Below are 115343 nucleotides of genomic sequence, written 5' to 3' on the forward strand. Positions count from 1 at the left end.
TGGAACAGGTAAAAGTTTTTGGAACACCCGGCCGCCATCCCGGTGGGCGCGTCGTTACCATTGCTTATTGCTCTTTATTGAATATTAATCATCATGAATTAAAAATTCATGATAATGATCTCGACTGGTATAGTGTGAATGCAATCAAAGAAATGGCATTTGATCATAAACAGATTGTTGACGAATGCCATGCATGGCTTCAAAAACGTATACAGGAACATCCACTGGGTTTTAACCTGTTACCTGAAAAGTTTTCATTACGGGAGTTGCAAAACCTGTATGAGGCTATTTCAGGCGTGAGTCTGGACAGAAGAAACTTCCGGAAAAAGTTTGCATCTATGGACCTGCTGATTGATATTAATGAAATGGAACAGGATGTGCCACACCGACCCGGTAAATTGTATAAATTCAACTTCGAAAAATACGCCAAGAGCAAGCGTAAGTGGGTAGGCATTGATTTTTAACGAGTTAATTACTTTTTGAGCCCCAAAACTCGATCTTTTTTACTTTAGTTAAAGTTCGTTTTGTCGTTTTATTACGACAGTAACAGTGTTTTCGACTACCTGAAAACCATTGCAGTACTATATGACAGGCTAAAACTGGAGTATAGCTTTGCTGTATAATTGAATCTACACGACTAAATCATAATTCCCCCCTCTTTTAAAATTCCAATATCCATTTTCAATATCAAAGGCATTCTTGTGTCATGTATTGAAATATCTAAATGGATCTGGAATGAGAAAACTACCACATAATTTTCTGCTTTTTACCTGCATGTTTGTAGTTCCCCTTTTCTTTTGTAAGAAACAGGTGGACTTTGCTGAAGCTGTGGTGCATAATCATCTGCCTTCCTTATCGTTAAATGTTTCTTCCTCTTCCATTGCTCTTTTTCAGGCGAATGCAAAATTAAATTCAGTTCGTTTCGATTGGGGTTATAACGGAACCATATTAAATGATGCCATTTTCTATACCCTTCAGTTTTCACTGGTCGACGATCAGTTCGAAACGCCACTCGAAGTACCACTGGGCAGCAGCCTGGCAGCTGGTTTTTCTGTTGAAGAATTTAATCAGCTTATGCATAAACTTATTGAACCTGGTGATGTAGGTGATGTGGCTGCAAGAATTAAATATATGCGGCAAGTGGCTTACAATCAGAAAATAGTAAGTGGCGAGGAAATTTACTATTCAGATCAGGTGCTTTTAAAGGTTTCAACATACAGGCCTATTATTAGTTATGAGAGCCCTGATTATTTTACTTTACCCGGAAATTATCAATCCTGGGATCCATTGCTTGCGCCAAGAATTGTTTCAAAACCAGGTGAAAGAGAATATGAGGGCTATGTGTATTTTCCTATCGAATATCCTCAGTTTTTATTGGTAAACGGTAGTAAGTGGTCAGATTTTGTTTTTGCATTTATCGGTGGTAATAAATTTGGAATTAAAGGAACATCACTCTCTATTTTTGGTGGTAAAGGCACCTACCTTATAAATGCCAGTACCAATACAAACACCTGGGCATATACCAAAATAAAATCCTGGGGTATTACCGGATCGGCAGTACAGAATAGCGGCAAATTTGATGTTGAGATGATGCAGGATATTACAAACAGTTGTATATGGACTGTTAATGTTAATCTGGTAGCCGGAGATTTGATTTTCCGTGCAAACAATGATAATGCTATTAAATTCGGAAACGAGTGGCCCGCCATTGATCATATACCTGATTATAATGCAGAAGCCATTCATATTACAAAAGCCGGAAACTATACCATCGAACTCGATTTGTCTATTGCAGGTAATTATCTCTACCATATTCATAAAAATCGCCAGCAGTAAGACTTAATAAAGGCGGGCTCTGCTTCCTGTGTCGTTTTTCAATCATTTCAAGTACTTTTACCATCCAACAGAATTACTATGCTATACTCAATGACGGGTTATGGAAGAGCAGAACAAACTATCGGTGATAAAACTTATCTGGTAGAAGTACGTTCATTAAATGGTAAACAATTTGATTTAAGACTTAATATTCCGGCTCTTTTAAAGCCCTTTGAGTTTGAAGTCAGGAATCTGTTAAGTGAAGGATTGCAAAGAGGTAGTGTCGAATGTATTATTACCATCAAACAAAATGGCGCCAGTAAGCCGGTATCAATCAACAAAGAACTGGCAAAAGCCTACTATCAGCCGGTCGCAGAACTGGCCGATGAATTGCAATTGCAGAAAGGAGATATTCTGAGCACCATACTGAAATTACCTGATGTGATTACACCTTCAACAGAAATGTTGAGTGATGAGGAATGGAAGGGTTTTGAGGCAGTATTAAAAAATGCGATTGCTGAACTAAATACACATAGAAAAGATGAGGGCCGCTCATTGGAGGCTGATTTATTGCTAAGATTAGGTAATATAGAGTCACATCAGAAAATAATAACAGAGCTGGAGCCACTTCGCAGAACAAAAATTAAAGAAGGTATTGTAAAAATACTCGAAGAAAATGTAGGTAAGGACAATTATGATCCTAACCGTATGGAGCAGGAATTGATTTATTATATTGAAAAAATTGATATCAGTGAGGAGCAGGTACGTTTAAAAAACCACTGTGATTATTTTCGCTCAATTCTTGCTGATAAAGAAGCAGGTAAAGGAAAGAAATTGTCTTTTATCTTACAGGAATTTGGTCGTGAAATTAACACCATGGGCTCAAAAGCCTATGACTCACAGATACAACAAACGGTTATTCTGATGAAAGATGAACTCGAAAAAGCCAAAGAACAGATTTTAAATGTGTTGTAAAACCGGTATAGAATAATTCAATTTTTGAAAAGTGAAATCAGTACACTATCCAGTATTATTATTGTTTCTTTTCTTATCTGCTTGTGGAACCAATGATATGTTCGAAAGAACAGAACGTTTCCCCAATCATGAATGGCCGGTAAGCCAGCAACCGGAAGCAAAATTTGAGATTTCAGATACCGCATCATTGTATAATATCTATGTAGTAATACGTCATACAGATGCTTATCGTTACAATAATATCTGGTTACAGGTAACTACACAGTCGCCGGCAGATACACCCCGCAAGCAACTATTGGATATTAGTCTGGCAGATAATACAAAAGGATGGCTGGGAAGTGGTATGGATGATATTTTTGACAGGCGTGCACGCATTACGCAGGCACCTATTCGGTTAAAAAAGGGTACTTATACTTTTACATTACAACAGGCTATGCGGGAAGATCCGCTAGCGTATGTACTGAGTGCCGGTATCAGGGTAGAAAAAGTAAAACCATGAATGCAGGCAGCAGTAAAAAACTTACATTGGTAACAGTTGTATACTGGATACTGCTTTCTTATATAGTTGCTGCTTTAATTTGGTGGTTCATTGCTCTTGAAAAACAGAACCAGAACATAACCAATGTTCGATTGCTTGAATTGGTAAAAGATGATCCACAATATTTCGAAAAAGTAACCCAGATAGAAGAGGCAAAAAAAAGAAAGACTGCTCAATATATAGGAGAGGGTCTTACTTTTCTTGCATTAATTTTAGTAGGTGCCGTTTTTGTTTTCAGAGCAGCGCGCAAACAATTATTGCTTTCGCAGCAACAGCAGAATTTTATGATGGCTGTTACACATGAGTTAAAAACTCCTATCGCTGTAACCCGATTGAATCTTGAAACACTTCAGAAAAGAAAACTGGATGATGAGAAGCAACAGAAATTAATCAGTAATACCATACAGGAGGCCAATAGACTGAATATACTCTGTAATAATATTTTACTTGCAGCACAACTCGATGCAGGTGCTTATGCAACGAATAAGGAAGAGATTAATTTCTCAGATATGGTAGAAGGCTGTATTGATGATTTCAGAAATCGGTTTCCGCAAAGAGTAGTGTACGAATCAATAGCAGAAGGGTTATATATTAATGGCGAACAGTTGTTATTGAATATGCTGGTGAACAACCTGCTCGAAAACGCCATGAAGTACTCACCCAAAGAAAGCGTTATACTCATTGAATTGAAATCAAGAGGAAAAGAAATGACGCTTACAGTGTCAGATGAGGGTATCGGTATTCCCGATGATGAAAAAATAAAAGTATTTGATAAATTTTACCGTGTCGGAAATGAAAATACACGTAGTACAAAAGGTACCGGTTTAGGCTTATACCTCTGTAGCAGAATCGTTAAAAGCCATAATGGCTACATTTCTGTGACAGATAATCAGCCACAGGGTAGTAATTTTGCGGTTATATTACAACAGGTATGATAAATTCAAAAGCCACTATTTTACTGGTAGAAGACGAAGAAAATCTGCATGAGGCATTAAAGCTTAATCTTGAAATGGAAGGTTATGAAGTAAGTTCTGCCTATAATGGCACTGAAGCTTTGAAGAAGGTTGCAAATGAGTATTTTGATCTTATCGTACTGGATATTATGTTGCCGGAAGTAGATGGTATAGCAGTAACGGAAAGCATACGTGTTAATAACAATGATGTGCCAATTCTTATTCTGAGCGCAAAGAATACGAGTACTGATCGTGTTTTAGGTTTAAAAAAAGGTGCTGATGATTATCTGACAAAACCGTTCAACCTGGAAGAATTATTACTACGCGTAGATAAACTGATTGAAAAGAATAAGAAAATGCTGGATAAAGAAACAGTGGGGGATCATTATGAATTCGGTAATAATAAAATTGATTTTAAAGCACAGGATGCCATCAGTTGGAACGGGCAACATATTGAGCTGAGTAAAAAAGAAGCCATGTTGCTGAAGTTATTGATTGAAAATAAAGGTGATGTAGTAACACGTGAAAAAATTCTGCAGGTTGTATGGGGTTATAACGTTTACCCTACCACAAGAACGATCGATAATTTTATCCTTAGTTTCCGTAAATATTTTGAAGAAGACAGCCGTAATCCGAGGTATTTTCACTCAGTGAGAGGCGTGGGATACAAGTATACCGATTAACAGCCCCATATTCTTTCGGATTATCCAATTTTAGCGTTTAACAACACAATTTTCAGTCGTAATGAACGTTATTGATCTGAAAAAAATTGGCATGTCGCTACAAACAATTATAGATTTCCTGGAGCCGGTAAATATAGCCCTGATTTCTAACGATGAAGGTTTTAAAGATACCCAGTTGGGCAAACATATTTCAGTATACGATGAAGAGTTCCCGGATATTGATCATGCCGATATCGTATTGATTGGTTGTGGTGAAACGCGCGGTTCAGGTATACAGTTTGTAAATACCGATGGGCCAGATGCGGTTCGTTCAGAGTTTTATAAATTATATCACTGGCACACGGAAGTAGCTGTAGCAGATTTGGGTAATGTAAAATGCGGTGCTACGATGCAGGATAGTTATGCGGCTTTACGCATGGTAGTGCATGAATTACTTTTGCTGGGCAAAAAAGTACTGATCATCGGCGGCTCACATGATGTAACAACAGCTCAATACCAGGCACATACCATCGATGGCAAGATTATTGATGCAGTTTGTGTAGATGCGCGGATCGATATGGATATGGATAGTGTGTTGCCAGCCGATAATTTTCTTGTAGAAATGTTTACGGGAATGCCTAATCACCTGAAACATTATAATCACATTGGGTTTCAAAGCTATTTCATGCATCCGCAAATGCTGGAAACCATTGATAAACTCCGTTTCGATTGTTTTCGTGTTGGGAAAGTGAAAGAAGATATCAGTGAAATGGAACCAGCCATTCGTAACAGCGAATTATTCAGTTTCGATATTGCTGCTATTCAACATGCACATGCACCTGCTAACCATGTTACACCTAATGGATTTAATGGTGAGGAAGCCTGTACGCTGATGCAATACGCTGGTATGAGTCATACCTGTTCAACCATTGGTATCTATGGTTATATCCCACAGAAGGATATACACGCTTTAACTGCAAAACAGATTTCTCATATGATCTGGTATGTGATGGATGGCATTCAAAAAGGAAAACAGGAAGCTTCACTTGAAGACAGAAATTCGTTTAATGAGTTTACCATGGCTTTTGCAGAGGTAGAAACTGTTTTCCTGCAAAGTAAAAAAACCGGTCGCTGGTGGATGCAATTACACGATGGTAAATATGTAGCCTGTAGTTACAGGGATTACCATATAGCTTCCAATAATGATATCCCAGAAAGATGGCTTCGGGCCGCAGAGCGAATATAACCCATTGATTATCTTATATATATAATAAATTCTGTAAGATTTTTTCTCTTTTTGCGACCTATAAAGAAATGGGTTATTTTTAAATATGTCATTTTCCAACCTGCCGATTCATACAGAAGAATTGCCGGAAGTTCAGGCAGTTACACTGAAACCCATTCATCCGGATTATTTAAAAGTACTCAGGATCAACTGGGCTTTATTATATGCTGTAATTCTTGCAGGAATCGTAACCGTATTTATCCTGTCTAAAAAACTACAAAACCCCATCGCTATTTCCATTACCGGAAGTGTATATCTTCTGACACTGCTCATAACGGTGATTATTGGTACAGGTTCCTGTAAACGTAAACAATATGCAGTCAGAGAAAAAGACATCCTTTATAAAACGGGTTGGATTTTTCAGCATCTGCATATGATACCATATAACCGTTTACAACATTGCGTGGTAAATATGGGGCCTATTGAGCGAAAGTATGGTCTGGCATCACTTAGTTTATATACTGCAGCTTCTGAAGGAAAAGATATTACCATACACGGACTACCTCAGACTGAAGCCGAACAGTTAAAAGAATTGGTTGTACTGCAAATTCAGGCGTTATATGCAGATGAAAACGTTTGATACACCACAACGGCAATCACCGCTGGCATTGGCGATGATGTTTTTTAAAATTCTGCGAACAGTCTTTACCATCATATGGCCGATGCTTATTGGCTTATTGGTAGGAGGTAAAAAAGGGAATTCTGCACTAAAGTGGATCATAGGAGGAGGTTCTATATTGCTGTTCGTATTGGTGAAGACGGTACTGGATTACCTGTATTTTAAATTCAGTATACAAGACGGACAGCTAGTGGTAAGGAAAGGATTTTTCTATAAAACAGCTATCAGTGTTCCCTTAGAGAGAATTCAGGCTGTTCATATGGAGCAGAGTTTTCTGCATACACTTACATTTACCCATAAACTTATTATTGATACAGCAGGCAAAGAAGATGCAGAAGTAACTATTTATGCAATACCAAGTTCAGATGCCCATGCATTGAGAGAGCTGATACTGAATAGTGTAGATAGTAAAGTAGAAAACAGCGAAGCAGAAAAAGTGCCCGCAACAAAGCTGGTGAGCAGACTTACTATAGCCGGCCTGGTAAAACTGAGCCTGTCGGCTAACCATATTGAAACGATGGCGGTTGTTATGTTGTTCTTATTCAGCAGGTATGAAGATGTAAAACCTCTTTTGCGGAATACTCCCTTTTTCAAAAATCTGATTGCATATGGAGAAACCATTAATTATACCTGGCAACTGATTGTATCATTGTTTCTAGTAGTGGCCATCGTAACCATCATTCTCTCTTTTGTACGTATTTTCCTACGGTTTTATGATTATACCATAAGAATGGATAGTAAAGGATATTATATCCGATGGGGGCTGTTACAGGTGAAGCAGAAAATGATTCCTTTTAAACGGATTCAGCTGATACAATGGAGAAGTAATTTTGTAAGAAGGTTAATAGGTATTGCATTGCTTAACCTGAAAGTAGCAGGTGCTGATGAGGTTAAGAAAAAAATTAGAATTGAATTACCTATTACTGATATCGGCCAGATAAAAGAAATCGTTTCTGTATATCAGCCTAAGCTTCCTTCTGAACCGGAACAAGAAGGGTATACTATTCACAAGTCATACGCATACCGGAAAACTTTATTCATAACAATTCCGATACTAATTGTACTAGCTTCATTCGCTGCATTATTGTGGCAGTGGTATGCCCTGTTTGTTTTTATATGGTTACCGTATAGTTTGGGACTACAGCTATTATATTGCCGAAACTTTCGTTTTTGGGTAACGGATGACGGCTTACAGCAATATAAAGGCACCTGGGGTAGGGCGGAAGCTATTTTGAACTGGAACAACATACAATACCTAAAAATCAGAAGATCGATCTATCAGCGGAAAAAAGGATTGGCAACCCTGGTAATTCATACAGCCGGGGGCGCTTTTGAATTGCCCTATATTCTTCATGAGCAGGCACTTGAAATAAGTAACTATGCTTTATTCAGAACTGAATCAACACAACGTAACTGGATGTAATTATTTACCAAACATTCTGTCGAGATAATCCTCTTTAAATTCCAGATAAGTAGGAGCGCCTGTTGGCGTAACATTGGGGGTACTACAGGTAAAAAGTTCTTCAATCAATACCAGCATTTCCTTCTGTGAAAGCGTTTGTCCTGCTTTAATAGCCTGTTGACGTGCCATACAGCGAACCAGTTTTTCCCTTTTGCTGAATTTAATATCTGAACTGAAATGTTTGAATTGTTCAATCAGCAGTTCTATTGTGTGTTTTTCATTTCCGGTGGTAATATCTGCAGGAATGCCTTGTATAACAAAACTATGATTACCAAAAGGCTCAACCTGATAGCCAATACTGCTCAGGTCTGGTAAAAGATCAGTGAGCAGAGCAGCATCTGCTGCAGGTAGTTCAAGCGTTACAGGAAACAGACTTTTCTGGGTAGCCATTTGTTGACCATGAGCAGCAGTACTATACCTATCGTATAAAACTCTTTCATGTGCCAGTTGCTGGTGCACCAGTATAAATCCACTATTCGTAGATGCAATGATATAGGTATTGTGCAGTTGCAATAAAGTGGTATCTGCCAATACATGTATATTCTGCAGTCTTGCTACCGGTGTATGTAACAAGGATTGTATAGGTTGTTCAGCAGGTTTGTCAACAATATTTTCTGTATGCTGTGGTTCAAAGAAACTCTTCCAGTGTTTCAGTTCAGCCTTGTTCTCACGTTCAATAAAATGGGCCTGGTTTTTTTGTGTAAAGGTTTGATACAGACTAGAAGAAGCTACAGCATCTTTCTTATCTGTAGTAAAGGGTTTAGATACAGCATCAAGTCCCTGTATATCTGCATTCAATGTAAAGTCGAGCGAAGGAGCAATGCTAAACTGAGCAAGTGCATGTTTAACGGCAGCCTGTACAAAAGCATAAATAATTTTTTCGTCTTCAAACTTTATCTCCTGCTTGGTTGGATGTACATTAATATCAACCTGAGAAGGATCGAGATCAATAAATAAAACATAACCAGGAAAACTGTCTTTGGGAATCATTTCATCAAATGCTGTATTCACGGCATGATTCAGGTAGGCGCTTTTAATAAAGCGGCTGTTCACAAAGAAGTATTGGTCGCCACGGGTCTTTCTCGCAGTTTCAGGTTTACCAACAAAGCCATAAATGTTCATGTAATCTGTTTTTTCTGCTACATGAACCAGTTTGGCATTATAATTATTACCCAGAATTTGTACAATTCTCTGTTTTAGTGTGCCTGGCTCCAGATGAAACACTTCCTGTCCGTTGCTGGTAAGTGAGAAAAAGATATCAGGGAAAGCCATGGATACACGAATAAACTCATCCATGATATGCCTGAGTTCAGCGGCATTACTTTTTAAAAAATTCCTTCTGGCCGGTACATTAAAGAAAAGATTCTTCATGCTGATACTAGTACCTACCTGAGAGGAGCAGGGTTCCTGCTTGATAACTCTACTGTTTTCAATTTCAATATAAGTACCCAGTTCATCATCTTTTCTTCTGGTCTTCATCTCAACCTGGGCAACGGCCGCCACAGAAGCAAGTGCTTCACCCCTGAACCCCATGGTTTTAATGCGAAAGAGATCTTCAATTTGTCTGATTTTACTGGTGGCATGACGTTCGAAAGCCATACGGGCGTCTGTATCACTCATGCCCTTACCATTATCAATTACCTGAATAAGCGCCTTCCCCGCATCTGATACGATCAGTTTAATTTCGGTAGCACCAGCATCCACTGCATTTTCGAGCAATTCTTTTACAGCACTTGCCGGCCGTTGAATGACTTCGCCGGCTGCAATCTGGTTGGCAATATTATCGGGTAATAATTGTATGATATCGTTCACAAAAAATCCTTTCGTTCAGTCTGCAAAAATACGATAAATGCCCCTGCCGCTGAACTTTTAGAAACTTTTAAAGCTTTCCATACGTTTTGCAGGTACTTTTGCCGGGTAAAATATATGATTATGAACTTAAGTGCGGATATCAAAAAACTGGAACGCCGTTTTGTGCCTAAAGATTTCGCGGTAACTACATGGGAACTGCTTGAACCTTATTTTAAAAACCTGCTGGAACGTATTATTGACAGTAAGGAAAGTCTTGAACAATGGTTACAGGATATCAGTGAAATGGAAGCCGTTGTGAGCGAAGATGCCTGCTGGAGACAAATCCGTATGACCTGCGATACAACTGATCCCAAACTGGAAGAAGCATTTACTTATTTCTGTATGGAAATACAGCCAAGGCTTCAACCATACGCCGATCAGCTCAATAGAAAATTAATGGAAAGTCCTTTCACTAAAGAACTTGATCAGTTGAAATATGCCACTTATCTGCGTAGTGTAAAAAAGAATATTGACCTTTTTAGAGAAGCCAATATTCCATTACAGGCAGAGTTGAGTGTAATGCAACAGCAATATGGAGCTATTGCCGGAAAGATGACGGTAGAAATCGAGGGACAGGAATATACACTCCAACAGGCGGCCAAATTTCTGGAAAGTCATGATCGGTCTCTAAGGGAGCAGGTATACCGTAAAATTCAGGAGCGTAGATTGGAGGATAAAGATGCTATGCACGAACTGTATAGTAAATTGATTGAAAAGCGCCATCAGGTAGCCAAAAATGCGGGCTTCGAAAATTATCGTGATTATAAGTTTGTAGAACTTGGACGCTTCGATTATACAAAAGAAGATTGTTATCAATTTCATGAGGCTGTAAAACTCCATGTGCTGCCATTGATCGAAAAAATATACCAGCGTAAGAAAGATAAACTACAGCTGGATTCATTAAGGCCCTGGGATACAGAGGCAGAGCCAGCCGGTATAGAACCTCTCAAACCTTTTACCAATGGTGAAGATCTGTATAAAAAATCTGTAGCCTGTTTCGAACAGCTGAATCCATTTTTTGCAGACTGTTTAAAGAAAATGAAAGAACTCGGACACTTCGATCTGGAAAGCCGAAAAGGAAAAGCTCCGGGTGGGTATAACTGTCCGCTCACAGAAAGTGGCGCCCCCTTTATTTTTATGAATGCTGCCGGACAAATGAGCGATGTAACAACTATGGTACATGAAGGTGGTCATGCTATTCATTCTTTTCTGGCACATGAGTTGGAATTGAGTGCCTTTAAAGAGTATCCGATGGAAATTGCAGAAGTGGCGAGTATGTCGATGGAACTCTTCAGTATGAATCATTGGCAGGCATTTTTTGATAAAGAGGAAGATTTGAAACGGGCCAAAGAACATCAATTGGAAAGAACCATCACCATTTTCCCATGGATTGCTATCATTGATAAGTTCCAGCATTGGGTATATGAGCATCCATCACATACCGTAGCAGAGCGAACTACTAAATGGATGGAGATCCTACAGGATTTTTCAACCCATAGTATTGATTATACCGGATTGGATATGTTCCGTGAAATTGGCTGGCAGCGGCAGCTTCATTTATTTGAAGTGCCTTTCTATTACATTGAATACGGAATAGCGCAATTGGGTGCTATCGGTTTATGGATGCAGTACCAACAAAATCCGGAACAGGCACTTAGTAATTATATTAACGCATTATCATTAGGTGGTACGCGAACATTGCCTGAATTATATGCAGCTGCGGGTTTGAAATTTGATCTTTCACCGGCACATATAAAAACACTGATGGAGTTTACTGCGAATGAAATGGAAAAGCTGTTAAACTAATCAGTAGCAGTATGTATGCAAAAGAAAGAGGCTGATTCAAACTGAACCAGCCTCTTTCTTTTGTATACGCGACAGTATTTGTATTTAATCTTTTGGCTTAGGCCCCTGCTCTTTATTGCCCTGAGGTCTTGGTCCTTGTTGGGGTCTGTTACCTTGGGGGCGTTGTCCTCCTCCTCCCTGTGGTCGGTTACCCTGTGGCCTTGAACCGCCACCCTGTTGTGGTCTGTTATTGCCCTGGTCTCTATTACCCTGAGGTCTTGGCCCTTGTTGTGGTCTGTTACCCTGCGATTTGTTTCCCTGCTCCTGACCGCCTCTTCTATCATTGCGTTGCTGGTCTTTTCTTCTCTTGTCGTTACGTTCCAGACTGCGCAGACTAATTTGTCCTACCACATCTACAAAAGCAGGTTCTACTTCTTTAGGCTTACTACTGGTTACTTCCACGGGCTGCAGTTCATCTACTTTCTGGCCCTGCTGGTTCAGTCTTTTTATTTCTTTAACCCGCTGAATCGTAAGAGGGTAATGTTTGGTATTGTTCGGTAAAACATACCACATCAGGTTTTTGAAAATATCTTTTTTGATCAGGTAGGCTGTCCCCATAGCTGTATCTAACTGATCGGCATAATCAGGGAAATGTTGTAGTGCATCCAGATAGGTATCCAGTTCATAATTCAGACAACATTTTAATCTTCCACACTGACCACTTAACTTGGTTTGGTTGATGGATAAATTCTGGTAACGTGCAGCCGTAGTATTCACACTTTTAAAATCATGTAACCAGGTGCTGCAGCAAAGCTCACGGCCACAGCTACCGATACCACCCACTTTAGCGGCTTCCTGACGAATACCAATTTGGCGCATTTCAACCTTAACTTTAAAGTCGGATGCATATTGCTTAATCAGTTCACGAAAATCTACCCTGTCGTCGGCTGTATAAAAGAAGGTTGCTTTTTTACCGTCTGCCTGCACTTCTACTTCACTGAGTTTCATCTGAAGGTTAAGAACACGGGCCATGGCACGACTGCGGGCCAGCATTTCTTTTTCGCGTGATTTACTGATATGAAAACTTTCGATATCACGTTCGGTACTACGGCGTAATATTTTTTTCATTTCGGGACTGGCTTCGTCTACCCCTCTTTTCTTCATCTGTATACGCACCAGTTCGCCGGTGAGACTTATTTCCCCTACATCAAAACCGCTAACACCCTCAACGGTTACATAATCGCCTTTTTCAAAAAATTGTAAAGTTGTATTCCTGAAAAACTCTTTCCGGCTGCCCTGTTTAAAGCTTACTTCCACTACTTTACAGGAACTTTCCGGGTCGCTAAAGGGTAAATTGAGAAGCCAATCATGCACATTCAAACGATTACAGCCACCTGTGCTGCAACCTCCATTGCTTTTACAGCCATTCGGTTTACCCGTTCCACAAGATCCACATCCCATATTATTGATACATTAATCAGGTTAATAACTAAGTAAGGGAGAATTTATTGTGTACAGGCTGTAGTATTGCTATGTGGCTATGGTTGTGTCACTCACTTCATCGTTCTTATCGCTGATAATCAGTGTATTACGATGATGTATTCCGGTAACCAAACATAATCCTTGCCATGATTATAATGAATAGCAGTAAGCAATGATAATCCAACCCTTCACCTTCTTCTCTCCATATTCATCCCGCCACAGGCGGAACTATGTATTCAAAATTAGGGTTTTGTTCTGAATGATGTGGTAGAGTTTCAAAGTAAGGGCCTGAAACAGCATTTTAGCGTTGGCATTCCGTTCAATATAATAGGAGGCGCGATCCAATTCTTCAATAATGGCCTGTTGCTGGCTAACAGAAGCTATTTTATTGAGTCTCACAGCAAAATCACGTTCCTGATCACCCGTATGTACCTTTTCAGTACCCAATACCCTGATGCGTATACTGGTTTCAAGAAGATGGTTAAAATAACGGAGAAACTGCTTTTGCTTCTCTCTGCCCAGCTCACTGATTTCGGCCGTAAACCTGATTTGTGCGAGTGGGCCACCTTTTAATGTGGCATTCAGCCAGTCCCGAAGCAGACTTTGCCAGTCTTCTTCAGCATGTTGTAATAACTGAAGTGCTTCCCGGTAATTACCTTCTGCTATGGCGGCAATTTGCCTGGCTGTTTCAGGAGAAGCTTTGGCCCTGCTGAGAAGTGCTGCTTCTATTTCTTTATCATCCGGCATCGGAATTTTTACGAGCTGGCACCGGCTCAGAATAGTAGGTAAAATCTGCTCTTCACTTTCGGCTACCAGTATAAAAAGTGTATTCGGAGGAGGCTCTTCAATAAGCTTGAGTAACTTATTCCCTTCTTTACCCAGGTATTCAGGCATCCACAATACTAATACCTTGTATTCACTCTCAAAACTCTTCAGACTCAGTTTATGGATGATATCGTTACATTCATGTGCTGTTATATTTCCCTGTTTGTTTTCCGCACCAATGAACTGAAGCCAGTCATATACATTACCATACGGGTATTGTTTGATAAACTCACGCCACTCACTGATGTAATCGGTACTGATGGGCTTATCGCCTGCTTTCCGAGGAATTACCGGATAGGAGAAATGCAGGTCAGGATGAATCAGCTGTTCAGCCCTGCTAAAGGACGACTGGGAAATAATTTCATCAGGGCCTACATAAGCCGGTCCCGACTGCATAGGGGTAAAACCTCCAAAAAGATCCGCAACAGGTTCAGAGGCGGTTGGTTGGCAAATAACCAGTTGGGAAAATGCTATGGCAAGCGGCAATGCACCGCTGCCTTCCTTTCCTAAAAACAGCAGGGCATGACTCAGCCTGTTATGCTGAACCATTTCGGCCAGGTGTTGCTTAACCGCCTCTTGTCCTATGATATCTTTAAACAGCATGTGAAAAACGAAAGTAAGCTAACTGAGCCATTATCGATAAATCTGTGAGGAAGTTTACAGAGATGTGTGAATCGTGACTATTGAACCGGGCATCAGGTTGTTTTATTTAGTAAGTAGCGTTTTTAAAGCTGTTTTGGTAGGTAGGTACAATTTGTAAGCTTTAGCAAAAATATGCTGTTGATCAGCAGGTAATGTAATTTCAATAATCGCATCACTTTTATCCTTACAAATGATAATACCCACAGTAGGTTTTTCAAAAGATTTTTTAACGTATCGATCATAGTAATTAACGTACATCTGCATTTGTCCGATATCCTGGTGTTTTAATTTCCCGATTTTTAAATCCACTAAAACAAAACATTGTAATAATCTATTGTAAAGTACAAGATCAACATAAAAATCTTCATCATCAAAGGAGAATCTTACCTGTCTGCCACCAAATAAAAATCCTTTACCCATTTCAAGAAGAAACTGTTCTATTTTATTGATAATAGCCGTTTCAAACTCAGATTCAGTATAGGAAGCAGCTTCCTCCATACCTAAAAATTCAAGTATATACTTTGATTTAATTACATCCTCAGGTTTTTCAATTACCTGTCCTTTTGCGGCAAGCTGCCTGACTTTTTTCTTGTCTTTGCTAATCAGCAAACGCTCAAATAAACCGCTATCATATTGCCTTTTTAATTCTCGCACACTCCAGTTATTCTGCCTGGCTTCTATTTCATAAAAGGCTCTTTCCTGTTTATTTTTGATTCGAATAAGCGTTACATAATGCGACCATGATAAAGGAAAAATATTTTGAATGGAAGTCTTTGAAAGTCTTTCTGATAAAGGTTTCGATGCAGATATTGATTTTGTTCTTTTTACTGTCAGAGATTTCCGAGACACTGTCTCGGAAATCTCTGACAAACCAGTTTTTCGTTTGTATAATAAATAAAATAACCGCATATTTTCGAGGTTGTCGTCTGAAAATCCTTTGCCAAATTGTTTGGTAAGGGTATCGCTTAATTTCTTAATTACTTCCTGGCCATAAGTAGCTTTGGTACTCCCTTTTTGTTCCTGTTCTACAATGAGCTTGCCCAAATGAAAATAGGTAACTACTATCAGACTGTTGGTGTGTTTAACCACTTCCTGACGTGCCGATTGAACAAGTTTTACAGCCTGTTTAATCCACAGATGGGTAGTTGTTTTTTTAATTTTCATACTGTTGTCTCCTGCTGGTAACAGGTTCCGTTTACAAGTATCTATTTTAAAACAACTATAAAGAAGTACAATATGAATACGGGGAAAAATTTATCTCAAACACTCATTGAATAAACCTGAGATCTAGTGTTGTAGGCTTAAATAGAAGGAAATTAGAAAACTCCGGATGTGATGTAGTGAATTTTAAAAATATCAAATCAGCTGAAGCGAAGTAAATACGGATGTAATGATTATGTGAAAAATAAAGAGACCGATCACATAGTAATCGGTCTCTTTATTTTGCGGATATGAATACTTTATTTTACGTACTTCAAAATTTCTTCGCTATCGGGTGTTACTTTGCTTGGAAAGTAAGCAATCATCTTTCCATTTTCATCTAACAGGAATTTATTAAAGTTCCATTTAATTTCTGCATCTAAAACACCATTTTTGGCTTTGCTGGTGAGCCACTGATAAATGGGTGCCATATCTTCACCTTTTACACTTACTTTACTGGCCAGTGGAAATTTCACACCGAAACGTGCTTTGCAGAATTCCTGAATTTCGCCATCACTGCCTGGTTCCTGTCCGCCAAAATTATTAGCCGGGAAGCCAACAATGACCAGTTTATCTTTATATTCATCATATACTTTTTGTAATGCTTCGTATTGAGGCGTGTAACCACATTTGGAAGCGGTATTTACAACCAGTATTTTTTTGCCTTTGAATTTTGAAAAATCGATCGTGCCACCCTCGATAGATTTTACTTTAAACGAATGGATACTGCCGTTGTCGGGTAAAGTAAATGCTGACAGCAGGACAACAGTCAGAAGTGTTAAGAAGTATTTCATTGGTTGTTTTTTTCAAAATAACAGCTAATTCCGCAAATTGTTCCGCTTTTTAGGTAAACGGAAGTTTTAAATGGTGTAAGCAGCCGCTGCTACACTTAGTTTGGTATTGGTAACGGATAAAATATACGAGCCACAGGCTTCAATAGTTGCCCCGGTGGTAATTACATCGTCGACCAGTAAAATATGCTTGTTTAAGAGTAGTTCGGGTTCATTTACTTCAAAAACACCTTCCATGTTGAGCCATCTTGCTACCCGGCCATGGGTGGTTTGGCTTTCCGTATACTGTTTTCGCCTTAGCGCGTGGCATATAACTGGTAAGCCCGTGATTTCACTTATGCCATTACAGATGATTTCGGCTTGGTTATAACCTCTTGTAAACTGCTTTCTTTCATTTAAAGGCAGGGGTAGGAGCAGGTCGATATCGGTAAAACGACCTGAATCTAGCATTGCCAGCCCCATCATTCTACCCAAAAACAGCCCGGCAGGGCGGTTTCCCCGGTATTTTAACTGGATCATGAGGTCCTGTACCAGCGAATTTTTGGTAAAATAGTACAAAGCAGCCGCCTGTTCCAACTGTAACCGGCCATAAAAAGCCTTTTCCACCGGATTACCAGGGTGCAAAAAAAAGCCGGTTTTAGGTAATTGATAAATGCAGCGGTTGCACAATAAATGCTTTAAAGCCAAAGCATCACTTTTACAGCCGATACATTGATGCGGGAAAAAAAGTTGTATAAGCGAAGATAACCCTTTGTTCATCTAATGAAGCTACGCAGGGGTCATTGCGTATTTCCCGCAAATTTTATAAAAGGTGTTACTGTAAGTTTTGAAAGTACAGTTGTTAATTAAACAACTGTTGGTACACTTCATCTACCCTGCTTAATGCTACTATCTGAATTTTATAGGCCTGTGGGTTAAAACTTTTCTTGTTGTATTTGGAGACAAATATTTTTTCGAAACCAAGTTTCTCGGCTTCTGCTATACGTTGTTCAATTTTATTTACGGCTCTGATTTCTCCATTTAAACCGACTTCACCCGCAAAACAAATATGGTGTGGTAATGGACTATCTTCATAAGAAGATAGCAGCGCACAGATAACGGCAAGGTCAATCGAAGGATCTTCCACTTTAATACCTCCTGCAATATTTACAAAAACATCCTTCATGCCAAACTGAAAACCTCCCCGTTTTTCGAGAACAGCCAGTAATAGTTGCAGGCGCCTCAGATCAAAACCTGTAACGGTACGTTGTGGTGTTCCATATACGCTTTGTGTAACCAAAGCCTGCACTTCTATTAACAGCGGACGCATACCTTCCAGAGTAGCAGCTATGGCACTGCCACTTAACTGATCTTCCCGCTGTGCAATTAATATTTCGGATGGATTTGATACCACGCGCATTCCATCGCCGGTCATTTCATAAATGCCAAGTTCTGCAGTACTGCCAAAGCGATTTTTAAGCGTACGGAGAATTCTGTAGGCATAATGTCTGTCGCCTTCGAACTGCAAAACCGTGTCTACCATGTGTTCCAGCACTTTCGGACCCGCTATGGCACCGTCTTTTGTGATGTGGCCAATTAAAAAAACCGGGGTATTGGTTTCTTTGGCAAAACGTTGAAATTCTGCTGCGCACTCACGTATTTGGGAAACGGTACCTGCAGATGAATCAATCATATTCGATTGAAGTGTTTGAATGGAGTCAACAATTACCAATTGCGGTCTCAGCTTTTTAATTTCCTGAAATATGGTTTGTGTAGAAGTTTCGGTAAGAAGGTAAAAGTTCTCGTTTTTAATTTTCAGTCGGTCGGCCCGCATTTTAATCTGCTGTTCGCTTTCTTCACCACTTATATACAGAACCGTGAGCTGGTTCATGCGCAAACCATCCTGAAGGAAAAGGGTACTCTTACCAATACCCGGTTCTCCGGCAACCAGAACAATACTACCCGGAACAATACCGCCACCTAGTACACGGTCGAGTTCATCATCCTGACTTTTGATTCTTTTTTCCTCTGTTGTAACCACTTCGCTCAGTGAAATTGTTTTTGCATTTCTTTTTTCCTGTTTGTAATCATCCCACTTTTCAACCGTTTTATTTCCTTTATCCAATACTTCTTCGGTGAAAGTATTCCATTGAGAACAAGAGGGACATTTTCCGATCCATTTCGCACTTTCATAACCACAATTGTTACAGAAAAAAGCAGTTTTTATTTTACTCATTTGATAAAGGTAATGTTGATTTCATGAGTTCTTTTCATGAAAAAAATCTTCTTATGGATATATCGTTTTTCAGCAGGAAAACAGCATCATTCAGGTAAAAAAAAGAGGGCGAGAAAAACAGGAGAAAACGCTGAAATCCAATACAGACGGGCATGTAAAAGGGCCAGCATTACTGCCAGCCCTGTTTACTTACTAACCCATTAAATTCTACCACTAAGTTACAAAACCGGGCCACATGGCAAAATAAATTTTCGATCTGTGCATAATTATTTAATATACGATTCTGTTCGTAAATGACTTTAACATATTGTTAATCATATATATCCGACCAGAGAGACCGGGTGGGGAATTTTGTCATAAAAAGAAGGCCTTTTTGGCAGAAAAAAGGGATAAAAACCCCGGAAAATGTCATTTTAAGCTTTGGTAGGCTATTTGCAGCTTTTCCTGGAAACGATCATTATGGATATGTCTATCATTTTAGTATCCCTTCTTTTTCTCGGTATCAGTTTTCTGGTGTCATCCCGGTTAAGGGCAAAATTTACCCGGTATAGCCAGGAACCCATCGCAAATGGGTTGTCCGGTAAAGAAATAGCCGAAAAAATGCTACATGACAATGGAATATATGATGTAAAAGTTATATCTGTTGACGGTTTTTTATCGGATCATTATAATCCCATGAATAAAACAGTAAACCTTAGTCCGGAAGTATATAGTGGTACAAGTATAGCCTCGGCGGCTGTGGCTGCCCACGAATGCGGGCATGCTGTTCAACATGCAACGGCCTATAACTGGCTTATGATGCGTAGCCGTTTGGTACCCTTTGTACAATTCAGTAGTTCTATTGTGCAGTGGGTATTATTAGCCGGGATTATTCTGATAAATACATTTCCTATGTTATTACTGGGTGGTATTATTTTATTCGGCTTAACTACCTTATTCTCTGTTATTACCTTACCGGTAGAATTCGATGCCAGTAACCGTGCATTGGCTTGGTTACACAATAGAAATATATTGGTGCAACGTGAGCAGGAAGGGGCTAAAGATGCTTTAAAATGGGCCGCAATGACCTATGTAGTAGCTGCATTGGCTTCTGTAGCAACGCTGATTCAATATGTATTAATCTTTTTGAACGGATCCAGAAACGACGACTAAATAAATGGAAGTGAATGGTGAATAGTCAATGGTAAATGAATTGACCATTCACCATTGACTATTCACGGATTAAAATTTTATTTCCTCTTCTCTTTCATCAAAGAATTTGAATTCAGTGAGGTGATAATTGGTATTAGCCTGAGCTTTTAATTTTACCTTATGTTTTTTCTTCCATTTTTTTATGATAGAAGAAAATAAACCTTTCGTGAGATAGGAATGAACAATGGGGTGTACAACAATCGTAAGATTTTTGTGCGAGTGACTTACGAGGTAGTGTAATTTCTTTTCAATCTCGTCTTCCAGTAATAATGTAGAAGTAATTTTTCCGGTACCATTACAGGTTGGACAACTTTCTGCTGTATTAATATTTACCTCCGGACGCATGCGCTGACGGGTAATCTGCAGTAGTCCGAATTTTGAGATGGGCAATACAGAATGCTTGGCACGATCAGCTTTCATGAACTGCTCCATGGCTTCCTGCACTTTGCGCTTGTTGTCGGGTAATTTCATATCTATAAAATCAACCACGATAATACCGCCTATATCACGCAGTCTCAACTGACGTGCAATTTCTTCTGCTGCTTCGAGGTTCGTTTCAAGTGCGTTGTCTTCCTGGTTATTGCTTACACTTTTATAACCACTGTTTACATCCACTACATGCAATGCTTCAGTATGTTCTATAATCAGATAAGCACCACTGGGTAGATTTACTGTTTTACCAAAGGATGATTTCACTTGCTTGGTTACACCAAATTGGTCGAATATGGGTAAGCCATTGTGATAAAGTGACACAATATCTGTTTTATCAGGTGCAATTCGTTGTATATAAGATTGTGTAACCTGAAACAGATTTTTATCATTGACAACAATACGATTAAAATCGGCACTCAATAAATCACGGAGAATACTGGTTGTCTTGGTTTCCTCACTCATGATCCTCACCGGTGCTACGGCACCTTTCAGGTTTTGCTGAATGGTTTTCCATGTTTCCACGAGCGATAGCATATCCTGATGTAACTCAGCGGTGGTTTTACCTTCTGCTGCCGTACGTACAATGACACCAAAATTTTTGGGGCGAATAGCTTCCACAATTTTGTGGAGACGTTTACGCTCTTCAGATGAGTGAATCTTTTTTGAAACAGCAACAATCTCATTAAAGGGAGTTACCACTACAAACCTACCCGGTAAAGAGAGTTCACAACTTAATCTTGGACCCTTTGCAGCGATGGGTTCTTTTAATATCTGAACCAGTACATGTGGTTTGCCATTCAATACCTCATTAATCTTACCTGTTTTTACGATTTCAGGCTCCGACTGGAATTTTGCAAAATCAAAAGGCTGATCACCCTTATCGCCCATGGCAATTTGGGTAAACTTGATGATGGAACGTGCATATGGGCTCAGATCGGTGTAATGCAGAAATGCATCTTTTTCGAAGCCTACGTCTACAAATGCAGCGTTAAGGCCAGGAATGAGCTTTTTTACTTTACCCAGATACAAATCACCTACTGCAAAGTTGGCATCTGTTTTTTCGTTGTGCAGCTCCACCAGTTTCTTGTCTTCCAATAAGGCTATTTCCACGCCTGTTGGAGCGGCATTAATAATAAGTTCTTTGTTCACAAAGTGCAACTTTTAAATACAAAATCACATACCGGTATACGGTATATCAGCATCCACAACATCTGATGGAGCAGCCAATGGGAAGGAAAAGGTAAAGTTGCTGGTCGGAAGGAAAGGCTGCTTCCAGATAAGTGTTAAACGGGTCTGGTTAAGCACAGCGCATTACCAGACCCGTTGTGTATTGAGGTCGAAAGAAGGAACTATTTGTTCTTCTTCTTATGACGATTCTTTCTCAGACGCTTTTTACGTTTGTGTGTAGCGATCTTATGACGCTTTCTCTTCTTACCACAAGGCATACCAAAGTAATTTTATACAGTTAAAAAATAAATTTATCGTTTCAGTTCTGCTATTCTTTTTGATAAAGCTTCCTTCGCCGCAGCTACAGGCACTTTCTCTTTTGCTATTTCGTACCATTTAATCGCATTGGCTTTCTCGTTATGTATATCATAACATTCTGCCAGATTAAAAATAGCATCAAGGTTTTCCGGGTCTTTTTTTACCACAATCAAAAAGCGTTCAATGGCTTTATCATACTGACCACTTTTCTTTCCTCCCAGGCCGAGCATCATTTGTCCATAAACATTATCGGGATTCTTCTCTACTACTGATCTGATACTCATGATACCCTGCATCGGGTTATCAGAAATATTACCAAAAAGGTAGCAGGCCCCAAGACCTATTTTGCTTGAATCATTGGCTGGGTTTAATACCAGCGCCTTATCAAAAAGAACTTTTGCCTGTGAAGCCAGCCAGTTTTGCATGGCAGGTTCACCCTCTGTCATTAAGTTGTTTAAAAACAGATGGGCGGCAAAGGTGAGGCTTTTTTCAGAATTTTCCAACTTAGCGGCTTCGGCAGTATACCAGGCATAGGGTTCGAAGATACGGGCTGAGTCGGACCAGAAGCGTGCCAATTGGTGGTAAACATGAATTTGCTGCTCTTTAATATCACCTCTTACTACTGCATTTTCAAGCATGCCGATACGGGCAGCCTGCTCCGGACTTATTTTTTCTTTGGCTTTTACAAGCAGGTCTTCAAATCTAATTGATTGATTTCCATGCGAATGCGTAGTGTCGCCTTCGGTATGTATGTGTTTATCAGGTGCTACTGTTGGACTAACAAAATAGAACAGGAGGAATAAAAGGGCAGCCCCAGCAGTTAACAATAATTGTTGTTTCTTCACAAGTCGGAAAATTTCGGCGAAGTTAGTCCGACTTCCGCTTGCTTTTTACTTCGCTTACAAATTCTTTTGCTGGTTTGAAGGCGGGAATATAATGTTCCGGAATTTCCACCGCAACATTCTTTTTTATATTACGTCCGATTTTAGCTGCACGCTTTTTTGTGATAAAGCTGCCAAAGCCGCGTATATATATATTCTGCCCGTTAGAGAGGCTCTCTTTTACTTCTTTAAACATGGTTTCTAAGGTCACCAGTACATCCACTTTCGGTATACCCGTTTTATCGGAAATCTGGTTGATGAGGTCTGACTTTCTCATTGGAAATAGAATTGTTTAATGAATCAGGCTTAAAATAAGATAAAAAAACTGGTATTTGCAAGAAAGATTGTTTAATTTTTATAGACGTTATTGATTGATAGATAAATGGTTCAAAAATGTTATTAGTTGAAAACTATCGTCAGATATAACTTATTTGTACTATACAACAAGTTTATTGTCAATAAAACATAGTTTTTTTGATCTTTGTGAAGTCAATGAAAAGCCAATTTACACGCACCATACTACAATGGAATCGTACCCAGAATAACAGGGAAATGCCTTGGAAAGGTGAAAAAAATCCTTATCACATCTGGTTGAGTGAGATCATACTCCAACAAACCCGGGTAGAGCAGGGGCGCGCCTATTACAATCGTTTTATTAAAAAATATCCTACTGTATTTAAACTGGCCGCAGCTCCTGAGCAGGAAGTATTTAAATTATGGGAAGGACTGGGTTATTATAACCGTTGTCGTAATCTATTGTATACAGCACGTGAAATTGTGCAGCGCTACAATGGTATTTTCCCTGATCAATATGAAGAAATTATTCAGTTAAAAGGGGTAGGCCCCTATACCGCGGCGGCAATTGCTTCATTTGCCTACAACCTTCCCTATGCAGTGGTTGACGGCAATGTTTTCAGGGTGTTGTCGCGCTTTCATGGGGTTGATACAGCTATTGACAGTACCGCAGGAAAGCAACTGTTCACGGCACTTGCAGCCAAAATGCTCGACAAAAAATTTCCGGGAGAATATAACCAGGCTATTATGGATTTTGGGGCCACAGTTTGCAAGCCCATGGTACCATCCTGTTCTCACTGCCCACTGCAAAACAATTGCGCAGCATACCAGACCGGTATGGTGAATCGATTACCGGTAAAAGAAAAAATTCTCACCAGAAAGACCAGGCACTTTACTTATTTTATTTTTGAATACGAAGGCAAAACCTTTACAAGGCAGCGAACAGGTAAAGATATCTGGCAGGGGCTTTTCGAATTTTACCTGGCAGAAACAGAAAAGTCCCAGAAATGGACCGTTACTTCAGTAACTGCATGGCTGGAGGAGCAGTTAGGTCCCCAGTCACTGAAAATTCTTGCTATTTCTTCACCCGAATCGCAACAATTAACCCACCAACAGATAAATGGATGTTTTATAAGGGTATCATTAAAAAAAATGCCCGCTTTATTGTCATCCGGCAACTGGGTAACCCCCAAAGGGTTGTCTGCACTCGCTTTTCCAAAACTTATTACGAAATACCTGTCTGAAAAGTATAAACCTTAAATTTTTCAGGGCTGTTCTTTTGTTGCTTAAAAAAAGGTATTTTTAAGAGTGATTAAACTGCGACGAATATAAAATCAATTGTATGAGAGGTGTAAACAGAGTCATGCTGATCGGTAATCTTGGAAAAGATCCGGATGTACAACACCTGGAAGGCAATATTGCCGTGGCCAAATTTCCATTGGCTACCACAGAAACGTATAAAGACCGGTCTGGTAAATTGGTTTCGCAAACAGAGTGGCATACGGTAGTATTGTGGAGAGGTCTTGCCGAACTTGCGCAGAAATACCTGCATAAGGGAAGTCTTATTTATGTGGAAGGGCGATTACGTACCCGAAGCTGGGAGGATAAAGAGGGCAACAAGAAGTTTGCTACAGAAGTAGTAGGAGATAACCTGATTATGCTCGATAAACGCGGCGACGGTCATCTGCCCAATGGTGGCGGAGAAGGATTAGAAGGATATACCGGTGATGATGCTCCGCCTTTAACCGACCCCGGCGAGTCACTTCCATTTTGATGGAATGGAATTGATATTTTTGCGATGATATAAGAACAGAACCTACTGTTCATTGTAAACTTAAACCACCCGCTTTGGATCACCATCCGGTACTGCTCAACTTATTGAATGTTCCTTTTTTGTCTGCACTTCATCCCGAAGGCACAACTGTGCTTGTGATGATTTTATTGGTATTGCTTTTTCTTTCTTTTGTACTTTCCGGCTCTGAAGTAGCTTTCTTTTCGCTTACCTATAAAGACATCAATCTTTTAAAATCGAAGCAGCAGCCTGCTTATAAACGAATTGTAGATTTACTGGAACAACCTAAAACCCTGTTGGCATCATTGCTGATAGCCAATAGCTTTATCAATATCCTGATCATCTTTATCTCTAATCTACTCATCGATAATATGTTCAATTTTGAGCAGTTTAATGCAGGATGGATAGAGTTTCTGATTAAGGTATTGGCAGTGAGTTTTTTACTGGTATTATTTGGGGAAGTAATGCCGAAAGTACTTGCCACACAGAATAATATTCGCTTTGCAAAAGATTTTGGTGGCGTGGTACAGGTAGTGGCCTACACTTTTGCAGGCATGAGTAAGGGACTTGTAAAGTATTCTGATATCATTGAGCGAAAATTATCCAGTAAATCGGGCAATGCGTACAGTCTTGAAGAACTCGATCATGCTATTGATCTTACTACCAATGAAACAGCTTCTGAAAATGAAAAGAATATTTTAAAGGGTATTGTTAAGTTCAGTAACATATCTGTAAAGCAGATTATGAAAACAAGGATGGATGTAAGTGGTGTAGAATACGATACGCCATTTAACGAATTGATATCCCTGATTAGTGAACTGAACTATAGCAGACTTCCAGTTTACAAGGAAGACCTTGATGAAGTAGTGGGAATGATTCATACCAAAGATCTGCTTCCGCATATCCAGGAAAATGAGCACTTTGCATGGCATAGCTTACTGAGATCGCCTTATTTTGTGCATGAACAGAAACCAATTGAAGACCTTTTAAAGGAGTTTCAGCAGAAACGAATACACTTTGCGGTAGTGGTAGACGAATTTGGTGGTACCAGCGGGATTGTTACACTTGAAGATATTCTGGAGGAAGTAATAGGAGAGATCAAAGACGAGTTTGATGAAGAAGATAGCGGTTATAAAAAAATTGATGACAACAATTACATTTTTGAAGGCCGAACCATGATCCATGATGTATGCAAGGTGATGGATATCCCAGCTGATACCTTTGATGAAGTAAAAGGAGAAAGTGATTCTCTTGCCGGACTCGTACTTGAAATAGCCGGCGATATTCCCAAACCCTCCCAGATAGTTATTACAGGCGATTTTGAATTTACAGTACTGGAGGTAGAAAAAAACAGAATTCAGAAAATTAAGATTTTTATTAGACCCCAATAAGTCACATAGACTTAGTTTTGAAATATGATAAATGAGCGCAAAAAGGTCATGATTTATGGTACATGGTCAATGGTCTTTGTTTTGGGAATCCTGATACTGCAGTCCTGTAACAGCAGCTTTACGCCCAAGCCCAAGGGATACTATAAAATTCACTTTCCTGAAAAAAAATACCAGTTATTTGAACAGGATGGTTATCCTTATTCGTTTGAATATCCGGCTTATGCAAAAATTGTAAAAGACAGTACTTTTTTTGGGGAAACAACCGAAAATCCATGGTGGATCAATGTTGAGTTCCCTGAATTTAACGGAAGAATTTATATCAGTTATAAAGCCATCGGTAAAAACCGTTTTGATACACTGGTAAAACATGCGTTTGTATTAACGGGTAAACATTCAGCCAAAGCCTATTCTATAGACGACTCATTAATGGTGACGCCGAATGGTATCAACGGGATGTTTTTTGCAGTAGGTGGTGATGTAGCTACAGCGAATCAGTTTTATCTGACCGATTCAGCCAGACATTTTCTTCGGGGTGCCATGTATTTTGATGCTACACCCAATGCAGATTCACTAGGTATTGTAAATCGCTTTATTCTGCAGGATATGAAACACCTCATTAATACGTTCAGGTGGAAATAATATAGCCGCCCATGAATGGGCGGCTCTCAGGCAAACACTGAACTACCCTTCGGTAACCAGTATAGTATACTTACGCAGTAATGCCTGATTTGTTACGTAAAAACCTGTTAATTCTGTAGAAATCTTTGCACCTTTATTCTGCAGGTGACCCGTTAATTCTGATTATCTTCGTTTCCATGATAGCAATTGATAATAAACTGATCAGCGATGAAGTGATAGAAGAGCAGTTTGTTTGCGACCTTACCAAATGCAAAGGAGGCTGCTGTGAAGATGGTGATGCGGGCGCGCCCATGGAAAAATGGGAACTCGAAAAATTAAAAACGTATTATGAGGTAGTTAAGCCTTATATGACTAAAGAAGGTATAGCCGAAATTGAAAAGCAAGGATTATACCTTTACGATAAAGAATTTGGTTGGGTAACACCTACGATTGACGGCGCTATTTGTGCATATGGGTACAGGGATAAACAGGGTATCATCAAGTGCAGTATTGAGCAGGCATATAATGATGGTAAACTCGACTGGAAAAAACCCCTGAGTTGCCATCTTTTTCCCATCAAGACCAAGAAGAGCAGAAGAGATCCGGATATCGAATATGTAAATTACGAACCAAGAGAAGACCTCTGCAAGGCGGCCTGTTCACTGGGTAAAAAATTAAAAGTACCTGTGTATGTTTTTCTTAAGGATTCATTGATCAGGAAATACGGAGAGGAGTTTTATGAAGCGCTTGCTGCAACAGCAGAACATATGAAAAACAGTAAAGAAGATTGATAGATTATGACAGATAATGCTGCCTCATTCATTGCCAAAAGTACCATTAAAGCTGCCGACCTGGAACACAGGCGTAAGATCAATTTTAATATCGGTAAGTACAATGCGGTTGTGCCTGCAGGTAAACAACAGTTTACTGATGTGATGCAGGTAAGGGAAAGGGCTAAAAACAGTAAATGGGAAGCTATTGAACATCTTGATAAATATCTGCTTGAATTTGAGCAAAAAATAAGTGCCAAAGGAGCTAAAGTAATATGGGCTGAAAATACCGATGAGGCATTGGAAGCTATAGGAGCCATTTGCAGGGAGCGGAATTGTAAAACGCTCGTGAAGAGTAAGAGTATGGTGACGGAAGAAATTCACCTGAATGATTATCTTGAAAGAAACGGTATAGAAAGTGTTGAAACTGATTTAGGAGAATATATTCAACAATTAGACGGTGAAGCTCCTTATCATATTGTAACACCGGCCATGCATAAAAGCAAGGAAGATGTAGCCAAACTTTTTGCCGATAAACTGGGAACCAGACCCGATCTTACACCGGAAGAACTCACATTGGTAGCGCGTCAGAAATTACGTGAAAAATATGTGGAAGCGGAAGTAGGTGTTACAGGTGCCAATTTTATGATTGCTGATATCGGTGCCATTGCAGTTACAGAAAATGAAGGCAATGCACGCTTAAGCTGTGCATGGCCCAAAACACATATTGTTATTGTCGGGATTGAAAAAATGATTCCCTCTATTACAGATCTCGGTACCTTCTGGCCATTATTATCCACCTTCGGAACGGGTCAGAAAGTAACGGTATACAATACCATTATCAGTGGCCCGCGACAATCTGGTGAAACCGATGGCCCAGAAGAAATGTTTGTGATTTTGCTGGACAATGGCCGCACAAATCTTCTGGCAAATACTACTTCCCGGGAAGCCTTATACTGTATTCGTTGCGGGGCCTGTTTGAATGCCTGTCCTGTATATAAAAATATTGGAGGTCACGCGTATGAAACTACCTACAGTGGTCCCATTGGTAAAGTGATTACACCTCATCTGCGTGGTGTGGATGACTATAAACACCTGAGTTATGCCTCTTCTTTGTGTGGTAATTGTACAGAAGTCTGTCCGGTAAGGATTAACCTTCACGAATTATTATTAGATAACCGTCATGAGGCAGTTGTGCAGGGCTCCAGCTCAATTGCAGAACGAGTTGCATGGAAAGCCTGGAAAATGGCAAGCCTGAACCGGATGATGATGAATATGGGTAATGGGAAGATGAAAAACTGGGTAGTGAACAAAGTTTTCAAAGGGTGGTCCATGCACCGTTCACAACTCGATTTCAGCCAGAAAACTTTTAATGAGTTGTGGAAGGAAAAACAAAAACAATCATCCTAAATAAGGCTATGTGTGCTGACAATCTTTTCACCACATATCAGCAAACGACTTGCTTATATTGTAGCTACACTTTTCAGCGATACGGCTATTATCACAGATAATGCTGCAGAATACCTCATAAGCGAAGGCCCTTGTATTAATTATTCGGATCAGCTCCTGGAAACCGGCTTGCAAATCATTCCCGTCGAAATATTACAGGAAACAGGTGTCAGAGAGCAATCCGTCAAAATGGACCAATGGAGAGGACTTCCTGTTTTCTTTTCCGGTAAAGGACAAATTCCTTTCGATATTTTTGGGGCATCTTTTTACCTGCTTTCCAGGTATGAAGAATACCTGGGTCATACAAAAGATGAGTATGGAAGGTATGGTCATCAGAATAGTCTGGCCTATCGCAATGGCTTTCTCGATATTCCGCTGGTCGATTACTGGATGCAGGAACTGGAGAAAGAACTGCAAAAAATAAATCCATCTTACCGGTTACCTGATCGTTCGTTTCGGATTCAGCCGTCTTATGATATTGATATTGCCTACCGCTTCAGCCATCAATCTCCTTTTAAAAATATCAAGGGATATTTTCTTGATTTATTAATGATGCGTTTTGATGATTTGATGGAAAGGGCTACTGTTTATAGTCGCAGGCAAAAAGACAGTTATGATATTTACGAATGGCTTGATGCATTGCATCAACACTATCAACTGAAACCTTTTTATTTTTTTCTGCTGGCTGAGAAACAAAAATATCCTGATCGCAATGTTGACCCTTATACAAGTGGCATGCATTTGTTGATTAAGGAACACGCCCGGAAATATCAAATAGGTATTCACCCATCTGTACAGAGTAATCATGATAAATCGATACTGGAAAGGGAGTTGAAAATATTGACTTATCACTCAGGGTTGCCTATACATCATTCAAGGCAACATTATCTGAAGTTTGAGCTGCCGCTAACCTACCGGCAATTAATTGAAGCAGGTATTCAACAGGATCATTCAATGGGATATGGAGCTGTAAACGGTTTCAGGGCGTCAACATGTGTGCCTTTTTATTGGTATGATATCATGGAGGATAAAAAAACTTCACTGGAGATTCTTCCTTTTTGTTATATGGATAGTGCTGCCATTTTTCATGAAAGATTGAATACCGAAATGGCAATGGAACGGATGCTTTATTTTTTTGAAACTGTTAAAAAAGTAAATGGTGTATTCAGCTATGTAATGCACAATCATTTTTTAACCGAGCAAAAGGAATGGATCATGTGGCGCAGTATGTATGAGACTTTTCTGAAAACATTATAATAGAGACGATCGTTGATTAACCTACATCAGCCAATGCCTGTTCCCTTTGTTTTTTCAGACTTCTGTTCACCAGAAATACGCCTGCCAATGTAATAGCGGAACCTATCAAAATATCGATGGTTAATTTTTCATTCATTAATACAGATCCTGTGAGGATGGCTACAATGGGATTGATATAAGCGTACAATGCAGCAATGGCAGGTTCCAGATGTTTCATGGTATAAATGAAAGCCACAAAAGCCACAATCGAACTTACAAAAACCAGGTATGCAATAGCCATCCAGGTGCTGGCAGGAACTGCTGAAAGCGGAACCGTATCGCCGGAAACCAGCGTCATAATCATAAGTAAAAAGGAAGCCAGTAACATTTGCCATCCTGTAGCATTGTAGGCATTGATTTTTACTTTATTTCTTGCGATAATAATAGTACCTACACTCCAGCTTAGCATAGCAATAAGTGAAAGTATCAGCCCTAAGATGTATCCTTCTGTTTGATTGTGGAATGCATTATCATAAAAAACAATCCCGATACCGCTTATGCCGAGTAAGAGTCCGGTAAAAGTTACCCATGTAATTTTTGTGTTGCGGAAAAACAAGCGTTCAATAATGACAACAGATAAAGGATATAATGCAGCAATCAAAGCTGCCAACCCACTCGGAATATATCGAAGGGCAACGGTGGCAAAACCATTGGCAATAACAAAAAGTAAGCTACCCATACCGGCAAGCCAAAGCATTTGTTTGCCGGTTGGCAGTTTTTCACCCCTGATCAGGAAAAATGATACGAATAAAGCCCCTCCCATAAACTGCCTGATGGCGGCTACTTCTAAACCGGGTACACCTCCTTTCACAGCGATTTTACTTGCTACCCAGCTGGTTCCCCATATAATGCTGGTAGCAGCCAATCCGATATATGCTTTTTGTCTGGTTGTCATTGCTTAATGACGGAAATGACGCATACCGGTCATCACCATCGCTAATTTATTTTCGGTACAATATTCTATACTGTCTTTATCTCGAACTGACCCTCCCGGCTGAATAAATGCTTCCATACCTGCTTGATGGGCAATCTGCACACAGTCATTAAATGGGAAAAAAGCGTCTGAAGCCAATACAGCGCCTTTGAGATCAAATTGAAACTGATGGGCTTTTTCAATGGCATGTCTGAGTGCATCAATACGGCTGGTTTGTCCGCAACCCTTACCTACCAGTTGTTTATTTTTAACAAGTGCGATGGCATTACTTTTCAGGTGTTTGCAAATCAGGTTGGCAAATGCCAGGTCTTCTTTTTCTGTAGTTGTCGTTTCTCTTCCGCCTACTTCTTCCCATTTACTATAATTGCCTTCGTCTGAGCCTTGCTCGAGTACACCATTCAAAATTGATTTTGAAGGCTGTTTCAGAGTTGGTTTTTCTCCTTTCAGCTGTAACAAAATTCTGTTTTTCTTACTTTTTAATACATCAATTGCATCTGTATCAAATGCTGGAGCAATCAACACTTCAAAGAAAATTTCATTGATGGCATCCGCAGTCGCTTTATCGATGGTGCCATTGCTAACAAGTACACCACCAAAAGCACTTTCCGGATCACCGGCCAGGGCTGCGTCCCAGCTTTCTTTCACAGAAGGTCTGGCAGCGATTCCGCACACATTGGTATGTTTGATGATGGCAAATGTTGTTTCAGCAAACTCGCCGATCAATTGTACTGCCGCATCTACGTCAACAAGATTATTATACGAGAGCTCTTTGCCATTCAGTTGCTCAAATAATTCAGTAAGGTTGCCATGGAAAATAGCCTGCTGGTGTGGGTTTTCACCATAACGAAGTGATTGCTGGTGACCGGGGTTAAAATAATGACTGATAGCAATATCATAATGCATCACCACTTCAAAAGCCTTGGCGGCAAATACTTTTCTTTGTTCAATGGTTGTAGTCCCCTGTTGAGCTGCGAGTAACTGCTCCAGTTTACTATAGTCGTCTTTGGCAGCAATTACGACTACATCTTTAAAGTTTTTGGCTGCTGCGCGAATCATGGAAGGTCCACCAATGTCTATTTTTTCAATGATCAGCTTTTCTTCACTGGTATTTTTGAGGGTTTCTTCAAATGGATATAAGTCAACAATTACCAGGTCTATTTCCGGAATATTATATTGTTTCATTTCCTGCAAATCCTGCTCCTCGTATCTCCGCCCCAGTATCCCCCCGAAAACGACAGGATGCAGTGTTTTCACGCGCCCGCCCAGAATAGAAGGGTAGGTGGTTAAGCTTTCCACTGCAATACACTGAATACCGAGTCCTTCCAGAAACTGTTGGGTACCACCTGTAGAATAAATGGTAATACCTTCTGTCTGTAAACGACGGGCCAGGGGTTCAAGACCATCTTTGTAAAAAACAGAAATAAGCGCCGACTGAATCTTCTTTTGCATAAAAATGAAATATATACCACTTTTATAGTGGTTGATTGATAAATAGTAGCTGCAATCGTCAGAAATCCATTACAAAAGCACCCTGTTCGGGTATGGAATGGTGGCGCAAATGTAGGCTGTCTGCTTCTTTTTTCCATTTTCGTATTTTCCACAAGGGATTATTAGCGTCCCAAACATAAAGACGGGCCTTAAATACACGCTGCAGATCCGCTACGGTAACAGCGGGATTATTTTGGACAATGACAATATCTGTTTCAATTTCAGAATATCCATTTCGAAGCAGAGGTTTTTGGTGTACAAAAGCAATGTTTAATCCGTTAACGGATAATAATCTGTTTTTTTGAGACGGGAGTGCTGTTTTTTTGCGAAATCCGCCCAGCAGTGTATGGGTGGGTAAACGCATTTTCAGTGTGGCTGATAAATTTTCCGGATTGGCTATGCTGATATACTTACCACCACCCAATATTTCAGTTACGGGTTGTCCGGGTAAATGGTAAACAATCAGCTGCTTTTTTTGTCTGATCTGTATATGTCTGTAGGCATATAGAGCTACTAACGTAGCCAAACATACAAGCGCATATAAGAGAAAAACTGACTTTTTATGTATGATCCACCTGCATATATATAGCACAAACAGAAAGTAACCAATTATTTGTACCGCATTGATTTGTATATGACTGGTAACAGCAAAGGGGAGTTGTCCGGTGTACAAGATAAGTTGGTTCATGAAAGCGAGTGTTTTGTCTAAAACAATCCCGAGCACAGAGGCTACCCAATGAAAAGGAGATAGGATTAGTAAAAGGATCAGCCCATATAAAACCACGCCACTTAGTGGAACCACTATAAGATTGGTGATAAGGAAAAGATTCGGGAACTGATGAAAATGATAGAGAACCACTGGAATGGTAAATACCTGAGCACTGCAGGTAACTATTACCAACTGCCAGCAATACCTTATGGGTGTATAAGATATATACCAGTAATGATAAAAAGGCCTTGCGAATACAATAATACCGGCTACGGCTGTATATGAAAGCTGAAACCCAATATCCCAGAGATAAAAGGGATTGAAACAAAGCAGGCAAAACATTGAAGCAGCAAGACTATTGTAAGGGTTGTGTTTTCGTTGTAGCCATTCTGCGATCAGCATAAAGCTGAAAATAACAGCGGCTCTTAATATTGATGCACCTGCGCCTACCAATATACTAAATGCCCATAGTACCAGAAGGATCAAAACCGGCCGAATCCATTGAAGCAGTTTGATTCTTTTGAAGAAAGAAGTCAGCCATAATAAAATGCCATAAACCAAGCCAAGATGCATCCCGCTGATGGCAATTACATGAATAACGCCTGTTTTACTGTAAGCATCTACCAGATCATCTTCCAGATCGAAAGTATAACCGATCAGTAGTGCTTCAGCAATGGCCTGCTCCTGTTTACCCGGAATATGCTTCCTGAGTGCAGATAAAATAAGATGAACTTTATATCGGGTAATACTTTTCCTGCCACTATCAACCAGCCTGTAATCATTTGCTTTCAGAAACAGCCGGTGGTAAATATTCTTTCTCGCCAGATAAGCTGCATAGTTAAAAGCGCCAGGATTTTCAGGGTCGTCTATTAATTGTAATGGTTTTTGTAACAATAAATAATCTCCTGATTTCAGTACTTTATTTTTTTCTTCTTTACTGAAGTATAACAATACGTTGCCTTCTGAGGCTTGCCATTCTCCTTTTGTGAGACACCGTTCAACTATTGCGGTTGTTTTGAGTGATTTTTTTCTTTCAACCGGCGTTTCCAGCAATCTGATCAGAAAAGCCTGATGCTTATCTGCATGATGGCCAATCCAGTTGTCATAGTGTTGAACATTACTGAAGCGGGTGATCACAGAGCCGAGTGAAATGAAAGCTATATAAATGTATAAACCTGTGATAAAGGATAGCCTGTATATCTGCTGAATGGATCGATATCTAAGTAAGATGGTATAAAAAATAAAGGTAGTTATGAGCCCGCTTTCCAGTATGATTTTATGCGGAAAATAATATTGAATAAGAATGCCGGTAATGAAACCGGGCAACAGTCGGAGAAAAGGCGCTTGTTTGAAGAAGGTAAAATCTGACGAACGCATGCTTTAAACCTAAATAAAAAGGCTGCGTAACCATACGCAGCCTTTTTATTCAAGTGTTAATACACCGTATTTTCCGTTGTTATCTGGAAAGATTCATACTTCTTTCTTTATACAATGTTCTGAAGTAAGGGTCTCTGAGGTCTTTGATGAAACGAATGGCTTCACCGGTACTTTTCATTTCTGGTCCGAGTTCTTTATTCACACCCGGAAATTTTTCAAAACTGAAAACCGGTTCTTTGATCGCATAACCTTCCAGTTTTTTCTCCATGGTAAATTCGGTGAGTTTAGCTGCACCCAGCATTACTTTGGTAGCAATATTCAGGTAAGGAATCTGATAGGCTTTAGCAATAAATGGTGTTGTACGAGAAGCTCTTGGGTTGGCTTCAATAACATATACCTTGCCATCTTTAATGGCAAACTGAATATTGATCAGCCCTTTGATGTTCAATGCCCTTGCAATTTTTTCACTGTAATATTCCATTGTTTCAACAATCAGTGGCGTAAGGTTGAATGCTGGTAAAACGGCATTACTATCGCCACTATGTATACCTGCCGGTTCAATGTGTTCCATCACACCCATGATATGGAAGTTTTCGCCATCGAAAATGGCATCTACTTCTGCCTCCTGACAGCGATCGAGGAAATGATCGATCAGGATGGTATTACCGGGAATATGTTTTAAGAGACTGATAACCGCTTTTTCTACTTCTTCATCATTAATTACAATACGCATGCGCTGACCGCCCAATACATAACTCGGGCGAACCAGTACAGGGTAGCCTACTTTATTGGCTACTTCAATGGCTTCTTCTGCTGTATAGGCTGTACCGTACTCTGGGTAAGGTATATTCAGTTCTTTTAATAAGTCGCTGAAACGACCACGGTCTTCTGCTATGTCCATACTGTCGAAAGAAGTTCCGATAATGCGGATACCTTTCTGATGTAATCTTTTTGCCAGTTTCAGTGCGGTCTGACCTCCCAGTTGAACAATTACACCTTCCGGCTGCTCCAGTTCAATGATTTCCCAGAGATGTTCCCAGAAAACGGGTTCGAAGTACAATTTGTCGGCCATATCGAAATCGGTGGATACTGTTTCGGGGTTACAATTCACCATAATGGCTTCATAACCACACTCTTTAATGGCAAGCAAACCATGTACACAACAGTAATCAAATTCAATACCCTGGCCAATCCGGTTAGGACCGCTTCCCAGGACAATGATTTTTTTCTTTTTAGATGGGACTGACTCGTTTGATGTTAAGGTAGGATAGCTCATTTGCGACAAATTGCGCAAAAATAAGGGTATGAAAGAATACAGCCCTGTTATTTTTCAAATAAATGAAAAATGAATACCGGATTTGGTTTAATCAGCCAATTCTTCACACTCAAAACCTGCATTTTTGAGCAATGCTTCCACCAACCCAGGTGTAATGAGTGGGTCAGCTTCAATTCGTAATATATTATCACTATCGTGCAGGTCTACATTCCATCTGTGAATACCCGACATTGGATTGAGTAGGCGCCCGGCATGGTGAACCAACCCAATATCTTCAAGATTGGTTTTAAAAACCATGATATGCATGCTAACGGTTGTTTGGTTTCAGATAATTATTGCGAGGGGGTATCATTATTGACACTGTTTCTTTTCCACATGTTGCACCGATTCCTCCATTCTTCTTTAATTTTTTCTCTTTCTTCCTCACTCAGTCCTGCAAGTTTTTGTTCCATCTTTTCTTTCCATTTCTTTTTATAATCCCCACCCTTACCACGGAATCCGCCGAATAGTATTTTACTCAGTACCAGTAAACCCAGTGCCTGCCAGTAAGTAACGGTTGATACCTGTACTACTTCTGCCAGCACCCCATTCCAGAGTAACATCACTACCCAGGCCAATGCTGCCAGGCAGGCAATGGCAATTATAGTAAAGCCAATGATTTTTTTTATCCAGAATTTTTTATGCATCATAGAGTAATTTAAGATTGATTCAATAATTCATCCCTCAAACTGCTTAGTCTTTCACGAAGATGTAAGACAGCGTATCTTTTACGGCTGATCAGCGTATTGATGGTTTCTCCGGATTGCTCGGCAATATCTTTAAAAGAAATACCTTCTATTTCATTTAATACAAATGCTTCCCGCTGCGGTGCGGGTAACTCATTAAGGGCAGCATAGAGTGCATCCCAGAAAATAGACCGTATATAATCGGTTTCGGGATTGTTTTTATCATCAAAAAAAAGATCAGACCATTCAAAGCTTTCTTCTCCATTTGTCTGGTAAATATCTTCCAGCAACTCCGGCTTTTTCTTTCTTTTTTTATCCGTAATCTTATTACGGGTAACGGTAAATAACCAACTGGTTAGCTGTTCAATGGGTTTGGTATTGCCCATGAACTGGTAGAACACATCCTGAAGAATATCTTCCGCATCGGCCTCACTCTTTACCCGCTTGCGGATAAAGCCCATCAGCCTTTTGCTGTAGGTATTCATAACCTCAGTGATATGCTTACCGCGTGATTCGCTCATAGTAGCTGGTATCTGCCATGCCTGATCCATACCATTGGATTGACGAATCAGGAACAATAATATTGTATGACATTCTTATTTTTTATCTGATACCTTATCAGTTGCACGAACCCCCTTTTTATTGCAGTTCCCCTGCTTTTTCATGGTCGTCATACTGGTTTCTGAGCTTTAGCAGCTCTTTTTTCATAGCAGAGAGTAGCGTAGCGTAGTTTTTGTCTGCAATCAGGTTTTTCTGTTCTGCAGGATCTTTCTTAAGATCGAACAACTGCCATTCATTTACCGTATAGAAATAAATAAGCTTGTATCTATCGGTCCGTACACCCAGGTGCTGTAATACCGTATGATCTGCATTGTACTCATAAAAATGATAATAAAGGCTTTTTCTCTGTATGCTGTTTTTTGTATTCTCCAGAATAGGTTTGAGGCTCAGTCCCTGCATCGAAGATGGAATGCTGATACCTGCTACATCTAAAAAAGTAGGTGCGTAATCAATGTTCTGTACCATATTATTGTTTTTCGTACCCGCTTGTATATGCCCGGGCCATCGGGCTATGAGTGGTGTACGCATTGATACATCATACATCCATCTTTTATCGAACCACCCATTCTGGCCCAGAAAAAATCCCTGATCAGAAGTGTACACCAGTAATGTATTTTGTGAGAGACCGTTATTATCGAGATAGTCGAGTAGTTTACCAATGCCTTCATCAACCGAGGCAGCGGTTGCCAGGTAATCCTGCATATACCACTGGTACTTGAGTTTAAGTAGGGCATTGCCTTCAGGGCGTTGTTCCTTTATGATTTTTCCGCGTACTGCATAGATATCTTTTATTTTTTGTCTGTCCATAACAGGAATGCGGTTGATGATACTGTTGTAATAAGCAATTTCAGCTGAGTCGGGTTTTAGCCATGGAATATCCATCAGATAAGTAGGCTCTACTTTCAGATCACTGGACAACTTCATATCGTGAAGTATACTCATGGTTTGTAGCTTCCAGGCGGTTCCTTTACCTATGGTATCGGCATACAGCGTGGCAGGTTCAGGAAAGGTTTTGTTTTGAAAAGCTGCTATATTTTTGGGTGAGGGAAAGAAATAACGGTGTGGGGCTTTGTGGTGTAATAACAGTAAAAAGGGTTTGTTTGGCACTCTTTTGTTTTGTAGCCAGTTTATGGCCTCATCCGTAATTACTTCTGTGGCATAGCCGGGATAAGTAGCTGTATCTCCCTTCATATCTATTAATCTTGGCTGATAATAGAGTCCCTGACCGGGTAATATCTTCCAGTAATCAAAGCCTGTAGGATAGCTGTGTAAATGCCATTTACCTACAATAGCTGTCTGGTAGCCATTTTGCTGGAATAGCTTAGGCATGGTAAGCTGACTGCCGTCAAAACGTGTGCGGTTATCTTTCATGCCATTTTTATGAGAATGCATACCTGTAAGTAATGTAGCCCTGGCAGGTCCACAAATAGAATTGCCTACAAAAGCGCGTCGAAACAATACACCCTCATTGGCAATACGATCTATATTCGGTGTTTTAATGAGTTTGGATCCATAAGCACTGATGGCATTTGCGTCATGGTCATCACTCATAATGTAAATGATATTCGGTTTCGATTGCGCCATACCTATGGAGGGTAATAAAATACATAGGAACAATATTTTTTTCATGCGGCACTTTATTATTGATCTATAACTCAGACACAAACCTATTAGTTTTGTGTACAAAGTTTTTTTATGGAATTTGGTCGTGTACCCGAGTCAGTACTGAATACAATCGATTTCTCGCTTCCTTCAGAACCGATTTTTAATAAACAGGTATTGAAAGGTAAGAAACAAAATAACCCGAAACTGTACCTGGGTTGTGCGAAATGGGGTAGAACAGAATGGGTAGGTAAAATTTATCCTCCCAAAACCAAAGAGAAAGACTTTCTGGAGCATTATGTAAAACATTATAACAGTATAGAACTGAATGCTACCCACTATAAAGTGTATGGTGCTTCGGGTATTGCCAAATGGGCAGAAAAAGCCAGGGGTAAAGATTTTAAATTTTGCCCGAAGATGTATCAGGGCGTCACACATCGTGGGAGCCTGAAGGGGAAGGATTTTATTACTACAGAATTTTTACGGGGTATCATCGCTTTTGAAGATCTTCTGGGTCCCGTATTTGTTCAGGTGAGTGATGCTTTTACGCCTAAACGGAAAGATGAGTTATTCGATTTCCTTCGGTCCCTGCCAACAGATATGCAATTCTTTCTGGAAGTACGTCATCCGGATTGGTTTGGTATACCTGATATTCAGCAGGAGTTATTTGCCACACTCAAAGAAATGAATATAGGTGCTGTTATTACGGATACCAGTGGTCGGCGAGACTGTGCACATATGCATCTGACGGTTCCGAAAACATTTATCCGGTATGTTGGTAACAGTTTACACCCGACGGATTATATAAGGGTGGATGAATGGATTGCCCGTATGCAATACTGGATTGAACAGGGTATCGAAGAACTGTATTTTTTTATGCATATGCATGATGAAGCATTTTCACCGGAGTTAACTGTATACATGGTCGACAAGTTAAATGCCGCCTGTGGTTTGTCTTTACAAAAACCAGCATTTGTTCAGCAACAACAAAGTTTGTTTTAAGAGGTATGACGAATGTCAGCTTTTCTGATACAGCGTTTTTGTAATTTCATACAAATCGATTTTTATGAAAAAGCTGATATTGCCCTTGTTCATTATAGTCTCGTTTGCATACTGTTCTTCAGTTCGGGTATTCAATACAGAAGTGGCTGCTGATGCAGAACCTTCCCGGTACAAAACCTTTGGTTTTTATGAAGTAAAAGCCTCAGGTGATACCATACCCAGCACTTTCAATGAAAGAATCAGAATTCTAAAAAAAGCGATTCAGGTCGAAATGGAGAAAAAAGGCTATCGCTTTGTTACAAGTGGTGCAGATTTATTGGTGAATATTGGTATTGTAGTAAAGCAGGAAATTCAAACAAGACAAACCAATTGGCAGAACGATGGTCGTTTTACTTATATGGGGCAGCGAAACTATAGCTGGAAAAGTGAAGAGATAGAAGTGGGTCGCTATCGCGAAGGAACATTGACGCTGCATATTATTGAAGCTGACCGTCATAAAATGATCTGGAAGGGTTCTATGGAAGGGGTGATACCTGAGAAATCAGATCCTACAGGTAAAACTGCAGGCCAGGCATTACAAAGACTTTTTGCGGTATATCCGTTTACAGCGGGTTGATTATTTCACTAAACATAATTCATCCCATCGGGTCGTATAACGCGGACTACGTAGTTCCTGGCGCATTTTCCAGTTACGCGTAGTACCGGAAGATGCAAACTTGAGTACATCGTCGCGCATGGCGAAATTTACATTGTCGATAGTGTCCATCAGCAAACGATGGTTGTTTTCCTCTGTTGCCTTAAACAGGTTACCCTGCACTGAAGTATCGGGTACAATACCACTTAACATTACGCCTGCTTTTTTATAGATGCGGCCTTTTTCATACAGCCGCTCCGTAAGTTCCAATGCGGGTTTAATCAGTTCCTGTGTAAAAGAAGTGGCTACAGGTAGTGTAATATAACTGCTGATGGTAGGCCCATGCCGGAAATAAGTAGTATGCGAGTCTTCTTTGGGTACCACAAATACGCTGATGGTATTGGCAGCACTGTATTGTCTTCTCAGTTTTTCAGCAGCTCTTGAAGTATATGTGGCTACGGCTTCTTTGATATCTTTTAAATCGGTAACAGGAGAGCCAAACATGCGGGTGGTAGCAATCATTTTTTTTCTGGTTCTTTCCTCTTCCATATCGGAACTGATTATACCTTTCAGCTCCCTTACCAGGCGTACACCTGTTACACCACCCAATTGTTTTTGTGCCCATCCTATATCTTTAATACTCAGGTCATACGCAGTATGAATATGTAGTTTTTTTAGTTTTTCTGCATATTGATGTCCCACACCCCATACATCTTCTACCGGTGTTTTATGTAAGGCCTGTTCTATTTTTCTTTTGCTATCAAGTACGAGTACACAGTCTGTTACCTGTTTATTTTTTTTAGCCAGGCGGTTGGCTACCTTACTAAGTACTTTGGTAGGTGCCACCCCAATCGAAACAGCAATGCCTGTCCATCGTTCTACTGTTTGCCGCATTTGTTTTGCAAATGCATTTAGTTCCTGTAATGGAATGTGATCAAGATTTAAAAAAGCTTCATCAACGGAATATACTTCCACGCAATTTGGTGGAAGTATCATTCGCAATGTTTCCATTACGCGCCAGCTGAGGTCGCCGTACAGGTTATAATTAGACGAGAAAGTTGATACGTCATATTTTTCAATCAGTGGTTTCGCTTTAAAATAAGGTCCTGCCATTTCTACACCAAGGTTTTTGGCTTCATCGCTACGTGATATAATACAACCGTCGTTATTACTCAATACTACTACCGGCCGTAGCATTAACTCCGGTCTGAAAAGGCGTTCACAGGAACAGTAAAAGCTATTACAATCTACAATGGCCCTCACGGAATCATACATTATGAATACAATACAATACAACCCCCCACACAGCAAAGCCGGCGTATGGATCAATTTCTATATCACCGAATTTTTTGTTTTCAGCAATCAGTCTTTTTTTGTTGAAGCCATCTGCCAGGCGGCGTACCAGTAACTCTCCGTTCAGAATAGCCACAATAACACGACCGTTCACCTGTCTTATACTGCGGTCTACAATTAATACATCACCTGGATAAATGCCTGCATCCGTCATGGCTTCGCTGTTCATCCGGAAAAAGAAAGTGGCCGGTTTGTTACGGATGAGTTGTTCATTCAGATCAATCCCTCTTTCCATGTAGTCGTCTGCAGCAGCGCCAAATCCGGTTGCATTGGCCATCGGTACTTCCCACTGGTTAAATTTTTTAGAGCCTTTATAGGCGGCTCCGTACCACTGTTCCCCATCCATATAAATAAATTTGGTTTAGCTAAAAATTTTAGTAAATTTATGCTAAAATAATTATCCGACTAAAATTTTGTTTATGGAAATACCCACCATTATGGGGCATCAGCTAACAGATAGAGCAGTCAATACCCTGAACCGCTATCGCCTGATGGCTTATCCGGATATGGAAACAGAACTGATCATACAGGCAGAACAGCAATATATGCAGCGTCGTTACCGTACGGCCTTACCTGTTCAGCCAACAGGTATTGTGGTAGCTGAATTTATGGCCAGAGAAGATATGGAAGCCACCTTAATCAGGTGGATGCACCGCATTATCAGTATACAACCCAGTTTCAGGGTAAACATACAGGGTTTTGGTGCATTGTCCTCAAAACAGTTGTACATGCGGGTACAGGAGCAGCAACCTTTTCAGCAATTAGCCGGTGCCATGCAGGTAGTAGATCAGTATATCAGAAGCTATGATTGTCCACCGGCAAAAAGATTTACACATCCTTGTCTGCCTTTAACTGAAGCAGTACCTGATGAGGAGTTCGAAAAAGTAGTACTTGAGTATGCAGGCCGAAAACTGAATCTGTCTTTTGAAGTAAAAGAATTGTTACTGATACGCAACCGGCATGCAGCAGAAACTGGAAAACAAATCAATCTTTTTCGTCTGCAGCCTGATAGGATTTAATGGAGCAAGATATAATTGAGGAAAATGGAACATATTTCTGGTGAACATAGTATTGCAGAGTATCTGCTGGTATTAGAACCGCACGAAGCATTGAAGCAAACCATTCAATCTGTAAAACAACATTTTGCAGATAAGTATGATTGTCCGTCGGCAACTTATAGTAAACCACATATTACCTTGTTAAATTGTATGCAGTTCTGTATGGCAGAAAGCAGATGGATACCCAAGCTGCGTCGTATTATCGAAACAACAACACCTTTCATGGTAGAACTGGAAAACTTTGGTCATTTTCCCACCCACACCATTTTTATACAGGTGAAAACAAAAAACCTGTTGGGTGAGCTGGTAAAATCACTGAAGGAAATTCAGGGAATGGTGAAGCTTGACAAAGAACATAAACCTCATTTTATTACAGACCCACATCTTACCATTGCGAGGAAATTACAACACTGGCAATTTGAAAATGGATGGAAGGAATATGGTAATAGTGAATTTAGTGGCAGGTTTATGGCAGATCATGTATTGCTGATGCGGAAAAGATTGGATGAAAAAAAATATGAAATCATTGGAAGATTTGCCATGCTGGGAATCAAACAAACAGTTGAGCAGCTACCTCTTTTTTAATCCATCTCATCGACTCCTTTTACCTGAACCTCTTTGTTCTGTAAAGAGTGCGTAATAATCAATTTGAAAAAGCGATCATAATAAAGCGAATCCCTCTTACGCAGTAAAAGCTTAGAGGAGATTTAGGTGAAAGTAAATATGGAAGAAGAACAATCCTACCTGAAAGGGCGTGGCGCACAATATAATCCACGTAACCGATTCCTTAAAAATGAACGGATCAGGGAACATATAGAAGGTATTGATGACTGGACAGAGCCGAATGAAGCCACTGTTTATCTGGAAGACCAGGCGAAATCGATCGTTAATAAGGTGGATAGTCCGGATGTAGGTATGTGGTATAGTATGAATCCTTACCAGGGTTGTGAGCATGGTTGTATTTATTGTTATGCCAGAAATGCGCATGAATATTGGGGTTATAGTGCCGGACTTGATTTTGAAAGAAAGATCATTGTAAAGAAAAATGCGCCACAACTTCTGCGGAAATTTCTAATGAATAAAAACTGGGAGCCTGTACCTATTAGTCTGAGTGGTAATACCGATTGTTACCAGCCGGCAGAAAAAAAATTCAGACTTACACGTCAGTTACTGGAAGTGTGTAATGAGTTTAATCAACCCGTGGGAATGATTACCAAAAATGCCGGTATACTTCGCGATAAAGATTTATTACAGGAAATGGCCAAAAAGAACCTGGTGAGTATTCTGGTAAGTATTACCTCTTTTGATGAAGATTTACGAAGGGCCATGGAACCCCGCACCACTACCGCTACGCAAAGATTACGTGTGATTAGAGAGCTAAGTGAAGCGGGTGTAAGAATGGGCGTGATGCTGGGGCCGATGATCCCCGGACTCAATGAACATGAAATGCAGCGAATCATGAAAGCGGCTAGTGAGAACGGCGCGGTTTTCAGTGCCTATACTTTTATTCGCCTGAATGGAGCCATTAAACTCATTTTTCATGACTGGCTCTATAAAAATTTTCCTGACCGGGCAGATAAAGTATGGCACCTGATACAGAATGGTCATGGCGGACAAGTAAACGATAGTCGTTATGGTATCCGTATGCGGGGTGAGGGCCCCGTTGCAGAACTGGTAAGGCAGCAGTATGTTAAGTATAACAAGCTTTATAAACTTAACGCTGAGCGCTGGGAGTTGGATGCCACGAAGTTCAGAAGGCCGGGCGAACAGGGACGATTGTTTTAATAAGTTCTTGCTGGCTTGTTACTTCTGGCTTATCGCTTATCTTTAAAGATGTCCACCCTTCTTCGCCAACTAAGCCGAAATACAGCCATAGCCATTGTGGTGGGTGGGGTCATTGGTTCCGGTATATTTATGAAGCCATCATTAATGGCAGCACAATTACAATCTCCTTATTTATTATTATCGGTATGGATCGTAGCAGGTATTGTTACCCTTTTTGGCGCACTATCGAATGCAGAAGTAGCGACCATGTTTCCGGAAACCGGGGGTCAGTACGTATTCTTTCAAAAAATGTATGGAGAGGGTTTTGCCTTTTTATATGGCTGGGCGGCTTTTACCGTTTTTAATACAGCTGGTAACGCATCAATCGCTTATGTTTTTGCACAGTACGCCGGTTACCTGATTGAATTACCTAGATTGAGTACCCCAACAGAACAGAGCTGGACCTTACATCTGCCCCTTATCGGTAAATTTTATCCCCTACAGCAAATCGGTTTAAAACTACTCACGGTAGGAGTGGTATTGGTGTTAACCTATATTAGTTATAGAAGCGTTCAGTATGGAGGACGACTTCAACGCATACTAACAGCCTTGAAAGCATTGGCCATTCTGGTATTAATCGGTAGTGTTTTTTTCTCTGGTAAAGGAACATGGAGTAATTTCTCTTCAGATCAATCAGCAGCAGGTTTTAGTTGGGAAACGATCCTGCTATTTATGGCAGCCCTCTCTGGTGCATTCTGGGCTTACGATGGCTGGAACAACATTTCATTTGTAGCGGGAGAAATAAAAAATCCGCAAAAAAATATTCCGATTAGCCTGATGCTGGGGCTTGGATTTTGTATCCTTGTTTACTTGTTGCTTAATCTGGCATTTGTTTACCTAATGCCAATACCTGTATTAGCGGCTTCTTCTTTTGTTGCTTCCGATGCCGCATCGGTAGCCTGGGGCACAGCAGGAGGGATAGCCATTACAATGATGGTTATGTTGTTTGTATTGGGTACTACCAATGCCAATATTCTGGCTACCGCCAGAGTAACGTATGCCATGGGGGTACATAACAGTTTATTGCGCTGGGCCGGTAAGGTAGAACCACACTACCAGACTCCCGGTAATGCTTTATGGTTGAATGCTATCTGGACCATTATTCTCATCTTCAGCGGATCATTCGATATGCTGACAGACATGCTCATTTTTGTAACCTGGTTCTTTTATGGTATGAGTGCACTTGGTGTATTTGTTTTAAGAAAGAAAATGAAGGATGTTCCGAGAGCTTATAAAGTATGGGGTTACCCTTTTGTACCCTTATTTTTTGTATTGTTTACAGGTTTCTTTCTTGTTTCAACACTATACAACGATATCAGTAATTACCTGAACGGACAAAGTCCTGTCATCAACTCGTTACTGGGCGCAATTATTACGTTAACGGGTTTGCCCATTTATTATTTGTCAAAGAAAAAGATCCATAAGCCATAGGCTATAAACAATATGCAATGCGCTATAAGCTATATGCCATTGCCCATTCCCTACTAAGTTCTATTTTCGCCACAAATCAGCATACACATGGAAGCCGTAATAAAAGGCATTGATCAACTATTTTTAGCTGTACGGCAAAGGCCAACAGACCGTATTGAAAAACTGCCACAAAGCGGTAGCGACAGAATTTATTTTCGTTTATATGCTGGTGATGAAACCTTTATTGCTACCTACAACCTTAATCAGAAAGAGACGCATACGTTTATCGAGTTCAGCAGACATTTTAAAAATGCAGGGTTGCCTGTACCTGAAATTCTGGGAGTGAATGCCGATAACACCATTTATATACAGGAAGATCTTGGAACAGAATCATTGTTAAATCAACTCGAAAAACACGGTCATGCCGATCTGCCTTATCAGCTGTTTCAAAAAAGTCTGGCAGCACTTGCACGTATTCAGATATTGGGTGATAAAGGATTGGATTACAGTCTCTGTTTAACTGCGAAAGAGTTTGGGAAACAGGCAATACTTAGTGATTTGTTATATTTTAAATACTATTTTTTAGACACGCTTCAGCTACCTTACGATAAACAGGCTATGCTGGACGATTTTGAAGCATTAAGTACTTACCTGACCCATACGCAGTATAAATATTTCATGTTCCGTGATTTTCAGAGCAGGAATATTATAGTAAAAGACGGAGAAGTGAGTTTTATAGATTTTCAGGGGGGTATGAAAGGGGCTTTGCAGTATGATGTAGCTTCTCTTTTATGGCAGGCAAAAGCCGAACTAAGTGAAGAATGGAAAAACAGCCTGCTTGAATACTATATGGACCAGATTGATCTTTTGTTGAAAGAATCTGTAGACCGGATCACCTTTGTAAGTCAGTACAATGGTTATGTTTTAATTCGCTTGCTACAGGTAATGGGTGCATATGGGTTCAGGGGTTTGTTTGAGCGAAAAGCTCATTTTCTGGCCAGTATTCCGCTGGCACTTCGTAACCTGAAATTTTTTATTGAACATAAGCGTATTGGTATTATCACACCTGAATTTGATCGTGTGTTGAAACTGGTGGTAACAGATGAAATGATCCAACGTTTTGAGCCACCACAGGCCAATGAACAAACACCACTTGTGATTCATATCAATAGTTTCAGCTACAAGAAAGGCATACCTGGTGATGAAAGCGAAAATGGAGGTGGCTTTGTATTTGATATGAGAGGCATTTTAAACCCGGGTAGATTTGATGACTATAAGAAGCTGAGCGGACAAGATAAATCTGTTCAGGACTTTCTGGAACAGCGTACCAAAATGAATGAATTTTTGAACAGTGTATGGGATCTGGTAGATATTACAGTTGAAGAGTACCTGAAAAGAGGATTTGATCATCTAATGATCAATTTTGGTTGTACGGGAGGCCAGCACCGGAGTGTATATGCTGCAGAACAAACAGCAAGACACCTGCGCAATAAATACAAAGTGAAAATAATATTGCATCATACCAATAAAGAAAACTGGGTAAAATAATCGCTTATGAAGGCAATGATACTGGCAGCAGGTCTGGGTACCCGGCTAAAACCCTGGACCGATCATCACCCTAAAGCACTGGCTTTAGTGAATGGAAAATCTTTGCTTGAAAGAAATATTGTTTACCTGCAGCAATTTGGTATTGCAGAGGTACTGGTGAACGTACATCATTTTGCTAACCAGATTATAGAAGCTATTGAGATTAATAAAGGATGGGGTAGTCAGGTAACCATATCTGATGAAACAGAGCAGGTGCTTGAGACTGGTGGAGGCCTTAAGAAAGCCGCAGGTTACTTTGCAACAGAAACAGATTTTGTGGTAATGAATGCAGATATACTGACCAAACTCGATTTAGGAAAGATGATAGACATGCATCTGCAATCTAAACCATTGGCTACACTGGCTGTTTCTCAACGTAATACTTCCCGATATTTTTTATTTGATAAAAATGGTTACTTAAAAGGGTGGCGAAATGTAAATACGGGGGAAGAAAAGCCGGCTGATATATCAGCAAGAATCGCAGATTTACAGCAAATGGCCTTCAGTGGTATTCATGTTGTCAATAATGGCCTGTTTAAGTTAATGCATCGGGAAGGGAAATTTTCCATGGTGGATGTTTATCTGGATTTATGTGCAACACACTCTATCAGAAGTTACGATCATACAGGTGAGCTGTTGGTAGATGTAGGTAAACCTGAAAGTATTCTCAAAGCAGAAAAAATTTTTACCTGATATGCAAAAGATCAGGTTTGTGGTAATAGGTTGTGGACAGGTTTCAAAACGACACCTGGACATCATACTTGAATATGGCGAACTGCAAGCTGTTTGTGATGCCGATGAAACAATTGCAAAAAATACAGGATTAACTTATCATACTCCTTTTTTTACTTCCCTTGATCAATTGATTCAATATATATCTGCTGATGTTGCAGTTATTTGTACCCCCAACGGACTGCATGCTCCACATGCCATTCAGTTGCTTGAAAATGGGTTTCACGTGCTGGTAGAGAAGCCGATGGCACTATCGGTACCGGATGCAAAAAAAATGATGGCTGTGGCAAAACAACACGAACGTCATTTATTTACAGTGTTACAGAACCGATTTAATCCACCTGTTCAGGCATTGCATAAAGCTATTCAACAGGGAAGTTTTGGTAAATTATTCAGTGTACAGGTAAATTGTTTCTGGAACCGCAATCCTGATTATTATATAGATCATTCATGGCATGGCAGCCGGGAAATGGATGGTGGTATTCTGTTTACGCAGTGTAGCCATTTTATTGATCTGCTGCTTTGGTGTTTTGGTCCGGCGAAAGAGGTGGCAGCATTCATGCATAATGTACATCATTCTTACACGGCATTAGCGGCCGATGAGGGAGCTGTATTATTGCAGTTTGAAAACGGAATGATAGGCACGCTCCAGTTTTCGGTAAACAGTTTCAAAAAAAACATGGAAGGCTCGCTTACCCTATTGGCAGAAAAGGCAACCCTTAAAATCGGAGGTACTTATTTGGATACGATTACTTATGCTGAAATGGATACGTCTTTGTTTACAGACATTCCAGCGGCAGATTCTCCGCTTAAGCAGGTATATCAATCCATGATTCGTACCTTAGAAACCAATGAGCCATTTTATACCCATCCTGAGGAAAGCCTGGCTACTATTCAGCTTATAGAGCAGATTCATAGTATTGCTAATCGCAAATAAAGAAAATGTCAACATTTCAATCCATACAATCCACGATCAGAGAAGTTACATTTGGTGCTGGTGTGAAAGTGGTAGAACCTTGTAACCTGTATGAATGTAAAATCGGTGCAGATAGTTTTATCGGTCCATTTGTAGAGATTCAGAAAGATGCAGTAATTGGTGAACGATGCAGGATTCAATCACATAGCTTTATTTGTTCCCTTGTTACCATTGGCAATGATTGCTTTATTGGTCATGGTGTTATGTTTGTAAACGATACATTCCGTTCCGGTGGTCCGGCAGCAGGCAATACAAATGAATGGAAGCCTACCCATATCGGGGATCATGTAAGTATCGGAAGCAATGCTACCATTCTCCCTGTTAGCATTTGTCATGGCGCTGTAATAGGTGCCGGAGCCGTAGTTGCCAAAGATATTACAGAACCAGGTATATATGCCGGTAATCCAGCAGTGTTGATCAGGCGAATAGCAAATGGCTTATAGCGTATAGTTGATGGTAGGATGTCTGGATTGAATGCGAATAAGTACTGGCATGATATTCCTATAAACCATATGCCATAAGCTATTAACCATCCGCTACACTTTCACATATATCTTCTTTTTATCCATCCAGTAAACAATCAGCCAGTAAAAGGCAATCATTACCAATGCATATAATAGTGAGCCATTCCTAAGGTCCGCGGAAATAGGTTTACAGATATGGTTCCAGAACCAGGATAAGGGGCTGGTAAGTTCATCGCCGTCTTTGAAGCGAATCAATGCCAGCAATCTGGGAAGAAATCCACTCAAAACAAATATGAACAATGGGTTCTTGCCGAATACATCAAAAAACCTGCTCCATGAACCTTTAATACCCCTGAATTCAATCAGGTAAATCAATAAGCTGATGGTTAACATGGCCAGACCTGTAGTGTAGAGTACATAACTGCTGGTCCATATTTTTTTGTTGATGGGGAATACCATATCCCAGCAAAAACCAGCGAATATTAATACGAGTCCCGCAATCATTAGATTGGCCAGCATCTCATAGGTCTTGCCTTTTTGCTGGATATACTGTCCCACCAGGAATCCAAATACAACCTGCACAATAGCTGCCATGGTACTGCTGATGCCTTCCGGATCAAAAGCAACACCCTCACCCTTGTACATATGTGCTTCACCAAGGATGGCTTTGTCTAAACCTGTTCCGAAATATCCCTGTAAGCTGAACGGATCGCCTGCTTTTCCTAACCAGACCGTAATGAACCAGTAGACGAGTAATAATATCCCGCTTATGACAAAAGCGCCTTTTGTTTTACCATAATACACAATTACAGAAGCAAAGAAGTAGCAGAGCGCTATTCTTTGTAATACGCCAAGGATCCGAAGATTATCAAGGGTTTTTGCTACCAGTTCTTCACCTTCCCATTTTACAAACGGACTCCAGTGTAACAATAATCCAATCAGGAAAATGAGCAGGGTTCTTTTAAGTACTTTTTTCCAGAAAACGCCATCACCTGCCGCTTCAAAACGAGGCATTACAAAAGCCATGGCATTACCCACAGCAAAAAGGAAGAAAGGGAAAACCAGATCGGTAGGCGTACAGCCATGCCAGCTGGCATGTTTTAAAGGACTATAGATATTTCCCCAGCTTCCAGGGTTATTCACAAGAATCATCAGTGCAACGGTAGCACCTCTGAATACATCAAGCGAGTAATAGCGTTGGTTCATGGCAGTCGTTTATGGATGAAAGATAATAAATAGGGGATATTCTCATAGCGGAAACTATTCAGACCGATACAGAAGGCGAAATTTCTGTTAAGCAGGCAGGTGGCTATAAGTCTATATCCCTCCATTTGCTTATTTTGCAGCGTTTTCAGCGATTTATATGAGTAAAAAGATACTAATTACAGGCGGGGCAGGTTTTATCGGATCACATGTGGTACGGTTATTTGTAAACCAATATCCGCAATACAGCATCATTAACCTTGATGCTTTAACCTATGCAGGTAATCTCGAAAACCTGAAAGATGTTGAAGCGAAACCTAATTATCAGTTTGTAAAAGCAGATATCCTCAAAACAGAGGATCTGGAGAAAATATTCGTTGCGTATGGCATTACGGATGTAATTCATCTGGCAGCAGAATCGCATGTGGACCGTTCTATCGTTTCACCGCTGGATTTTGTGTATACCAATATTATCGGTACAGTCAATCTGTTGAATACAGCTAAAAAATATTGGGCGGCAGATTTTAGTAAGCACCTGTTTTATCATATATCAACCGATGAGGTTTTTGGTAGTCTTGGTGAAACAGGCTTCTTTACTGAAACAACAGCATATGATCCGCGCTCACCTTATTCAGCGAGTAAGGCATCATCTGATCATTTTGTAAGGGCCTATCATGAAACCTATCATATTCAGACCATTGTTTCCAATTGTTCTAATAATTATGGCCCCAATCATTTTCCCGAGAAACTGATCCCGCTTTTTATTCATAATATCATTGAGAAAAAACCATTGCCTGTATATGGTGATGGTTTGTACACACGCGACTGGCTCTATGTGAAAGATCATGCAAGAGCCATCGATCAGATTTTTCATAAAGGGAAAGCTGGAGAAACTTATAATATTGGTGGGTTCAATGAATGGAAAAACATTGACCTGGTAAAATTACTTTGTAAGCTGATGGATGAAAAAATCGGCAGACAACCAGGTGAAAGTGAGCAACTCATTACCTATGTGAAAGACAGGCCGGGTCATGACCGCCGTTATGCCATTGATGCCAATAAAATAAAACATGAACTTGGTTGGGAACCAAGTGTCACTTTTGAACAGGGTTTATCTGAAACCATCGATTGGTACCTGGCAAATAAGGAATGGTTACAACATGTAACATCAGGCGCATATCAACACTATTATGAATCTATGTATTCCAATCGCTGATCATGAAAATTGAAAAAACAAAACTGGAAGGTTGTTATATCATTCATGATACTGTTCATGGGGATAGTCGTGGGTACTTTTTTGAAAGCTTTCACAAGAATCGGTTTTATGAACAAACGGGTCTGGCTATTGATTTTGTACAGGATAATCAGTCAAAGTCACAACGCGGTGTTTTACGAGGGCTGCATTTTCAGCAGGGTGATGATGCGCAGGCGAAGTTGGTAAGGGTTTTACAGGGTAAAGTGCTTGATATAGCAGTTGATCTCCGAAAGCAGTCACCTACTTTTGGTGAACATGTTACGGTTGAGTTAAGCGAAGAAAGCCGTACACAATTTTTTGTACCCCGGGGATTTGCACATGGGTTTGTTGTGCTGAGTGAAACAGCTGTATTTTTTTATAAGTGTGATAATTTTTACAACAAGGCTTCAGAAGCTGGAATTATTTATAATGATGTGGATTTGAATATTGACTGGCAGATTGAAACTGCGGAAATATTATTATCTGATAAAGACAAGGTTTTACCCACATTCAGTGAATTGAAAGCTCATATAAATTTTTAAGCATGAAGGGAATCATTTTAGCGGGAGGATCAGGAACAAGATTGTATCCCATTACAAAAGGTATCAGTAAACAACTGATGCCTATCTATGATAAACCCATGATTTATTATCCGCTATCCATACTCATGCTGGCAGGTATCAGGGAAATACTTATCATCACTACACCTGAAGACAATGAACAATTCAGGCGTTTATTGGGCGACGGTAGTGTATTGGGCTGTCGTTTTGAATATGCTGTTCAGGCTGTTCCCAACGGATTGGCACAGGCATTTGTGATTGGCGAGTCGTTTATTGGAAATGATAAAGTAGCCTTGATTCTTGGCGACAATATTTTTTATGGTTCCGGGTTTAGTCAATTGGTGCAATCCTTTAATGATATTGATGGTGCTGCAGTGTTTGCCTATGAAGTAAATGATCCGGAGCGGTATGGTGTTGTGGAATTTGATCATAACAAAAAAGCAGTATCTATTGAAGAGAAGCCGGCAAAGCCAAAATCGAATTATGCGGTACCGGGATTGTATTTTTATGATAATACGGTAGTTAGTATAGCGAAATCCATCGCACTTTCTGCAAGAGGTGAATATGAAATAACGACCGTTAACAATGAATACCTCAAACAAGGCAGGTTAAAAGTAGGTATCATGAACAGGGGCACGGCCTGGCTTGATACAGGCACTTTCGATTCATTAAGTGATGCCAGTGAATTTGTAAGGGTCATTGAAAAAAGGCAAAGCCAGAAAATCGGATGCATCGAAGAAGTAGCGTGGCGCATGGGTTATATTAATCATGAACAACTACTCGAACTGGCAAAACTCTATGCAAAAAGTGGTTACGGAGAATATCTCTCTCGCCTGAAATAATGTTTTTTGAAGGTAGATTTAGTATCAGACAACCCTTTGTTTAATTTTTCCGGATCAATCTATCGTTTAATCATTAACAATTTGCCGATTAATATTTCACTTATCATCTTTAAACAAAGCTGCTTAGTCTGTGTTATATATGCATGGACGCTTTTACCATTAAAGATTTGGAGAACCTGACCGGTATCAAAGCCCACACGATCAGGATATGGGAACAACGCTATGGATTTCTGAACCCACAACGTACAGAAACCAATATTCGTTACTATAGCAATACTGAGTTAAAAACGGTATTGAATATTGCCCTGCTCAATAAATACGGGTATAAAATATCTCATATCGACAGGATGTCGCCCGGTGAAATGAAAGAAAAAATTCTTTCACTCACGCAGGCGCAGGCGCAACAAGAGCGGGTGGTAAATGATCTCATCCAGAGCATGGTAGATCTCCGGATTGAAGATTTTGAAACAATAATTGACAATTATATTCTGGCCAAAGGCATTGAGAGGGCCATAACGCAAATTATATTTCCTTTCCTGGAAAAGATTGGAATTCTCTGGGTAACCAATCATATCAATCCCGCGCAGGAGCACCTTGTAACTAATATTATCAGGCAAAAGCTCATCAGTGGTATTGAAACAGTGCATACCCATGTTTCCATCAATAAAACCAGTGTACTGTTTTTGCCGGAAGGAGAGCACCATGAACTGGGCCTGTTATTTATGTATTTCCTTATGAAAACCAGAGGTATCAAGGTGTTTTACCTGGGTGCCAATGTGCCGCTGAAAGATGTGGAATATGTAGTAAATCTGAAAAAGCCAGATTTCATTTACTCGCATTTAACATCTGTGGCCAATAATTTTAATTTTGAGAAATTTCTGATCAATGCACACCATCGGATGCCCGATCTGCCCATCCTTGTATCAGGACAGCTCACGCAGAACTATAAAAAAAGAGTACCCTCTAATATCAGCTTCAAGCAATCACTTTCTGAAGTGATGGAATATATTGCTTCTTTGTAAGCTACTAGCTATTAGCACTTAGCCTTTAGCCAGTTTGCTTCCGGTAGCAAATAATGTTCCTATTGAAAAAAGCTAACGGTTATCAGCTTCTTTCTAGTTATTAGCTCTTAGATTTTAGCCGATTTGTTTCCACCGACAGATTCACTTTTATTGAAAAGGCTAAAAGCTAATAGCTAACAGTGCCTCACAGCGTTTAGCCAATCTGCTTACGGCAACAAATTTTCACTTTTATTGAACGAAAGCCTGAGACTAATGGCTAAAAGCTAACAGCTCACTACCCCGGATATGCCTGCATGAACGCACTTTTCAATGTTCAAACATTCATAATCGATTGATTTACTTTGTTTTATCTTTTTAATAAAATATTTAAACAAAAATGTTCGACGGATGCTTCTTTTTGTTTAGTTTTATGTCGTTAATAATTAAACAAACGGAATATGTCAGTGCTTGAATTTAACCAGATGTTATTGAACAACACAGAGTTTCTGAAACCATTCGCTATTACCCTGACCCGCGACAGTGAAGCTGCCAAGGACCTGGTTCAGGAAACTATGTACAGGGCGTTGGCCAATAAAGACAAGTACAATGTGGGTACCAATATTAAAGCCTGGTTATATACCATCATGCGTAATATTTTTATTAATAATTACCGCAGAAAAAGCAAGCAGGCAACGATATTCGACAGTACGCCAAATGAATTTCTGATCAATGCCAATCAGGGTGCAATAGCAAATGATGCCATTGCCAACATCAATTTAAAAGAAGTAAAAGAAGCTATCTATAACCTGCCGGAGATTTTCCGCAATCCATTTTTGTTGTATTTCGATGGATTTAAGTACCATGAAATTGCAGAAATGCTGGGAGAGCCATTAGGTACGATTAAGAGTCGTATACACTTCGCAAGGAAGCTGCTGAAAAATCAGTTACAGCGGTATTAAGTTTTTTCCCTAATTTTCTGAAGAGTGAGTAAATCTGTAATTATTATCGGAAGCGGCTTTGCCGGCCTTTCTGCTGCCTCATTTATGGCAAAAGCAGGTTGGAAAGTTACAGTCGTGGAAAAACATGCCACGCCGGGTGGCAGGGCCAGGCAATTTTCGGAAGCAGGTTTTACTTTCGATATGGGGCCTAGCTGGTATTGGATGCCAGATGTATTTGAAAGATATTTTAACCAGTTCGGGAAATCGGTTTCCGACTACTATCGCTTACAGAGGCTTGACCCTTCTTATAGGGTTTACTGGCCCGATGGTCCGGTTGATATTCCTGCATCTTATGAAGCGCTACAATCCTTATTCAATTCAATTGAACCCGGAAGCGGAGAGCGACTGGATTTATTTTTAAAAGAAGCGGCCTATAAATATGATGTAGGTATTCATAAACTGGTATACAAACCCGGCCAGTCTTTAACAGAGTTTCTGGATTGGGAACTGGTAAGCGGTGTATTTAAACTGGACGTTTTCCGTTCCATTAAATCCCATGTAGCCAAATACTTTACCCATCCGAAGCTCCGCGAACTGATGGAATTTCCGGTATTGTTTCTCGGCGCTTTGCCTGAGGATACGCCTGCTTTATACAGCCTGATGAATTATGCTGATATCAAAGGAGGTACATGGTATCCGGAAGGTGGTATGTTTCAGATTGCGAAAGCTATGTATGAGCTGGCGCTCGAATTAGGGGTAACATTTGCATTTAATCAGGATGTAAAAGAAATACGCATTCAGAGAAATGCTGCCAGACAGGTGGTAACAAAAGATCGTGTATACGAAGCGGAGGTCGTGATCGGAGGAGCCGATTATCACCACATAGAAATGAATCTCCTGCCGGAAGCTTATCGTACCTATACCCCGGCTTACTGGGCAAAACGGGTAATGGCACCCAGTTGTCTTTTGTATTATGTAGGCTTAAACAAACGTCTGGAAAATATCCGCCACCACAGCTTATTTTTTGATACCTCTTTTGAAGTGCATGGGAAAGAAATTTATACCACCAAAGAATGGCCTTCCGATCCCTTATTTTACATGAGTGCCACATCGGTTACCGATCACACGGTTGCTCCAGAAGGATGTGAGAATCTTTTTCTGCTGATTCCTGTCGCTACAGGTCTTAGTGATGATTCGCCCGAAAGAAGGCAATTTTATTTTGACAAGGTCATCGACAGGCTCGAGCAACAAACCGGACAATCAGTCAGAGATGCCATTGTATACCAAAAATCCTTTGCACACAGTGATTTCATATCTGAATACAATGCCTTTCGTGGAAATGCTTACGGTTTAGCGAACACTTTAGGTCAAACAGCTGTTTTGAAACCTGCGTGCAGGAGTAAAAAGGTCAATAACCTCTTTTATACGGGTCAGCTTACGGTTCCCGGTCCGGGTGTACCCCCAAGTTTGATCAGTGGCGAAGTGGTAGCCGGAGAGGTACTGAAAGCATTTGGATAACCGAATTAAAATATACACAGACAAAATCTGTACACAAACCAACAACCCATGATCACACTGTTTCATGAAGTAAGTCAGGACTGCAGCAGGATCACGACAGAAAAATACAGTACGAGTTTTTCGTCGGCCATCCGGTTGTTACATAAAGACCTGCGTACACCTATTTTTAATATTTATGGATTCGTTCGCTTTGCGGATGAAATTGTAGACAGTTTTCATGATTATGATAAGGCAGCTCTGCTGACAGAATTTAGGCAGTCTACCTATGATGCTATTGAAAAGGGTATCAGTATGAACCCGATTCTTCATAGTTTTCAACTTACCGTAAATCAATACAAGATTGATAGAGAGTTGATTGATGCTTTTCTTTACAGTATGGAACTCGATTTAAACCAGCGTAAATACGATCGCGCTGGTTATGAACAATATATTTATGGTAGTGCAGAAGTGGTAGGTTTGATGTGTTTGTTTGTATTTTGCGACGGCAATAAGCAGATGTATGAACTGTTAAAGCCATATGCAAGAAGTTTGGGTGCTGCTTTTCAGAAAGTAAATTTTTTACGTGATCTGAAAGCAGATTACGAAGGGCTTGAAAGGGTATATTTCCCTGGGTGTGATTTCAGAAATTTTACAGAAAGGGATAAGCGTGCTATCGAAGAAGATATTCAACGAGATTTTACTCATGCTTATGAGGGTATTTTACAATTACCCATGAAATCGCGTTTTGGGGTATATGTTGCCTATAAATATTATCTCTCTCTCTTCAAAAAAATAAAAAAGGTACAGCCCCAAAAAATTATGGAAGAAAGGATACGGATTCCGGATTACGGTAAAATATTCATTCTTGCCAAGGCTGGTATCCGTAGTCAACTCAATTTACTCTAAGCTCAGTAAGAGATTACTTATTTTTATAGTATGGAACAAGTGATACTGGTGAACGAACAGGATGAATTACTGGGCGTAATGGAAAAAATGGAAGCGCATGAAAAAGCATTATTACATCGTGCATTCAGTGTTTTTGTTTTTAATGAAAAAAATGAACTCTTATTACAGCAGCGTGCATTCACCAAGTACCATAGCGGTGGTTTATGGACCAATACCTGTTGTAGTCATCCCCGGCCAGGCGAATCAACAGAAATAGCTGCTACTCGTAGGCTTCAGGAAGAAATGGGGTTTACTACAGAGCTATATAAAGCATTTTCATTTACGTATAAAGCCGCTTTTGATAATGGATTAACCGAACACGAGTTTGATCATGTATTTATTGGTCATTACAATGGACATGTTGAAGTGAATCCGGAAGAAGTAGCAGGTTATGCTTATAAATCATTAGAAGAAACTGCATCTTTGCTGGAAGCGGATCCGGCAAATTTCACAGCCTGGTTTCATATTGCTTTCCCTAAAATTTACGACTGGTATCAGCAGAATTATAAATCGTAGACCATGCAGCAAAAACCTTCGGCAGTAATTATAGGTGCAGGTGTAGCCGGACTCGCGGCATCCGTACGACTCGCCATTCAGGGTTTTGATGTAAAAGTGTTTGAGCAGTCTGATAAACCAGGTGGCAAGCTTGGCTATTTTGAAACACAAGGTTATCATTTTGATACAGGTCCTAGTCTTTTTACTCAGCCGGATAATATTGAAGAACTTTTTGCCCTGGCAAATGAACCCATTGAATCCTATTTCAGTTACCGGAAAATGCCGGATTCATGCACCTATTTTTATGAAGATGGAACGGTGGTTCGGGCCTCAGCTGATATAGAAAAATTTGCTGCAACAATAGAGCAGCAAACTGGAGAACCTGCAGAAAATATAAAACGTTACCTCTCAGCGTCGGGTAAGCTGTATGAAAATGTAGCGAATATCTTTCTCAATCATTCTTTACATAAACGTTCTGTTTTATGGAAGTCGCCCATTGCAAAAGCATTGAAAACGGTGCGTCCTTCACATATTTTTAAAAGTCTACATCGGCTAAATAGTAGCGGCTTCCGCGAAAAGAAAGTGGTGCAGCTATTTAACAGGTATGCAACCTATAATGGAAGCAATCCCTATAAAGCTCCGGGCATGCTGAGTTTGATTCCTCATCTGGAACACAATGAAGGCACTTTTTATCCAGAGGGCGGCATGATCAGTATTACCCATGCTTTATTTTCCCTTGCGCAGAAAAAAGGGGTGCAGTTTTTCTTTAACCAGCCGGTCGAGCGTATTATCCGTTACAATAACCAGGCAAAGGGTGTAGTGGTAGATGGTAAAAACATAGAAGCTTCTATTGTGATAAGTAATGTAGATGCGTATTTTACCTATATGCGTCTGTTGAACGATCAGGAAAAAGCAAGAAAAATATTAAAACAGGAAAGAAGCAGCAGTGCATTGATATTTTACTGGGGTATAAAAAAAGAATTTGCAGAACTTGGGCTGCACAATATTTTCTTTAGTGAAGATTATGAAAAAGAGTTTGATCATATCTTCCGACTAAAAAAAGTATATGCTGATCCAACTGTGTATGTAAATATTACATCCAAGTGTGAGCCCGGCAAACAGGCGCCTGTTGGTAAAGAAAACTGGTTTGTTATGATCAATGTTCCAGCCAATATAGGGCAGCATTGGGATGATCTGAAAACACGATGCCGAGTACTGATTATTGAAAAGCTTAACCGTATGCTGAAGACCGATCTGTCTTCTTTGATTGAGACAGAGAATATACTGGATCCGGTTTTAATTGAAACGGCAACGGGTTCTTATCAGGGTTCATTGTATGGAACAAGTTCCAATTCAAGAATGGCGGCTTTTATGCGCCACCCGAATTTCTCACGTGATATTGAGGGCCTTTATTTTGTAGGTGGCAGTGTGCATCCGGGAGGAGGTATACCACTTTGTTTGAAGAGTGCAAAAATTATGAGTGAACTTGTACAATCAGATCAGCAAAGAAAAAAACATTCATGAGTCGTTATAAGTTATCCATATCAGCTTTCATTGCTATTCTGTTTCATGTGAGTGGATTGATTGGTATGCTGTTTACAGAACACAAAGAATGGTTTATTGCCAATACGCCCTTGAATTTGTTGCTGATGTTTGTACTGCTGTTATGGAATCAACCCAAGCCCAATCAATTTTTCATTGTTTTCGTTCTTGCTGCTTTCTTAACCGGTATGGGCGCCGAAATGATTGGTGTAAATACAGGAAAACTGTTTGGTTGTTATAGCTATGGTACTGTTTTGGGGCCGCATTTAAATGGTGTTCCCTGGCTTATTGGGTTGAATTGGTTTGTGATAGTATATTCATCGGGAGTAATTATGCATCTGATACATGAGTGGGTAAAGCGTAGGTATGAAGATTCAGGAACACGTTTGTCGCCCCATCTGGTAACACTTTCCTTTGTGGTGGACGGAGCTTTACTGACTGTATTTTTTGACTGGATCATGGAGCCGGCTGCTGTTCATCTTGACTTCTGGCAATGGGAAAGTGGAGAGATTCCTTTTTTTAACTATCTATGCTGGTTCCTGATTAGTCTTGCATTGTTGTGGTTATTCAGGAAACTGCGTTTTGAGAAGGCCAACCATTTTGCGGTACATTTGTTTATTATACAACTGTTGTTTTTTCTAACCATCAGATGGTATTTATAATATGTTGACCTATATCCTTATAACACTGGCTACATTTTGTATCATGGAAGGTATTACCTGGCTCACACATCGTTTTGTGATGCACGGTTTCCTGTGGTACCTGCATGAGGATCATCACCAGAAAGGTCCTGGGTTCTTCGAGAAAAATGATGCTTTCTTTGTCATCTTCGCAATACCCAGCTGGCTTTGTATTATGCTCGGTAGTATGAATCAGGTATATTGGGTAGTAAGCATTGGCGCCGGCATTGCGCTGTATGGTTTTGCTTATTTTCTGGTGCATGAAATCATTATTCACCAGCGAATTAAACTTTTTACAAGAAGTAATAACCGTTATATCAAAGCGATACGTTGGGCACATAAAATGCATCATAAGCATTTAGATAAGGAGGAGGGCGAAAGTTTCGGTATGCTCATTGTGGCAAAAAAATATTGGGACAAAGTACGCAAAGATGAAATGCTGCAACGCAAATAGTTGCTTATCTTACCATTGACCATTCACCATTGATTATTCACGCACACTACGACTATATTATCTCCGGTTCCGGTTGCGCAGGTCTGAGTTTACTCATGCGCATGATGGAACATTCTTTTTTTGATGATAAGAAGATACTGGTAATTGATAAAGCTGAAAAGAACAGTAATGACCGTACTTGGTGTTTCTGGGAGAAAGGTGACGGTTTATTTGAACCCTTGGTTCATCATTACTGGAATGAAGTGAATTTTTACGCAGATCACTATTCCAATCTTTTATCGCTGAAACCATACAGGTATAAGATGATCCGCGGGATTGATTTTTACCGGTATGTGCAGGAACAAGCAAAACAAAAAAGCAATATTCATTTTTTGTATGAGCCTGTTACAGCTACAGGAACCAAAGATGATATGGCATATCTTCAAACAGCAACAGGGTTTTATACGGCTGATTATGTATTTAATAGTATTCTGTTTGTGCAACCTGTGATCAGTTCGGGCGAATATATGTTGCTGCAGCATTTTAAAGGGTGGTTGATCGAAACTGAAAATCCGGTATTTGATCCTTCGCAGGCCACATTTATGGATTTCAGGGTTGCACAGGATGCCGGTACTACTTTTATGTATGTATTGCCGGTATCATCTACATCGGCACTGGTAGAATATACCTTGTTCACGGAGCAGTTATTACCTGCCGAAAAATATATTGCTGAGCTACAATCTTACCTCAAAAAATTTTTAGGTATAGAGCGATATAATATCATTCACGAAGAGTTTGGTATCATTCCTATGACCAATCATCGGTTTCCCGGAGCTGAAGGAAGGGTGATTCATATGGGCATTGCCGGCGGACAGGCCAAAGGTAGTAGTGGCTATGCTTTTCAGTTTATCCAGAAAAAAACCACTTCTATTGTTGAGCATCTTGTAAAGGGAAGGTTTCCTCTTCAGCATGAAGGTTGGGTAGCGCGCAAGTTTCGTCTTTATGATTCGGTATTACTGAACGTACTTCACCATCGTAAATTGAACGGTGATGCTATTTTTGCCGCTATTTTTCAAAGGAATAGTCCTGAACGTGTTTTACGTTTTCTGGATAATGAAAGCTCTTTATGGGATGATCTTCAGATTATGAACAGTGTTCCTACCCGTATATTCCTGAAAGCGGCTATGCAGGAGTTATTCCGTTAAGTTTACCTGCTTTCTATTATTTTTGCTGCAATTTATTGAATTGGCCTCGTAGTATCCGCCTAAGGCGGAGATAGTATAAGAGTAGTTTTATATTATTATAATTGGGGTAACATTGAAATATTGGCCTCGTAGTACAATGGATAGTATAAGAGTTTCCGAAGCTCCAGATCCAGGTTCGATTCCTGGCGAGGCCACAGTAAATACGAAATAAGAAATAAGGGGTAATCCCCCTTTTTTTGTGTACAATAAATAGTATAATCCCCACAGTACTGTGGGGACGAAGCTCCAGATCCAGGTTCTCCGCCGCGGCGGATGGCGAGGCCACAGTAAATACGAAATAAGAAATAAGGGGTAATCCCCCTTTTTTTGTGTACAATAAATAGTATAATCCCCACAGTACTGTGGGGACGAAGCTCCAGATTCAGTTTCTCCGCCGGGGCGGATGACGAGGCCACAGTAAATAAGAAATAAGGAATAAGAAATAGGAAATAAGAAACAAGGAAGATGCGAATGCCTTGTCGGCTTACATGTATCTGAACTTTTCTTCCTCAATATCCAGTTGGTGTAAGTACTTACGAATAATATCTTCATCAAAATGAAGGTCGGATTTGTTTTTTTCCAAGAGCCATTTTCGCTGTTCTTCAAGTAAGTCGAGATAAATAGACTTTACTTCTGCCGACATAACCGGGCTTAGATTATACAAATTTTTCAGCCTGCATTTTTCCGCAATTTGTTGTACCGCAGCATTGGTGTCCAGTTCTTTCTGATACCTGGCAGTAAGATGTTGTAATGAATGTTGTGCCAATGCTGTTTTAATGAATTCATTGGCTTCATGTTCAGGCATATAATCATGGTACCCCGCTATATGTAGTTTTTTTATGAGCAAGGGCAGGCTAAGTCCCTGTACCAATAAAGTAGTCAGTATTACAATGAATGTGATAAACAGAATCAGGTTGCGTTGAGGAAAAGCAACGCCTTCTGATAATTGCTCGGGAATAGATAATGCCGCAGCAAGAGATACTACGCCCCGCATACCTGTCCATCCTAATAAAACAGGGCCTTTAAAGCCTGGGTTTCTTTCTGCCACATTGATAAAATTGCGCATGATAAACGTGGTAAGTACGGCACCGAAGGCTGCCAGCATTCTTACTACAATTAATATAATGGTTACCAGTAACCCATACCAGATAGCTGTACTGAAAGGAATGCCATCCTGTTTTAACCCTGCCGTAATTTCAGGCATGTCTAATCCAATCAGCATAAAGACCAAACCATTCAGTGCAAATACAAAACTCTCCCAAACATTGACACCTTTGACTCTTGATGAGCTGTTTAAGAAATGATGTCTTTTATTTGATAATAATAAGCCTGCACTTACTACTGCGAGGATACCTGAGCTATGTATTTCTTCCGCAAAGATATAGATGGTATAGGGGGTGATAATGGTGAGAATGATATCCATGCTGGCATCGGTGGGCAGGTATTTGTGTATTTTCATGAATAGCCAGCCAATCAATAAGCCAATGGCTACGCCGCCCACTACCATCCAGGTAAAACTCAAGGTAGCATCCAACCAGATAAACTGACCAGTTCCCACAGCAATCATAGCAAAGCGAAAAATAATGAGCGAAGAAGCGTCATTTAATAAGCTTTCACCTTCCAGAATAGACGACATTCTTTTGGGTACATGTACAAATTTCAAAATCGCATTAGCACTTACCGCATCCGGTGGAGATACGATACCACCTAATAAAAACCCCAATGCCAGGGAGAACCCCGGAATCAGGTAGTTGGCTGCAAATGCAACGGTCATGGCAGTTAAGAAAACAACAATAAAAGCAAAGCTCGTAATGATACGGCGCCAGCGCCACAACTCTTTCCAGGAAATAGACCATGCTGCTTCATATAAAAGTGGAGGCAGGAAAATGATAAAAATAAGTTCAGGATCTATTTTGGTTACAGGAACACCAGGTATAATACTGATGAGTAATCCGGCTATAACAAGTAATATAGGATAGGCCACTTTAATTTTATTGGCCAGCATAATTAATAATACGATCGATAAAATCAATAGCAGGTAGAATGGAAAATGATCCAGCATGTACATCACTTTATAGTGAAACACAGAAAAATTGAAACAGTTATACGCTGAACTTATGCATTATTCAACAATAGTTGCAGAGCTGACTATTACCCCATCGAATGAACCATAGCAAGACTTTCTCTTGCCATCTGGCTATTGTACTCAAAACATAGTTGTTTGTGGTTAATGGTATCTACAATCGTCCCAATAACACAAAGTCCACCGGTAAATAAATACAATAAACCCATTCCGTTTTGCCTAACCATAAAACGCTGTATACCGGCAACCAGTACAAATCCTAAAATGCATCCTAGCAATATCTGATCAGTCTTTCTTCTTTTACCATTATAAACGGCGATAAAATTATGCAGACGTTCATCAGATAAACCTGCTGTAAGGTTTTGAATAAATACAAGTTCCTCGCCTTCAAGTGCGGGTATCAGGTTGTACAGGTTGGGTTTCATGTGCTAATTTTTATTGATTTTGGTCACATGGAATTCGCCAATAACCATCCGCTTTGTATCAGCATTTGTTATGGCTCATTTCATTTGGTGTCAGGGTATTTTTGATGATTTGCTTTATCCGTATAAATATAATGATAATAGCAAATATTCCCAATGGATGCTGTTGAAAAGAATTGCTGAAGCGAAAATGAAGTGCATCATGAATGGAGTGACCGATACCACAGCCAGGGCATTTGCCCAGCTTCAGCAGTGTAGATATACATAAAGACTGCCCATCTTTATAACCTGGTAGAAAATAAAGCAGTAAGAGGGCGCTTACCCAAAAAATCAGCTCATTGTATGTAAAAATCTTTCTGATAGCTATTATTTTCCAAATGCGGCAATATTACTGCTGAAGATCTTGACTGCGATAGCCAGTAGTATTACGCCAAAAAATTTACGAACTGCTAATAAGCCAGCCGGACCCAAAGCTTTTTCAATAACTTTTAATGACTTTAAAACTATGTATACTACGATGAGATTTATGAGTATTCCACTCAAAATATATAATTCTTCAAAATTGGCTTTGAGCGACATAACGGTTGTGAGTGTACCGCTACCTGCAATAATAGGGAAAGCGATAGGAACTACTGAACCGGATTTGGCATCTTTATCGCCTTTGAAAATTTCATGGCCCAGTACCATTTCAAGACCCAGTAAAAAAATAACAACAGAACCACCTACCGCGAAAGAACGGATATCAAGACCCAGTATCTTCAAAAATGCCTCTCCGGCAAAAAGGAACAGAATCATTAACAGGCCTGAAATCAACGTCGCCTGTGTAGACCTGATGCCCCCCATCTTATCTTTCAGCGAAATCAGTAGTGGAATAGATCCGACAATATCAATTACCGCAAACAAAGTAAAGGTAGTCGTCAGTAAATGATCCAGCTGGAAGGTCATGTTGGGTGGTTTTGAGGGTAAGATAAGAAAAAGAGAGTAGTGAGTAGTCAGTAGTGAGTGAAAAATTACTCACTACTGACTACTCACTACTCTCTAAAACCTAAACACATGATTCCTGACCAGTTTGTACTCAAACTGGAGTGCTTCGAGGCAGTTTTTACATAGGCAGTCTGTGAATTTACTTTCTATATAAACTCTTTCTTCGTGTGTTAGTTTGGGACCGCTGCATTGGCAGGCCGGAATATTGCCTACTTTGCACTCAAATGTTTTCGTGCATCGCGGGCAATTTTTTATTTCATGTTTATGCATCATGATGATCAGTTGATAGTAAAATAATTATTCACTATTCACTACTGACTACTCACTTCTCACCAGTTAAACGTTACCCCCGCATTAAACAGGAAGGGTATGGCGTTAAAACCCCTTGCATCAAAGAATTTTTTACCGGTAATATTTTGCGCATCTGCAAAAAAGCGAACTCGTTCATTTAAAACATAATCAGCAGATGCGCCAAGAATAAAATAGGATGGCAAAGAAATATCGGCACGGCGATAACCTCCGATATCAAATCGACTGCTTACATATTTCCCTGTAACTGCGATATTGAGTCCTTTACAAATGTCGATATTGGCAGACAGGTTAATATGGTGCTTGGGTCTGCGTAAAAGATAATCGTAGGTAACGGTATCTTTTGTAGTGAGCCGGTTTTGTGTTACTTCTTCACTTAATAGTAAAGTATAGTTGGCGCTAAAACCTGCTTTGCCTAAGCTGGCTGCCAGTTCCCATTCAAGACCGTTCACCGTCTGTTTTACATAATTAAAATAATTAAAGGTGATATAGTTGTAATCGATACCATTATTGATCCTTCTGTTAAAATACACAAGCCTTGTGGTGAATTTTTGCTGTTGTATACTAAAACCGGCCTCATAGTTTACAGATTTTTCAGCATTCAGCTTACTGTTTAAACTCAACTGGTAGAGAGAAGGTGCTTTAAATCCTGTTGAAATACTACCAAATACACGTAAATGATCATTGAAACTATAAGACGGATTGAAGGTATAAGTACTGTTATTACCATAACGTGAATGATCATTGTAGCGGCCTCCTAGTTCTATATTGAGTTTTTTATAAGGGCTGTTGAAAAGAACCGATGCATATAATGCTGTTTGAGATAAGGAAGTGTCTCTGAACTGACTTTTGAACGGACCAAATGCACTTACAGAGAAGTAGTTCTGGTTATAAGAGCTGTAACGGTAATCGGCGCCGGTAAGCAAAGTAAATCCATTACCTAATCTGGTGCTGGCATACAATTCAATGAACTGTGATTTACCGAAATAAGTGTTGTCTTCAAACCAAGTACTGGTTTTATGTGCACTATCGTTTCGGTAATTGCGGGTAAGCTCACTGTACTGGTAATTACCGGTAATGGCAACGCGACCTTTTTTATATTGAAAACCGGTTCCGGTGATCAGTGATTTATTATGGATGTTATAATCTCTGTCGTCTGCGAATACGCCAGCGTCAATTCCTGCTTTATACTGACTATACATCAGAAAGGCTTTGAAAGCCAGATGGTGGCTGGCCTGATAAGATAGTTGACCACTGGATACCGTACCGTCGTATTTATCATTATCGTAGTTACGTACACCTGTACTATCGTAGGCAGAAGAAAAACCATTGGTAAACAGCCTTGCGAAACGGGTAGTATAGGTAAGTTTACCGGCTTTGCCAAATACCTGTACGTTGTTTCTGGATGTACCAAGGCTGCCCTGGCTCAGGGTTGCTTTGATATTGAATGGCTTTTTCGTGTCTTTTTTTACAGTGATGATATTGATCACACCTGCAATCGCATCACTGCCATATAAAGTAGACTGAGGACCTTTACACACTTCAATTCTTTCCACATCATTTACAGAGAAAAAATTCAGGTCAAAATCGGTAGTGATGGTAGATGGGTCATTTAATGGAATACCATCCATCAATATCAGCGTACGTCCCGGTGAAGCACCACGGGTATATACGGTTTGTACGCTGCCGGTATTGTTAAAAGCACCATTGATGGTAATACCTGCCTGTTCATTTAATAATTGCGAAATGGTTTTGCCGCCACTTTTTTCAATCTGTTCTTTGGTAATAACAGTAATTACCTTACCGGTAGTACTTTGTTTTTGTTCCAGTTTGTTGGCCGTTACCACTACTTCATCGAGTGTAACAGTGTCTTTCTGTGCAAACAGGGTAGTACCCGTAAGCATGCATGCGAGGAGCGTAATTTTTCTGCTCATTGTTATTGGTTAAAAAATTGAACAATGAGCTTTCAGGAAACATAAAAAACGGAGAAACATAAATAGCCGCTGCAGACAGCATTTACATTCCATGCTTTTCACCCGAAAGCCGTGAATGATCGTCTGTATGTGGCAGGTCTTCTGGCTTGCTCTCTGCTGTTGAACCTTCCCATCCCGTTTTGTGGGGACAGTGGTTAGTAGAAACGGCAGTGGATTTGAGTGAATAGTGAGTAGTCAGTAGTGAGTGTAAATATTACTCACTACTGACTACTCACTGCTCACTATCAGAGCTTACAGCTACGGGGATAGCGCCGGATTTGCACCGGACTTCCCTTTTAATCCCGACGGGTCGGGAACCAAATACTGCACAAAAGTAGGCGGCAGCAGATGATTATGAAATTAAGTTTTACACTTTGGTGGGGAAAAGATATTTGAATAGCAGATGGCAGATGGCAATAAATATGTGGCTACGTAAGTTACGATATTTTTAGTGGCTTTGTATACTTATATCTGATATCTGCGATCTGACATCTGCCATCTTTCCTTACATTTAACACCACATCATACAATTCATATGCAGGGAAATCAAAAACTGAATCTTTTTAGCTTTACCATGATCGTTGTGGGGCTGGTGATTGGGATGGGTATTTTCAGAACAGCAGCTACCAGTGCCAAAGATGCTATTGAACCTTCGGTATATTTTACCGCATGGATATTGGGTGGCTTTGTGGCTCTTTGCGGGGCACTTACCTATGCCGAAATTGGTAGTCGTTATCCGGTTACAGGTGGTTATTACAAAGTATTTTCCTATGCGTATCATCCCAGCATCGCTTTTGCCATTAACTGTATTATTCTGATCAGTAATGCAGCCAGTTTAAGTGCTGTGGCATTGATTGGCAGCGGGTATATTACCAAACTATTTCCTGGTAGTGCATGGACGGATATTGATAAAGCATTGATCAGTTGCGCAGCCATTATCTTTTTTTATGGTATTAACCTGATGGGACTGAAAATGAGTTCACGTGCGCAGAATATCCTGATGCTGATTAAAATAGGGATGATTGTAGTACTGATTCTGGCATTGTTCTTTCCGCATGAGCAGAGTGCTGTAGCGGCAGTAACTACATCAACATCAACCGGTGTTGAATCTATGAGCTGGGTACAGAGTCTGGGCATCAGTCTTATTGCGGTATCATTTACCTACGGGGGTTATCAGCAAACCATCAATTTTGGAAATGAAGTAAACCAGCCTGCCAAAAACATTCCGCGGGGTATTTTTATTGGTATTGCTATTATCATTGTACTGTACCTATTGGTGAACCTCAGTTATTACAGCATTGTAGGTTTCGACCAAATGAAAGGGGAACGGGAAATAGCTTATGTGGTGATGGAGCGAACCTTTGGTGCAAAGGGTGCAGATATTTTCTCTTTCTTTTTATTTTTTGGTGTTCTCGCTTATGTAAATGCATTGCTGATGAGTAACCCCCGGGTAATGTATGCCATGAGTGAGGAAAAAACACTACCTTCTTTTTTTGCAAAACAAAATCCAAAGAATCAGGTATTTACTTTTTCACTCACCGTATTCGCTGCGATGTGTATTGTGATTTTATTTTTTGCGCAAACTTTTGATAAGATACTCAACTTTACCATTTTTCTGGATTGCTTTGGTATGGTAGCATCCAGTGCTACTATTTTTATTCTTAGAAAAAGAACCCGCCACCTGGATGGAACAGGTATTTTTAAAATGAAATTATTTCCGCTGATGCCGCTCATTTTTATGAGTGCTTATTTGTTTGTAGGCATCAGTATTGCTATGCAAACGCCTGACACTGCCTTTGTTGGTTTCTGTGTACTGCTGGGCTTTATGTTGATTTATTTCATTAGTACCAAATTCAGGAAACCTGTTACCGAAAAATCACAATAGCATTTGTATGGAACTCTCTTATATTTTGAATGAACTGGCAGAAGATCGTGATGAATATTTCAGGGCTGTTTCTCCGCCCATTATACAGACCAGCAATTTTGCTTTTAAAACTGTAGATGACCTGCGTAGATCTTTTGAAGATGAATATGCTACCTGGCTATATAGTCGTGGACTCAACCCAACTGTTGAAATTTTACGCAGGAAACTCGCGGCTTTAGATGCGGCTGAAGATTGTCTGGTTTTTAATAGTGGTGCTGCAGCTATTTTTGCAGCAGTACTAGCGAATGTAAAAAGCGGAGATCATATAGTAAGTGTGAAAGAACCTTATACATGGGCGAGGAAAATGTTTGATGAAATATTACCCCGTTTTCAGGTAGCGGTTACCTATATTGACGGAACTGATATTGCTAATTTTGAAAAAGCCATTCAGCCCAATACAGCTGTGATCTATCTTGAATCGCCCAATAGCTGGATGTTTGATCTGCAGGATCTCCGAGCGGTGGCAGCACTTGCAAAAGCAAAAAACATTGTTACCATCTGCGACAACAGTTTTTGTACCCCTCTATTCCAGAAACCCTATGAAATGGGGATTGATTTGACACTGCAGTCGGCTACAAAATACATCAGCGGTCATAGCGATGTGATTGCCGGTGTTTTAAGCGGCAGCAGTAAGCAGATAACCCGTATCTTTAATAGTGAATACAATAATATAGGGTCCGGTATCCAGCCTTTCAACGCCTGGTTGTTGATCAGGGGTCTCAGAACGTTACCGGCACGTTTGGAACGAATTACGCGTACCACTCAGGCTGTAATTGAATTTTTGAAGACCCATCCCCTGGTAGAAAGGGTTATTTTTCCTTTAGACTCCTCATTTCCTCAATATGAACTAGCGGGCCGGCAAATGAAAGGAGCGTGTGGGTTACTGACTTTTATCCTGAAAACCGAATCCTGTGAAGCCATAGAAAATTTCTGTAACAGCTTGAAACACATACTGATGGCTGTTAGCTGGGGTGGACATGAATCGCTCATTATACCCAAATGTGCGGGTATGCCGAGAGACCAGTTTAATCCGGGGCTGGCATTACACCGTAGTTTGCGTTTGTATGTGGGGTTAGAGGAGCCAGACTATATTATATCCGACCTTTCTCAGGCGCTGGATGTAATAAAGCACCATTCATAACGACGTATGAACGGTTTCCCTTACTGCTACTCCGCCTATCAGAAAATTATCTAACTGGTTGGGAAACTGTTATTTTTGTTATATATGAAGAAGTTAATTGCCCTTTTGGGATGTGCCATACTGGTGCAGGTGCAGGCTCAGACTACCAATGAAAAATGGGATCTGCGTAAGTGTATTGATTATGCTGTGCAGAATAATATCTCTGTCAGGCAGGCTGATGTACAGGCAAGAATCAGTGCCCTGCTTGCACATCAGTCAAAGTTAAGCCAATACCCATCCCTTAATATGAATTCAGGAACGGGTGTGCGTTTTGGTAGATCTATTGACCCAACAACCAACCAGTTCTCGACCAGCCAGTTTTTATACCAGAATTTCGGTTTGAATACCAGTATCCAGATTTATAATGGAGGTGCTATAAAAAACAATATCAAAGCAGCTGTTTTTAATGCACAGGCTGCCCTGGCAGAAGTAGAAAGAACGGCCAATGATATTTCATTGAACGTAGCCAACTTTTACCTGCAGGTACTGGCATCTAGAGAACAGGTGAAAATTACACAAGTGCAGATAGCGCAATCTCAAACCCAGTTAGAGATTACAAAGAAAAGGGTAGAAGCAGGGGTGTTGCCGGAACTTAATCTGGCAGAGATTGAAGCCCAATTGGCCAACGACAGTAGTAATTTCGTAACGGCGCTTACCGGTTATGAATTGAATATCCTGAACCTGAAAGGCTTATTAAGTCTTGATCCGGCCATTGGTTTTGAACTGGAATTTCCACCGGTCGAAAGTATACCCCTTGAAAGTTTTGGTGATTTACAGCCCGAATTGGTGTATCAGTTGGCCCTTACTTCACAGCCTTTACAAAAAGCAAATGATTTCAGGATCAAAGCAGCCCAGAAATCTATACTCGCGGCCAAGGGGCAGATGTATCCTACCCTTAGCTTCGGAGGTAACCTGGCCACCAACTTTTCCAATTCATTCAAAAAAACAACCGGATTTACTTTTCTGGGTTATAGCCCTGTTACAGGTGCAGAACCGAAAGTTACCATCAGCAACGTAGACTACTATGTACAGAATCCTTTGTATCGCTTTTCTCAAAGCAGCAGAGGTTTTGGGGGTTTATGGGAAGGATGGTCTAATCAGATCAGCAACAACTTTGGTCAGAATGTAGGGATCAATCTTTCTATACCCATTTTCAACAGCGGGCAGGCAAAAACAGCGTACCAGCGTTCGAAGCTTGACCTGCGAACAGTGGAGCTACAAAAAACACAGGCCGATCTCAAACTGAAACAGGATATTTATACAGCTTATAACAATGCAACAGCAGCACTGGAAAAATTTAATGCCAGTAAAAAAACAGTAGCTAGTACGCAGAAAGCTTACGACTATGCATTGAAACGTTATGAAGTAGGGTTGCTTGGTTCGCTTGATCTGATCACCAATCAGAACAATATGCTTCGGGCCAAAGTACAACAGCTGGCCAATCAATATGATTATGTGTTTAAAATGAAAGTGCTGGAATTTTATAAAGGACAGGGACTAAAACTCTGATAACCCACTTTTACAAAAAACAGAAATACAATACCTATGAATAAGAAATTAATTTGGACGATTATCGGATTGGTTGTTGTGGTGGGAGGCTTTATCGGACTCAAGAAAGCAGGCGTAATCGGTAAAGAAGAAGGATTGAAAGTATCAGCTGAAAAAGCTGCTACCAGAACCATTATTGAAACCGTAAATGCCAGTGGTAAAGTATACCCTGAAATTGAAGTGAAAGTAAGTCCGGATGTGAGTGGTGAAATTGTTGAATTGAATGTAAATGAAGGCGATAGTGTAAGAAAGGGTCAGATACTGGCAAGAATTTATGCCGATATTTATTCTACACAGCGCGATCAGGTAGCAGCAGGGGTAGATCAGGCAAAAGCGCAACTTTCCAATTCTACTGCCAGCTTGCCGGGTTTAAAAGCAACACTGGATAATGCCAAAGCAGCTTTTGAAAGACAAAGAAAACTATATACTGAAAAAGTAACTTCAAGGCAGGAATACGATCAGGCAGAACAGGCTTATCGTACTGCAGAAGCCAATTACAATGCTGCCAAAGAGGGTTTAAAAGGAACAGAAGCATCTATTATGGGTGCCGAAGCGCAACTGGCGAGGGCCAATAAAGATCTTTCCAGAACCACACTGGTGGCACCTATGGATGGTGTGATCAGTTTACTGGCTGTTAAAAAAGGCGAGCGTGTGGTAGGTACAGCACAGATGGCCGGTACCGAAATGATGCGCGTAGCTGATATGCGTAGTATTGAAATCAGGGTGGATGTTGGTGAAAATGATATCCCCAAAGTAAAACTGGGCGATACAGCATTGGTGGAAGTAGATGCCTATACCAATCGTAAGTTCAAAGGTCTGGTATACAAAATTGCCAACCCCAATACCCAGGCAACAGCTACCACCAGTACTACAGAAGTAACAAATTATAAAGTGCATATCCGCCTGATTCCTGAAAGTTATAAGGATATGGTGGTAAAAGGCAGGGCCTTCCCCTTTCGCCCCGGTATGACAGCCAGTGCAGATATTCAAACCAATACCAAAGAGAATGTATTGTCTGTACCACTGAACGCTGTAACTACCCGTGAGAAAGGATCGGGCGATGTAAAAAAATCAAAAACAGATGATGGTCCATCCAACAATGATCCGGCAGATGATGAGGCTGTTGAAGAAGTGGTATTTGTGATTGGTAAAGACAAGAAAGTAAAAAGAGTAAAAGTAAAAACAGCCATTCAGGATCTCAACTATATTGAAATTACAGAAGGATTGAATGAGGGGGATCTGGTAGTGACAGGCCCGTATAATACCGTGAGTAAAATTCTGAAAGACGGTAATATGGTAGAAGTTGTAGCGAAGGATAAGTTGTTTGAAGAGAAGAAGAAAGAGTAAGACTGGAAGACAGAAAGTCCGATGTCCGGAAGTCAGAGAGATAGAAAGATAAAGTGTGTATCATATGAAGAAGCGTTATTGCTGTTAAGCGATAACGCTTCTTCTTTTCTAAGAAAGATGCCGGAAAGATAAAGAACCTTCTTCCGGACGCTGGACTCTCGGTCTTTCACAGTTCTCAAGTAAGGATGAACTTTACCATTTCCGTATGTTTGCATTTGAACAATGCTTACTATATGCAGTATGGAATCATAGGGAGTGGTAGTTGGGCTACGGCACTGGCAAAGATGCTGACCGATAATGGTCATACCATTTTCTGGTGGGTAAGAAATGCGGAAACCATTACCTATATGGAAAAAAGAAAGCACAACCCGCATTACCTCAGTGCTGCTTATTTTAACCCACAACAATTACGGTTGAGTAGTGATATTCATGAAGTAGTGGCTGCATCTGAAGCACTGGTGATAGCTGTACCTTCTGCTCATGCCGAACAGGTATTCGGACAATTGGTACCTGCAGAACTAACAGGTAAAAAAATCATATCTGCCATTAAAGGCATTCTGCCAACAGACAATCAATTATTGCACGAATATCTATGGAAGCATTATCAGGTGCCTGTTGATCAATACTTTGCACTGCTGGGGCCCTGCCATGCGGAGGAAGTGGCATCAGAGAAGTTATCTTACCTTACTTTTTCCGGAAAAGACCATGCTAGTGCGGAAGCGATCGCCAAAGATTTTACAACTGAATACATCAATACAGTAGTGAATGATGATGTAACCGGGGTACAATATGCAGCTGTATTAAAAAATATTTACGCATTGGGTGCGGGTATAGCTCACGGACTTGAATACGGCGATAATTTTCTGAGTGTATATATTGCCAATAGTGCCAAAGAAATGGTTGGTTTTCTTCGTCAGTTGAGTGAAACAGAAACGCAGCCGGCTGTTCTTACACCCAATTATGCAGCTTCTGCATACCTGGGTGATCTATTGGTAACCTGTTATTCGCTTTATAGTCGTAACCGAACTTTTGGCAATATGATCGGTAAGGGGTATTCGGTAAAATCGGCCCAGTTAGAGTTGAATATGGTGGCAGAAGGTTATTATGCTGCCAAATGTGTTTACCGTACAAACCAAACGGTAAAAGCCCTAATGCCCATAGCGTCAACCATTTATGAAATACTCTGGAACCACCGCCCTGCCGCTGATGGATTTAAGAAAATAGAAGGAGTTCTGGTATAGAAAAAGTGGTAACTTTATAGTATGCCAGTTTCATTTACTTTATTAAGCCCCATGGTACTCCTGATACTGCTTGGTGTGGTAATAGGTGTAAACCTTCTGCGGAAACTGTGGCATCATTCTGAACATCACTCTTGATTTTCGCGCTACAAACAACACTCTGAAAAATAGGCGCTGAGCTATGAGCCACGAGCTTTGAGTTTTATGAAGTTGAATTTGAAGGGGAGAATCATCTATTTGTATGTATTAATTATTTTTGAACTGACATCGTTCAAAAAATAATTCGCAAGCCTATCATTTATTGAACTAACAGACAAAAGTCTAAAATGACCGTAAATGTGAGCCATAAGCTCATAGCTCACAGCTTTTTTCTCCGGATGGTAATGACTTACAGCTAACTCAACTGAAACAAATCCGCAGCTATTCCATCAGCCAGAAATTTTCCTTTTTGTGTGAGTAGTAAGCGGTTATCAGTGAAACTTAACTTTTCATCGTCAATGTATTTTTTAGCTGCTGTTAAAACATCCTCAACTTTTTGTAAACTCCAGTTTTCTGCAATCCATTCCATCGAACACCCTTCTATGGTGCGAAGGCTGGTCATGATGTATTCATTGAGTTGCTGTTCGGCTGTGAGCTGCTCGGCCTCAGATGGTACAAGTCCCTTATCCAGACTTTGAATATACAATGCATTGTTTGAAATGTTCCATTGGCGTGTGGTACCGTTAAAGGAGTGAGCTGAGGGACCAAGTCCGAGATAGGGCTTTCCCTGCCAGTAACTGCTATTGTGTTTGCTCCGGAAACCGGGCCGCGCAAAATTCGAAATTTCATACTGCTCAAATCCTGCAGTATCCAGATGTTTGGTTAATAGCTCAAAATGTTCAGCCTGTATTGTCTGGTCAGTGGTTTCTTTTTTCCCTTTCTGTATGAGTTTGTCAAGCGCCGTATCTGGCTCAACCGTTAATGCGTAACAGGAAAGATGTGGAACCTCTAACGCAATAGCTGTTTGAATATTAGCGATCCATCTTTCGTTACTCAGCCCCGGCGTTCCGTATATCAGATCAATGGTAAGGTTGGTGAATCCGGCTTTTTGAGCCAGTATAATACAATGCTTAGCCTGCGCTGCATTGTGTGCCCTATTCATCCATTGAAGATCTTCCTCAAAAAACGACTGTATACCAATACTCAGCCGGTTGATACCTGCCTTTTTCCATTCCGCTAATTTCTCCTGAGTAATATCATCCGGATTGGCTTCCAGTGTAACCTCAGCATCCGCTTCTACAGCGAAATGTGAATAAAGGGCTTGCTTGATTAATAAAAGTTCTTCAGCTGTTAAAAGAGAAGGAGTACCTCCGCCGAAGTAAATGGTAGATACTGTGTTGGTAAGGTATGCTTTTCTAATGATGGCTTCTTTTGCTATGGCAGCTACCAGACTGGCTTTTGATTGCTGTGATGTAGAAAAATGAAAATTACAATAATGGCAGGCTTTTCTGCAAAAGGGAATATGAATATAAATGCCCGACATATTTGCAAAGATAAGGTAAGCTGAGGGGGCTATCTGATTTACAGATATTGTAAAAGCTTATTTTTGTACTAATGAATTTGCTGAAGCCTTTTTTTTTGGTACTAGCGGGAATATTTTCCTTTTTTATGGGTACAGGTCAGACAGATACCCCCATTCGCAAGGCCCCGGCTATTGCAGAAAAAGACAGTACAGTGTCGGTAAAACCGCAACAGCCCGACAGCTTGCAGGCTGCTGATACTTCTCTCCGGATTGCTGATAGTCTTCATTCAGATTCCCTTGTTTTAGCAGGCATACCAACGGGCCCTCTTACAGATACCAGTACCTACAGAAAATACAATACCCATCCTTTTTTACCCTTAACCCAGAAGCCCCTTTTTATGATTTCGGATTTCAGGGAAAGAAGAACCCTGGATGATATGTTTTATTTGTTGATGGGTGTGGTGCTTTTACTGGCATTTGTGCGTTCGGCCTTTCCCCGTTATTTCAAGAATATTTTTGTTTTATTTTTACAAACCTCTTTAAGGCAAAAACAAACAAGAGATCAATTACTGCAGGATAACCTGGGTTCCTTATTTGTAAACCTGCTTTTTATTATCAGTACCAGTATTTATGGTGCACTGGTTATCAGAAACAAAGAATGGCTGGATTATCCTTTCTGGCATATTGTTTTTTTTGGTGCAGCCTTGCTCACGGTGGTATATCTCGGGAAATTTATATTTCTGCAATTTTCTGGCTGGGTATTTAACTCAAAAGAAGCAGCCTTGAACTATACTTTTACCGTGTTTCTGGTGAACAAGGTATTGGGGGTACTTTTGATACCTTTTCTGTTTCTTATGGCTTTTGCCAAACCCGGTATCAGGGAAGTGTCCCTCACCGTTTCCCTGGGTTTGATGGTTCTGTTGTTATTATATCGATATATAATATCCTTCGCCACGATCAGGAACACATTGAAAGTGAACGCATTACATTTTTTTCTTTACCTTTGCGCCGTTGAAATACTTCCGTTGATGTTATTATATAAGCTGATGTCGGATTATATCAATGGAAGGTTTTAATTTTGCAAAATCTCAGACAGCAAGCATGGTAAAGAACGGAGCTAAAAAAGCAGGTACCCCTAAGACCTCGAGAAAGATCCTGATTTCACAGCCCAGACCCGAAAGCGAGAAATCGCCCTATTTCGATCTGGAAAGGAAATATCAGGTTGAATTGGTCTTTCATCCCTTTATTAAACTGGAAGGGATTCCCGCCAAAGAATTTCGCAAACAGAAAATTGATATCATGCATTATTCTGCGGTGATTTTCACCAGCAGGAATGCCATTGACCATTTTTTCCGTACCTGTGAGGAAATGAAAGTTACTATCGGACAGGATACCAAGTATTTCTGTATAACCGAGGCGGTAGCACTTTACCTGCAGAAATTTATTCTCTATCGCAAAAGAAAAGTGTTCTATGGTGCCGATGGTACCAATAAGAGTATGTTCGATGTGATCAACAAGCACAAAGAGAATGAGAAGTTTCTTTATGTGTGCAGTGAGAACCAGCAGGACAATGAAATTGTAAACTGGCTGAAATCGAACAACTGTGAATTTCAACTGGCATTCATGTATCGAACCATCAGTAATGATATTAAAGAGGTTATTGAAGGTGCTGAATACGATGTCATATGTTTCTTTACACCCAGTGGCGTGAAGAGTCTTTTTGATAACTTACCTTCCTTTAAACAAAACGGAACCGTGATTGGTGCTTTCGGAAACAATACATCAAAAGCAGTAGAAGATGCGGGTCTGAAACTGGAGATAAAAGTACCTTCTCCTCAGAGACCCAGTATGGTATCGGCACTAGACCAGTTCCTGTCTTCAACACAGACAAAAAAATAAACTCATCATCTCATGATAAAAAACCCTTGCTGATGCAGGGGTTTTTATTTTAGTACTCAAATTCAGTATATGTCAGACAGTACAAAACATACCAACAGGCTAATCCATGAAACGAGTCCGTATTTATTACAACATGCGCATAATCCTGTAAACTGGTATCCCTGGGGAGAAGAGGCGTTGGCACTTTCTAAAAAAGAAGATAAGCCCATATTGGTAAGTATCGGTTATGCTGCCTGTCATTGGTGTCATGTAATGGAGCGGGAGAGTTTTGAAGATGAAGCTACGGCGGCCATCATGAATAAGTATTTCATCAATATCAAAATCGATCGTGAAGAAAGACCCGATCTGGATCATATTTATATGGATGCTGTACAGGCCATGACAGGAAGCGGCGGATGGCCATTGAATGTGTTTCTCACACCAGACACCAAACCCTTTTACGGGGGTACATATTTTCCGCCGGTGAGGGCGCATAACAGGCCTTCATGGAGAGAAGTACTCGAAGGGTTATACAAAGCTTATACTGAAAAGAGAGAAGAAATTAACCAGCAGGCAGAGAAACTTACACAACACCTGCGCAGCTCCAATTCATTTGGTTTGCAGGTAAATACAGCAGACTGGATCAAAGCCACTGAAACGATTGAAAATATCGCGGCTAATATGTTGAAACAGGCCGATACCGAATGGGGTGGTTTTGGGCATGCACCCAAGTTTCCTCAAACCCAAACCATCCGTTATCTGTTAAGGCATTTTCATTTTCAGGGTGATGAAGCGGCTAAAAAACAGGCATTGCTCAGTCTTGATAAAATGATTGATGGAGGTATTTACGACCAGTTAGGAGGTGGTTTTGCAAGGTACAGTACCGATACAGAATGGCTGGCACCGCATTTTGAGAAAATGCTCTATGACAATGCATTGATCGTAATGGCGATGTGTGAAGCTTATGCCTTAACAAAAGACGCTAAATATGCCAGGGCTATTCGGGAAACACTCTTATTTGTGGAAAATGAATTGATGCATCCGGATGGGGGTTTTTATAGTGCACTGGATGCAGACAGTGAAGGGGTGGAAGGGAAATTTTATACCTGGTCGAAGAAAGAAATAGAAGAAGTGCTGGGTGAGGATGCAGCACTTTTTTGTGCCTATTATGATGTAACAGAAGAAGGTAATTGGGAAGAAACCAATATTTTAAGGGTATGTACGCAGCCAGCTGAGTTTGCGGAAGCACATGGGCTTACAGAAGCCGAATGGCTGAGGAAAGCCGATACCCTAAAAAACAAACTCAGGCAACGCCGCAACCAAAGGGTGCGTCCATTATTAGACGATAAGCATTTGTTGGGATGGAATGCATTGATGAATACGGCCTATGGACAGGCATATGCCATATTGGGCGAGAGCCGGTATCGGTTAATAGCCGAAAAAAATATCGTTTTTCTGGAGCAGTCGTTGTCAAATAGCGCTGATGGCAAATGGATGCATGCCTGTAAAGAAGGGAAAGCCCATATACCGGCTTTTCTGGATGATTATGCATGCCTGATACAGGCGTATATACAATTACAGGAAATAACAGGTAATGCATCCTACCTGCTAAAGGCCCAAACCCTGCTTGAAGGGGTGAACCTGCATTTTAGTGAGGCGAAAACCGGATTCTATTTTTATACCATGGAAGGTCAGTCGGATATTATTGTAAGGAAGAAAGAAGTATACGATGGGGCCACACCCAGTGGTAATGCACTGATGGCCGCCAACCTCCAGTATCTGGGAAGGGTTTTCGACAGGAAAGACTGGCTAGACAGGATGAATCGTATGCTTGCAGGACTGGGTATGGCCATTGTAAAATACCCCACTTCCTTCGGGTTATGGGCCATGGTTATGCAGGCTGAACTGGCAGGCTGGAAGGAAGTAGCCCTTATGGGACCGGGAGCGGGGGCCTACCTTCCTGCTGTGTTGGAAAAGTATGTACCCAATAAAATAGTTCAGACAGAAGAAACTAAAGAGGGGGATTTCCCGTTATTAGCAGGAAAAATGCCTGAGGACGGGACCATAAGACTATACATCTGCCAGAATTTTAGCTGTAGTGATTATACTACTGATAAAATAATTGATTTTTTAGCAAATGTGTAACAAGAATTACGGTAATTTGCTGGCTGACAGTGGCTTCAAGCCCATATCAGTTCGTGAAAACAAAACCGGAACATTACTGAGTTCAATCTTTACCCGCCTTGTGAAATTATTGGTTTTTCAATTCGAAAACTGTAGTTCGCTACAGTTCTAAACTTATATTTGTCACTGTCATAAATCAGTTTGATCAGATGAAAGGTTATTTAACTACTATTACCCTGGCCGTATTCACGCTAAGCATGAGTTCGTGTTTTCTGAATAAAGGCAAAAAGTCGAAGGGGTTACCAGACGATGGTATGTTACATGGAGTAGCACCAACAGCCAGGCCCAGTATGACTATCCCTCCTAACATGGTGTATATCCCACCCGGAACCTTTCATATGGGACCAAGCGATGAGGATATCAGTTTCAATTATACCAACAGGAACAGATCTATGTCTATTCCTGGTTTCTGGATGGATGCTACTGAAATTACCAATGACCAGTATCGTCAGTATGTAAACTGGGTACGTGACTCGCTTACTTATAAAATACTCTTTGGTGGTGGCATCAATAAGGAAGATGATACTTCTGCGGTTGACTGGAAGAAAATGAAAACCGTGAAGTACGACAAAGCCACTATTGAAAAACTCAATGAACTGAACCTCGCTCCCGATAACCGTTTATTTGGCAGAAATGAAATTGACCCGGGCAAACTGAAATACAAGGTTGAATATTTCAATCTGGCTGAAGCTGCCAAGCGCGAGAATGCCGACAGACCCCGTAAAGACTTTATTGTTAAGTATGACGAGAAAGTATATCCAGACACATTGGTATGGATCAGAGATTTCTCTTATTCTTATAATGAACCCATGACCAAACGCTATTTTGCGCACCCTTCTTATGGTAAATACCCTGTTGTAGGGGTAACCTGGAAGCAGGCTGTAGCTTTCTGTCATTGGAGAACGCATATCCAGAATGCCAAGTTTGAGCAGAAGAAAATAGCGGTAGATGGTGATTATCGTTTACCAAGTGAAGCCGAATGGGAATATGCAGCTCGTGGTGGTAGAACCAATTCTATGTATCCCTGGGGTAACTATTACCTGAGAAATAAAAAGGGCTGTCTGCTGGCCAACTTCAAACCCGGTCGTGGTAATTATCCTGAAGATGGTGGTTTCTATACGGTGAAAGCTGATGCTTACTGGGCCAATGACTATGGCTTATATAATATGTCAGGCAACGTAGCCGAGTGGACCGGTTCTTATTTCTATGAAGGTTCTTACAATTTTATGTCAGACCTCAGTCCTGATGTAAGAATTGAAGCAGCCGATTCAGACCTGCCCCGTATGAAGCGTAAAGTGGTACGTGGTGGTAGCTGGAAAGACATTGCTTATTATCTGCAGGTGAGCACACGTAACTATGAATACCAGGATACAGCAAAATCTTATATCGGTTTCCGTTGTGTAATTGACCTCGCTCCAAAATCAAAAAGATAAAACGATCTCGCCTAAGGCGAGCCCCTCAAAACTTAAAAAAACTAAATTCAATATTATGGCCTCAGGTGTTTCTCCCGCTACTAATCGAATTGTAAACGTAATTGTATGTTTAGGTGCCTCAGTGGTAATCTTTGGTGCTATGGCAAAAATTCTTCACCTGTCATGGGCCGACTGGGCACTGAAGATTGGTCTGACTACCGAGGCGCTAATCTTTGTTGTATATGCTATTTTGCCCCCGCCCGATATGGGTGCACCGGCACCGGTAGCGGTTGCTGCAGGTAACCCGGCTTTAAAAAGCCTGGATGACATGTTACAACAGGCAGATATTACTCCTGCCAACCTCTCTAAACTGAGTGCTAATTTTCAGAAATTAGGTACCACCGTAGAAAATATGGGAGAGATCAGCAATGTGGTAAAATCTACCGGCGATTTCTCTGCTAAAACTCAGGAAGCTACTGCTGCATTATCTGCTGTAGCGGGAGCAGTAAATAGTGCTACACAATCACTGGCTGGTTTCAATGCAGCTTCTGAAGGCACCAAACAGTTTCATGATCAGGTTCAGGTATTAACCAAAAACCTGTCATCACTCAATACCATTTATGAACTGGAATTACAGGAAAGCAACAATCACCTGAAAGCCCTGAATCAATTCTATGGTAAACTGGCACAGGCATCTGCTGCTATGTCTAGCAGTGCAGATGACGCCATGAAAGCAAAAGAGCAGATTGCTGCATTGGCCAACAACCTGGGTAAACTGAATCAGGTGTATGGCAATATGCTCACTGCAATGCAGGGCCGTGCATAAACCTGGTGTATCCAGATGAAACCTATTAAAAACAGTATTGAAAATTTAAGATAAATGGCTTTACCAAAGGAACCGCGGCAGAAGATGATTAACATGATGTACCTGGTGTTAACAGCACTATTGGCACTGAATGTATCATCTGAAATTCTGAACGCATTTAAAACGGTAGACAGGAGCCTGGTTACAGCGAGTGGTATAGTGGAGAAGAAAAATGAGGAAGTATTCAGGTCGTTCCAGGCAAAAATAGAAGATCCGAAAACCAGGGAAAAAGCCATGCTGTGGCTGCCTAAGGCACAACAGGCAAAAAAACTGGCCGCTGATATATATACTTATATGGAGGCACTGAAAAAAGAACTGAAGGAAGAATCAGGTCTTACTATCGGTGAGGATGGGAAAGAATCTTATAAAGAAGATAACCTGGATGCTGCTACCAGAATGTTTATTTCTGAGCCACCTAACGGAAAAGGAAAAGGTAAGGAACTGTTTGATAAGCTAACAGCTTTCAAAAAACAGTTACTGGAAATTGATCCTGATATGGCGAAAGAAATAGCAGCATCATTGCCACTGGATCTTACACCACTCCCTACCAGCAGCGAAGCAGGTAAGGGTGACTGGGCTTATGGATACTTTCACATGACGCCTACTGTGGCTGCCATTACCATTCTGAGTAAGTTTCAGAATGATGTAAAGAACAGTGAATCACAGGCAGTAGAATATTGTCATCGTCAGATTGGTCAGGTAGAACTGATTTATGATGAATTCCAGGCTTTTGCAGGTACCAACTCTCAGTACCTGATGCCGGGTGAAGAACTGGTGATTACAGCAGGTATCGGTGCTTTTAGTAAAGCAGCCAAACCAACGATTACTGTAGATGGTGCAGCCGTTCCGTTAAATGCGGAAGGTGCTGCTGAGTATAAAACACGCGTAAGCAATTCGGGTGCAGGTGTAAAGAAAGTTCGTATTTCTTACCTGAAACCCGACGGAACTTCTGCCGTTGTAGAAAAAGAAGTACGTTATACAGTAGGTGTACCTTCTGGTCTGGTGGTTTCGACCGATAAAACCCGTGTGTTTTATCAGGGACTCGATAACGTATTAAGTGTAACCGGCGGTGGTGGTGATGAGAAAGTAAAAGTAAATATTGAAGGTACCAATGTTACCATGCGTAAAGAAGGTGCCGGACAATATATAGTAGTGCCACAACAACTCGGCACAGTAGTAGTAAATGCAACTGACGGGAAAAATACACAGCGTATCAATATTCCTGTAAAAAGGGTTCCTGATCCGATTGCTATTGTAGGTGGAAGTGCAGGTGGTACTATGAACGCAAACGTATTCCGAGTACAGAAAGGAGTAATTGCTGATTTACGTGATTTCGTTTTTGAAGGTGTAAAATTCGAAGTACTGAGTTATATGCTGATTTGTACCGGTAAAGGTTTTGATGAGCCTGAGTTTGCAGAAGTAAATGGTCCTTCGTTTAGCGGAGACGCCATGAACCTCATCAAGCGTTGTCAGCCGGGTACAACAGTAACCATTGGTGAAATCAAACTGAAGCAACCAGGTGGTGGAACCAGGAAAATAGATCAGAACATTACATTCATCTTGCAATAAAGCAGTGATTATGAAATGAGCCATAACCCATGTTGATTATAAAAGCAAGGTTTATTGGCGAATTACATGTGACCAGAATCAATAAAAGAGAACACATGAAAAAGACATTTTTATTGTGCGTAACGGTTTCATTGCTGGCGGGTACCACCGCCATGGCACAGTTTAACCTGGGCAACAGGAACAATAATAACCGTCCGAAAGCCGACTCGGCTAATAAAGCTAATACAGCTACTACAGGGCGTGATACTACGAAACCTGCTGCTAAACCCGCTGTGAACCCAGCTACTGTTAAACCTACCAAAACAATCGATACTACGATTGTAGGTGGTTTTGGAGAAGTGATTCCCAGAAGTTTACGTAATGAAACAGCAGCCGACCGTAGCCAGACGCGTGAAAAACGTCCGCTGGAATATGAACACCTGCGTGAAGATGATCAGTTATTCAGTGAATTTATCTGGCGAGAAATTGATGCCCGTGAAAAAGTAAACCAGGCATTTATGTATCCCGGTAAGGATGATATGGGCGACCAGCGTTTCTTCTCCATCATGCTGAGTGCTATTAAAAACGACAGCGTTATGGCTTTCTCTGCAGAAGGAGGCGACGACCGTTTTACCAAGCCCCTGAGCTATGATGATATTATGAAAATGCTGAAAGGCCGTCTGGATACCCAACTGGTACAGAATGCCGATAACCCGAATGTGGTGGATACAGCGGTGATCTATGATACCAAATTTGCACCCAACCCGGATTCTATTTATACATTCCGTGTAAAAGAGCAGTGGATATTCGATAAAGAAGCCAGCCGTATGTTTGTACGTATACTGGGTATTGCACCGGTAGCCAAACTGATCATTAACGGGAAATCAACCCCCAGAACCCTTTTCTGGATTTATTACCCTGAAATGCGTAAAACGCTGACCAAGTACAATGTGTACAATCCGAAGAACTATGCGGGTCGTATGACCTGGGAAGAGCTGTTTGAAAGCCGGTTTTTCTCCAGTTATATCGTAAAAACCAGCTCTAATAACCCAAGTGACCGCTTCCTGGCAGCACTGATCAAAGACCCACTGTTCCGCTTACTGGAAGGTGAAAACATTAAGGAACGCCTGTTTAACTTTGAACAGGACGTGTGGCAGTATTAATTAGCGTATGAACTATGGCTGATAGCTTATAGTAAGAGATAACTTAATCGAAAAAGGAGCCCCCGGGGCTCCTTTTTCGATTAAAAAAAGCTTATATTATATTTTTTGAGCAAGGATTATTGGTAAATTCAGGGGAATGCTTAACTTTACCACGGTTTTTCATAGGATATTGGATTTTAAAAACGGGGTTGGATTTCTATCCTGACCCCTTTTTTATTTTTAATCCATTCCCTTTTCTTCTGCAAAAGCATCCAGTAAGATGCTGGCTTTCTTCAGGCCGATTACTTTCACCAGTGCTTCTTTTTCAGCCTCACGGATATTTTTCACTGATTTAAACACTTTTAATAAAGCATCGATTGTTTGTTTGCCGATTCCGTTGATGTTTTCCAACTCATTTTTAAACGTTCCGCGTGATCTTTGGTTGCGATGAAAAGTAATACCAAAGCGATGCACTTCATCACGAATACGGCGAACCAATTTTAAACTATCGCTATCCCATGGTAACTTGATAGAAGCGGTATCTCCCGCAAAGAAAATTTCCTCTTCATTTTTGGCAAGTCCTACCAGGGTAAGCTTACCGGTGAGTCCCAGCTCATGAATACTCTCCATGGCGGCACTTAACTGCCCCTTACCGCCATCAATAATAACCAGTTGAGGTAAGGGCAGGTCTTCTGTTTGTAAGCGTTTATACCTTCTGAACACCACTTCTTTCATCGTGGCAAAATCATTGATGCCCTGCACGGTTTTTACATTGTAATGACGGTAGTCTTTTTTACTTGGCAGGCCGTCTCTGAAACATACCATAGCAGAAACCGGATAAGCCCCCTGAAAGTTGGAGTTATCAAAACATTCAATGTGCACAGGTACTTCCTGTAAGTGTAAGTAGGATTGTAATTCGTACAAAACTTTTTTCTTTTCTATATCGGAACTGCCTTCGAGGTGGAGTATTTTTTTTCTTCTAAGCTCTTCTTTGAAATAGTTTACATTTTTCACTGCCAGATCGAGCAACTTCTTTTTATCTCCAGCTTTTGGTATGGTAATCGTAATCTCCGTATCGGGATACTCGATTTCAAAAGGCACTATGATTTCAGTAGCCATGCTGTTGAAGTCGTTTCTGATTCGGTTCACGGCAAAGCTCAGTACTTCTTCTTCTGTTTCCTCCAGTTTGGTTTCGAGTGGAACCGTATGCGTTTGTACAATGGTACCGTTCGAAACCATGAGATAGCTTACATAAGCCAGTTCATCATCTTTTAGTATAGCAAAAACATCCAGACTACTCAAATGTCTGCTCACAATCACAGAACGGGCCTGGTAGCTTTCGAGGTGTTCAATCTTTTTACGCATCAGCTCAGCTTTCTCAAATTCCAGTGCCGAAGCATGCTGCTGCATCTGTGCTTTAAAATGTGTGATGACAGAACCCAGGTTACCTTTTAAAATATTACGAACCTGCTGTAAGCCTTCTGCATAAGCCAGGGCATCCTGTAACCCTTCACAAGGACCCTTACAATTGCCGAGGTGGTACTCCAGACAAACCTTAAACTTGCCCTTCTGAATATTATGCTCTGTAAGGTTGAGTTTACAGGTGCGCAAGGGAATATATTGTCTGATAAAGGAAATCAGTTCGCGTACCTTACCGGCAGAGGTAAAAGGACCCAGGTATTCAGAACCATCGTTTATTTTTTTCCGGGTAAGAAAAATCCGCGGAAAGGGTTCTTTTTTAATAACGATATATGGATAGGTCTTATCGTCTTTCAGGTTGATATTAAAACGAGGCTGGTATTCTTTAATGAGAGAATTCTCCAGTAAAAAAGCATCCTGTTCCGAATCTACAATAGTGAACTCAATTTTTCTGATGCGTTGGACCAGTTCATGGGTTTTATAAGTAGTAAAGGTTTTGGAGAAGTAGGAACTTACTCTTTTGCGCAGGTCCTTGGCTTTTCCTACATATAATAAAACATCGTCTGCATCATAATATTTATAAATGCCGGGTTGGTGTGGAATGGTATGTGCACGTTGCTGAAACTCCTGTTGTGTCATAATGGCTCCTTCATTCTCCGTCTGAACGGTTTCCCCATCTTACTTCCGTTAATTCTTCTTTTATCGTTTTTCCGATGCTGATTGTTCGATTGATCTGAAAACTTTTAAAAGCATACCAGTTGTGTCTTTCCTGAATACTGGTATCGCCTTTTGTGGTGAATGAACGGATGAATATACGTTTTACCTGATTGCTTTGTTCATCCAAAAGAATATCTACACCCTGAACGGGCATTTCTTTGTCAACTGCTGTATAGCTCAGGGTATAACTGTTGGTGCCAGCATCCTGGAAAACAGTTTCTCGGTAATGTTTTTTACGATCAGGTGAGCTGATATCCTTTTGAAGAAACTCATCTACATATTTGATAAAAGATTCAACACTTAAAGTGCCTGAATCAGTATCATCATTCATCCTTATTGCATAATAGATCGGTTTCTTAAAAAACTTCACCTGATTCAGCTGTTCTTCATAAAAACTTGTAGTAGAAAAAAAATGTGTGCTATCGGGTGAGGCCTGAATGGCAGTATCAGGTGTTTTCGTATCCCCGCAGGAGAAAGTCATAGCACCTATCAGTAAATAAATAACCAGCTGTATTCTCATGTTGTAAAATTATTCAAACCAGATGTAAAAAAGCCATCCAGCTCAGGGCAGGATGGCTTTTTATAAGAGAAGCTAGTTTGGGTTTATTGTAAAGCCTTGGTAAGGCCAATACGCAATCCGTAGTCTAACAGGTATTCTTTGATTGGATACTTGTTAGAATAAGTGGGCAGGTGCTGGTAACGTACCTGCGGACCAAGCTGCCATGTTGTTTTACCGGCTGTATAGGTGAGGTTAAAACCTACATTGGTATTGATGTTCCATTTTCTTACAAAATCATTGCCGTCTGCATAGTGTCTGTAATCGGTAGAGAGCAGGTACACATTTTTATTGAGGTTCAAAGTAGGTTGTACAGAAGCTTCTGCATTCATACCGATCTGTTTGCCTCTTAATACCTGCCATTGTAAACCAATAGGTACAGACAGTTGGTATACTTTATTGGCAAGTTCTGTTTCCTTATAACCTACATTGTTATTGTAAGGAGAATAGCGGGTAATATTTTCAATACCATTAAAGTTAATGAGCGAAATGGTAGCTCTGTCATATGTGCTCGACTGGAAAGTTTCGATCTGGTAATGACGGATATTCAGTTGTACACCTGTTTTCAGTTTCAGGCGATCGCTGATATTGTATAAAACGGCAAATCCAATTTCCATACCTACTGCAGGGCGATGGCGTACTACCTGATTAATATTGGCGGGCTGGTTAAGTGGTGCATTTACTGGCAAAGCTGATGTAGCAGGCTGAACAAGATCCTTCACTTTTTCATCAGACAATCTGCGATAGCTGGTAGAAGGTGTGATATAAAACTGAAATCCGAATTTGGATAGTTTTCTGCCTGTCAGTTTTTTCACAGAAGAAATTGGATTGTTCTTGCCGGAAATATTTTTTGCAGGCTCGCTTTCTTCCTGTGTTTCAATAGCTGTTTCTGCATTTTCGAGCTCAGTTCTGGCTGCTATACTATTACTGATAGCAGTTGTATTTTCTTTGTCTTCAGAAACCTGGAGTGTTGTATGTATACCATTTGCAGGAACCGGATGCAAGGACTGAATATTCCGCATGTTTTTAGTTGCGTTAGTATTGAGTCTGGTAAATTCATTATTGATCGAAATGGTGGTACCTGGTGTAAGTTTATTCGCTGTTGCAACCATTAATTCGCTATCATTTCCGGTATCAAGTTTTGCAATGGTATTGGTGTTTATAGAAGTAGGTGCCAGTGTATGAAAATACTGTCTGCTCTTTTCCGTGGCGGCATGGTTGGCTGCAATAGCAGCCTGCTGGCTGGTTGCCAGATTGGGCACCGATAAAGGCTGCAGGTGAATATTTTGCTGTTGTGTGCTCAGTACCGTACTAAGGGTAAGTGCCGTAATAATAAAAACAGAAATAAAAGTGAGTGCCGGCCATGAACGGTATCCATGCAGTTCCGTACGTATGTTACTCCATACATGATCCGATGGGTACATACGGTGCTGTTTTACTTCATCTTGTAAAAACTGCTCAAACTCGTCCTGGTACTTATTGCTATCCATAATACACAGCAGCTACGATTTATTAAATGCGGCAAGCCACTGAAAATCCTGTTTTGGTGCTTCAATGATCTTTTTACGGATCAAAATATTTTCCAGCATTGCTTTGGCCCGGGTGTACTGACTACGGCTCGTACTTTCCTCAATGTCCAGCATCATGCCTATTTCTTTATGACTATACCCTTCCAGTGCATACAGGTTTAAAACCGTACGGTACCCAACCGGTAATAAACGTATACACTCAATAATCTGCCGGGCCTGCATGATAGATGGTACGGTTTCTTCTTTCACATGTACCGAATCGGCATAACTGATATCCAGACTTTCATTGAACTTTTTATGTTTCTTTAGAAAGTTGATACAGGTATGAACAATGATCCGTCTGATCCATCCTTCAAAGGCACCTTTGTTCTGGAATGTATGTATCTGGGTAAATACTTTAATGAACCCTTCCTGCAGCATATCCTCCGCATCTTCGCGGTTGGGTGCAAAACGGTAACACACACTCAGCATTTTTGGGCTGAACCGGTTATACAACTCGCGCTGAGCGGCAGCGTCGTTTTGTAAACAGCCTGCAATAATAGCCTGCTCCGTCATGAAGGGGTAAAATAGTTTACCCTAAATATAGACATATTTTGCCTTTCGATGCTGCATTGTAGAATCGATTTGTATCTATTTATCTATTAAGAAAGGATAAAATCCGGTGTTGAGCGGATGAAAATTGCGCAAAAATGGATATTTTTCATTTAAATCACTGATTTTCAAAGCCCTATTTAAGCCCTGCCTATGGAAGACAATGTTACCCTGCTATCAGCCGGTTCAACAGAAAATATGACCGCAGAACCGCTGCCGCCATCAACAGGTCTGGCTCCTTATACAGGGCCATGGACAGAAGCGGAAGTGATTCACTTACTCAAACGCTGTACGTTTGGGGCCAAACGTAGTGATATAGCTTATTTCAGGTCACTCACCTGTGCCCAGGCGGTGGATGCATTGTTAACCATTCCACCGGATGCACCTGCGCCACCAGTAAAGGAATATGCAACGCCTACTAATGCTACTACTCCTGATACCAACATTCTCCAGGGCAATACATGGGTAAATGATCCCAATACTGATGGTACAGTAGCCAGTTTGCGAAGGGCTTCTTTTAAAAAATGGTGGATGGGACAAATGATAAAACAGGACAGCAATATCCGCGAGAAAATGACACTGTTCTGGCACAATCATTTTGCTACAGAGAGTACCGATATCAATGCCCAGTTTGTATACAAGCACCATGCATTGCTTCGCAGTTATGCAATCGGTAATTTTAAATCACTGGTAAAAGCCGTAACACTCGACCCTGCCATGTTGGTGTACCTGAACGGACAACTTAACCAGGCGGTAGCACCGGATGAAAACTATGGGAGAGAATTGCAGGAGCTTTTCTGCTGCGGAAAAGGCCCCGGTTCACAGTATACAGAAGAAGATGTACAGGAAGCCGCAAGGGTATTAACCGGATGGCGCAATAATGCGAATACGATTTCTTCTTTTTATGACAATAACAGGCATGATAAAAAAAATAAGCAGTTCTCTTCATTTTATAACAATACCATCATCACAGGTAAAAATGGTCCAACAGCAGGCGAGGAAGAACTGGATGAACTGTTGAATATGATTTTTGCTACCAATGAAGTGGCAGAATATATGTGCAGAAGACTGTATCGCTGGTTTGTGTACTACGATATTGATGATATGGTTGAAAACAATATCATTAAACCACTGGCTGTACTATTTCGTAATGCCAATTATGAAGTGGCGCCTGTATTGCGTACACTTTTGATGAGCGAACATTTTTTTGATATTCTTTCACGTGGCTGCCAGATAAAAAGTCCGGTTGATCTGGTGGTGGGTATGTGTCGTGAATTTGAAATTCCTTTTCAACCCGATACGGAATACATTACCAATTATGGTCACTGGAACTATCTGGTTACCCAATGCAGTAATCTTCAACAAAACATCGGAGATCCACCGGATGTAAGTGGATGGAAAGCGTATTACCAGGAACCCCAGTTCTATGAAATATGGATCAACAGTGATACGCTTCCCAAGCGTAATCAGTTTACCGATACTATGGTAACCAATGGTTATACCTTTTCAGGAACAAAAATGATCATTGATGGTGCAGCACTGGCGAAAACATTCAGCAATCCCGGCGACCCCAATCAGCTGATCAATGATTTTACAAAACTCATGTACCGGATTGATTTATCAGACGCTTCAAAAGCACAGATCAAGAAAGATATATTGCTTGGAGGGCAGTCGCAGGATTATTACTGGACCAATGCATGGGATCAGTTTGTGAATAATCCGGGCGATATGGCCAATACCACCACAGTGCGTAATTATATACGTGATCTGCTGAAATATTTAATGAACCTCGCAGAGTACCAACTCGCTTAAAACCTAACAAAATGCGAAGAAGAGATTTTTTACGCAATGCTGCACCCGCCGGTGTGATGCTGCCATCGCTGATCAATGGCATGACGGTAAAAGCTTTTGGTGCAGAGTCATTACTCATGCAGGGTTTATTCCCACCCACCACCGAAACAGATCACGTATTGGTTATTATTCAGCTAAATGGTGGGAATGACGGATTGAATACAGTAATTCCGCTGGAGTATTTTCCCAATTATATCCGGGCCCGCTCAAACATGTATATACCACAACAGAAAGTGTTAACTCTGGAGGGCACGAATAAAGTGGGACTGCATCCATCAATGACAGGTATGCAGTCATTATTCAATGACGGTAAAATGAGTGTGATTCATTCTGTGGGTTATCCGCAACCCAATTTTTCTCATTTCCGGGCCACTGATATCTGGATGAGTGCGAGCGATAGTAAAGAAGTGGTGAACAGCGGATGGACAGGCCGATACCTGAATTATGAATACCCGAATTTTCCGAATGGTTATCCAAACAGTACAATGCCGGATCCGCTGGCTATTCAGATCGGATCAACTACCTCACTTGCCTTGCAGGGGCCGGCAGTGAGTATGGGTATGAGTATATCGAATCCGAATAATTTTTATAACCTTATCAGTGGTGTGCAGGACCCTGCACCCAATACACCCGCAGGGAAAGAACTTACTTATATAAGAAAAGTAGCACAACAAACCACGGAATACGCCGAAAGCATCAAAGCAGCATCAGCAAAAGTTACGCAGCAGGCACCCTATCCGAATAATTCACTCGCATCACAGTTAAAGATTGTGGCACGTTTGGTGGCAGGCGGACTCAAAACAAGGATTTACATGGTAAGTTATGGCGGTTTTGATACACATTCTGCACAGGTGAATTCAACTGATACCACCACGGGTACACATGCCAACCTTCTGAAAAATGTAAGCGACTCTATCAAAGCATTTCAGGATGATTTGAAATTGCAGCAGGTAGAAGACAGGGTTGTGGGTATGACTTTCTCTGAATTCGGGAGAAGAATAAAAAGTAATGGAAGTATCGGCACAGATCATGGTTCGGCAGCACCCATGTTTGTATTTGGTAAAAATGTGGATGCCAGTGTAATTGGTGATACGCCAAATATTCCGGTAACGGCCAGTTTTAATGATAACCTGCCTTTTCAATACGACTTCAGAAGTGTGTATGCTACTTTGTTGAATAAGTGGTTATGTGTAGATGCAAAGGATCTGGATCAGATTATGCTGAAAAATTTTCAGACACTGCCTATTATCAATTCATTGGCTTGTAATAAATCAGTGAATTTATCTGGTGAAAGTTTCATCACCAATTATCCCAATCCTTTCACAAATAATACCAATATCAGCTTTAAAACGACCGGTGGGCATACTTTGATTCAGGTAATGGATACCATGGGAAGGGTTATTGCCAGTGTTACAGACCGGGAATATGAAGCGGGTAACTATAATGTGGTCTTCGATGGATCGCGTTTACCGCCGGGTATTTACTATGCCCGTTTTCAGAATCTAACCCTGCAGCAGGTAAGAACCATGATCAAAGTGAGATAAAAATCGGCGAAATTTTTGCAACAATGATGTAAAAATTAAGATAAAACCTCTATTTTTACAACGTTGTTTCAAAAAATCACATATCGCCCTTTCATTTATCTGCTTTTTACCTTTCTTTCTATCGTAAAGGCCGAAGGGCAATGCACGCTTCTTTTTTCAGGTAAAGTCATGGATGCGGATACGCGCTTGCCCTTGACCAGTGCAAAAGTGGAGATACCTGCCCTTAAAATAACAACACTTACAGATAAGGAGGGTAATTTTCGAATTGCGGGCATTTGTGCCGGTAACTACGATGTGTACATTTCGCATGTAAGTTGCAGCCCATTAACAGAACATCTTCATTTCAAAGACGATGTAAAGCACAATTTTTTACTGCCACATGCCAGTAATGAATTGGCAGATGTTACTGTGCGTGGTACCATTACAACCAAAGGAGCATCCATTGCACAGGATATCAAAGGAAAAGAGCTGGAAGCTCTAAGGGGACTGTCATTAGGTGAGTCATTACAAAAAATTACCGGTGTAAGCGTATTACAAACGGGATCGAATATTTATAAACCTGTTATTCATGGGTTACATAGTAACAGGGTGCTAATATTGAATAATGGTATCAGGCAGGAGGGGCAGCAATGGGGTAGTGAACATGCTCCTGAAATAGACCCCTTTGTTGCTAATCGTTTATCAGTTATCAAAGGAGCGAGTACCATTCGTTATGGTGGTGATGCAATTGGCGGTATAGTGTTGGTGGAACCTAAATTATTGCGATCTGTTCCTGGCATCAATGGAGAAATCAACCTGGTTGCATTTTCGAATAATAGGCAGGGAACTTTTTCCGCAATACTGGAAGGTAATTCAAAGAAAAATAATGCGTTCTCCTGGCGTTTACAGGGAACAGCTAAACGGGGGGGTAATGCTAAAACACCCAACTACTGGCTGGCAAATTCGGGTAATGAGGAGTTCAATGGTTCGGCGGCAGTTGGCTGGCGGTCATCAACCAAAGGAATTGATTTTTTCTACAGCATTTTTAATACCAGACTGGCCATTTTCTCTGGATCACACATTGGTAATGTAACCGATCTGATGCAGGCTATAAGCAGCAAAGAACCCCCTGATTATATCAGGAACAGAGGTTTTACCTATGTTATAGACCGGCCTTATCAGCATGTACAACATCATCTGTTTAAAACCAAAGCTTTTCGCAATACAGGTGATATTGGTAAGTTAAACCTGACACTTTCTTTTCAGCACAACTGGAGAAGAGAATACGATGTAAAGCGTTTTCAAACCAGTGCCAATGTGCCACAGCTTGATTTAAAAATGACCACAGCAGGAGCCGATCTTGTGTGGGATCATTTCAATACAGGACATTTCAGGGGAACCACAGGTATTACTGGTAGTTATCAGATTAACAGTTATACGTACCGTATGTTTATACCCAATTACCATGCATTAAATATTGGCGCATTTATAGTGGAAAAATGGAACTATAAAAAATGGTTGATCGAAGGAGGGGTGCGTTTCGATCATCGAAGTATCAACAACACCAACACCAATCTGGGTGTACAATATCCAAACCGAACCTTTAATAATGTTTCGGCCAATACAGGCATTTCTTATCAGGCAGCAGAAGGCTTACAATTTACACTCAATGGCTCTACAGCCTGGAGAGCACCACAGGTAAATGAACTGTATAGTGATGGTTTACACCATGGTGCTGCAAGAATAGAGAAAGGAGATGTGAATCTCTTACCCGAACGTGCCAACAGCGTTATATTAAACACTGTGTATACCAGAAATAAATGGCAAATTGATGCTGGTGCATACATCAAAAACATAGATAACTTTATTTATCTCTATCCTGTTTATCCGCCGGAATTAACTATACGAGGAGCTTTTCCCACATTCCGTTATGGTCAGGCACCTGTTATTATGCATGGTTTCGATGTAAGTGTTGCCTATGCCATCAGCTCTCATTTTCAGCTGGAGGGCAAATCGTCTATAGTAAGGGCCAGAAATAAACAAACAAAAGAATGGATGATTCAGATGCCCGCAGACCGTTTTGAAACGTCTTTACAGTATAGTTTGGGAGATTTGAAAAAGTGGAAAGAAACCTATATCAAACTATCTATACAGCATATTAGCCGGCAAACACGTGTACCTGCTTCCGGTAATATTCCTGTTCAGCAACCTGGTGGTGCTACTGTAATGGGGTCAGATTACTTACCACCGCCGCCTGCTTATACGTTAACAGGTATTGAAGCGGGAACTATGCTTCAGGGAAAGATGCAGAAATGGCATATAACACTTACTGTGTCCAATCTTTTTAATGTGGTGTACAGAGAATATATGAATGCCTTCCGTTATTTCTCAGATGAAATGGGAAGGAATATCGGATTGAAACTTAAAATTCCATTTGAATCAAAAAGTAAACCATAATTCAAAAACCAAGTGTGTATGAAAAAGCAAGTCACTTATGTATTGGCATCCTTTTTATTATTAGGAGCTGTATTAACAGGGTGTAAAAAAGATGATAAAGCGCCTGAAAATGAGGAAGAGCTGATCACAACTGTAAAACTTACTTTTATAGAAGTAGGAAATTCCAGTAATACCACCACTTTTACATTTAAAGATGCAGATGGTCCAGGCGGTGCAGCACCAAGCTTGAACCAGCAAATTAATCTGGCACCCAATAAGCAATACAACTGTACAATTTCTGTGCTGGATGAGAGTAAGACGCCTACAGAAGACATTACTGCAGAAATTATTGCTGAAGCCAATGATCATCAGTTTTATTTTGCACCCAATGGTGTAAATATTACCATCAATGGACTGAATAACGATCCACTGGGTCGTCCGCTGGGAGTTACCAGTGTATGGACAACAGGTGCTGCTGGTGCTGCTGGTACTGTAAAAGTTACCTTAAAGCATAAGCCAGGAGCTAAAGGCTCTAATGATGCCGTAACCGTTGGTGAAACAGATATAGAGATCGATTTTGCTGCACGTGTGCAATAAACTTTCTCATGTGCGTTGATCATATTAGCGCATACCCGGTAAATGGTATTTTCTAATGCGTATTACCGGGCTTTTTTGCCTTCTATCCCTGTTCCGGACCTAAATCCTGAGCAGGGATTTTTTAAGATGACCCCCTTTTTAAGCAATACTTAAAACAGTTTTGTTCTTCCACATCTATGCTTTAAAAACGCCAGACTTCTTTATTCCTTATTTCATGTTCCTTATTCCGTATTTTTATGTATGGAAATCAATCTAAATACACCTGCCCTTTTATTTCCTGCCATTAGCCTTATCATGCTGGCTTATACCAACCGTTTTCTGTCTTTATCCAATAGAATCCGCAGCCTGCATGATAAATACCAGAGTCATGAACAGAAACATATCATTCACGGGCAAATAAAAAACCTTCGGTATCGCCTGAAGCTGATTAAAAACATGCAGGCATTGGGTGTGATTACTTTTCTGGGGTGTATTATCTGTATGTACCTTATTTATACACAGTTCATGATGGTGGCCAATATTGTTTTTGCCATAAGTCTTATATGCTTTGCTGCATCTTTGTTTCTTTCACTTATTGAAATACAACTCAGTACCAAAGCACTCGAGCTCGAACTCAGTGACATTGAAGGATTGGAAGATCCTTCCGTTATTGAATATTTCCGTAAGAAATTTGGACGGGACTGAAGTAACAGAAGAATAAGAAATAAGGAATATGAAATCCGAAAGGGGAAAAAATATACTTTCTCTGTTCCTTATTCCTTATTTCTCTGTTTTTAAGCGATACCTGACAACGTTTTTCTCTCTCCTATCTGCTGTCTCCACATAGCATAATACAATCCTTTTTCGTTAAGCAGGCTTTGGTGATTACCGGTTTCTACTACCTGTCCTTTTTCCAATACATAAATTCTGTCGGCATGCATGATGGTACTGAGGCGGTGTGCAATCATCACGGTAATCTGTTCCTTCTCATCTGATATATGTCGGATTGTATTGGTAATTTCTTCTTCCGTAATACTGTCCAATGCCGAAGTGGCCTCATCGAATATCAGTAGATGCGGATGACGTAATAAGGCACGTGCAATAGAGAGTCGTTGTTTTTCACCGCCGCTTAATTTAAGTCCGCCTTCACCAATCATGGTATCCAGACCCTTTTCTGCTCTGGATAAAAGATTGTCGCAACTGGCTTTATGCAGGGCTTCCAGCAGATCTGCATCTGTTGCTTCGGGGTGAACAAAGCTCAGGTTCTCACGAATGGTGCCCGCAAAAAGTTGCGTGTCTTGGGTAACAAAACCAATCTGGTTACGCAGTTCATCAAAATTCATATCAGCACCATTCACCTTATTATAGTAAATATGCCCTTCCTGCGGACGGTATAAGCCTACCAGTAATTTCACCAATGTACTCTTACCAGAACCCGATGGACCTACAAAAGCAATGGTTTCGCCTTTTTTAACGTCAAACGAAATGCCGTCGAGTGCACGGTATTGGGCGGTCTGGTGTTTAAAGACAACCTCATTAAATTCCAGTTTTTCAATTAAGCCTACCTGCTGTGGATGCTCGGGCCGTGGCTCTACTTTTTTCTCCATCAGGTTATGGAAATTATTGAGAGAAGCTTCTGCTTCCCGATAGCTCATGATAATACTGCCGATTTCCTGTAAGGGTCCAAAAATGAAGAAACTGTAAAACTGAAGCGATATGAGCTGACCAACCGTTAATACATCCCGATAAATGAGCCACATAAGTGTAAACGTAATTACCTGACGTAAAAAGTTTACCATGGTGCCCTGTATAAAGCTGAGGGAGCGGATGCTCTTTACTTTTTTTAATTCAAGCCCGAGAATTTTGTAGGTATTTGTATTCAGCCGCTTTACTTCCTGATCGGTTAGGCCAAGACTTTTTACCAGCTCAATGTTGCGTAAGCTTTCTGTAGTAGATCCTGCCAGTGAAGTGGTTTCCTTAACAATGGTTTTTTGAATGACTTTAATTTTTTTACTGAGCAGGTTGGTAACAAACGCAATGAGTGCGGCACCGCCCAGAAAAATGGGTATGATAGACCAGTGCAATTTGGTAGCATAAATAGATACAAATACAACACTCACGATGATACCAAACAAGACATTGATTACATAACCGATGAACTTTTCGGTATCAGACCTTACTTTAGTCAAAATCGATAATGTTTCACCACTGCGCTGGTCCTCAAATTCCTGATAAGGTAGCCGCATGGAGTGTCTGAGACCGTCGGTAAATATTTTGGCACCAAATTTCTGGATGATAACGTTTACGGTATAGTCCTGAAAAGCCTTGGCAATCCGGCTTACCATGGCAGTACCCACCAGTAACAGGAGCATGGTCATAATGCCATTGATAAACTGACTTTCTGTACGAAAGCTGCCATCTGTATTGGTTTTTGGGTGGTTGGCGAACTGGTCAATCAGTTTACCAAAGATCATGGGGTCAAATAAAGAGAAGGTCTGGTTAATGCCCGCAAGCACCAAAGCCAATACTACCAGCCATTTATAGGGTTTCAGATAATACAAGAGAATCTTCATGGAAATGATTTGAGGGTAATAGACTGTCAATTTCCGTACAATTTTTGAAAAAGTGACAAAATGCCGGGAAAGGGCATTTTGTGAGTAGTGAGTAGTCAGTAGTGAGTAATAGGTGTTTCTACTCACTACTGACTACTCATTGCTCACTATCCACATCTGTTAATAATAAGAAATTATTAAGCCGTTGGATGGTACCAGATTATTGGTAACTTACAAAAACCTTCCTCATATGCGTTGGAGAAAATTTAACGGCGAACAGATCCAGTTGCCCATTAAAGAAGCGGTGGCAGAAGCCATCAAACGCGAAACGGCACAGGGCATTAAACTCAAAGTATGTATTGGCACCGACAGCCAGGTAAAAGGCGATGATACCGAGTTTGCTACGGTTATCGTTTTTCTGCGCGAGCACAGTGGTGGTTTTATGTACATACACAATGAGAAAACCAAACAGAAATACCACATTAAGGAAAGAATGCTGGTAGAAGTAGCTAAGAGTATTGAAATAGCATACGAACTATGCGACCTGTTTATTGAACATCAGGTTGATATGGAAGTACATGCCGATATCAATACCAATCCTCAGTTTAAAAGCAACGATGCTTTAAGAGAAGCCATGGGGTATATACTCGGTATGGGCTTTGCCTTTAAAGCCAAACCGGAAGCTTTTGCAAGTAGTTGTTGTGCTGATAAAGTCGTGAACTGATTCCTGTAAATATTTCTGCTTTGTTCCGTAGCAGTAATTTACTGTTAGGGCATACGCATCTCTGATATGAAAACGCTATGATGATTTTGCATCCAGATTATTTCCCTCAATAAAAGCCAGCATTTCTTCCCTGCCCAGTTTTTTTTCTGCACTGGTTATAAAATGTCGGGGCAAAAATTGCCAGGTAGTTTTCAGCGTATCAAAAAATGCTTTGATATTTCTTTCTACCACAGCGGGCTTTTCTTTGTCTGTTTTGGTGAATACCAAAGAAAAAACAACACCCCATTTGTCTAACTGACTGATAAATTCAAGATCGTTTTTTTGCGGACCGTGGCGGCTGTCGATTAATACAAATACCTGTGTAAGGTTTTCTCTTTTGCGGAAATAACCTTCAATCATCTGTTCCCATCTTCTACGATCGCTTTGTGACCGTTTGGCATAACCATAACCGGGTAAATCAACCAGGTACCATTTATCCAATGGCCCTTTTTGTCCGGAACTACTCTCAATTACAAAATGATTGATCAATTGGGTTTTACCGGGTGTTGCCGATGTTTTGGCCAGACTTCTTTGCCCGGTAAGCATATTGATTAACGATGACTTACCTACATTACTCCTTCCGATGAATGCATATTCAGGATAATCTGCTTTTGGGCATTTATCAAAACTGGGACTGGATACTAAATAAGCGGCTTTCCTGATTTCCATCTCGCAAAAATAGCTAAAATTACATGGGTAGCTTTTATGGGTTGTCACCAGTGAATAAAAGACTCCCTTTCTCCTCTTCTCTGTTTGCAATGTTTCGCAGAAAGTATGACACTGGAATGCGAGATTTTTGTTGCAGGGAGAATGGGAGAAGGGGAGTTTTTTAGTGTAGTTAATTAAAAAGAGATCCGCATACTGGCTATCAGGTTGGAGCCAGCGGCCACTACGCCTGATGAATAAGGACGGTAACGTTGATTGGTTATGTTTTCCCATCCCAGTTGTGCACTGATATTAGTTGTAAAACGGTAAGCCGCTTTCAGATTGAGTGTATACCAGGCCGGAGAATAGGGTTTGCCATTTGGGTCAACAGCATAAATAGCTGTTTTGGCCTGCTCACTGGGGGCAAGGTCCTTATTGGCAATCTCGCTGTTGTAGTCGGCTAAGAATTGAAGGCTCCATCCTTTGTGCTCATAATTGAGTTGTGTTGAGCCAAAGAAAGGAGGCGCATGACGAAGGGGTACCTGCTCATTTTTTATATCGTCTGTTTCTTCTCCCTTAATCCAGTTCAATTTTGTTTGCCAGTTGAATGATGGATGGATATACAATTGCCACCCGGTTTGAATACCCCATACTTTGGCCCTTGCCACATTCTGTATGGCTTCTACACGGCTAAGTGTACCATCGTACATAATATTTGACTGTCCGTTAAACTGGTAAGGTCTTCTTGTAAGAGCGTTGTGTAACCATGAATAAAACAGATTGAAATAAAAACTGAACTGCTGTGAGCGATTGTATTGAACACCCCATTCTGCATTCCAGGCGTATTCAGGCCTTAGGTTTACATTGGGTACCACCACCACACCCGGGGCACTTTCAAACACTTTACCTATATCGTCGATATTAGGCATTCTGAAGCCGGATGAAATCACACCACTCATTTGCCATGTTTCAGACATACGATATACCAAACCTGAGCTAACAGTTATATTACCTGCATTCAATGAAGTATTGGTAAATGGAAATTTGAAAAAACTGGTATCAAATGTAGCTTTCATTGAATTATGGTTATAGCGTAAGCCAGCTGATAAACTAAGGTTGGTTTTCAGTTTATTTTTATAACTCACATATGCTGCCAGTGAACTCCATGTTGACCCATCCGGATAACGGGAAGCTACCTTGGTAATAGTACCATTACCGATATGCTGGTTGATACCTGCAGACCCTATTTTATTGTATATAAACTCAGCTCCGTAAAAAAGTTCCTGCTTTTCATTGAGTTGTTTCTGCAGGTCAAGATTTATGGCGGTTGCCGCCACCGTTTCAGTTTGTGTGCGACGGTTATTATTCGCCCTTCTTCTGTCGATTCGGCTTTCTTCATAGTCCTGATACGATACCGTTAATCTGGCCTGAGAATATATCCCCTTTGCTTTTTTATGCTGCACCTGCAGGTGATGCATCATCCAGTCTTGCGGACCATAGTTCCATTCGGCAAAGCGCAGGCTACCACCAGCATACTCAATCAACCTGTCGTAACGGGGAATATTCGAAGTGGTCGAATAATGAAAGCCGTATTGCAAGTCCCAGTTTTCAGCAGGTTTGTACCTGAGTTTCGAAATAAAATTTCGTTGCTGATAACCGGTGAAACGTTGTACACGTGGATCAGGATTGGTGAATACAGAATCGATATTACCTATACGCTGTACATGTTGTGTACGAAGATAACCTGTCTGTCCTCCGTTTGTACCCATTTTCAGATCACCAAAATCGCTGTAGGTGAAACTATTCAGCAAGGACAGTTTTTTTCCTGTGATATTGATGTCAGCATGAATTGTTTTTTCATTATTGGCAGTTGAATAACGGGTACTGGCATTTCCGGATATCAATACTTTTTTTCCGTTGCTGAATTTAGGAGTGAGGGTATGAAAATCCATCACACCACCAATGGCATCGCTACCATATAAGATGGAACCCGGTCCGAAAATAACTTCAGCGTCTTCCAGTGCCATGGGGTCTAGTGATATAACATTTTGTATGTTGCCACTTCGATAGATGGCATTGTTCATTCTTACTCCGTCTACCACAATCAAAACCCTGTTGGTAGCAAAGCCTCTGATCATAGGGCTTCCGCCTCCCTGCTGACTTTTCTGGATAAAGATTTCTCCTGTGGTACCGAGTAAATCGGCCATGGTTTGTGGATTTCTTAAGCGGGTTTGCTTCAGGTTGATTTTTGTTATTCTGTTTGGAATTTCATTTAGTTTTTGCTCCCATTTATTATAAGATACAACTACTTCATCGAGTTCTTTACCCGATACAATGCTATCTTTTATCTGTTGGGCATGTATAGTCTGGTTGAATAGCAGGCATGATAATATAATACATGCCCATGCTATGTATAAACGCATAGTTTTCTGTTTGAAATTGTAAAGTAAAGAGCCGCCTTTTAGTTTAAAGAATACGGCTTACAAGGTAAAATCAGCTGTTAAATAGAAAATGCTTAGGTGGGGGTGCAATGATGCCCGGATGAAATTGCGAAGCCATCGTTTCCAGGTATCCGCTATGCGTATTGTAAAAAGTATAGATTCTATGAATGGTGAACTGACTAAAATTGAGGTGATCAATCATAAAACAGGCAGCATATTCAATCAGCAGAGGAGAGTGTTGGCTCTCCTCTGTGGTTTTATCCAGTAATGCATATAACTCCTGTTCCTGATGGTCGAATAAACCTTTTACGATATAAGATCCATCCGGTTGAAGAGAAATAGAACTCACATCGAATAGTTTACCATTTACGATGATTTCTTTGTCTTCTTCATACCATTTCAGTTGTGTTACCCTTATGGTACTTAGTTCTTTTTGTTTGAATACTTTTTTTATCTCAGCATGTATACTTTGTTCCTGTATATAAAATAGCAGGGAGCTTATTAGTGGAAATGCCACTAATAAGAGTAAACTCAGTGCAATTAATTTTCTTGCAATCAACAAAATCAGTTCTTTTTTCTTACCAGGCTGTCGATCGGGTAATGTGCTTTCATGGTATCTATTACAGATTGAGCCCAGCCGGTAAGAGCAACACGTTCATCCTCGGTGAGTTTTGCATCGCCATGTACCCATGTATATGAATTGAGTGGCATTTCTTTTTCCTTTACCTGTTCTATCACTTCCTCCATTTTATGGTATTGTTTTCTCAGGCTGTAAGTACTGTATTCATCAAAGTTGAGGTGTTTTTTTCCGTCTTTAATATGATCATCCAGCCACCAACTTACGGGTTGTACAGAAGCATACCATGGATATACGGTATTATTGGTGTGGCAATCGTTACAGGCTTTGGTAAGAATCGTATTCACTTCAGCCGGAACAGTGTACAGCGTACTTACATGTTTACTTTTATCAGTCGACACATTTTTGGCCGGTCGCACAAACTGTATGGCTACAAAAGCAATCAGTAAAAGGAGCAGGATTCTTTTAAGGATTTTCATGTTATAAGGGTTGTTTAAGGTATTAAATTAACACATTTCCTGTCATTTCTTTGGGAATGGGTAAACCCATAACGGTTAAGATGGTAGGGGCCAGATCACCCAGCTTACCTGATTGAATCGTTCCTTTCCAGTCTTTGTCAATAATAAAGAAAGGAACAGGATTCAATGTATGGGCCGTGTTCGGGCTTCCATCTTCATTAATCATAAAATCTGCATTCCCATGGTCTGCTGTGAGGAAGATGGTATATCCATTAGAGAGGCCGGCAGTTACCACTCTGTTTACACAGGCGTCAACAGTTTCAGCGGCTTTAATTGCAGCACTGAAAACACCGGTATGTCCTACCATATCGGTATTGGCATAATTGAGGCATATAAAATCAGTAGTACCTGCTTCAATCTCAGGAATCAGGTTGTCGGTTATTTCAACTGCACTCATTTCTGGTTGCAGATCATAAGTGGCAACTTTTGGAGAAGGCACCATGATTCTTTTTTCTCCCTTATAGGGCTCTTCCCTTCCACCGCTGAAAAAGAAAGTAACGTGCGGATATTTTTCTGTTTCAGCAATGCGTATCTGCGTTTTACCATTAGCTTCCAATACTTCTCCTAATGTATTGGTAAGGTTATCGTTTTCAAAAATTACCTGAACGTTTTTAAATTTATGATCATACAGTGTCATAGTTGTATAATGCAGGTTCAACGGCTGCATATGAAACTCAGGGAATGATTGCTGTGTCAGTACTTCCGTAATTTCGCGGCAACGGTCGGTTCTGAAGTTGAAACAAATAACGGCGTCACCTTCCTGGATGCTGGCCACTGGTTGGCCGTTTTCCTTTGTAATGACGGTTGGTAAAATAAATTCATCTGTGGTACCTGCTTCATAAGCTTTTTCAATAGCTGTAACAGCATTCGAAGCTGTTGGTCCTTGTGCATGTACCAGACAGTCATAAGCCAGTTTTACCCTTTCCCAACGTTTGTCTCTGTCCATGGCATAATATCGTCCGCTGACTGTGGCAATGGTGCCTGCTGAATTTTTGAGGTGTGTCTCCAGTTCGCTGACAAAACCCAGTCCACTTTTCGGATCGGTATCACGTCCGTCTGTAAATACATGGATAAAAACATGCAAAAGTCCTTTCTCTTTACAAAGATCACAAATAGCTTTCAGGTGGTTGATATGTGAATGCACGCCACCATCACTCACCAGTCCGATAAGGTGTAAAGCTTTGTTATTATTCTTTGCATAATCAAGTGATGCATTAAATTGAGCATTACCTGCCAGTTCCCCTGATTTAACAGCTACATTGATGCGTTGTAGTTCCTGGTATACAATTCTGCCTGCACCGAGGTTAAGATGCCCAACTTCACTGTTACCCATTTGTCCTTCCGGTAATCCAACATCTTCCCCACAGGTAATGAGGGTTGTATTGGGGTATTGCTGATACAGTGAACTTACAAAGGGAACTTTTGCCTGTTGTATGGCATCTGCAGTGGATATTTTACCCAGTCCCCAACCATCCATGATAACCAAAATGACTTTCTTATTCATATGATAAAATAATATTGTGTATTAATTGCTGATTAGATTGTAACTTTATGGTAACACCTTATTATCCCAAAGTTGGCATGTTTTTGGGACATATAAAGGGAGAAAGCAAAATAAAGTATATGAAATCATTTTTTTTAACCCTCGGATTGGCATTTGCACTGATGTCATTTACATTCCAGGCACCTACAGACGCTATTGTGCGATCGTTAAAATCTGCGAGCTCGGAACAGGTGGCTTCCCATTTTGATGATTTTGTAGACATGAAGTTGCTGGAAAAAGATGAGGTACGGAATATGGGTAGAAATCAGGCTGCTCTTACACTCAAAAATTTCTTTGCCGAAAAAAATATCAAAGGGTTTGAAAAAATTTCAGAACGAGAGATCGGAAGCACTATGTATATGACAGGTAAATTGCTAAATAACGATAAGGGGTTTAATATTACAGTAATGCTGAAACAAAATGGTGGTCAATACAAGATTGTAACCCTTCGAATTAACTAATCGGTCTTTATTTACATATTTGTTACCTGCATCTTATTCCATAGATTCTTCATTTCCTGAATTTTCTTCCTTTAGTTTTGTGCCATGAATACATTTGATCAGCAATTACATGTTCTGGTACAATCTGCTTTACAGGAAGATATTGGTGATGGCGATCATTCAACATTAAGTTGTATTCCACCCGATAAGCAAGGTAAAGCTGTACTCAAAATAAAACAGGATGGTATATTGGCTGGTCTGGCCGTTGCGGAAAAAATATTCCATCTGCAGGATCCCGGAGCTGTTTTTCAATCTTTCAAGCAAGACGGCGACCCGATGCATGAAGGGGAGAAAGCTTTTGAGGTAATTACTTCCATTCATACCATACTTTCATGTGAGCGACTGGTATTGAATTGTATGCAGCGAATGAGTGGTATAGCTACACTCACAAAAAAATATACCGATCTGCTGAAAGGCTATCATACCAGATTGCTGGATACCCGCAAAACAACCCCCAATTTTCGTTTGCTGGAGAAAGAAGCGGTAAGAATCGGAGGAGGTATTAATCATAGATTTGGTTTATATGATATGATCATGTTGAAAGACAATCATATTGATTATGCCGGCGGTATTGTACGGGCTATTGAAAAAGCACACGCTTATCTCCAGGAAAAAGCATTATCCTTATTAATAGAAGTAGAAACGAGAAACCTCGACGATGTAGCACTGGTTTGCTCAATGGGAAAAGGTAAAGTGTTTCGTGTAATGCTGGACAACTTTTCGCCTGAAAAAGTAGCCGAAGCTGTTCGTTTAATTGACGGGCAATTTGAAACGGAAGCCAGTGGTGGAATTAACCTGAACACCATACAATCATATGCTGCTACAGGTGTTGATTTTGTAAGTGTGGGTGGACTCATTCACCAGGCTCAAAGCCTTGACTTAAGTTTAAAAGCAGTGATAACTGATTAACCCCTTAATTGGAATTTTTCTACCTTTCCTTTATCTTGCTTCTACGTTGTACCCCGGCGTTTATAATGATATGAGAAAATGCATTTTTCTTTTTTCTATTTTCTTCAGTTTACACTCAGCTGATGCACAAACTGCAAAAGCAGATTCATTGATTCGCTTGCTTGGGGCTATGAAAAAAGATACCCAGTATGTGCGTCTTCTCAACCTTATATCGGAAGAACTATCTGATAAAATTGCTGAAAAATCGCTTGAGTTCGCCAGTCAGGGTCTTGAACTTTCCGATCAGTTAAGATTTCCCAAAGGCAAAGGAATGTCGCTCAATAATATTAGCTGGGCCTATTATCGCAAAGGTGATTATTCAAAAGGATTCGACTTTGCGTTACAGGCATTGCATATTAATGATTCAATAGCCAGTTTACCACAATTAGCTATCTCATATAGAAATGTAGGCGCTATTTATAATTCACAGGCGAAGTACAGAGAGTCGATGGATTATTTCAGAAAAGAAATGCATATTCATCAACAGTTAAATAACCAATTAGGTATTGGTCGTAGCCTGAATAATATCTCTTTTTCCGCTCACAGAGGTAAGTTCAAGGACTCGGCTTTGATATATGCATATAAGGCACTGCAGCATAATTCAAAGCTGGGTGATAAATACCTGATTGCTTTTTGCCTGCGTACGCTGGGAGATATTTATATGGACGATGGTGACACAGATCGATCAATTGATTACTTTTCTGCATCTGTTGCTGCCGCCAGGGTGGCTAAGAGTAATTTCATCATTGAAACATCACTATATCGACTGGGTAAAGCGTATCAACAAAAAAAACAGTGGGGAAAGTCAATTCCTTATTTTGAAGAAGCTGCAAAAATTGCGGAAGAACTGGGTGCAAAGGGCGAGCAGTCTACTATTTACAAACTATTGTCGCAATCCTATAATGCATTGGGGGATTATAAAAATGCCTACCGTACACAATCTATCCATGTAGCACTTAACGATACATTATTTGAAGAAAGAAGCAGAGCACGTCTGGCGCAAATGCAGGTAAGTTTTGAAACAGAAAAAAAGCAGGCCGAGATTAATCTGTTAAAAAAAGAAGACGAAATACAAAAAGCTAAGATCAGTGATCAGCGATTGTATAGCATTCTTTTATTAATAGTTGTAGGATTGGTTCTCGCACTTTGGTTGGTGTCATGGAGGCGAAATCAGTTTAAACAACTCGTGAATAAACAACTTAGACAGCAGAAAGAAGCATTGGAGCAGGCGTCTTATCAAAAAGACAAAATATTTTCCATTCTTTCCCATGACTTGCGTACACCTATTTCTTCATTAAGCAATGTTTTACATCTTGTAGAACAACAAAGCTTATCTGAGGATGCTTTTGCTAAAATAAGAGCCGCGCTCAATAAACAAATCAGTTCTTTAAATACTACACTTGATAACCTGCTTTTATGGTCGAAAAACCAGATGGAAGGTATTACTGATATTAGCGCAACAGAAGTGCAGGTTTATGATATTGCAGAAAATAACCGACATCTTTTGATGACAGCTGCTTCTCAGAAAAAAATTGCGATCAACAACGATATTCCTTTATCGGTAAGATTGTATGCAGATATACATCACCTGGATATTATGCTCAGAAATCTTTTGTTGAATGCAGTGAAGTTTACAGGCGAAGGGGGGGAGGTCAATATAAGATTTAGTGAAACACCTGATACCGGTACTATTTCTGTAGCAGATACAGGAATCGGAATGACCGCCGAGCAGTTAAATAAGTTATTCAAAATCAATACACATTTTACTACAGCAGGTACCAAAAATGAAAAGGGTGCCGGTTTGGGTTTGCTCCTTTGCAAAGAATTTGTAGAGGCTAATAAAGGCTCTATCTCCGTTAGTAGTGAAGTGGGAATTGGATCAGTGTTTTCCGTTACTTTGCCAAAACAAAAGAATGGCTAAAAAAAATACTTCAGATAAAAACGGCTTTGTATTCAGTACTGATCCGGATTTCAGGTTTGAGCCAGACGATACGGAAGAAGTAGCAACATTACCCCCCGCTCAGCAGCAGCTTCGCATTTTACTGGATAAAAAACAACGTGCGGGTAAAGCTGTTACATTGGTTACCGGTTTTGTAGGAAAAGAAGATGACCTGGATAAACTGGGTAAGCTACTTAAAAATTTCTGTGGTACCGGTGGTTCAGTGAAAGATGGAGAAGCCCTTGTTCAGGGTGATCAGCGAGACAAGGTGTTGCAGTGGCTGCTGAAGAATGGGTATGCGAAAAGCAGAAAGCTGTAAGAACCAAGAAATAAGGAAATCAAAGATTTCAAAATGGTACACTACTTTCTCTGTTTCATATTCCATATTTCTTATTTCTCGGTTTCAAATCCTACCTTACGGTGTGTGCCATCGCAGTAGGGTTTGTTGGCAGATTGGCCGCAACGGCAGAGTGCGGTAGTACCCTGTTTGGTTTCTTTGCTTCCGTCACCGTGTGTGATTACACAATCTGTTGTGATTAAAATCGGTCCATTCTTCTTTATCTCTATATTCAAAATACTTGCCTGCACTGCTGTTTCTATTTCGGCGGTCACCTCTTTCTCGCCTTCGGCATTCAGATAATAACTCAAGGCGCCACTCGGACATTTTTTTACCTGTTCTATGATGGCTTCTGTGGTGGATGCTTCCATATTAATCCAGGGACGTTTCGCAGGATCAAAAACTTCACGCAACTGTGTCCAGCAAATACGGCTATGTATGCAAGTGTCAGGCTTCCAGACAACCGTTACTTCATTATTGGTGTATTTGAAGGTGGATTTGGGCATGGGGTAATTTTAAAAGTAAGATACGGATTTATGAAAAGTCAAAAATCGAAAATTTGAAAATTTGAAAATTTGAAAATTTGAAAATTTGAAAGAAATTTTGTGAATCTGGGAAGATAAACTTAAAGCCAGTCTTTTTTTGACTTTTTAATTTTATTAATAGTCAATCTCCAGTTTCAGTCTGTCTTTCAGTTCTTTTACAAGCGGGTATTGTTCTGCGATACGTTCAAATTTTTGTTTGCTGTTCAGGCGCATATGAACCGGGACTTCCTCTTTTTCAGTGGCATCAACCAATATGTTGAACACAATGGCTCTGTTGTTAAATGCCGTTTGAATAAAGTCGATCAGCATCATTCTTTCCTGCTCTACAAATTTTTGGGCTGTTAATGCAGGTACACTTACTGTAAAATGGATGTCATCTTCAATCTGAAGACGCGCCATTTTAAAAGTACCTGCAGATGAATGCTTTTGTTGTTGCTCAAGTTTTATGGCATATTCATTCCAGCAGTGCGTAAGCTTATCTATATTTAATACTTCCGCTTCTTTTACTTCTTCAATAGCATATTGGTCACCTACTTTCTCACGCAGAGCGTCTAATAATGATTTTTTAGTGCCGTTATTACCTTGGCTGCTGGCCATGGATGGGCTCACCGTTTTTACCTGCGCTGGAGGAGGAGGTTTTACAGGGATTGAAGAAACGGGAGGGGGCGTAACGTTTTTTTTCTCCTCAATATATAATTTGGATGGTGGGTTTTCAGGAGTCGTTTTTACCTGTATGGATGGAACCGATCTGGTACGAAAAGCTATCGGTCCGTCAAGTCGTTTTTTTTTAACAACCTGACCATTGTCCATAGAAAGTTCAATCGCCTGCTGAAGAAAATTCAGTTTAATGATCGAGAGTTCCACATGCAGGCGTTTGTTCCTTGCCATTTTATACTGGATCTCAGCTTCATTCAGAATATTTAATGCGCTCACCAGGTATGACATGCTGATAGCGGCAGCTGTTTGAATATATTTATCCTGCAGCCCTTCTACCACATCCAGTAAAGCAGCAGATTTTGGATCCTTGCAAACAAGCAGATTGCGTATAAATTCAGCAAAACCATTCAATACCAGATCGCCCTCAAATCCTTTTCGGTTGATTTCATCAAACAATAACATAGCAGCGGCCATATCCTGTTGCTGCAGTGATGATAATAACCTGAAATAATAGTCTTCATCAAGAATATTGAGATGTTCAAGTGTATTCTGATAAGTTACGGTACCATTGGTAAAACTTACAATTTTATCAAGTATGCTCAACGAATCACGCATACAACCTTCGCTCTTTTGGGCGATTACCTGAAGGGCCGCTTTTTCTGCGTTAATAGCTTCTTTTTCAACAATTTCCTGAAGGTGTTCTACCGTATCATTATTGGTAATACGCTTAAAATCGAAAATCTGGCATCGGCTCAGGATCGTGGGTAATATTTTATGCTTTTCGGTGGTCGCCAGTATAAAAATAGCATAAGAAGGTGGCTCTTCCAGTGTTTTCAGAAAAGCGTTAAAGGCACTGGTACTGAGCATATGTACCTCATCCACAATATATACTTTGTATTTGCCTGCCTGTGGAGCAAAACGAACCTGCTCAACGAGAGAGCGGATGTCTTCAACTGAGTTATTGCTGGCAGCATCCAGTTCATGGATATTCAGGGAAGTGCCACTTTCAAAGGAAACACAGCTATTACAAGTGTTACAGGCTTCGCCTTCAGGAGTTGGATTTGTACAATTAATTGTTTTGGCCAATATGCGGGCACAGGTTGTTTTACCCACACCACGAGGACCACAAAACAAAAAAGCATGTGCCAGTTGATTATTTTTAATGGCATTTTTGAGTGTGGTAGTGATATGAGACTGCCCTACCACTGTGTTGAAATTCTGTGGTCTGTACTTACGCGCCGAAACAATGAATTTATTATCCATATCAGTGGTGCAATATAAAGATAAGCTGTGAGCTTCGGGTTATGAGCTTCGAGCTTATAGCAGAATGTGCAAAATTATCATTTATACAAATAATCTCATAGCTCTCAGCTCAAAGCTATTTATACTCCATTTCCGGATGCCTTTCAAAGCCCTTAGTTCTATCGAAGAGATAGCGGAAAGTAACCATCCGGCGACTTTGTACTCCGCCCAGGCTTTTGTAGATATTAAGCATTTTGGGGTTCCAGTCGCCGGCCCAGCCCATTTCGTATTCATAATACCATCCTCTATTCTGAATCAGCAGGGCACATTCATTAATCATAAAGCTGTCGATACCCAATGCCTGGTATTTCGGTACTACGCCAAATGCAAGACCTGTAAGACGCTTACAGGCACCTGTTTTTTTCATCCATAAAAGATGAAGCTTTTGCCAGAGGCCGAATTTGCCGTTAAAATGTTTGAAGTACTGATTGATATCGGGGATATTAATGAACATGGCAATGGGTTCTTCCTTATAATAGGCAAACCAAACAACCCTTTCGTCCATGATGGGTTTCATGGTGTTGAACAATTTGATAACCTGTTCTTTCGTAATCTCTTTGTTCTCCCCATGCTGGGCCCATGCGGCATTATAAACAGTAGCAAAATCACCTGCATATTTTTCCAGCTCCGATAATTTAGCATGTCTTGCTTCATAACCGGGTTTGGCTTTAAACTTCGCATGCCGTTCAGCAAACCGGGGTGGCAAAGGATCGTCTACTTTCATGGAATAGTAATACTGATTATAGTAGTTCTGGAAGCCGTAATTCGTAAATAAGGCTTCATAATAATCAGGGTTAAACGACATGCCGTACATCGGCTCTCTGTCAAATCCTTCCACCATCAGCCCCCACCATTTATCACGGTCACCATAATTAATCGGGCCATCCATGGCTTCCATTCCCTGTTCAGTCAGCCATTGCCTGGCTGTATCAAATAAGAGATTGGCAGTAGCCTGATCATTGATGCAATCAAAAAAACCAATACCACCGGTTGCAAAATCAGTTCCCTTATTAATGTATTTACTACTGGTAAAAGCAGCAATTCTACCAACAGTTTCGCCTTCATCAGTGGTTACGATCCATCGCTTGGCAGTTCCATATTTAAACTGTTTGTTTTTTTCAGGATTGAATACATCATTTACTTCATTGTCTAATGGGCGTATATAAGACGGATTGTGGCGGTTGAGTGCCGCACTTACTTCCAGAAACGATGTGGTGGTTGCGCTATCAGTAACCTCAATCAAATGCATGGTCAGGCTGTTTGTACAAATGTAAGAAAGTCCGTCCTTCCTCGATAAGTCGATGTTAGAATGATGGGGTACCGAAAGTCCGCAAGTCGGGAAGTTCGAAAGAAGAGTTACAATCTGACAAAGTTCTCTCGGACTTTCGGTCTTCCTGACTTTCCGACTTTATCTAAATAATTTTACGGCCATTTTCTCATCGTGTTTATAGATATCTTTTCTGAAATTCAGCTGCCCGTTCTGATCCACCCAGGCAGTGAAATAAACGATGAAAACAGGGATGGATTTTTTCAGAGGCACCCATTTTTCTTTTTTCAGGTGCATGGCGCTGTCTATTTTTTGGGAAGTCCAGCTGCTATCGGTTCTCAAAAGATATTGGGCCAGTTTTTTAGGTTCGCCTACACGGATACAACCATGACTGAAACTTCTGCTGCTTTGTGAAAAAAGATTCCGATTGGGTGTATCGTGAAAATAAATGTTGTAATTATTTGGGAAAAGAAATTTTACAAGTCCAAGTGAATTAGCTCCTCCTGGGTTTTGTCTGATAACAGGAACGGTACCAGACTTTACAATTTCCATATTATGTTTTGCAAGATAATTGGGATTCTTTTTAATACCGGGTAATATTTCGCCACGAACAATGCTTTCTGGAACGTTCCAATATGGACTGAATACGATGTATTGCAATTTGTCGTTAAAAATAACAGTACTGTTGGCAGATGTGCCCACAATGACATTGATATTAAACTGAAGTTTACCACTATCATAAACATGCATCATAAATTCAGGAATGTTGACCAGAATATAGTTGGTGTCTTTTTCTGGCGGCATCCAGCGTAGTCGTTCAAGATTTATCAGTATCTGACGCAGACGTTGTTTCATAGGAACATTTAATTCTGCAATCATTTTATTGCCAATAATGCCATCTACGGTAAGCCCCATTCTTTGCTGGTATTTTTTGGTGGCCAATACAAGGGTTGTGTCAAAGGTAGGAGAGCCGTCGTTAGAAGAAAGATCGCCTAATAATTCAAGGTGTTTTTTTATAGTCACGATTACCTCGGCCGAGTCTCCTTTT

The 115343-nt window shown here is 40.5% G+C and carries 104 protein-coding genes, 1 tRNA gene and 1 riboswitch (2 of these 106 running past the window's edge); of the genes, 63 read left to right on the forward strand and 42 right to left on the reverse strand.

Going from position 1 to position 115343, the window contains the following annotated elements:
- The 9 genes from BC659_RS09375 to BC659_RS09415 all read left to right on the forward strand — a co-directional run.
- Positions 1-464, forward strand: the 3' portion of a protein-coding gene (locus tag BC659_RS09375; protein WP_162847400.1) for an NUDIX hydrolase. It extends 274 nt beyond the left edge of the window; only the last 464 of its 738 coding nucleotides appear in the window; its start codon lies beyond the left edge, outside the window; it ends in the stop codon at positions 462-464.
- Positions 465-735: 271 nt separating this feature from the next.
- Complete coding sequence (locus BC659_RS09380) at positions 736-1836, forward strand: SusE domain-containing protein (RefSeq protein ID WP_133474493.1); 1101 nt, start codon at positions 736-738, stop codon at positions 1834-1836.
- 78 nt (positions 1837-1914) lie between these two features.
- A complete protein-coding gene (locus BC659_RS09385; protein WP_133474495.1) occupies positions 1915-2790 on the forward strand; it encodes a YicC/YloC family endoribonuclease in 876 nt (291 codons plus the stop codon).
- A 31-nt stretch (positions 2791-2821) separates the two neighbouring features.
- Positions 2822-3289, forward strand: a complete 468-nt coding sequence (locus BC659_RS09390; RefSeq protein WP_133474498.1) for a gliding motility lipoprotein GldH — start codon at positions 2822-2824, stop codon at positions 3287-3289.
- Positions 3286-4263: a sensor histidine kinase gene (locus BC659_RS09395; protein ID WP_133474500.1), complete on the forward strand. Its 978-nt coding sequence runs from the start codon at positions 3286-3288 to the stop codon at positions 4261-4263. Before BC659_RS09390 ends, BC659_RS09395 begins: the two co-directional genes overlap by 4 nt.
- Entirely contained in the window at positions 4260-4964 is a 705-nt protein-coding gene (locus BC659_RS09400) for a response regulator transcription factor (protein WP_133474502.1), read from the forward strand. Before BC659_RS09395 ends, BC659_RS09400 begins: the two co-directional genes overlap by 4 nt.
- A 91-nt stretch (positions 4965-5055) precedes the next feature.
- Positions 5056-6189, forward strand: a complete 1134-nt coding sequence (locus tag BC659_RS09405; protein WP_133474504.1) for a formimidoylglutamase — start codon at positions 5056-5058, stop codon at positions 6187-6189.
- 85 nt (positions 6190-6274) lie between these two features.
- The gene (locus tag BC659_RS09410) at positions 6275-6808 is read left to right on the forward strand and encodes a PH domain-containing protein (RefSeq protein WP_133474506.1); all 534 of its coding nucleotides are present in this window, start codon (positions 6275-6277) and stop codon (positions 6806-6808) included.
- Positions 6789-8270: a PH domain-containing protein gene (locus tag BC659_RS09415; protein WP_133474508.1), complete on the forward strand. Its 1482-nt coding sequence runs from the start codon at positions 6789-6791 to the stop codon at positions 8268-8270. Before BC659_RS09410 ends, BC659_RS09415 begins: the two co-directional genes overlap by 20 nt.
- Here BC659_RS09415 and mutL read toward each other — a convergent pair whose 3' ends face one another.
- The gene (gene mutL / locus BC659_RS09420; RefSeq protein ID WP_133474510.1) at positions 8271-10121 is read right to left on the reverse strand and encodes a DNA mismatch repair endonuclease MutL; all 1851 of its coding nucleotides are present in this window, start codon (positions 10119-10121) and stop codon (positions 8271-8273) included.
- A 120-nt stretch (positions 10122-10241) separates the two neighbouring features.
- Between mutL and BC659_RS09425 the strand changes: the two genes are divergently transcribed.
- Complete coding sequence (locus tag BC659_RS09425; RefSeq protein ID WP_133474512.1) at positions 10242-11966, forward strand: M3 family oligoendopeptidase; 1725 nt, start codon at positions 10242-10244, stop codon at positions 11964-11966.
- Between the two features lie 84 nt (positions 11967-12050).
- Here the strand turns inward: BC659_RS09425 and ricT are convergent, their stop codons facing one another.
- From ricT to radA, 6 genes are all read right to left on the reverse strand, one after another.
- Positions 12051-13406 carry a regulatory iron-sulfur-containing complex subunit RicT gene (gene ricT / locus BC659_RS09430; protein ID WP_133474513.1) on the reverse strand — a complete coding sequence of 452 codons (1356 nt, stop codon included), beginning with the start codon at positions 13404-13406 and terminating at the stop codon, positions 12051-12053.
- 249 nt (positions 13407-13655) lie between these two features.
- Positions 13656-14855, reverse strand: coding sequence for a DNA polymerase III subunit (locus tag BC659_RS09435; protein ID WP_133474514.1), 1200 nt, complete (start codon positions 14853-14855; stop codon positions 13656-13658).
- Between the two features lie 102 nt (positions 14856-14957).
- Positions 14958-16058 (reverse strand): PDDEXK nuclease domain-containing protein, encoded by a 1101-nt coding sequence (locus BC659_RS09440; protein WP_133474515.1) that lies wholly within the window; start codon positions 16056-16058, stop codon positions 14958-14960.
- 296 nt (positions 16059-16354) lie between these two features.
- Positions 16355-16888, reverse strand: a complete 534-nt coding sequence (locus tag BC659_RS09445) for a glutathione peroxidase (protein WP_133474516.1) — start codon at positions 16886-16888, stop codon at positions 16355-16357.
- A 66-nt stretch (positions 16889-16954) separates the two neighbouring features.
- Positions 16955-17509: a ComF family protein gene (locus BC659_RS09450; protein ID WP_246027110.1), complete on the reverse strand. Its 555-nt coding sequence runs from the start codon at positions 17507-17509 to the stop codon at positions 16955-16957.
- Positions 17510-17726: 217 nt separating this feature from the next.
- A complete protein-coding gene (radA, locus tag BC659_RS09455) occupies positions 17727-19100 on the reverse strand; it encodes a DNA repair protein RadA (RefSeq protein WP_133474518.1) in 1374 nt (457 codons plus the stop codon).
- Positions 19101-19565: 465 nt separating this feature from the next.
- Between radA and BC659_RS09460 the strand changes: the two genes are divergently transcribed.
- Complete coding sequence (locus BC659_RS09460) at positions 19566-20252, forward strand: zinc metallopeptidase (protein WP_246027111.1); 687 nt, start codon at positions 19566-19568, stop codon at positions 20250-20252.
- 69 nt (positions 20253-20321) lie between these two features.
- Here BC659_RS09460 and BC659_RS09465 read toward each other — a convergent pair whose 3' ends face one another.
- The 3 genes from BC659_RS09465 to BC659_RS09475 all read right to left on the reverse strand — a co-directional run bounded on the left by BC659_RS09465 (position 20322) and on the right by BC659_RS09475 (position 23366).
- Positions 20322-21872, reverse strand: a complete 1551-nt coding sequence (locus tag BC659_RS09465) for an Rne/Rng family ribonuclease (protein WP_133474520.1) — start codon at positions 21870-21872, stop codon at positions 20322-20324.
- A 329-nt stretch (positions 21873-22201) separates the two neighbouring features.
- Positions 22202-23053 (reverse strand): tetratricopeptide repeat protein, encoded by an 852-nt coding sequence (locus BC659_RS09470; protein WP_133474521.1) that lies wholly within the window; start codon positions 23051-23053, stop codon positions 22202-22204.
- Between the two features lie 22 nt (positions 23054-23075).
- Entirely contained in the window at positions 23076-23366 is a 291-nt protein-coding gene (locus BC659_RS09475) for an HU family DNA-binding protein (RefSeq protein WP_133474522.1), read from the reverse strand.
- Positions 23367-23581: 215 nt separating this feature from the next.
- Between BC659_RS09475 and mutY the strand changes: the two genes are divergently transcribed.
- The 7 genes from mutY (at position 23582) to BC659_RS09510 (ending at position 30660) form a co-directional block, all read left to right on the forward strand.
- Positions 23582-24643 carry an A/G-specific adenine glycosylase gene (gene mutY / locus BC659_RS09480; protein WP_133474523.1) on the forward strand — a complete coding sequence of 354 codons (1062 nt, stop codon included), beginning with the start codon at positions 23582-23584 and terminating at the stop codon, positions 24641-24643.
- 82 nt (positions 24644-24725) lie between these two features.
- Entirely contained in the window at positions 24726-25157 is a 432-nt protein-coding gene (locus BC659_RS09485; RefSeq protein WP_133474524.1) for a single-stranded DNA-binding protein, read from the forward strand.
- A 74-nt stretch (positions 25158-25231) separates the two neighbouring features.
- Positions 25232-26566 (forward strand): gliding motility-associated protein GldE, encoded by a 1335-nt coding sequence (gldE, locus tag BC659_RS09490; RefSeq protein WP_246027112.1) that lies wholly within the window; start codon positions 25232-25234, stop codon positions 26564-26566.
- Positions 26567-26590: 24 nt separating this feature from the next.
- A complete protein-coding gene (gene gldD, locus BC659_RS09495) occupies positions 26591-27205 on the forward strand; it encodes a gliding motility lipoprotein GldD (protein ID WP_246027113.1) in 615 nt (204 codons plus the stop codon).
- A 176-nt stretch (positions 27206-27381) separates the two neighbouring features.
- Positions 27382-27975: a DUF3109 family protein gene (locus BC659_RS09500; RefSeq protein ID WP_133474525.1), complete on the forward strand. Its 594-nt coding sequence runs from the start codon at positions 27382-27384 to the stop codon at positions 27973-27975.
- A 6-nt stretch (positions 27976-27981) separates the two neighbouring features.
- Positions 27982-29364, forward strand: coding sequence for a LutB/LldF family L-lactate oxidation iron-sulfur protein (locus tag BC659_RS09505; protein ID WP_133474526.1), 1383 nt, complete (start codon positions 27982-27984; stop codon positions 29362-29364).
- 12 nt (positions 29365-29376) lie between these two features.
- Positions 29377-30660 (forward strand): polysaccharide deacetylase family protein, encoded by a 1284-nt coding sequence (locus tag BC659_RS09510; protein WP_133474527.1) that lies wholly within the window; start codon positions 29377-29379, stop codon positions 30658-30660.
- A 16-nt stretch (positions 30661-30676) separates the two neighbouring features.
- Here BC659_RS09510 and BC659_RS09515 read toward each other — a convergent pair whose 3' ends face one another.
- The 8 genes from BC659_RS09515 to BC659_RS09550 form a co-directional block, all read right to left on the reverse strand.
- Entirely contained in the window at positions 30677-31594 is a 918-nt protein-coding gene (locus tag BC659_RS09515) for an EamA family transporter (RefSeq protein ID WP_133474528.1), read from the reverse strand.
- A 3-nt stretch (positions 31595-31597) separates the two neighbouring features.
- Positions 31598-33082 (reverse strand): bifunctional phosphoribosylaminoimidazolecarboxamide formyltransferase/IMP cyclohydrolase, encoded by a 1485-nt coding sequence (purH, locus tag BC659_RS09520; RefSeq protein ID WP_133474529.1) that lies wholly within the window; start codon positions 33080-33082, stop codon positions 31598-31600.
- Positions 33083-33140: 58 nt separating this feature from the next.
- Positions 33141-35207 carry a ComEC/Rec2 family competence protein gene (locus tag BC659_RS09525; protein WP_133474530.1) on the reverse strand — a complete coding sequence of 689 codons (2067 nt, stop codon included), beginning with the start codon at positions 35205-35207 and terminating at the stop codon, positions 33141-33143.
- Positions 35208-35286: 79 nt separating this feature from the next.
- The gene (locus BC659_RS09530; RefSeq protein ID WP_133474531.1) at positions 35287-36483 is read right to left on the reverse strand and encodes a carbamoyl phosphate synthase preATP-grasp domain-containing protein; all 1197 of its coding nucleotides are present in this window, start codon (positions 36481-36483) and stop codon (positions 35287-35289) included.
- A gap of 87 nt (positions 36484-36570) precedes the next feature.
- Entirely contained in the window at positions 36571-36789 is a 219-nt protein-coding gene (locus BC659_RS09535) for a hypothetical protein (RefSeq protein ID WP_133474532.1), read from the reverse strand.
- Positions 36790-36815: 26 nt separating this feature from the next.
- The gene (locus BC659_RS09540) at positions 36816-37172 is read right to left on the reverse strand and encodes a hypothetical protein (protein WP_133474533.1); all 357 of its coding nucleotides are present in this window, start codon (positions 37170-37172) and stop codon (positions 36816-36818) included.
- An 8-nt stretch (positions 37173-37180) separates the two neighbouring features.
- Positions 37181-37759: an RNA polymerase sigma factor gene (locus BC659_RS09545; RefSeq protein ID WP_133474534.1), complete on the reverse strand. Its 579-nt coding sequence runs from the start codon at positions 37757-37759 to the stop codon at positions 37181-37183.
- Between the two features lie 88 nt (positions 37760-37847).
- Positions 37848-39398 carry a sulfatase family protein gene (locus tag BC659_RS09550; RefSeq protein ID WP_162847401.1) on the reverse strand — a complete coding sequence of 517 codons (1551 nt, stop codon included), beginning with the start codon at positions 39396-39398 and terminating at the stop codon, positions 37848-37850.
- 66 nt (positions 39399-39464) lie between these two features.
- Here BC659_RS09550 and BC659_RS09555 point away from each other — a divergent pair, with 66 nt between their 5' ends.
- Positions 39465-40373 carry a DUF72 domain-containing protein gene (locus BC659_RS09555; RefSeq protein ID WP_133474535.1) on the forward strand — a complete coding sequence of 303 codons (909 nt, stop codon included), beginning with the start codon at positions 39465-39467 and terminating at the stop codon, positions 40371-40373.
- 64 nt (positions 40374-40437) lie between these two features.
- A complete protein-coding gene (locus BC659_RS09560) occupies positions 40438-40989 on the forward strand; it encodes a DUF4136 domain-containing protein (RefSeq protein ID WP_133474536.1) in 552 nt (183 codons plus the stop codon).
- On the opposite strand, the gene BC659_RS09565 is transcribed toward BC659_RS09560, so the two are convergent.
- Together BC659_RS09565 and BC659_RS09570 are read right to left on the reverse strand one after the other, a co-directional pair.
- Positions 40990-42282, reverse strand: coding sequence for a Y-family DNA polymerase (locus BC659_RS09565; protein WP_133474537.1), 1293 nt, complete (start codon positions 42280-42282; stop codon positions 40990-40992). It abuts the gene before it with no gap.
- Positions 42275-42706 carry a LexA family protein gene (locus BC659_RS09570; protein WP_133474538.1) on the reverse strand — a complete coding sequence of 144 codons (432 nt, stop codon included), beginning with the start codon at positions 42704-42706 and terminating at the stop codon, positions 42275-42277. The genes BC659_RS09565 and BC659_RS09570 overlap by 8 nt, the downstream gene beginning before the upstream one ends.
- Positions 42707-42779: 73 nt before the next feature.
- Here BC659_RS09570 and BC659_RS09575 point away from each other — a divergent pair, with 73 nt between their 5' ends.
- The 8 genes from BC659_RS09575 to BC659_RS09610 all read left to right on the forward strand — a co-directional run bounded on the left by BC659_RS09575 (position 42780) and on the right by BC659_RS09610 (position 50390).
- Positions 42780-43379, forward strand: a complete 600-nt coding sequence (locus BC659_RS09575; RefSeq protein ID WP_133474539.1) for a hypothetical protein — start codon at positions 42780-42782, stop codon at positions 43377-43379.
- A gap of 24 nt (positions 43380-43403) precedes the next feature.
- On the forward strand, positions 43404-44003 hold the full coding sequence (locus tag BC659_RS09580; protein WP_133474540.1) for a 2'-5' RNA ligase family protein: 600 nt from the start codon (positions 43404-43406) through the stop codon (positions 44001-44003).
- A 138-nt stretch (positions 44004-44141) separates the two neighbouring features.
- Positions 44142-45203, forward strand: a complete 1062-nt coding sequence (locus BC659_RS09585; protein WP_133474541.1) for a PA0069 family radical SAM protein — start codon at positions 44142-44144, stop codon at positions 45201-45203.
- A 48-nt stretch (positions 45204-45251) separates the two neighbouring features.
- Positions 45252-46673 carry an APC family permease gene (locus tag BC659_RS09590; protein ID WP_133474542.1) on the forward strand — a complete coding sequence of 474 codons (1422 nt, stop codon included), beginning with the start codon at positions 45252-45254 and terminating at the stop codon, positions 46671-46673.
- 87 nt (positions 46674-46760) lie between these two features.
- On the forward strand, positions 46761-48200 hold the full coding sequence (locus BC659_RS09595; RefSeq protein ID WP_133474543.1) for a RapZ C-terminal domain-containing protein: 1440 nt from the start codon (positions 46761-46763) through the stop codon (positions 48198-48200).
- Positions 48201-48206: 6 nt separating this feature from the next.
- Entirely contained in the window at positions 48207-48932 is a 726-nt protein-coding gene (locus BC659_RS09600) for a nucleotidyltransferase family protein (protein WP_133474544.1), read from the forward strand.
- A gap of 1 nt (position 48933) precedes the next feature.
- A complete protein-coding gene (locus BC659_RS09605) occupies positions 48934-49908 on the forward strand; it encodes a Gfo/Idh/MocA family protein (protein WP_133474545.1) in 975 nt (324 codons plus the stop codon).
- Between the two features lie 5 nt (positions 49909-49913).
- Complete coding sequence (locus BC659_RS09610) at positions 49914-50390, forward strand: acyltransferase (protein ID WP_133474546.1); 477 nt, start codon at positions 49914-49916, stop codon at positions 50388-50390.
- 93 nt (positions 50391-50483) lie between these two features.
- On the opposite strand, the gene BC659_RS09615 is transcribed toward BC659_RS09610, so the two are convergent.
- A complete protein-coding gene (locus BC659_RS09615) occupies positions 50484-51617 on the reverse strand; it encodes an acyltransferase family protein (protein WP_133474547.1) in 1134 nt (377 codons plus the stop codon).
- A gap of 157 nt (positions 51618-51774) precedes the next feature.
- Here BC659_RS09615 and rfbB point away from each other — a divergent pair, with 157 nt between their 5' ends.
- The 13 genes from rfbB to BC659_RS09680 all read left to right on the forward strand — a co-directional run bounded on the left by rfbB (position 51775) and on the right by BC659_RS09680 (position 63180).
- Positions 51775-52830: a dTDP-glucose 4,6-dehydratase gene (gene rfbB, locus BC659_RS09620; protein ID WP_133474548.1), complete on the forward strand. Its 1056-nt coding sequence runs from the start codon at positions 51775-51777 to the stop codon at positions 52828-52830.
- 2 nt (positions 52831-52832) lie between these two features.
- Positions 52833-53390, forward strand: a complete 558-nt coding sequence (gene rfbC / locus BC659_RS09625; protein ID WP_133474549.1) for a dTDP-4-dehydrorhamnose 3,5-epimerase — start codon at positions 52833-52835, stop codon at positions 53388-53390.
- A 2-nt stretch (positions 53391-53392) separates the two neighbouring features.
- The gene (rfbA, locus tag BC659_RS09630; RefSeq protein ID WP_133474550.1) at positions 53393-54250 is read left to right on the forward strand and encodes a glucose-1-phosphate thymidylyltransferase RfbA; all 858 of its coding nucleotides are present in this window, start codon (positions 53393-53395) and stop codon (positions 54248-54250) included.
- Positions 54251-54393: 143 nt separating this feature from the next.
- Positions 54394-55272 (forward strand): MerR family transcriptional regulator, encoded by an 879-nt coding sequence (locus BC659_RS09635; protein WP_133474551.1) that lies wholly within the window; start codon positions 54394-54396, stop codon positions 55270-55272.
- A 437-nt stretch (positions 55273-55709) separates the two neighbouring features.
- Positions 55710-56210: an RNA polymerase sigma factor gene (locus BC659_RS09640; protein WP_133474552.1), complete on the forward strand. Its 501-nt coding sequence runs from the start codon at positions 55710-55712 to the stop codon at positions 56208-56210.
- Between the two features lie 24 nt (positions 56211-56234).
- Positions 56235-57707, forward strand: coding sequence for a phytoene desaturase family protein (locus BC659_RS09645; RefSeq protein ID WP_133474553.1), 1473 nt, complete (start codon positions 56235-56237; stop codon positions 57705-57707).
- A 48-nt stretch (positions 57708-57755) separates the two neighbouring features.
- Positions 57756-58592, forward strand: coding sequence for a phytoene/squalene synthase family protein (locus BC659_RS09650; RefSeq protein ID WP_133474554.1), 837 nt, complete (start codon positions 57756-57758; stop codon positions 58590-58592).
- A gap of 30 nt (positions 58593-58622) precedes the next feature.
- The gene (gene idi, locus BC659_RS09655) at positions 58623-59147 is read left to right on the forward strand and encodes an isopentenyl-diphosphate Delta-isomerase (RefSeq protein ID WP_133474555.1); all 525 of its coding nucleotides are present in this window, start codon (positions 58623-58625) and stop codon (positions 59145-59147) included.
- Between the two features lie 3 nt (positions 59148-59150).
- Entirely contained in the window at positions 59151-60650 is a 1500-nt protein-coding gene (crtD, locus tag BC659_RS09660) for a 1-hydroxycarotenoid 3,4-desaturase CrtD (protein WP_133474556.1), read from the forward strand.
- The gene (locus tag BC659_RS09665) at positions 60647-61330 is read left to right on the forward strand and encodes a carotenoid biosynthesis protein (protein ID WP_133474557.1); all 684 of its coding nucleotides are present in this window, start codon (positions 60647-60649) and stop codon (positions 61328-61330) included. The genes crtD and BC659_RS09665 overlap by 4 nt, the downstream gene beginning before the upstream one ends.
- 1 nt (position 61331) lies before the next feature.
- A complete protein-coding gene (locus tag BC659_RS09670; protein WP_133474558.1) occupies positions 61332-61802 on the forward strand; it encodes a sterol desaturase family protein in 471 nt (156 codons plus the stop codon).
- A gap of 29 nt (positions 61803-61831) precedes the next feature.
- Positions 61832-62986, forward strand: a complete 1155-nt coding sequence (locus tag BC659_RS09675) for a lycopene cyclase family protein (RefSeq protein ID WP_133474559.1) — start codon at positions 61832-61834, stop codon at positions 62984-62986.
- A gap of 122 nt (positions 62987-63108) precedes the next feature.
- Positions 63109-63180 (forward strand) — tRNA-Arg (locus BC659_RS09680).
- Between the two features lie 329 nt (positions 63181-63509).
- Here BC659_RS09680 and BC659_RS09685 read toward each other — a convergent pair.
- The 6 genes from BC659_RS09685 to BC659_RS09710 all read right to left on the reverse strand — a co-directional run bounded on the left by BC659_RS09685 (position 63510) and on the right by BC659_RS09710 (position 68757).
- Positions 63510-65087: a Na+/H+ antiporter gene (locus BC659_RS09685; protein ID WP_133474560.1), complete on the reverse strand. Its 1578-nt coding sequence runs from the start codon at positions 65085-65087 to the stop codon at positions 63510-63512.
- Positions 65088-65176: 89 nt separating this feature from the next.
- Positions 65177-65533 carry a TM2 domain-containing protein gene (locus BC659_RS09690; RefSeq protein ID WP_133474561.1) on the reverse strand — a complete coding sequence of 119 codons (357 nt, stop codon included), beginning with the start codon at positions 65531-65533 and terminating at the stop codon, positions 65177-65179.
- 58 nt (positions 65534-65591) lie between these two features.
- On the reverse strand, positions 65592-65909 hold the full coding sequence (locus tag BC659_RS17130; protein ID WP_133475126.1) for a DUF2752 domain-containing protein: 318 nt from the start codon (positions 65907-65909) through the stop codon (positions 65592-65594).
- Positions 65897-66475, reverse strand: a complete 579-nt coding sequence (locus BC659_RS09700) for a MarC family protein (RefSeq protein WP_133474562.1) — start codon at positions 66473-66475, stop codon at positions 65897-65899. The genes BC659_RS17130 and BC659_RS09700 overlap by 13 nt, the downstream gene beginning before the upstream one ends.
- Before the next feature lie 93 nt (positions 66476-66568).
- Positions 66569-66787 carry a cysteine-rich CWC family protein gene (locus BC659_RS09705; RefSeq protein ID WP_342775730.1) on the reverse strand — a complete coding sequence of 73 codons (219 nt, stop codon included), beginning with the start codon at positions 66785-66787 and terminating at the stop codon, positions 66569-66571.
- 56 nt (positions 66788-66843) lie between these two features.
- Positions 66844-68757 carry a TonB-dependent receptor plug domain-containing protein gene (locus tag BC659_RS09710; RefSeq protein ID WP_133474563.1) on the reverse strand — a complete coding sequence of 638 codons (1914 nt, stop codon included), beginning with the start codon at positions 68755-68757 and terminating at the stop codon, positions 66844-66846.
- 114 nt (positions 68758-68871) lie between these two features.
- A riboswitch (cobalamin riboswitch) is annotated at positions 68872-69133 on the reverse strand.
- A 198-nt stretch (positions 69134-69331) separates the two neighbouring features.
- Here BC659_RS09710 and BC659_RS09715 point away from each other — a divergent pair.
- The 5 genes from BC659_RS09715 (at position 69332) to BC659_RS09735 (ending at position 76036) form a co-directional block, all read left to right on the forward strand.
- On the forward strand, positions 69332-70681 hold the full coding sequence (locus BC659_RS09715; RefSeq protein ID WP_133474564.1) for an APC family permease: 1350 nt from the start codon (positions 69332-69334) through the stop codon (positions 70679-70681).
- 7 nt (positions 70682-70688) lie between these two features.
- Positions 70689-71861, forward strand: a complete 1173-nt coding sequence (locus BC659_RS09720) for a trans-sulfuration enzyme family protein (RefSeq protein WP_133474565.1) — start codon at positions 70689-70691, stop codon at positions 71859-71861.
- Positions 71862-71945: 84 nt separating this feature from the next.
- A complete protein-coding gene (locus BC659_RS09725; RefSeq protein ID WP_133474566.1) occupies positions 71946-73409 on the forward strand; it encodes a TolC family protein in 1464 nt (487 codons plus the stop codon).
- A gap of 36 nt (positions 73410-73445) precedes the next feature.
- Positions 73446-74795 carry an efflux RND transporter periplasmic adaptor subunit gene (locus tag BC659_RS09730; protein WP_133474567.1) on the forward strand — a complete coding sequence of 450 codons (1350 nt, stop codon included), beginning with the start codon at positions 73446-73448 and terminating at the stop codon, positions 74793-74795.
- Between the two features lie 233 nt (positions 74796-75028).
- Positions 75029-76036 carry an NAD(P)H-dependent glycerol-3-phosphate dehydrogenase gene (locus BC659_RS09735; RefSeq protein ID WP_133474568.1) on the forward strand — a complete coding sequence of 336 codons (1008 nt, stop codon included), beginning with the start codon at positions 75029-75031 and terminating at the stop codon, positions 76034-76036.
- Between the two features lie 391 nt (positions 76037-76427).
- On the opposite strand, the gene hemW is transcribed toward BC659_RS09735, so the two are convergent.
- On the reverse strand, positions 76428-77555 hold the full coding sequence (hemW, locus tag BC659_RS09740; RefSeq protein WP_133474569.1) for a radical SAM family heme chaperone HemW: 1128 nt from the start codon (positions 77553-77555) through the stop codon (positions 76428-76430).
- A gap of 125 nt (positions 77556-77680) precedes the next feature.
- Here hemW and BC659_RS09745 point away from each other — a divergent pair, with 125 nt between their 5' ends.
- The 7 genes from BC659_RS09745 (at position 77681) to porN (ending at position 86584) form a co-directional block, all read left to right on the forward strand.
- Positions 77681-78610, forward strand: coding sequence for a DUF4271 domain-containing protein (locus BC659_RS09745; RefSeq protein WP_162847402.1), 930 nt, complete (start codon positions 77681-77683; stop codon positions 78608-78610).
- Between the two features lie 25 nt (positions 78611-78635).
- Positions 78636-79433, forward strand: a complete 798-nt coding sequence (locus BC659_RS09750; RefSeq protein ID WP_133474571.1) for a uroporphyrinogen-III synthase — start codon at positions 78636-78638, stop codon at positions 79431-79433.
- A 69-nt stretch (positions 79434-79502) separates the two neighbouring features.
- Positions 79503-81557, forward strand: coding sequence for a thioredoxin domain-containing protein (locus BC659_RS09755; RefSeq protein WP_133474572.1), 2055 nt, complete (start codon positions 79503-79505; stop codon positions 81555-81557).
- 188 nt (positions 81558-81745) lie between these two features.
- The gene (gene porK, locus BC659_RS09760) at positions 81746-83029 is read left to right on the forward strand and encodes a T9SS ring complex lipoprotein PorK/GldK (protein WP_133474573.1); all 1284 of its coding nucleotides are present in this window, start codon (positions 81746-81748) and stop codon (positions 83027-83029) included.
- Positions 83030-83084: 55 nt separating this feature from the next.
- Positions 83085-83834 (forward strand): type IX secretion system motor protein PorL/GldL, encoded by a 750-nt coding sequence (porL, locus tag BC659_RS09765; RefSeq protein WP_133474574.1) that lies wholly within the window; start codon positions 83085-83087, stop codon positions 83832-83834.
- Between the two features lie 54 nt (positions 83835-83888).
- Entirely contained in the window at positions 83889-85442 is a 1554-nt protein-coding gene (porM, locus tag BC659_RS09770) for a type IX secretion system motor protein PorM/GldM (RefSeq protein WP_133474575.1), read from the forward strand.
- 95 nt (positions 85443-85537) lie between these two features.
- Positions 85538-86584 carry a type IX secretion system ring subunit PorN/GldN gene (gene porN, locus BC659_RS09775; RefSeq protein ID WP_162847403.1) on the forward strand — a complete coding sequence of 349 codons (1047 nt, stop codon included), beginning with the start codon at positions 85538-85540 and terminating at the stop codon, positions 86582-86584.
- 219 nt (positions 86585-86803) lie between these two features.
- Here the strand turns inward: porN and uvrC are convergent, their stop codons facing one another.
- The 4 genes from uvrC to BC659_RS09795 all read right to left on the reverse strand — a co-directional run bounded on the left by uvrC (position 86804) and on the right by BC659_RS09795 (position 91339).
- Positions 86804-88621, reverse strand: a complete 1818-nt coding sequence (gene uvrC / locus BC659_RS09780; protein ID WP_133474577.1) for an excinuclease ABC subunit UvrC — start codon at positions 88619-88621, stop codon at positions 86804-86806.
- Positions 88622-88631: 10 nt separating this feature from the next.
- On the reverse strand, positions 88632-89219 hold the full coding sequence (locus BC659_RS09785) for a hypothetical protein (protein ID WP_133474578.1): 588 nt from the start codon (positions 89217-89219) through the stop codon (positions 88632-88634).
- 83 nt (positions 89220-89302) lie between these two features.
- A complete protein-coding gene (locus BC659_RS09790) occupies positions 89303-90679 on the reverse strand; it encodes an outer membrane beta-barrel protein (protein WP_162847404.1) in 1377 nt (458 codons plus the stop codon).
- Positions 90680-90757: 78 nt separating this feature from the next.
- Positions 90758-91339 carry an RNA polymerase sigma factor gene (locus BC659_RS09795; protein WP_133474580.1) on the reverse strand — a complete coding sequence of 194 codons (582 nt, stop codon included), beginning with the start codon at positions 91337-91339 and terminating at the stop codon, positions 90758-90760.
- A 189-nt stretch (positions 91340-91528) separates the two neighbouring features.
- Between BC659_RS09795 and BC659_RS09800 the strand changes: the two genes are divergently transcribed.
- The 5 genes from BC659_RS09800 (at position 91529) to BC659_RS09820 (ending at position 98466) form a co-directional block, all read left to right on the forward strand.
- Positions 91529-93187, forward strand: coding sequence for a DUF1800 domain-containing protein (locus BC659_RS09800; RefSeq protein ID WP_133474581.1), 1659 nt, complete (start codon positions 91529-91531; stop codon positions 93185-93187).
- A gap of 11 nt (positions 93188-93198) precedes the next feature.
- Positions 93199-94770, forward strand: a complete 1572-nt coding sequence (locus tag BC659_RS09805; protein WP_133474582.1) for a DUF1501 domain-containing protein — start codon at positions 93199-93201, stop codon at positions 94768-94770.
- A 168-nt stretch (positions 94771-94938) separates the two neighbouring features.
- Positions 94939-97206 (forward strand): TonB-dependent receptor, encoded by a 2268-nt coding sequence (locus tag BC659_RS09810; protein WP_133474583.1) that lies wholly within the window; start codon positions 94939-94941, stop codon positions 97204-97206.
- Between the two features lie 18 nt (positions 97207-97224).
- A complete protein-coding gene (locus tag BC659_RS09815; protein WP_133474584.1) occupies positions 97225-97782 on the forward strand; it encodes a hypothetical protein in 558 nt (185 codons plus the stop codon).
- A 240-nt stretch (positions 97783-98022) separates the two neighbouring features.
- Entirely contained in the window at positions 98023-98466 is a 444-nt protein-coding gene (locus tag BC659_RS09820) for a DUF2721 domain-containing protein (protein WP_133474585.1), read from the forward strand.
- A gap of 89 nt (positions 98467-98555) precedes the next feature.
- On the opposite strand, the gene BC659_RS09825 is transcribed toward BC659_RS09820, so the two are convergent.
- The gene (locus BC659_RS09825; RefSeq protein WP_133474586.1) at positions 98556-100334 is read right to left on the reverse strand and encodes an ABC transporter ATP-binding protein; all 1779 of its coding nucleotides are present in this window, start codon (positions 100332-100334) and stop codon (positions 98556-98558) included.
- Positions 100335-100563: 229 nt separating this feature from the next.
- Between BC659_RS09825 and BC659_RS09830 the strand changes: the two genes are divergently transcribed.
- On the forward strand, positions 100564-101037 hold the full coding sequence (locus tag BC659_RS09830) for a ribonuclease H-like YkuK family protein (RefSeq protein WP_133474587.1): 474 nt from the start codon (positions 100564-100566) through the stop codon (positions 101035-101037).
- A 75-nt stretch (positions 101038-101112) separates the two neighbouring features.
- Here BC659_RS09830 and yihA read toward each other — a convergent pair whose 3' ends face one another.
- From yihA to gpmI, 5 genes are all read right to left on the reverse strand, one after another.
- Positions 101113-101745, reverse strand: a complete 633-nt coding sequence (gene yihA / locus BC659_RS09835) for a ribosome biogenesis GTP-binding protein YihA/YsxC (RefSeq protein WP_133474588.1) — start codon at positions 101743-101745, stop codon at positions 101113-101115.
- 173 nt (positions 101746-101918) lie between these two features.
- Positions 101919-104144 carry a TonB-dependent receptor plug domain-containing protein gene (locus BC659_RS09840; protein ID WP_133474589.1) on the reverse strand — a complete coding sequence of 742 codons (2226 nt, stop codon included), beginning with the start codon at positions 104142-104144 and terminating at the stop codon, positions 101919-101921.
- 70 nt (positions 104145-104214) lie between these two features.
- Positions 104215-104724, reverse strand: coding sequence for a hypothetical protein (locus BC659_RS09845; protein WP_133474590.1), 510 nt, complete (start codon positions 104722-104724; stop codon positions 104215-104217).
- Positions 104725-104726: 2 nt separating this feature from the next.
- Positions 104727-105218, reverse strand: a complete 492-nt coding sequence (locus tag BC659_RS09850; RefSeq protein WP_211340763.1) for a heme-binding domain-containing protein — start codon at positions 105216-105218, stop codon at positions 104727-104729.
- Between the two features lie 22 nt (positions 105219-105240).
- Positions 105241-106761, reverse strand: coding sequence for a 2,3-bisphosphoglycerate-independent phosphoglycerate mutase (gpmI, locus tag BC659_RS09855; protein WP_133474591.1), 1521 nt, complete (start codon positions 106759-106761; stop codon positions 105241-105243).
- Between the two features lie 119 nt (positions 106762-106880).
- Here gpmI and BC659_RS09860 point away from each other — a divergent pair, with 119 nt between their 5' ends.
- The 4 genes from BC659_RS09860 to BC659_RS09875 all read left to right on the forward strand — a co-directional run bounded on the left by BC659_RS09860 (position 106881) and on the right by BC659_RS09875 (position 110506).
- Entirely contained in the window at positions 106881-107261 is a 381-nt protein-coding gene (locus BC659_RS09860; protein WP_162847405.1) for a DUF4783 domain-containing protein, read from the forward strand.
- A gap of 84 nt (positions 107262-107345) precedes the next feature.
- Positions 107346-108209: a carboxylating nicotinate-nucleotide diphosphorylase gene (gene nadC, locus BC659_RS09865; protein ID WP_133474593.1), complete on the forward strand. Its 864-nt coding sequence runs from the start codon at positions 107346-107348 to the stop codon at positions 108207-108209.
- A 70-nt stretch (positions 108210-108279) separates the two neighbouring features.
- Positions 108280-110169, forward strand: a complete 1890-nt coding sequence (locus tag BC659_RS09870) for a tetratricopeptide repeat-containing sensor histidine kinase (RefSeq protein ID WP_133474594.1) — start codon at positions 108280-108282, stop codon at positions 110167-110169.
- On the forward strand, positions 110162-110506 hold the full coding sequence (locus BC659_RS09875; protein WP_133474595.1) for a translation initiation factor: 345 nt from the start codon (positions 110162-110164) through the stop codon (positions 110504-110506). Before BC659_RS09870 ends, BC659_RS09875 begins: the two co-directional genes overlap by 8 nt.
- Before the next feature lie 71 nt (positions 110507-110577).
- On the opposite strand, the gene BC659_RS09880 is transcribed toward BC659_RS09875, so the two are convergent.
- The 4 genes from BC659_RS09880 to BC659_RS09895 form a co-directional block, all read right to left on the reverse strand.
- Positions 110578-111030: a (4Fe-4S)-binding protein gene (locus tag BC659_RS09880; protein WP_133474596.1), complete on the reverse strand. Its 453-nt coding sequence runs from the start codon at positions 111028-111030 to the stop codon at positions 110578-110580.
- A 153-nt stretch (positions 111031-111183) separates the two neighbouring features.
- The gene (locus BC659_RS09885; protein WP_133474597.1) at positions 111184-112989 is read right to left on the reverse strand and encodes a DNA polymerase III subunit gamma/tau; all 1806 of its coding nucleotides are present in this window, start codon (positions 112987-112989) and stop codon (positions 111184-111186) included.
- Between the two features lie 115 nt (positions 112990-113104).
- A complete protein-coding gene (locus BC659_RS09890; protein ID WP_133474598.1) occupies positions 113105-114277 on the reverse strand; it encodes a hypothetical protein in 1173 nt (390 codons plus the stop codon).
- Between the two features lie 159 nt (positions 114278-114436).
- Positions 114437-115343: the 3' portion of a L,D-transpeptidase family protein gene (locus BC659_RS09895; protein ID WP_133474599.1), read on the reverse strand. Its footprint extends 683 nt past the window's final position; the window shows 907 of its 1590 coding nt (coding positions 684-1590); the start codon falls outside the window, past its right edge; its stop codon occupies positions 114437-114439.

The organism is Sediminibacterium goheungense (genome assembly GCF_004361915.1).
In the GTDB taxonomy this organism is placed as follows: Bacteria; Bacteroidota; Bacteroidia; order Chitinophagales; family Chitinophagaceae; genus Sediminibacterium; species Sediminibacterium goheungense.

Excerpts from the sequence above, each read along its gene's own strand:
- BC659_RS09380 (WP_133474493.1), top strand. The coding sequence starts at position 736 with ATGAGAAAACTACCACATAATTTTCTGCTTTTTACCTGCATGTTTGTA.
- BC659_RS09385 (WP_133474495.1), top strand. The coding sequence starts at position 1,915 with ATGCTATACTCAATGACGGGTTATGGAAGAGCAGAACAAACTATCGGT.
- BC659_RS09395 (WP_133474500.1), top strand. The coding sequence starts at position 3,286 with ATGAATGCAGGCAGCAGTAAAAAACTTACATTGGTAACAGTTGTATAC.
- BC659_RS09400 (WP_133474502.1), top strand. The coding sequence starts at position 4,260 with ATGATAAATTCAAAAGCCACTATTTTACTGGTAGAAGACGAAGAAAAT.
- BC659_RS09405 (WP_133474504.1), top strand. The coding sequence starts at position 5,056 with ATGTCGCTACAAACAATTATAGATTTCCTGGAGCCGGTAAATATAGCC.
- BC659_RS09410 (WP_133474506.1), top strand. The coding sequence starts at position 6,275 with ATGTCATTTTCCAACCTGCCGATTCATACAGAAGAATTGCCGGAAGTT.
- BC659_RS09415 (WP_133474508.1), top strand. The coding sequence starts at position 6,789 with ATGCAGATGAAAACGTTTGATACACCACAACGGCAATCACCGCTGGCA.
- BC659_RS09425 (WP_133474512.1), top strand. The coding sequence starts at position 10,242 with ATGAACTTAAGTGCGGATATCAAAAAACTGGAACGCCGTTTTGTGCCT.
- ricT (WP_133474513.1), bottom strand. The coding sequence starts at position 13,406 with ATGGGATGTGGATCTTGTGGAACGGGTAAACCGAATGGCTGTAAAAGC.
- BC659_RS09435 (WP_133474514.1), bottom strand. The coding sequence starts at position 14,855 with ATGCTGTTTAAAGATATCATAGGACAAGAGGCGGTTAAGCAACACCTG.
- BC659_RS09440 (WP_133474515.1), bottom strand. The coding sequence starts at position 16,058 with ATGAAAATTAAAAAAACAACTACCCATCTGTGGATTAAACAGGCTGTA.
- BC659_RS09445 (WP_133474516.1), bottom strand. The coding sequence starts at position 16,888 with ATGAAATACTTCTTAACACTTCTGACTGTTGTCCTGCTGTCAGCATTT.
- radA (WP_133474518.1), bottom strand. The coding sequence starts at position 19,100 with ATGAGTAAAATAAAAACTGCTTTTTTCTGTAACAATTGTGGTTATGAA.
- BC659_RS09460 (WP_246027111.1), top strand. The coding sequence starts at position 19,566 with ATGTCTATCATTTTAGTATCCCTTCTTTTTCTCGGTATCAGTTTTCTG.
- BC659_RS09475 (WP_133474522.1), bottom strand. The coding sequence starts at position 23,366 with ATGAGAAAGTCAGACCTCATCAACCAGATTTCCGATAAAACGGGTATA.
- mutY (WP_133474523.1), top strand. The coding sequence starts at position 23,582 with ATGAAAAGCCAATTTACACGCACCATACTACAATGGAATCGTACCCAG.
- BC659_RS09485 (WP_133474524.1), top strand. The coding sequence starts at position 24,726 with ATGAGAGGTGTAAACAGAGTCATGCTGATCGGTAATCTTGGAAAAGAT.
- gldD (WP_246027113.1), top strand. The coding sequence starts at position 26,591 with ATGATAAATGAGCGCAAAAAGGTCATGATTTATGGTACATGGTCAATG.
- BC659_RS09500 (WP_133474525.1), top strand. The coding sequence starts at position 27,382 with ATGATAGCAATTGATAATAAACTGATCAGCGATGAAGTGATAGAAGAG.
- BC659_RS09505 (WP_133474526.1), top strand. The coding sequence starts at position 27,982 with ATGACAGATAATGCTGCCTCATTCATTGCCAAAAGTACCATTAAAGCT.
- BC659_RS09515 (WP_133474528.1), bottom strand. The coding sequence starts at position 31,594 with ATGACAACCAGACAAAAAGCATATATCGGATTGGCTGCTACCAGCATT.
- purH (WP_133474529.1), bottom strand. The coding sequence starts at position 33,082 with ATGCAAAAGAAGATTCAGTCGGCGCTTATTTCTGTTTTTTACAAAGAT.
- BC659_RS09525 (WP_133474530.1), bottom strand. The coding sequence starts at position 35,207 with ATGCGTTCGTCAGATTTTACCTTCTTCAAACAAGCGCCTTTTCTCCGA.
- BC659_RS09530 (WP_133474531.1), bottom strand. The coding sequence starts at position 36,483 with ATGAGCTATCCTACCTTAACATCAAACGAGTCAGTCCCATCTAAAAAG.
- BC659_RS09535 (WP_133474532.1), bottom strand. The coding sequence starts at position 36,789 with ATGCATATCATGGTTTTTAAAACCAATCTTGAAGATATTGGGTTGGTT.
- BC659_RS09540 (WP_133474533.1), bottom strand. The coding sequence starts at position 37,172 with ATGATGCATAAAAAATTCTGGATAAAAAAAATCATTGGCTTTACTATA.
- BC659_RS09545 (WP_133474534.1), bottom strand. The coding sequence starts at position 37,759 with ATGGATCAGGCATGGCAGATACCAGCTACTATGAGCGAATCACGCGGT.
- BC659_RS09550 (WP_162847401.1), bottom strand. The coding sequence starts at position 39,398 with ATGAAAAAAATATTGTTCCTATGTATTTTATTACCCTCCATAGGTATG.
- BC659_RS09555 (WP_133474535.1), top strand. The coding sequence starts at position 39,465 with ATGGAATTTGGTCGTGTACCCGAGTCAGTACTGAATACAATCGATTTC.
- BC659_RS09560 (WP_133474536.1), top strand. The coding sequence starts at position 40,438 with ATGAAAAAGCTGATATTGCCCTTGTTCATTATAGTCTCGTTTGCATAC.
- BC659_RS09565 (WP_133474537.1), bottom strand. The coding sequence starts at position 42,282 with ATGTATGATTCCGTGAGGGCCATTGTAGATTGTAATAGCTTTTACTGT.
- BC659_RS09570 (WP_133474538.1), bottom strand. The coding sequence starts at position 42,706 with ATGGATGGGGAACAGTGGTACGGAGCCGCCTATAAAGGCTCTAAAAAA.
- BC659_RS09575 (WP_133474539.1), top strand. The coding sequence starts at position 42,780 with ATGGAAATACCCACCATTATGGGGCATCAGCTAACAGATAGAGCAGTC.
- BC659_RS09580 (WP_133474540.1), top strand. The coding sequence starts at position 43,404 with ATGGAACATATTTCTGGTGAACATAGTATTGCAGAGTATCTGCTGGTA.
- BC659_RS09585 (WP_133474541.1), top strand. The coding sequence starts at position 44,142 with ATGGAAGAAGAACAATCCTACCTGAAAGGGCGTGGCGCACAATATAAT.
- BC659_RS09590 (WP_133474542.1), top strand. The coding sequence starts at position 45,252 with ATGTCCACCCTTCTTCGCCAACTAAGCCGAAATACAGCCATAGCCATT.
- BC659_RS09595 (WP_133474543.1), top strand. The coding sequence starts at position 46,761 with ATGGAAGCCGTAATAAAAGGCATTGATCAACTATTTTTAGCTGTACGG.
- BC659_RS09600 (WP_133474544.1), top strand. The coding sequence starts at position 48,207 with ATGAAGGCAATGATACTGGCAGCAGGTCTGGGTACCCGGCTAAAACCC.
- BC659_RS09605 (WP_133474545.1), top strand. The coding sequence starts at position 48,934 with ATGCAAAAGATCAGGTTTGTGGTAATAGGTTGTGGACAGGTTTCAAAA.
- BC659_RS09610 (WP_133474546.1), top strand. The coding sequence starts at position 49,914 with ATGTCAACATTTCAATCCATACAATCCACGATCAGAGAAGTTACATTT.
- BC659_RS09615 (WP_133474547.1), bottom strand. The coding sequence starts at position 51,617 with ATGAACCAACGCTATTACTCGCTTGATGTATTCAGAGGTGCTACCGTT.
- rfbB (WP_133474548.1), top strand. The coding sequence starts at position 51,775 with ATGAGTAAAAAGATACTAATTACAGGCGGGGCAGGTTTTATCGGATCA.
- rfbC (WP_133474549.1), top strand. The coding sequence starts at position 52,833 with ATGAAAATTGAAAAAACAAAACTGGAAGGTTGTTATATCATTCATGAT.
- rfbA (WP_133474550.1), top strand. The coding sequence starts at position 53,393 with ATGAAGGGAATCATTTTAGCGGGAGGATCAGGAACAAGATTGTATCCC.
- BC659_RS09635 (WP_133474551.1), top strand. The coding sequence starts at position 54,394 with ATGGACGCTTTTACCATTAAAGATTTGGAGAACCTGACCGGTATCAAA.
- BC659_RS09640 (WP_133474552.1), top strand. The coding sequence starts at position 55,710 with ATGTCAGTGCTTGAATTTAACCAGATGTTATTGAACAACACAGAGTTT.
- BC659_RS09650 (WP_133474554.1), top strand. The coding sequence starts at position 57,756 with ATGATCACACTGTTTCATGAAGTAAGTCAGGACTGCAGCAGGATCACG.
- idi (WP_133474555.1), top strand. The coding sequence starts at position 58,623 with ATGGAACAAGTGATACTGGTGAACGAACAGGATGAATTACTGGGCGTA.
- crtD (WP_133474556.1), top strand. The coding sequence starts at position 59,151 with ATGCAGCAAAAACCTTCGGCAGTAATTATAGGTGCAGGTGTAGCCGGA.
- BC659_RS09665 (WP_133474557.1), top strand. The coding sequence starts at position 60,647 with ATGAGTCGTTATAAGTTATCCATATCAGCTTTCATTGCTATTCTGTTT.
- BC659_RS09670 (WP_133474558.1), top strand. The coding sequence starts at position 61,332 with ATGTTGACCTATATCCTTATAACACTGGCTACATTTTGTATCATGGAA.
- BC659_RS09685 (WP_133474560.1), bottom strand. The coding sequence starts at position 65,087 with ATGCTGGATCATTTTCCATTCTACCTGCTATTGATTTTATCGATCGTA.
- BC659_RS09690 (WP_133474561.1), bottom strand. The coding sequence starts at position 65,533 with ATGAAACCCAACCTGTACAACCTGATACCCGCACTTGAAGGCGAGGAA.
- BC659_RS09700 (WP_133474562.1), bottom strand. The coding sequence starts at position 66,475 with ATGACCTTCCAGCTGGATCATTTACTGACGACTACCTTTACTTTGTTT.
- BC659_RS09705 (WP_342775730.1), bottom strand. The coding sequence starts at position 66,787 with ATGATGCATAAACATGAAATAAAAAATTGCCCGCGATGCACGAAAACA.
- BC659_RS09710 (WP_133474563.1), bottom strand. The coding sequence starts at position 68,757 with ATGAGCAGAAAAATTACGCTCCTCGCATGCATGCTTACGGGTACTACC.
- BC659_RS09715 (WP_133474564.1), top strand. The coding sequence starts at position 69,332 with ATGCAGGGAAATCAAAAACTGAATCTTTTTAGCTTTACCATGATCGTT.
- BC659_RS09720 (WP_133474565.1), top strand. The coding sequence starts at position 70,689 with ATGGAACTCTCTTATATTTTGAATGAACTGGCAGAAGATCGTGATGAA.
- BC659_RS09725 (WP_133474566.1), top strand. The coding sequence starts at position 71,946 with ATGAAGAAGTTAATTGCCCTTTTGGGATGTGCCATACTGGTGCAGGTG.
- BC659_RS09730 (WP_133474567.1), top strand. The coding sequence starts at position 73,446 with ATGAATAAGAAATTAATTTGGACGATTATCGGATTGGTTGTTGTGGTG.
- BC659_RS09735 (WP_133474568.1), top strand. The coding sequence starts at position 75,029 with ATGCAGTATGGAATCATAGGGAGTGGTAGTTGGGCTACGGCACTGGCA.
- hemW (WP_133474569.1), bottom strand. The coding sequence starts at position 77,555 with ATGTCGGGCATTTATATTCATATTCCCTTTTGCAGAAAAGCCTGCCAT.
- BC659_RS09745 (WP_162847402.1), top strand. The coding sequence starts at position 77,681 with ATGGGTACAGGTCAGACAGATACCCCCATTCGCAAGGCCCCGGCTATT.
- BC659_RS09750 (WP_133474571.1), top strand. The coding sequence starts at position 78,636 with ATGGTAAAGAACGGAGCTAAAAAAGCAGGTACCCCTAAGACCTCGAGA.
- BC659_RS09755 (WP_133474572.1), top strand. The coding sequence starts at position 79,503 with ATGTCAGACAGTACAAAACATACCAACAGGCTAATCCATGAAACGAGT.
- porK (WP_133474573.1), top strand. The coding sequence starts at position 81,746 with ATGAAAGGTTATTTAACTACTATTACCCTGGCCGTATTCACGCTAAGC.
- porL (WP_133474574.1), top strand. The coding sequence starts at position 83,085 with ATGGCCTCAGGTGTTTCTCCCGCTACTAATCGAATTGTAAACGTAATT.
- porM (WP_133474575.1), top strand. The coding sequence starts at position 83,889 with ATGGCTTTACCAAAGGAACCGCGGCAGAAGATGATTAACATGATGTAC.
- porN (WP_162847403.1), top strand. The coding sequence starts at position 85,538 with ATGAAAAAGACATTTTTATTGTGCGTAACGGTTTCATTGCTGGCGGGT.
- uvrC (WP_133474577.1), bottom strand. The coding sequence starts at position 88,621 with ATGACACAACAGGAGTTTCAGCAACGTGCACATACCATTCCACACCAA.
- BC659_RS09785 (WP_133474578.1), bottom strand. The coding sequence starts at position 89,219 with ATGAGAATACAGCTGGTTATTTATTTACTGATAGGTGCTATGACTTTC.
- BC659_RS09790 (WP_162847404.1), bottom strand. The coding sequence starts at position 90,679 with ATGTACCCATCGGATCATGTATGGAGTAACATACGTACGGAACTGCAT.
- BC659_RS09795 (WP_133474580.1), bottom strand. The coding sequence starts at position 91,339 with ATGACGGAGCAGGCTATTATTGCAGGCTGTTTACAAAACGACGCTGCC.
- BC659_RS09800 (WP_133474581.1), top strand. The coding sequence starts at position 91,529 with ATGGAAGACAATGTTACCCTGCTATCAGCCGGTTCAACAGAAAATATG.
- BC659_RS09805 (WP_133474582.1), top strand. The coding sequence starts at position 93,199 with ATGCGAAGAAGAGATTTTTTACGCAATGCTGCACCCGCCGGTGTGATG.
- BC659_RS09810 (WP_133474583.1), top strand. The coding sequence starts at position 94,939 with ATGGATGCGGATACGCGCTTGCCCTTGACCAGTGCAAAAGTGGAGATA.
- BC659_RS09815 (WP_133474584.1), top strand. The coding sequence starts at position 97,225 with ATGAAAAAGCAAGTCACTTATGTATTGGCATCCTTTTTATTATTAGGA.
- BC659_RS09820 (WP_133474585.1), top strand. The coding sequence starts at position 98,023 with ATGGAAATCAATCTAAATACACCTGCCCTTTTATTTCCTGCCATTAGC.
- BC659_RS09825 (WP_133474586.1), bottom strand. The coding sequence starts at position 100,334 with ATGAAGATTCTCTTGTATTATCTGAAACCCTATAAATGGCTGGTAGTA.
- BC659_RS09830 (WP_133474587.1), top strand. The coding sequence starts at position 100,564 with ATGCGTTGGAGAAAATTTAACGGCGAACAGATCCAGTTGCCCATTAAA.
- yihA (WP_133474588.1), bottom strand. The coding sequence starts at position 101,745 with ATGGAAATCAGGAAAGCCGCTTATTTAGTATCCAGTCCCAGTTTTGAT.
- BC659_RS09840 (WP_133474589.1), bottom strand. The coding sequence starts at position 104,144 with ATGCGTTTATACATAGCATGGGCATGTATTATATTATCATGCCTGCTA.
- BC659_RS09850 (WP_211340763.1), bottom strand. The coding sequence starts at position 105,218 with ATGAAAATCCTTAAAAGAATCCTGCTCCTTTTACTGATTGCTTTTGTA.
- gpmI (WP_133474591.1), bottom strand. The coding sequence starts at position 106,761 with ATGAATAAGAAAGTCATTTTGGTTATCATGGATGGTTGGGGACTGGGT.
- BC659_RS09860 (WP_162847405.1), top strand. The coding sequence starts at position 106,881 with ATGAAATCATTTTTTTTAACCCTCGGATTGGCATTTGCACTGATGTCA.
- nadC (WP_133474593.1), top strand. The coding sequence starts at position 107,346 with ATGAATACATTTGATCAGCAATTACATGTTCTGGTACAATCTGCTTTA.
- BC659_RS09870 (WP_133474594.1), top strand. The coding sequence starts at position 108,280 with ATGAGAAAATGCATTTTTCTTTTTTCTATTTTCTTCAGTTTACACTCA.
- BC659_RS09875 (WP_133474595.1), top strand. The coding sequence starts at position 110,162 with ATGGCTAAAAAAAATACTTCAGATAAAAACGGCTTTGTATTCAGTACT.
- BC659_RS09880 (WP_133474596.1), bottom strand. The coding sequence starts at position 111,030 with ATGCCCAAATCCACCTTCAAATACACCAATAATGAAGTAACGGTTGTC.
- BC659_RS09885 (WP_133474597.1), bottom strand. The coding sequence starts at position 112,989 with ATGGATAATAAATTCATTGTTTCGGCGCGTAAGTACAGACCACAGAAT.
- BC659_RS09890 (WP_133474598.1), bottom strand. The coding sequence starts at position 114,277 with ATGCATTTGATTGAGGTTACTGATAGCGCAACCACCACATCGTTTCTG.